We start from the raw sequence: 110,439 nt of genomic DNA, 5'->3' as shown, positions 1-110,439 counted from the left end.
AGCCAGGGGCGGTTCGGCTACGCCAGCAGGCACCTGCTGATCGGGCTGGACGCGGTGCGCGCGAGCCAGCCGGCGTACGAGCTGTTGCGGGAGCGGAGCACGCAGGTGCAGATCCGGACGGTGCTGCAGCACGCGTGGGCGGAGTTCGAGCACGACATCCGCTACAAGGGCACCATCCCCGACGAGCACGTGCCCGACTTCGACCGCCGGTTCACGCTGGCGGCCGGACTGCTCGAGCTGGCCGACCGGGAGTTCTCCACGATCCGTGACCGGCTCCAGCAGGGCCTGAGCAGCGCCCCCGCCGAGTCCGCCGACGACGACCCGCGGATCAGCCCGCGGGAGCTGGCCGCCTTCCTCGCCGGGCAGTACGCCGACGCCGGCTGGTCGCGGACCGACCACTACACGTGGATCTCCGGGCTGCTGCTGGAGGTCGGGATCACCTCGCTCGACGAGCTGGCCGAGGTGCTCCGGTCGGTCGACAGCGCCACGCTCAACGAGCGGATGGGCTACCGCTACCCGCCCGGCGCGGTGCGGCGCCTCGACGACGCCCTGCTCGCGGCGTACGGCGAGCGCTACCTCGCGCTGCACGGCAACAGCCACCGCGAGCCGCTGCTGCGCACCCGCCTCCAGAAGCTCCAGGGTGACTCGTGACCGCGCGGTTCGCCCGGGTGGAGGACTACCTCGCGTCGTTCCCCGAAGACGTCCGGCCGGTGCTCGAGGGGGTGCGTGGGGCGATCCGGGAGGCGCTCCCGGACGCGGTCGAGACCATCGCCTACGACATGCCGACCTACAAGGTGGGCGGTCGCTCGGTCGTGCACTTCGCGGGCTGGACCAGCTATGTCAGCGTCTATCCGCTGCCCGCCGCGCAGCCGGGCTCCGACCTCGAGGCGGACCTGGCGCCGTACCGCGCGACCAAGGGCACCGGCCGGTTCCCGCTCGACGAGGCGGTCCCCTACGACCTGATCACGCGCGTGGTCCGGGCCCTGCGGAGCGAACGGCTCGGTTGAGCCGGCCGCGGGGCGGGCCCACCAGAGGCCGGGCGCATCGAGGGCGTCATGCTGACCCCATGGCATCCCTGAACCCCAAGAACGTCGGGCGGTACGCCGCCATCGCGCGGCTGCTGGTCCGGCACGGCCGCTCCGACCTGGTCGCGGGGGCCGGCCTGGACGAGTTCTCCTTCGACGAGGAGCCGCCGATGGGGGATGCGGAGAAGGCCGACGCCTTCGCCCGCGACCTCGAGGAGCTCGGCCCGACGTACATCAAGCTCGGCCAGCTGCTCTCCACTCGCTTCGACCTGTTGCCGGCCGCCTACACGACTGCGCTGGCCCGGCTCCAGGACAGCGCCGAGCCGTTCCCCTACGAGCAGGTCGAGGAGATCGTCGAGGCCGAGCTCGGCGGCCAGGTCCGGCACCTGTTCGCGGACTTCGAGCGCGAGCCGATGGCGGCGGCCTCCCTGGGGCAGGTCCACCGGGCCACCCTGCCCAGCGGCCGGGAGGTCGTGGTCAAGGTCCAGCGGCCCGAGGCCCGCGAGATCGCCCGCGACGACATGGAGACGCTGGCCCGGCTGGCAGGCCTCGCGGACAAGCACACGGACGCCGGACGGCGCTTCGGCTTCGAGCAGCTGCTCAGCCAGTTCCGCCGGTCCCTGGCCGGGGAGCTCGACTACCGCCGGGAGGCGCGCAACCTGCTCAGGTTCCGCGACCTGACCGGGCAGTACGACCTGATCGTGGTGCCCGAGCCGATCCTCGACCACTCCTCCTCGCGGGTGCTCACGATGGAGCGGATCGAGGGCCGCAAGGTCACCGACGTCGGCCCGCTGGGGCTGCTCGACGTGGACGCCGGCCCGATGGTCGAGCAGCTGTTCAGCTGCTACCTGCGGCTGATGCTCGACCACGGCGTCCTGCACGCCGACCCGCACCCGGGCAACCTGATGCTGACCGACGACGGCCGGCTGGCCCTGCTGGACCTGGGCATGGTGGCGACCGTGCCGCCGCGCCTGCAGGACAAGGTCACCAAGCTGCTGCTGGCGATCGGCGACGGCGACGGCGAGGAGGCGGCGGCGGTACTGGCCGGGATGGGCCACCCGCTGGAGGAGTACGACGCGGCGGCGTTCCGCGGGGAGGTCGCGCACCTGGTCTCCGAGGCGGCGTCCGCCGGGGCGGAGCAGCAGGCCGGGACGGTGCTCGTCGAGCTGAGCCGCATCTCGGGCGCCCACGGGCTGCGTCCGCCCGCGGAGATGTCGATGATCGGCAAGGCGCTGCTCAACCTGGACCAGACGACCCTGCACCTCGACCCCGACTTCGACCCGGCCGCAGCGATCCGGTCCAACCTCAGCGAGCTGCTCGCCAGCGGGCTCAAGGTCAGCCCGGCCGGGATCATGGCGGCCGCGATCGAGGCCAAGGAGTTCACCTCGCTGCTGCCCAAGCGCGGCAACCGGATCCTCGACGCGCTCGCGGAGGGCGAGTTCACGATGCGGGTGCGCACGATCGACGAGGAGCAGCTCCACACCGTCCTGCAGCGGGTGGCCAACCGGGTCACGCTGGGGCTCGTCATCGCCGCCACGGTGCTCGGTGCGGCCCTGATGATGCGCGTGCCCACCGATCACCGGATCCTCGGCTACCCCGCGATCGCGATGTGCCTGTTCCTCTTCGCGGTCCTCGCCGGCGCCGCCCTCGCAGGCTGGATCGTGCTGACCGATCGCAAGGTCGCCCAGGCCGCCCGGCAGGGCAACCCCGGCGGCCGGGCCGGCTGAGTCACATGTAACGCGGTGTCCACGTCACCGGTGCGGTGCCGCGACACCGCAGGAGCACCGTGGACACCGCGTTACATGGGGTGGACGCTCAGCGCGAAGCGGCCCGGAGCTTCTCCAGCAGCGGACCGGCCGCCTCGCGGAGGAACGCGTCCTGGCTGTCGTCGCCGATCTGCACCAGCGCGATGTCGGTGAAGCCGGCCTCCCAGAAGGCGCGGACGGAGTCGACGATCCGGTCCAGGTCGGGGCCGCAGGGGATGGAGTCGGCGACGTCCTCGGGGCGGACGAACTGGGTCGCCCCCGCGAAGCCGGCCGGGGTCGGGAGGTCGGCGTTCACCTTCCACCCGCCGGCGAACCAGCGGAACTGCTCATGGGCGGTCCGGACCGCGGCGTCCTCGTCGGGCCCCAGCAGATCGGGATCTGCCCGACGGCACGCGCCGGCTCCCCGATCGTCGGCGCGCCCGCGACGGAGTTCCACGTCGTCACGAGGTCGGCACGCGGCTCGACCGCGACCAGGTGGTCGGCGAGCGGTGCGAAGTGCCGGATCCCGCGCTCGCCGGCGACGGCCACGCCGATCTCGACCGGCTGTTCCGGCAGGTCCCAGATCCAGGCGGAGTCGACGTCGAAGTGCTGGCCCCGGTAGGTCACCAGCTCGCCGGTGTGGAGCTGCCGGATGATCTCGATCGCCTCCGTGAGCATCTCCTGACGCGTCTCCACGGCTGGCCAGCCGGCACCGATGACGTGCTCGTTGAGGTTCTCCCCGCTCCCGAGCCCGAGGGTGAAGCGGCCCTCCGACAGCAGCTGCACGGTGGCAGCCTTCTGTGCCACCACCGCTGGGTGGTAGCGCATCGAGGGGCAGGTCACGTAGGTCATCAGCCCCACCCGCGAGGTCGCCTGTGCCACCGCCCCCAGGACCGACCAGGCGTACGGCGCGTGGCCCTGCTCGGTGAGCCAGGGGGAGTAGTGGTCGCTCATGACCTCGAAGTCGAAGCCGGCCTGCTCCGCGGCGCTCGCGTAGCGCACCAGCTCGCGCGGCCCGCTCTGCTCGGTCATCAGGGTGTAGCCGAAGTTCGTCACGCCCGTGCCTCCTCCCAGCCCGCCTCGGCGTGGCCGACATGCCTGTTGGACCCCGCCCGTACCCGACCTACCCTCGACGCATGACCCCTGCTCAGCTGCTGACCGACGCCTTCGGACGCATCGCGGAGGGCGGGCGCGACGTCGTCGACGGCCTCGACGAGGAGCAGCTGGCGCACCGGCCCGGACCGGACGCCAACCCGATCGGCTGGCTGGTCTGGCACCTCGCCCGGGTGCAGGACGACCACGTCGCCGACGTCGCCGGCATCGAGCAGGTGTGGACGGCCCGGGGCTTCCACGAGAAGTTCGGCCTGCCCTTCGACGCCTCCGACATCGGCTACGGGCACTCCAGCGAGCAGGTGGCGCACGTGCGGGTCGACGCCGAGCGGCTCGCGGCGTACGTCGACGCCGTGCACGAGCAGACGCGCGGGTACCTCGAGGGGCTGGACGCCGCCGACCTCGACCGCGTCGTCGACGACCGCTGGGACCCGCCGGTGACGCTCGGCGTCCGGCTGGTCAGCGTGGTCAACGACGATGCCCAGCACCTCGGCCAGGCGGCGTACGTCCGCGGCCTGCTGGGTGTCTGACCGCGGCGCGTGACGGCGCTCAGGCCGCCTCGCGCACCGCGCGGCTGATCCGGTAGCGCACGAACGCGGGCGCCGCCAGGGCTGCGATCGTCGTCCCGACGACCACCAGCACCCCGCCGCCCGCGGCCGCGGCGGCCGTGCCGACCATGGCCGCGCTCGCTCCGTGCACGACGTCGGCGATCCGGGGACCGCCCGCGACGACGACGATGAAGACGCCTTGTAGCCGGCCGCGCACGGCGTCGGTGGCGGCGCTCATCAGCATGCTGGTGCGGAACGCCGCCGACGCCATGTCGGCGGCGCCGCCGACGACCAGCATCAGCACGGCGACGACCAGCATCGGGCCCGGGCCTCCGTCGGCGAGCCCGACCGCGAGACCGAACCCGGTCATGGCCACGCCCCATACGAGGATGCAGACGATCACGGCCCGGCCCTGCAGGTCCACCCGTGACACCCAGCCCGAGAAGATGCCGCCCAGCACCGCGCCGGCTGGGATGGCGGCGAAGAGGAGCGCGAACGCGAGCCCCCCGCGGTCCGGGCCGCCGAACGCCTCGTGCGCGATCTCGGGGAACAGCGCGCGCGGCATGCCGAAGACCATCGCGATCAGGTCGACCACGAAGGACATCAGCAGCACCGGGTGACCGCGCAGGTAGGAGAGCCCCTCGACCACCGAGCGCAGGCCCGGGGTGCCGGTGCCGGCGCCCTCGACGGGCAGCCGGGGGAGCCGCACGACCGCAGACAGCGTGGCGAAGAGCGTGATGGTGTCGATCAGGTAGAGCCACGAGAAGCCGAGGACCGGGATCAGCGTGCCCGCCACCAGCGGTCCGGCGATCGCGCCGGCCTGGAAGATCGTCATGTTCAGCGAGTTGGCGGCCGGCAGCAGCTGCAGCGGCAGGATCTTGGGCAGCACCGCGCTCCGCGTGGGCTGGTTGACCGCGAAGAAGGCCTGCTGGACCGAGAACAGGCCGAGCAGCAGCCACACGTTCGCCCCGCCCAGCGCAGCCTGCAGCCAGAAGAGGCCACTGGTCACGATCAGGCCGGTCGTGGTGGCGATTAGCAGCGTGCGCCGGTCCATCACGTCGGCGAGCGCGCCGCCCCACAGGCCGAAGACCACCAGCGGGACCAGCCCGAAGAGCCCGGTGAGCCCGACGTACGCCGACGAGCCGGTCTCGGCGTAGATCTGCGCCGGCACGGCCACGACGGTCAGCTGGGCGCCGACCACCGTGATGATGTTGGCCAGCCACAGCCGCCGGAAGTGTTCGTTGCGCAGCGGCCGGTGTCCGCCACCAGTCCCCGGATCGTCGCTCGCACGGGTCCAGAACCTACGCCGCGCCCCGGCTCTTCCCCGCAACGGCGACGACTTTCGGCGACCGGCGATCAGGTGGGGGATACGGTCACCGTGAGGTGGAGGAGGGATCGCGTGATGTCGGAGCAGCAGGCGGCCCGGTCGTGAGGCGGCCCGTCCCCGAGCGGCCCGGGCCGGGCCAGGAGTCGGTGTGGGACTACCCACGTCCCCCGCGGCTGGAGCGCACGTCCGAGCGGGTCGAGGTCGAGCTGGGCGGGCGCGTGGTGGCGAGCACGACGGCCGGCTGGCGGGTGCTCGAGACCAGCCACCCGCCGACGTACTACCTGCCGCGCGAAGCCTTCGAGCCCGGCGTGCTGAGGGGGGCCGAGGGCGCCTCGGCATGCGAGTGGAAGGGCCGCGCGGCCTACTTCGACCTGGTCGTCGGCACGCGCGTCGCCCCGCAGGCGGCCTGGACCTACCCCCACCCGACGCCCGCCTTCGCGGAGATCGCCGGGGCTCTCGCGGTGATGCCCGGTCGGGTCGACCGCTGCACGGTGGACGGCGAGACCGTGGTCCCGCAGCCGGGGGAGTTCTACGGCGGCTGGGTCACCAGCCGGGTCGTCGGCCCGTTCAAGGGCGAGCCGGGCACCTGGGGCTGGTGACCCCCCGCGAGCACCAGGCGCCGCCGGTGGTTGAGGTGCGAGCGTCAGCGAGCCTCGAAACCCCCGCAGCCAACTCAGGGCGGTGACCGGGCTTCGGCCTGCGGGCCGCGCGTGGTTGCGGTTCTTGGCAGCTACGCGGGAGGCGTCCGCCGGGGTTGCGGCTGCTTCCCGGCTTGCGGGCCGCCAACCAGGATCGACGAGGTATCGAACATGTGATCGATTCGTTATCTTCTGCGGTGGATAACCGCAGGTCAGTCACCCGTGACTGTCGGTGGCCTCTGGTTGAGTTGGGTCATGGAGCAGCCCACCGGTACGCCGACCACCCCCGCCGGGGTCGTCGCCTGTGCGGACCGGGTGCTGGCTGATCTGGACGAGACGATGTGGGTGGCCAAGTCGTCGGAGGAGCTGGTCGAGGCGGTCGTGGTGGCCGAACGCCTCCGGGCGCACCTGGCCGCCCTGGAGGCCGGGGTGCTGGCGGAGGTGCACGCCCGTGGGGTCGCCAAGGGTGAGCTGGCGTGGGGGTCGACCGCGGAGTGGTTCACCCACCTGGCCGGCACCCACCGCGGCACCGGCCACCAGACCATCCGGCACGCCGACACCCTGGTCAACGAACGCACCGCGACCCACTCAGCCATGGTGGCGGGGCGGGTGTCGCCCGAGCAGGCGGCGGTGATCGTGGACGCGATCGACAGGCTCCCCACCGACCCCGGCGTCCGGGCGGATGGGGAGGCGTTCCTCCTCGATGCCGCGTCGCGGTTGAACGCGACCGACCTGGCCAAGGCCGCGAGGCACCTGGTCGAGGTGGCCGACCTCGACGGTGCGGAGCGCAGGACCGAGCGGGAGCTGGAGCGGCAGGACAGGGCCGCCCACCACGGTCGGTTCCTGGCGATCGTGGAGGACGGGGCCGGCGGTATCCGGCTTCGGGGCCGGGGCACCGTGGAGGACGGGGCGGCGATCAAGGCCGCGCTCCTGCCGTTGACCAAGCCTCAGCCGGCGGTCGACCCGCGGGATCCGGACGGCGACCAGACCGTGGATCCGCGGGACCACGGCGCCCGGCTGTGGGATGCGCTGGTCGAGACCTGCCGGCACGCCCTGACCACCGACCTGCCGCCCGACTGCCACGGTGCCCGGCCCCGGATCGCGGTCACCACCTCGTTGGAGGTCCTGCAGCTAGGGCTCGACCTGGGTCGGATCGACTGGGCACCCTCGGCACCGATCTCCCGACCACCGACGACGGGTTGGAGCTCACCCCCGCAGTGGTCCGGCGGATGGCCTGCGACGCCGACCTCATCCCCATCGCCCTCGGCACCCAGGGCGAGGTCCTCGACGTGGGCCGCACCAGCCGACTGGTCACCCCGGCGATCTGGCGGGCCCTGGTCTGCCGCGATCGCCACTGCGCCTTCCCCGGCTGCACCAGGCCCCCGGTGATGGGCCACGCCCACCACATCACCCACTGGGTCGAAGGCGGGATCACCAGCCTGGCGAACCTGGTCCTCCTCTGCGGACACCACCACCGCGTCATCCACCACACCCCCTGGCAGGTCCGACTCAACCCCGCCGACGGCCGACCCGAGTTCCTCCCACCCCAGAGGCCCGGAGCACCCCCACCCAGCTGGATTCGCACAAGAAGACGCGAGTGACCGGGAGGCCGCCGGTGAGGGGTCAGACAGGTTGCGGCTGGTCATCCTCACGAGGACCGAAGATGCACAGCAGGTCCAGCGCCTCGACGCCGGGCGCAGGCGATCCCCATGCCTCCATCTGCCGGCGCGACCGCCGGGAGAAGATCGCCCGGTAGAGCTCGTACGCCGACACCTCGACCGCGGGCTCGGCGTCCGGGTCCCCGAGCACCTGGCCCTCGCACCGCACGGTGACACCTGCGCGCTGGAGCATCCGCGGCGCGGCCGCGTCCAGCACGGGACGCCACAGCGACTCCGGCGGGCGGCCGAGGTCGAGGCACTCGTGCACGTCGGTGTGGTGGACGGTGACGTCCCAGACCAGGGCCGGGCTGGGCCGGTCTGCGACCGACTCGGAGACGGCGTCCTGCTGCGACCTGATCTCCGCGACGAGGACGTCGAGCGGCAGCCGGGCGCGCTCACCGACGTGCCGCGAGGTCCACTCCGGCCCCGGAGCGCCGTCCATCCGGCCGCTCAGCGCATCGGCGGGGCCGCCGGCGAGGTGGGCGTACACGTCGCGCACGGTCCACGCGGGCGTCGCCGGCACGTGCGTGGAGAGCTGGTCCTCGCGCAGGTCGCCGGCGAGGGCGGTGAGGGCCTCGACGTTGTCGCGGTAGAGCCGTCCCCAGTCCGTCATGGCGCGAATCTAGTGCCTGCGCAGGAAGCCCGGGGCCGACGACCCGGCCGTCGGCGGGTCCAACGACTCTGGGGCCGGCCTCTGGCCCGGGCCTAGCGTCGGCCGGAGGAGGTGGGGCCTGTGTGGTTCTGGATCTTCATCATCGTGCTGCTGATCGCCCTGGGCGGCTCGGCGCTCATCGCTCGTCGTCGCGGGCGGTGACGCCCCGCGGTGACCCCGCGCGGACCTAGGCTGGGCCGGTGACGGACGCGCAGACCCCCAGAACCCAACCGCCCATCGTCCTGCCTCCCATCAACCTGCCCGAGGCCGACCGCGCCCGTGAATGGGTCGAGACCCGGACGCGCGAGGGCCTGGCGGCGGTGCGCATCCTGGCGGACGAGCTGCGGTCCGCGCCGCCGGTCGAGGCGCTGGCCGCGCTCCGCGTGTGGGACGAGATCAGCCTCCGCCTCAGCAACGTGATGGCGGTCGGGTCGCTGTGGGCCAACGTGCACCCCCTCGAGGAGGTGCGCACCAGCTGCGAGCACGCGCAGGTCGTGGCCGACCGCCTCGCCACCGAGCTGCGCCAGGACCGCAACCTGTACGACGTCTTCGCGGCCCTCGACCCCAGCCCGCTCGACGTCACGGCCGCCCGGCTGCTCGACAAGACCCTCGAGGACTTCCGGCGGGCCGGCGTGGACCGCGACGACCGGACCCGGGCGCGGCTCACCGAGATCAACGAGCGCCTCACCACGCTGGACCAGGACTTCAGCCGCAACATCCGCGACGACGTCCACACGGTGCGGGTCGCGCCGGAGCGGCTCGCCGGGATGCCCCTGGACTGGCTGGACGCGCACCCCGCGGACGACGAGGGACTGGTCACGGTCACCACCGACTACCCCGACTCAGTGCCGGCCCGGATGTTCGTGCGCGACCCCGGGGTGCGTCGCGACGTCACGGTCGCGTTCCTCAACCGCGGCTGGGCGCAGAACGAGCCGCTGCTGACCGAGATGTTCGCGCTGCGCCATGAGCTCGCCGACCTCGTCGGCTACCCGGACTGGGCCTCCTACGACGCCGCGGTGAAGATGATCGGGACGGGGCCGGCGATCCCGGAGTTCATCGACCGGATCACCGCCGCGGCCGAGGCACCGATGCGCCGCGACCTCGACGTCCTGCTCGAGCGCTACCGCCAGGACGTCCCCGGGGCGACCGCGATCGACCAGGCGGACGCCGGCCACTACGAGGAGCTGGTGCGCAAGGAGCAGCTCGACGTCGACGCCCAGCAGGTGCGCACCTACTTCGACTTCGCCAAGGTGCGCCAGGGCCTGCTCGACGTGACCGGTCGGCTGTTCGGGCTGCGCTGGGTGCCCGTCCACGACACACCGGTCTGGCACGAGGACGTCACGGCGTACGACGTCTATGACGCGGACGCGCCCGCGGGTGAGCCGGCCCGCGGCCGGATCTACCTCGACCTGCACCCGCGGGAGGGGAAGTACAAGCACGCCGCCCAGTTCACGCTCGCCGACGGCGTCGCCGGCCGGCAGCTCTGCGAGGGTGTGCTGGTCTGCAACTTCTCGCGCGGTCTGATGGAGCACGACCACGTGGTGACGCTCTTCCACGAGTTCGGCCACCTCGTCCACCACGTGCTGGCCGGCCGCTCCGCGTGGACGCGCTTCTCCGGCGTGGCCACCGAGTGGGACTTCGTGGAGGCCCCGAGCCAGATGCTCGAGGAGTGGGCGTGGGACGCCGAGGTGCTGCGCAGCTTCGCCACCGACGCCGCCGGCGAGCCGATCCCCGCCGACCTGGTCGCCCGGATGCGTGCGGCCGACGACTTCGGCAAGGGCTACCACGCGCGCACGCAGATGTTCTACGCCGCGATGTCGTACTGGTTCCACACCGACCGGCCCGCCGACCTGACCGCCCGGATGGTCGAGCTGCAGGCGGCGTACTCCCCGTTCCCGTGGATCGAGGGCACCCACATGTTCGCCGGGTTCGGCCACCTCGGCGGCTACTCCTCGGCCTACTACACCTACATGTGGTCGCTGGTGATCTCCAAGGACCTGTTCAGCGCCTTCGACCCCGACCACCTCTTCGCCCCCGAGGTCGCCCGCCGCTACCGCGACCTGGTGCTGACGCCGGGCGGCAGCCGCGACGCTGCCGACCTCGTCGAGGCGTTCCTCGGCCGGCCCTACACCTTCGACGCGTACGCCGCCTGGCTGACCCACTGACGCCCCTCGGGATCCGAGCCGGAAAGGCCTTGTGTGGTGGCCTTCGCGGCGTACTCTGGCGATATATCGCGAACTGTCGACGACAGTCTGAGGAAGGGAACCGTCATGGGGAGCTGGGACAAGGGGAGCTGGGACAAGGGCGGCTGGAGCGGCTGGGGCGGGCCGTGGCCCGGCGGCCGACCGGGACGAGGCGGGCGACCCGGCCCGCCGCCGTGGGTGGCCGGGATGTTCGGCCTCGCGCAGGACGGGCCCGCCCGCGGCCCGCGGGTGCGTCGCGGCGACGTCCGCGCCGCAATCCTCGACGTGCTGCGCGCGAGCCGCGATGCCGGTGAGCCCGTCAACGGCTACCAGGTGATCCAGCAGATCGCCGACCGTTCGGGTGGCGCCTGGCGACCGAGCCCGGGCTCGGTCTACCCGACCATCCAGCAGCTCGAGGACGAGGGACTGGTGGAGGCCGACGACGAGCGCGGCCGTCGTACGCTGCGGCTCACGGTCGCCGGCGACGCCTACGTGGTGGACAACGCCGAGGAGCTCGCCGACGTGTGGACCGCCTTCGAGTCCCCGAGCGAGGAGCGCGGCGGCGGGTTCTCGGACCTCAAGCCCGAGATCGGCCAGGTCATGGCCGCGGTGTGGCAGATCGTCACGCAGGGCTCCCCGCGCCAGCGGCGCGAAGCAGTGGCGATCCTCGCCGACACCCGTCGCCGCCTGTACGGCCTGCTGGCCGATGGCGACGCGGACGAGGGCGAGGAGGAAGCGTCATGAACGACCAGAACCTTCGGCTCAGCGACGTCGAGCGCGACCAGGCCGCAGCGGTCCTGGGGGAGCACTACGCGCAGGGTCGGCTGACCCCCGAGGAGCACTCCGAGCGCCTCGACCGGATCTGGGCCGCCCGCACCCGCGGCGAGCTCGCCCCGGTCTTCAGCGACTTGCCGAGCCCGTACTTCACACGCCCAGCCACCAGGGCGGTCGGCGGCTGGCCGGCCGGTCCGCCGCGTCGCCGTGGCGTGCCGACACCCCTGCTCGTGGTGCTCGCCGTCCTGCTGGTGATCACGGTGCTCACCCACCTGCCGATCATCCTGATCGGCCTGCTGGTGTGGTTCTTCGTGATCTCCCGGGTGCGGCGCCACTCGGCCGTACGCCGCTGGTAGCCCCGACCTAGGCTCGCCTCCATGACGAACGGGGCACCATGACGAACGGGTCGCCGGAGCGCATGATGGCCGCGGTCGCCGAGACCATGGCGGAGCGGACCGGCCGCACCCTCGACGAGTGGGTGCTGGCCGTCGAGGCCAGCGGGGTGGACCCGCTCGACCAGAAGGCCGTGCGCGCCTGGCTCAAGGAGGCCCACGGGATCGGGCAGAACACCCAGTGGGCGATCGCCTTCGAGACCGCCCGGCGCAACGGGTGGGTCGAGCCGGACGTCGAGGGCTACATCGACGGGCAGTACGCCGGGGCGAGGGCGCCGCTGCGTCCCGTCTTCGACCGGGTCCGCGAGCTGCTGACCTCGCTCGGTGACGACGTGACCGTCGAGGGCCGGGGCGGCTACACGCCGTTCGTGCGGCGCCGGCAGTTCGCCGCCGTGGCGGCCGCGACCCGCAGCCGCGTCGACCTGGGTCTGCGCTTCACCGAGGCGCCCACCTCCTACCTGTTGGCCGCGAGCAACGGCCCGGGACAGTCCACCCACAAGATCGGGCTGGCCGCACCCGAGGACGTCACGGCCGAGGTCGAGGCGCTGGCCCGCCTCGCGTGGGAGCAGAACGGCTGAGGCCTGCTCAGGCGAGCAGCTCGTCAGTCCACGCGAAGCACGCCGCCGACAGCTCGGCCAGGTCGCCGTTGCCGGGCAGCAGGGCGGTGACCCGCGTCGCGACGTCGGCCGGCAGGTCGGTGTGGAGGTAGCGGAACCCGAAGTCGTGGCGCCACGGGCAGTGCTCGACGCGCAGCAGCCGCACCAACGGGCTGAGCGCGAAGTTGAGGTAGAACGCGATCGCCTCGGGCTGCTGGCCGCGCCGCAGCGCCCGGTTGACCAGCCACTCGGCGGTGGCCAGGCGCTGCCGGATCTGGTCGACGCCCTCGACGATCGCGGCCTGCATCGCGTCCTCGTCGTCGTGGCGCAGCTCGACCAGCCCGTCGGGGTCGTGCACGACGATCGGTGTGCCGTGCCGCCGCACGTCGACGAAGCGGTGCGCGTCCGACAGCTCGGAGATGTGCAGGTCGACGATCCGGGTCGGCTCCTTCAGGGCGCCCGGCCGGTGCTGGTGGTTGATGAAGCACTGGCGGCCGTCCGGCCAGGTCGCTCGGGGCAGCTCCCAGACGTGGTCGACGTCGAAGTCCTCGTGGATCCGGGCGAGCAGCCGGTCGTGGACGGCGTCGGCCTCGCCCGGGGTGCACAGGAGGTCGATGTCGAGGTCCGACCACTCGTCGTACCCACCGGTCGCCGCGGAGCCGCCCACCCACACGACCCGGACGTCGGGGTCGGAGGCGCCCTGGTCGGCGAGCCAGGTCAGCCAGTCGTCGAAGCGGGAGAGGTCGGTGGTGACGGGAGCAGTCATGGTGGCTATGGTCACATTCGGTCCCGATCTGGGTACCACCTACTCGGAGGTGTGTCATGACCGATGTCCGTCGCCCCGAAGGCGGATCGTCCCGGGGCCTGTGGGCCGTCGTCCTGGTGCTGCTGGCGCCGGCGGTGGTGGTGCCGCTGCTGGTCCCGCTGTACGACAAGGCGGGCCCCGCACTGTGGGGCTTCCCCTTCTTCTACTGGTTCCAGTTCGCGCTGATCCTCGGCTCGGCGTTCCTCACGGTCACCGCGTTCCTGTTCGCCCGCGAGGCCACCCGGCGCGACCGGGCCGCCCGCGGCGTCCGCACCCGCGGGGAGGGGGACCGATGACCGGCCACGTGGACGGCGTCCTCGTCGGCGTCTTCGTCTTCCTGTTCCTGCTCGTCACCGTCCTCGGCTTCGCGGCCGCCCGGTGGCGTCGCGCCGAGTCCCTCGACAGCCTCGACGAGTGGGGCCTCGGGGGCCGCGGCTTCGGCACCTTCATCGCCTGGTTCCTCATCGGTGGCGACATCTACACGGCGTACACCTTCATCGCGGTGCCCGCGACGCTGTACGCCGGCAGCGTGGTCGGCTTCTTCGCGGTGCCGTACACGATCGTGGTCTACCCGCTGATCTTCCTGTTCCTGCCACGGCTCTGGTCGGTCTCGCACCGGCACAGCTACGTGACGCCCGCCGACTTCGTACAGGGCCGCTACGACAGCAAGCCGCTGGCGACCGCCGTGGCGGTGACCGGCATCCTCGCGACGATGCCCTACATCGCCCTCCAGCTCGTCGGCATGCAGGTCTGCCTGGAGGTCATGGGCATCGGCACCGGCAGCGACAACTGGTTCGTGAAGGACCTGCCGCTGTTCATCGCCTTCGCCGTGCTGGCTGCCTACACCTACTCGTCGGGCCTGCGGGCACCCGCGCTGATCGCGTTCGTCAAGGACTCGCTGATCTACCTCGTCATCATCGTCGCGGTGCTCTACCTGCCCTCGCAGGTCGGCGGCTGGGGCCACATCTTCTCGGCCGCGCAGGGTCACTTCGACGACGTCAACGCGGCGGCCGTGAAGGCGGGCGGGGCACCCACCGCGGGCACGATCCCGCCGCCGGCCGCGCAGTGGGCCTACGCCTCCCTGGCGCTGGGTTCGGCGCTCGCGCTGTTCATGTACCCCCACTCGATCACGGGGGTCCTCTCGACCCGCAGCCGCACCGTGATCCGGCGCAACGCCGCGCTGCTGCCGGCGTACTCCTTCCTGCTCGGGCTGCTCGCCCTGCTCGGCTTCGTCGCGATCGCAGCCGGGGTGAAGGTCGACAACCCGCAGCAGTCGGTGCCGCAGCTGTTCGAGAACGAGTTCCCCGGCTGGTTCGCCGGCATCGCCTTCGCGGCCATCGTCATCGGCGCCCTGGTGCCGGCGGCGATCATGTCGATCGCGGCGGCGAACCTGTGGACCCGCAACATCTACAAGGCCTTCATCAAGCCGGACGCGACCCACCAGCAGGAGGCCACGCAGAGCAAGCTGGTCTCGCTGGTGGTCAAGTTCGGCGCGCTGGTCTTCGTGCTCGCGCTGTCCAACCAGTTCGCGATCAACCTGCAGCTGCTCGGTGGCGTCTGGATCCTGCAGACGCTGCCGGCGATCGTCATCGGCCTGTACACGCGGTGGTTCCACCGGTGGGCGCTGCTGGCCGGCTGGGCGGTCGGCATGGCCTACGGCACCTGGCTGGCGTACGGCGTCCCACTGGCCACCGACCCGAGCAGCCACTTCGGCGGGCCCCTGGTGGTCTTCCCGGGCACGACCACCAAGGTCTACATCGCGCTGATCGCGCTGCTGGCCAACCTGGCCGTCGCCGTGGTGCTCACGGTCGTGATGCGTGCGATGAAGGTCGACGAGGGCGTGGACCAGACCCATCCCGACGACTACGTCGCCGACGCGGGTGACGAGGGCGTCGAGGCGGAGCTCGACCCGGAGGCCCCCATCCACGCCTGACCCGCGTGTCGAGGCCCGTTGCGTGGGTACGGTCGAGGTCGTGACGACGCCATCGTTCGACCTCGGCCAGGACCACCTCGACCTGCGGGACTGGGTCCACACGTTCGCCGCGGACGTGATCCGTCCGGCGGCGTCCGAGTGGGACGAGCGGGAGGAGTTCCCGTGGCCGGTGCTGGAGGAGGCCGCCAAGATCGGGCTCTACTCGATCGACTTCTTCGCCACCCAGTCCTTCGATGAGACCGGCCTGGGGATCCCGATCACCATGGAGGAGCTGTTCTGGGGTGACGCCGGCATCGGGCTCTCGATCGTCGGCACCGCCCTGGCCGCGGCGGGAGTGAGCTCCAACGGCACCCCCGAGCAGGTGGGCGAGTGGGTGCCCCAGATGTTCGGCTCGCCGGGAGACCTGAAGCTGGCGGCGTTCTGCTCCTCCGAGCCCGACGCCGGCAGCGACGTGGGCGCGATGCGCACCCGTGCGACGTACGACGAGGCCTCCGACGAGTGGGTGCTCAACGGCACGAAGACCTGGGCCACCAACGGCGGCCTGGCCGACATCCACGTGGTGACCGCCGTCGTGGACCCGGACCTGCGCACGCGCGGCCAGGCGAGCTTCATCGTGCCGCCGGGCACGAAGGGACTCAGCCAGGGCCAGAAGTTCCACAAGCACGGCATCCGCGCCAGCCACACCGCCGAGGTCGTCCTCGACCAGGTGCGCGTCCCCGGCAGCTGCCTGCTCGGTGGCAAGGAGAAGCTCGACGCCCGTCTGGCGCGGGCCCGGGAGGGCGCGAGCTCCGGTGGCAGCAACGCCAGCATGGCGACCTTCGAGCGGACCCGCCCGGCGGTCGGCGCGCAGGCCATCGGCATCGCCCGGGGCGGCCTACGAGGTGGCGCTGGACTACGCGAAGACCCGGGAGCAGTTCGGCAAGCCGATCATCGAGAACCAGGCGATCGCGTTCATGCTCGCCGACATGGCGACCTCGATCGAGGCCGCGCGGCTGCTGGTCTGGCGGGCGGCCTGGATGGCCGGCCAGGGCAAGACCTTCGAGCGGGCCGAGGGGTCGATGTCCAAGCTCTTCGCCGGCGAGACCGCCGTGAAGGTGACCGAGCGGGCGATGCAGATCCTCGGCGGCAACGGCTTCACCCGCGACTACCCCGTGGAGCGCTGGCGCGCGACGCGAAGATCTACACCATCTTCGAGGGCACCTCGGAGATCCAGCGGCTGGTCATCGCCCGGTCCGTCTCCGGCGCGCCGATCCGCTGATGCGATCCCGGGAGCTGCGGCGCTGGGCGCGCGAACGGTGGGACGACCCGGTCTTCTGGAGCGACGTGGTCCAGGTGGCCAAGACCGTGGCCGCGGCGGTGATCGCGTGGTTGATCGCGACCCGGGTCTGGCACCTCCCGCTGTCGTTCCTGGCGCCGTGGGCGGCGCTGCTGGTCGTGCACTCGACGGTCTACCGCACCTTCTCCCAGGGTGCCCGCCAGGTCGGGGCCGCCGTGATCGGCGTGCTCGTGGCGTGGGCGGTCGGGAACCTGTTCGGCCTCGGGCCGACCGCGCTGGCGGTCTCGCTCCTGGTCGGCTTCGCGGCCGGGGCCCTGCCGTGGCTGTCGGGCCAGGGGACCGCCACCGCGGCGACGGCGGTCGTGGTGCTGACGACGGGTTTCGCCAACAACGACAACATGCTCGTGCACCGCCTCGCGGACACGGCGATCGGCATCGTCACCGGCCTGCTGGTCAACTTCGCCGTCTGGCCGCCGTTGCGGGCGCGCACCGCGATCGCCGCCATGAACGCCCTCGACGACCGGATCGGCGAGCTGCTGCAGGACATCGGGGACGGGCTCGCGGCCGGGTGCACCCCGGACGACGTGCACGGGTGGATCGACCGGACCCGTGACCTCGACGAGGACCTCGACCAGGCCTGGGCGCTGGTGCGCCAGGCACGCGAGAGCGCGCGGATGAACCCGCGCCGCTCCGCGGAGGCGCTGCGCCACCCGCAGGAGTGGCTCGGCCTGCTGCGCCGGCTCGAGCAGGCGGTGGCCGAGACCCGCAGCATGGCGGAGACCATCGACCACGGCATGGACGAGAGCGGCGACTGGCTCTCGGCCTTCCGCGAGCCGTACGTCGTGCTCCTGCGCGACGCCGGCCACGCGATCATCGCCGCGGACCCGGTCTCGATCCTGGCGGTCCGCGACCGGCTCAACGACCTCGTCGACCGGCTCGGCTCCGAGCAGCCCACGCCCCGGCTCTGGCCGGTCTACGGCGCGCTGATCATCAACCTGCGCAACATCGTCGACGCGATGGGAGAGGTGGCGAAGGCGAACCCGCTCAGCCAGCCCCCTCTCCCGTTCGCCCGGCCCCGTTCGCAGGACGTCGAGCCGGTGTGACCGGCCCCGGCCCCGGCCCCGGCGTCGAGCAGCGTCGAGCAGCGCCGAGCGGCGCCGACCCCGCCTCGGCCGGGTCAGACGTCGATGGCCCGGTTGACCCAGTTCGAGGTGACGACCATGCCGACCTTCTCGTAGAGGCCCAGCGCGCCGGTGCGGGAGTCGGTGGACAGCTCGCAGACGGTGGTGCCGTGCGCAGCGCCCGCCGCGAACGCGTCGACGAGCAGCGCCTGGGCCAGCCCGCGGCCCCGCTGGTCGCGGCGCGTGGCGAGGCGGGCGATGTAGGCGCACGGCGGGTGGATCTGCAGGACGGCCACGGCCACGACGTCGCCCGCGGGGTCGGTGACGACCCGCAGGTGCCACGGCTCGAAACCGGGGCGCAGGTCGGTCCAGGCCCGCCACTGCTCGAAGGACTGCCGGTCCCGGTCGGACCACTCGAGGAAGGCGTCCTCCTGGACGGTCCAGCACTGGGGGTACTGCTCGGGCGAGGCCACGCCCACGGCGAACCCCTCCGGCAGGTCGCGCTGCGGGACCGCGGTGCCGGCGGGGAGCCGGAGCACCCAGCTGTTCCAGCGGACGAAGTAGCCGAGCGACTCGAGGAGCCGGTCGCCCGGCGAGTCCACGGGGACGGGCATGCCGATCCGGCTCGAGCCTTTCTCCCGCGCCCGCTCCTGCATCCAGCGGGCCAGGGCGGTGCCGAGGCCACGACCCCGGTGCTCGGGGTGGACTGCCGCGTCCCCGCGCTCGCCGTGGCTGACCTCGGCGTACGCCACCAGGGTCTCGCCGTCGAAGACCCCCACGGTGCTGCCGGGGACGTCGTACCCGGGGCTCTGCCACTCGGCGACGATGTCCGCCTCCTCGATGACGACCTCGCCTACGTCGTGGAGCTCCTGGGCAGCCATGACCGCGGTGACGGCGGCGGCGTCGGTGGGGACCAGGGGGCGCTCGGAGAGGCCGTCGGGAGCGGGAGCGGTGTGGTCATGGCTCCGATGGAAGCAGGAAATGGCCGAGGGGGCCGCCGATTTTCATCGGCGGCCCCCTCAGGACCGTGCTTCGAGCAGGCTGTGGTCAGCCGTTCTGGATGGCCGAGACGTCGAACTCGAGCTTGATCTTCTCGCTGACGAGCACGCCGCCGGTCTCGAGCGCGGCGTTCCAGGACAGGCCCCAGTCCTTGCGGTTGATGCTGGTCGCGCCCTCGAAGCCGACGCGCAGGTTGCCGAAGGGGTCACGGGCCGAGCCGGTGGACTCGAACTCGATGGTGACGGGCTTGGAGACGCCCTTCATGGTCAGGTCGCCGGTGATCAGCCAGGTGGAGGCGTCCTCGCGCTCGACCTTGGTCGAGACGAAGGTGATCTCCTTGTTGTTGTCGGCGTCGAAGAAGTCGGCGGACTTCAGGTGGCCGTCGCGGTCGGCGACACCGGTGTCGATGCTGGCGGTCTGGATGGTCAGCGCGACCTTCGAGGCAGCCGGGTTCGCGGTGTCGATGTGCGCGGTGCCGGTGAAGTCGGTGAACTGGCCGCGGACGGTGGTGACCATCGCGTGGCGGGCGCTGAAGCCGAGGCGCGTGTGGGTCTGGTCGATGGTGTAGTCGCCGGTGATGTCCTCGACGGCGCTGGTGGGGGCGTCGAAGGTCGGGTCGACGACGGCGGTGGCGGTCTTGGTGCGGTTGAGGAAGTTCATGGTCTGCTCCTGACGGTCGGTTTGTTCAATCTTCAACCATCCAAACCGGACCAAGGTCCGTTTCATTCCCGGTCGGCAGTGGTCTGGACCACTTTCTACCGGAAGGCCGACTCCCCGGTCAGTGCCTGGCCGATGACGAGCTGGTGAACCTCGGACGTGCCCTCGTAGGTCAGCACCGACTCCAGGTTGTTGGCGTGCCGCATCAGGGGGTACTCCAGCGTGATCCCGGCGGCGCCGAGGACGGTGCGGCACTCGCGGGCGATGGCGAGCGCCTCGCGGGTGTTGTTGAGCTTGCCGACGCTGATCGCGGGGGTCGGCAGCCGGCCGTCGTCCTTGAGCCGGCCCAGGTGCAGGGCGAGCAGCATCCCCTTGCCGAGCTCGACCGCCATGTCGGCGAGCTTGGCCTGCGTGAGCTGGTACGACGCGAGCTGCCGCTCGAAGATCTCCCGCTCGCGGGCGTAGGCGATCGTGGTCTCGAGGCAGTCGCGGGCCGCGCCCAGGGCCCCGAACACGATGCCGAACCTCGCCTCGGTGAGGCATGAGAGCGGGCCGGACAGCCCGTGCGCCTCGGGGAGCATCGCGGAGGCCGGCAACCGCACGCCGTCCAGCGCCAGCTCGGCGGTGACCGAGGCGCGCAGCGACATCTTGTGCTTGATCTCGGTCGCGGTGAAGCCGGGTGTGTCCGTCGGCACCACGAAGCCGCGCACCCCGTCCTCGGTCCGCGCCCAGACGACGGCGACGTCGGCGACCGAGCCGTTGGTGATCCACATCTTGTTGCCGGTGAGGACCCAGTCGCCCTGTCCGTCGGGAGCGGGGTCCTGGACCGCCCGGGTGCGCATCCCTCCCGGGTCGGAGCCGAAGTCCGGCTCGGTCAGCCCGAAGCAGCCGATCGCCTCGCCGGTGGCCATCCGGGGCAGCCAGGCGTCCTTCTGCTCCGCCGACCCGTGCTTCCAGATCGCGAACATCGCCAGCGACCCCTGCACCGAGACGATCGAGCGCAGGCCCGAGTCCCCGGCCTCGAGCTCCAGGCACGCCAGGCCGTACGCCGTGGCGCTGGTCCCGGCGCAGCCGTAGCCCTCGAGGTGCATGCCGAGCAGGCCGAGCTTGCCGAACTCCAGCGCGAGGTCCCGCACGGGCACGTCCGCCCGCTCGTACCAGCCCGCGACCTCGGGTCGCAGCCGGTCGTCGACGAAGGAGCGGACCGTGTCGCGCATGGCGCGGTCCTCCTCGCCGATGAGCGAGTCGGTGTCGAGCAGGGCGAGGGGTGCCAGCGGTCCGGTCATGAGCCCATCATGACCCGGCGCTCCAGTGGGGTCAGGCCCAGCAGGTCAGGCGGCGTGGGAGTGCGCCGGTGGGGTGACGGCGGGGGTCCCCGGCGTCGTCACCCAGCGAGCCTCCAGGTGTGCCCGTCCACGCTCGTCGACGACCCTCACCCAGGTCTGGACGAGGCCATCGTTCGATTGCGCGTTCATGTCAGGACACCTTTCGTTCACCTTCTGTTCACCTAGCGTACCGCACCTCCACCCGGGCCGCTGACCAAGGGCGAAACTCGGGCCATCTCCTCCACCCGGGCCCGGATTCGAGGTCGCTGGCGGTGATCACGCTCCCTTGTGACAGGTGGGACGGCGGCAGTCCGGGGCTAGGGCCAGGCTGAACGGTCACAACGGGTCGATTCCTGCCCGATTTCGGGCAGGGACTTGCCGATGCCTCGCTCGCGGAGCAGCATCGTCCGCGTGCCCGCCGCTCCCGACCCCGAGCTCGTCACCCGCATCGCCGCCAGCACCGGGCTGTCGGCCGCGGAGGCGGCGCGGGTCATCGAGGACGTCGTCGCCTTCCACGCCGAGCCGGTGGAGCAGTACGTACGCCGGCGGCACGCCCACCTGAAGACCTACGGGGCGAGGAACGCCGAGATCTTCGCGCGGATCGCCCAGGAGCTGCCCACCCGCGTGGTGGCCGCCCCCGAGCTGAGCGAGCGGCAGCTGCGCCGCATCGTCTACGGATGATCTCGGCACGGTCGCTGCGCGACCTGCTCGATCAACGAACACACGAGATCAACGAACGAACGAGGGAGACAGAAGATGTGCGGAATCGTCGGGTACGTCGGCGGCCAGCAGGCCGTCCCGCTGCTGCTGGAGGGCCTGAGCAGGCTCGAGCACCGCGGCTACGACTCGGCCGGGGTGGCCGTGCTCACGACCTCCGGGATCAAGGTGGCCAAGAAGGCCGGCCGGGTGCGGGACCTCTCCGAGGACCTGCCCAAGCGGTTCGCCGGGAAGACCGGGATCGGCCACACCCGGTGGGCGACCCACGGCCCGGCCAACGACGTGAACGCCCACCCGCACACCGACACGAAGGGTGACGTGGCGGTCGTCCACAACGGGATCATCGACAACGCCGCCGCGCTGCGCCAGCAGCTGACCGAGGCCGGCGTCGACCTGGTCTCCGACACCGACACCGAGGTGCTCGCCCACCTGGTGGCGCGCTCGGACGCCGACACCCTCGAGGGCAAGGTGCGCGACGCGCTGGCGGTCATCGACGGGACCTACGGCATCGCGGTGATGCACGCGGACTTCCCCGACCGGCTGGTCGTGGCCCGCAACGGCAGCCCGCTGATCATCGGCGTCGGCGAGAAGGAGATGCACGTCGCCTCCGACCTGGCCGCGCTGGTCCGCTACACGACCACGGTCGCCCACCTGGACGACGGCGAGATCGCCACGCTGACCGCGACCGGCTTCACGACGTACCGCATGGACCTGAGCACGACGGCGAAGGCGGCGACGACGCTCGACATCGACCCCTCGGTCTACGACGCCGGCGACCACGCCTCGTTCATGTACAAGGAGATGCTCGAGCAGCCCGCGGCCGCCGAGCGGGTGCTGCGCGGTCGCCTCGACGAGCGGTTCGGGACCGCCCACCTCGGCGGCCTGAACATGGATCCACGTGAAACCAGGGCGATCCGGCGGGTCAAGATCCTCGGCTGCGGCTCGGCCTACTACGTGGGCCAGATGGGCGCCGCGCTGGTCGAGGAGCTGGCCCGGATCCCCGCCGACGCGGAGGCGGCCAGCGAGTTCCGCTACCGCGACCCGGTCATCGAGCCCGACACCCTCTACGTCGCGGTCAGCCAGTCCGGCGAGACCATCGACACCCTGCTGGCGGTGCAGGAGATCCGCCGCAAGGGCGGTCGGGTGGTCGGCCTGGTCAACGTGGTCGGCAGCGCGATCGCCCGGGAGTGCGACGGCGGCATCTACCTGCACGCCGGCCCCGAGGTGGCCGTGGCCTCCACCAAGGCGCTGACCACGATGTTCCTCGGCTTCGCGCTGCTCGCGCTGCAGCTCGGCCGGGTGCGCGACCTGTCCATCGCCGACGGCACCCGCCTCATCGCCGGGCTGACCCGGATCCCGGGCCAGATCGCCGAGATCCTGGAGCGCGAGGAGGAGATCGCCGCCGTCGCCACCCGCCTGGCCGAGGCCGAGAGCCTCTTCTTCGTGGGCCGGGTGCGCGGCTTCCCGGTCGCGCGCGAGGGCGCCCAGAAGTTCAAGGAGATCTCCTACCGGCACGCCGAGGCCTACCAGACCTCCGAGCTCAAGCACGGGCCGCTGGCGCTGATCTCGGAGTCGGTGCCGACCGTGGCGATCGTCCCCGACGACGAGCTCGCCAGCCGCAACGTCGGCGCGCTGCACGAGATCGCCGCCCGGCGCGGCCCGCTCGTCGTCGTCACCCACGAGGGTGTCGACCTCGGCGAGGTCGACGCGGTGCGCATCGACGTGCCCCGCAACGAGCGCGAGCTCGACCCGATCCTGCTGACCATCCCGCTCCAGCTGCTCGCCTACCACGCGGCGCTGCACCTGGGCCACGACATCGACAAGCCGCGCAACCTCGCCAAGTCGGTCACGGTCGAGTAGCCACCTGCACGGCAGGGGTCGTGTGCCCGAGGACGCGTCGGGGCGCGTTCTCGGGCACACGACCCGCAGCTTCTGGGTGGCCCGGAAGTGAGCCCCGGAAGTGAGCCCCGGAAGTGAGCCCCGGAAGTGAGCAGAGTCTCCGCGCCCCCGAATCGAGCAGGGACCGCTGAACCCACTACCGTGATGGGGATGACTACAGACGAGAACGAGTTGACCGGCGAGGTGACCCCTGCCTTCGCCGAGCTCGGCCTCGCCGACGGGGTGCTCGACGCCCTGCGCGACGTGGGGTACGAGACCCCTTCGGCCATCCAGGCCGCGACGATCCCGCCGCTCCTCGAGGGCCGCGACGTCGTCGGCCTCGCCCAGACCGGCACCGGCAAGACCGCGGCGTTCGCGCTGCCGATCCTCTCCCGGCTCGACCTGTCCCAGAAGACCCCGCAGGCGCTGGTGCTCGCGCCCACGCGCGAGCTCGCGCTGCAGGTCTGCGAGGCGTTCGAGAAGTACGCCGCCCACCTGCGCGGCGTGAAGGTGCTCCCCGTCTACGGCGGCCAGGGGTACGGCGTCCAGCTCTCCGCCCTGCGTCGCGGCGTGCACATCGTCGTCGGCACCCCCGGCCGGATCATGGACCACCTCGACAAGGGCACCCTCGACCTCTCCGAGCTGCGGTTCCTGGTGCTCGACGAGGCCGACGAGATGCTCAACATGGGCTTCGCGGAGGACGTCGAGACGATCCTCGCCGACACCCCCGAGGACAAGAACGTCGCGCTCTTCTCCGCGACGATGCCCTCGCAGATCCGACGGATCTCGAAGAAGTACCTCCACAACCCGGTCGAGATCACCGTCAAGAACAAGACGACGACGTCGGCGAACACCACCCAGCGCTACCTGATGGTGTCCTACCCCCAGAAGGTCGACGCCCTCACGCGCATCCTCGAGGTCGAGAACTTCGAGGGGATGATCGTCTTCGTCCGGACCAAGAACGAGACCGAGACCCTCGCCGAGAAGCTGCGCGCCCGGGGCTACTCCGCCGCGGCCATCAACGGTGACGTCGTCCAGGCCCAGCGCGAGCGCACGGTCAACCAGCTCAAGGCCGGCAAGCTCGACATCCTCGTCGCCACCGACGTGGCCGCCCGCGGCCTCGACGTCGAGCGGATCAGCCACGTCGTCAACTACGACATCCCCACCGACACCGAGTCCTACGTGCACCGCATCGGCCGGACCGGTCGTGCGGGCCGCAAGGGCGACGCGATCTCGTTCGTCACCCCGCGGGAGCGCTACCTGCTCAAGGCGATCGAGAAGGCCACCCGCCAGCCGCTCACGCCGATGCAGCTGCCCTCGGTCGAGGACGTCAACGTCACCCGGCTGGCGCGCTTCGACGACGCGATCAGCGAGGCGCTCAACCAGACCAGCCGGATCGAGAAGTTCCGCGACATCATCGCCCACTACGTCAGCGAGCACGACGTGCCCGAGGTCGACGTGGCCGCGGCGCTGGCGGTCGTGGCGCAGGGCGACACCCCGCTGCTGCTCGACCCGGCCAAGGAGCAGGTCCGCCCGGTCTCCGAGGGCGCCTCGCGTCCCGACCGCGGCGACCGCCCCCAGCGCGCCGAGCGCCGGCCGCGCGGGCGCACCGACGTCCCGATGGCGACCTACCGGATCTCGGTCGGCAAGCGGCACAAGGTCGAGCCGCGCCAGATCGTCGGCGCGATCGCCAACGAGGGCGGGCTGTCCCGCAACGACTTCGGGCACATCCAGATCCGCCCGGACTTCTCGCTGGTCGAGCTGCCCGCCGAGTTGCCCGGCACCGCGTGGGACGCGTTGCAGACCACCCGCATCTCGGGCAAGCTCATCGAGCTGCGCCGCGACGAGGGCGCGCCGTCGGCCGGCGGCCAGGAGCGCGACTGGTCGGACCCCAAGCGCAAGCCGCGGGCGAAGAAGCCGAAGTACTAGACCACGCTGGTCAGCACGGACCCCCCAGTGCTTGAGTGAGCCAGGCCACATCGGGGTGGCCGCCGGCCACTGTCGGCCGGGATCTCGGGAGGTCCTGTGCGCGTCGCCCGCCTGCTCGCCGTCGCCGTCGTCGGCATCGCCACCACGCTGCTCGTCCCCACGGCGCCGGCCCTGGCCGCCGCCCCTTCGTACGTCGCCCTCGGTGACTCCTACTCCTCGGGGGTGGGGACCCGCAGCTACATCGACGACGGCACCTCGTGCCAGCGGTCGACGTACGCCTACCCGAGCCTGATCGCGGCGGCGCGGGGCTACGCGCTGAACTTCCGGGCCTGCTCGGGGGCGAAGATCCCCGACGTCACCAACAACCAGCTCGGCGCCCTGAGCGCGTCCACCGGCTACGTCACGATCTCGGTCGGCGGCAACGACGCGGGCTTCGCCGGCGTGCTCACCGAGTGCGCCCAGCCCGGCTGGATGAGCGACTGCAACGGCGCCATCGACGCCGCACAGTCCTACATCAACGCCAAGCTGCCCGGCGCCCTCTCGACGCTGTACGCCGCGATCCGCAGCCGCGCGACGACGGCCAAGGTCGTGGTCGTGGGCTACCCGCGGATCTTCAACGGGGAGGACTGCAACGCCGGCACCTGGTTCTCGCCGGCCGAGGAGACCCGGCTCAACGCCACCGCGGACCTGCTGAACAGCAAGCTCGCGAGCGCCGCGTCGGCACGGGGCTTCGCCTTCGCCAACCCGACCGGCCGCTTCGTGGGCCACGCCGTCTGCGCCGACGTCGAGTGGCTCAACGGCCTGTCCAACCCGATCAGCGAGAGCTACCACCCCAACCGGACCGGCCACGCGTCCGGCTACGCCCCGCTGGTGAGCCCGCTGCTCACCGGCGCCGCGTTCACGGCCAGCGCGGCGACGCTGCGGACGGCGGCCGCCGCCGGTGACGGCCTGGCGGCGCAGCAGCGGTCGTACGCCGCGCAGGACGCGACCATCGCCCCCGAGCGGTTCACGGCCCCCGACCTGACCTCCCCGCGTGCGCAGGCGGCGGCCCGCCGCGCCGGCGTCGACCTCGGCCGGTGGCTGGCCCGCCACTGAGCCGTTGGGCGGTGCGTCACGCCGGGCTGGTAGAACCGGGGCCATGGGGGCTCACCGGACCATCACCGCTCGCGCCACGACCACCTTGGCGACGAGCGCGCTGCTCGGGCTGCTGCTGACCGGGTGCGACTCGGGCTCCTCGGGCGGGCCGGACGCGTCCGACGCGGCCGACACCCTGGCCTCCGGCCTGTCCTCGGGGTCGTTCGCCGACGTCGACTTCACCAGGGTCACGACCGAGGAGGCGACGAAGGACTACCGCACCACCGTCGAGGGCATGGGTGACGTCCAGCCGGACGTCACGGCCGGGGACGTGAAGGAGTCGGGCGACTCGGCCACCGCCTCGCTCACCTGGAGCTGGCCGCTGGGTGGTCGCGCCTGGACCTACGACACGCAGGCCCGGATGACCAGGGTCGACGGCCAGTGGCAGGTCGCCTGGGACCCCTCGATCGTCGAGTCGAGCCTCGTCGACGGGGTCACCCTCGACCTGACCCCGATCGCGGCGCGACGCGGCCAGGTCATCGGGGCGCACCAGCAGCCGCTGGTCACCGATCGCCCGGTCGTCCGCTTCGGCATCGACCGCTCCAGGGTGTCGGCAGGCAAGGCCGCCGACTCGGCGCGCCGGCTGGCGCAGCTGGTGGGCATCGACCCGGCGGCGTACGTCAATCGGGTGCAGGCCGCCGGCGACCAGGCGTACGTCGCGGCGATCGTCTTCCGCAAGGACGACGTGCCCGCGTCGGTGGACGGCTACCAGGACATCCCCGGCGTGCTCGCCCTCGGGGCGCGCCTGCCGCTGGCCCCGACCAAGGAGTTCGCGGCCCCCATCCTCGGCACCGTCGGCGACGTGTGACCGCCGAGATGGTCAAGGACCACCCCGACACCTACCAGCCGGGCGACCAGGCGGGGCTCTCCGGCCTCCAGGCGAGGTACGACGAGCAGCTGCAGGGCACCGACGGCGCCGTGGTGAACGCGGTGGACGCCGACGGCAAGGAGCACGAGCTGTTCCGGGTCGGGGCCACCCGCGGCCGGCCGCTGCGGATCACCCTCGACGAGCGCCTCCAGACGACCGCCGAGCGGCTGCTCGTCAACGTGGGCCCGGCCAGCGCCCTGGTCGCGATCCGGCCCTCGACCGGTGACATCGTGGCCGCCGCGAACGGGCCGGGCACCAACGGCTACAACATGGCGACGTACGGCCAGTTCGCGCCCGGCTCCACCTTCAAGAGCGTCACCAGCCTCGCGCTGCTGCGGGCCGGGCTGACGCCGGACACGGTGGTGCCGTGCACGCCGACCATCACGGTCGACGGCAAGACGTTCAAGAACTACTCCGACTACCCCTCCGACGGGATCGGCCGGATCCCCCTGCGGACGGCGCTCGCCAACTCCTGCAACACCGCCTTCATCTCCCAGGCCGGCAAGCTCGGCGGCCGGGACCTCGTCGACGCCGCCGCGTCGCTGGGGCTCGGGGTCGACCACGACCTCGGCTTCCCGGCGTACTTCGGCAACGTCGAGCCGCCCGCCTCCGACACCGAGGCCGCGGCCGACATGATCGGCCAGGGCAAGGTGCTCGCCTCACCGATGGCGATGGCGACCGTGATCGCGTCGGTGCAGTCGGGCTCCCTGGTGGTGCCCCGGCTGGTCACCTCGGTCGACGTCTCGCCGCCCCACGGGGTCGACCCGGTCTCGAAGGCCGAGGCGGCCTCGCTGCGCTCGATGCTGCGCGGCGTGGTGACCTCCGGCAGCGGCAGCCTGCTCGCCGACGTGCCCGGCCCACCGGTCATCGCCAAGACCGGGACCGCGGAGTTCGAGAAGGACGGCAAGGTCCTCACCCACGCCTGGATGATCGCGGCGCAGGGCGACCTGGCCGTCGCGGCCTTCGTCGACGAGGGCGAGTCGGGCTCCGGCACCGCCGGCCCGATCCTGGAGTCCTTCCTCCGCGCCGTGGACTGAGGCGGCTCAGCCGCCGCCGCTCGCGGCGACCCTGGCGGCGACCCTGGCAGCGACGTCGTCGGGCATCGCCTCGTAGTGCGCGAAGGTGCGGGTGAAGGTGCCCGAGCCGTGGCTGGCCGAGCGCAGGTCGACCGCGTAGCGCACCAGCTCGATCTGCGGGACCTCCGCGACGATGCTGGTGTGGTCGTCGCCGACCTTGTCGGTGCCGAGCATCCGGGCGCGGCGGGCGGAGAGGTCGCTCATGACGCTGCCGACCAGGTCGTCGGGCACCACCACGGTGACCGTGTCGAAGGGCTCGAGCACGGTGATGCTCGTCGACGCCGCGGCCTCCCGCAGCGCCAACGCGCCGGCGTGGAAGGCCATGTCGGAGGAGTCGACGCTGTGCGCCTTGCCGTCGGTGAGGGTCACCCGCAGGTCGACGACCGGGTAGCCGCCCCGCACGCCGCGCTCCATCTGCGCGCGGATCCCCTTCTCCACGCTGGGGATGAACTGGCGCGGCACCGCGCCACCGACGACCTTGTCGACGAACTCGAAGCCGGACCCCTCCGGCAGCGGCTCGACCTCGATGTCGCAGACCGCGAACTGGCCGTGGCCACCCGACTGCTTCACGTGCCGGCCGTGGCCCTTGGCGGGCCCGGCGAACGTCTCCCGGAGGCTGACGGTGAACGGCACCTGGTCGACGTGCACGCCGTACCGCGACGTGAGCCGCTCGAGCAGGACCTCGGCGTGCGCCTCACCCATGCACCACAGCACCAGCTGATGGGTCTCGGCGTTGTTCTCGATCCGCAGCGACGGGTCCTCCGCGCCGAGCCGGCCCAGCGCCTGGGAGAGCTTGTCCTCGTCGGCCTTGCTGTGCGCGACGACCGCGATCGGCAGCAGCGGCTCCGGCATCGACCACGGCCGCAGCACCCGCGGCTCGTCGACCGAGGAGAGCGTGTCGCCGGTCTCCGCCCTGGTGAGCCGCCCGACCGCGCACAGGTCCCCGGCCACGATGCGGGACGCGGGCACCTGGGTGCGCCCGAAGGAGTGCGCCAGGGCGCCGACGCGCTCGTCCTCGTCGTGGTCGTCGTGCCCGGTGGCGTCGCCGAAGAACGACGTGAAGTGGCCCGACACGTGCACCGGCTGGTCGGGCAGCAGGGTGCCGGAGAAGACGCGCACCAGGCTGAGCCGCCCGACGTACGGGTCGCTCGTCGTCTTGACGATCTCGGCGACCAGGGGTCCCGCCGGGTCGCACGAGATGGCCGGCGCGGTCTTGCCGGCGGGGCTGAACACCTCGGGCGCCGGGTGCTCGGCCGGGGAGGGGAAGCCGCGCGCCGCCAAGGCGAGCAGCTCGGTGCAGCCGACGCCGGTGACCGAGCAGACCGGCACGACGGGGAAGAACGTCCCCCGGGCCACGGCGCGCTCGAGGTCGGCGGTCAGCACGTCCTCGGCGATCTCCTCGCCGCCGACGTAGCGGTCCATCAGGGTCTCGTCCTCCGACTCCTCGATCACGCCCTCGATCAGCTCGCCGCGCAGCTCCTCGGGGGCGTCGCCCCCCGGGGCCAGCAGCCCGGTCAGGCCGACCACGTCGGTGCCCGAGCGGCGCGGGACGTAGAGCGGCATCACCCGCTCGCCGAAGGCCTCCTGCGCCTGGCGCAGCAGGCCCTCGTAGTCGGCGCGGGCCTGGTCGAGCTTGGTGACCACGACGGCGCGTGGCATGCCGACCGCGTCGCACTCGCGCCACAGCGTCCTCGTCGCCTCGTCGACCCCTTCGTTGGCGGCCACCACGAACAGGGCGCAGTCGCTGCGCGCAGGCCCGCCCGCAGCTCCCCGACGAAGTCGGCGTAGGCGGGGGTGTCGATCAGGTTGATCTTCACCCCCTCGTGGACCAGCGGGGCCACCGCCAGGGAGATCGAGCGGCCGTGCGCCTGCTCGGACTCCTCGAAGTCGCAGACGGTGCTGCCGTCCCGCACGGATCCCGCGCGACCGATCGCGCCTGAACAGGCGAGCAGCGTCTCGACCAGAGTGGTCTTCCCGGAGCCTCCCGGCCCCACCAGCACCACGTTGCGGATCCGGTCCGGGCTGCTCGCCTCCAGATCGTGACCGGCTGGTCTACGTGGGTTCCCCTTGTCCGCCATGTCGCCACCTCAGGTCCGGGCCGCTCGGCCACCAGGCATCTCTGCCTCCGAGGCAACTCCTCCCGGGGCCGACGCGCAAGGGCCCACGGGGACTCTTCACCGAGACGTGGGAGCGCAGGCCCGGCCCGCACTCCCACGTCCGGCTCAGGCCCAGCCGACGACAGGGGGGACAGCGGCGGCGGAGCAGGGAAGAACCCCTCACTGCATGGGGTCAGCGAGGGGTCCCTGTCGACGTCAAAGTGCTCCCTCCGAGGTCGACGTGCACAGAATCCCATGAGCCCGGGAGGCCTGTCCTTGGTTTGCCGCACGTGCTTGGCTAGCCCCATGAACGGACTCGATCTCCTCGGCCCCGACCAGCGGGGCCTCTTCATCGGCGGCACCTGGCGCGAGGCAGAGGACGACGCGCGATTCGACGTCATCGACCCCGCCGACGGGTCGGTGATCACCGACGTCGCCGACGGCTCGATCCCCGACGCGGTCGAGGCGCTCGACGCCGCCGTCGCCGTGCAGGCCGACTGGGCCGCCACCCCGCCGCGAGAGCGCGGCGAGATCCTGCGCCGGGCCTTCGAGCTCATCACGGCGCGGGCCGACGACTTCGCCCACCTGATGAGCCTCGAGATGGGCAAGACGGTCAAGGAGGCGAAGGGTGAGGTGGCCTACGGCGCCGAGTTCTTCCGCTGGTACGCCGAGGAGGCGGTCCGCATCCATGGCCGCTGGATGCAGGCACCCGCGGGCGGTAGCCGGCTGCTGACGATCAAGAAGCCCGTCGGCCCCTGCCTGTTCATCACTCCGTGGAACTTCCCGCTCGCGATGGGCACCCGCAAGGTCGGTCCGGCGATCGCGGCCGGCTGCACGATGGTGATCAAGCCCGCCGCCCAGACGCCGCTGACCATGCTGGCGCTGGCGGCGACGCTGGCCGAGGTCGGCCTGCCCGCGGGCGTCCTGAACGTGGTCACCACCAAGCACACCGGCGAGTTCAGCGAGACCCTCCAGGCCGACGACCGGCTGCGCAAGGTCAGCTTCACCGGCTCCACCGGCGTCGGCCGGCTGCTGGTCAAGCAGTCCGCCGACCAGCTCCAGCGGCTGAGCATGGAGCTCGGCGGCAACGCGCCGTTCGTGGTCTTCGAGGACGCCGACGTCGACGCGGCCGTGGAGGGCGCCATGGTGGCCAAGATGCGCAACATGGGCGAGGCGTGCACGGCCGCCAACCGCTTCCTGGTGCACGAGGACGTCGCCGCCGAGTTCGCCGAGAAGCTGGGCAAGCGGATGGGCGGGCTGACCCTGGGCCGCGGCCAGGACGACGGCGTCGACGTGGGGCCGCTCATCGACGAGAAGGCGGTGGAGTCGGTCAGCCAGCTGGTGACCGACGCGGTCCACGACGGCGCGAAGGTCGTCGTCGGCGGCGAGACCCCCGACGGCCCCGGCTACTTCTACCCGCCGACGGTGCTGCTCGACGTGCCGGCCGACTCCGCGATCAACACCGAGGAGATCTTCGGGCCGGTCGCGCCGATCACGACGTTCCGCAGCGAGGAGGAGGCGATCCGTCAGGCGAACAGCACCGAGTACGGCCTGTCGTCCTACGTCTACACCCGCGACCTGTCCCGCACGATCCGGCTGGCGGAGGCCCTGGAGTTCGGCATGGTCGGGGTGAACACCGGGCTGGTGTCCAACCCGGCCGCCCCGTTCGGCGGGGTCAAGTCCAGCGGGTTCGGTCGCGAGGGCGGCTTCGAGGGCATCGAGGAGTACCTCGAGACGACCTATGTCGCCCTGCCCGTGAGCTGAGCCGGTGGACCTCTGGGCCGACGTGGCGGGCCAGTACGCCGACTTCGCGGGCTACGCCACCGACTCGCCCTGCTTCGAGGCGTGGGCGCGCGGTGTGGTGGGCGACCCGGAGCTGCTGGCCTGGATCGGGGAGCTGCCCGAGGGCAAGCAGCAGCCCAACCTGGTCTTCGCGGCCGCGCGCTGGCACGGCGTACCGGCACCGGGGCCGTACGCCGCGCTGCGCGATGCGCTGCTCGGCGACGACGGCCGGATCCGCGCCACCATCCTCGAGCGGGCGACCCAGACCAACGAGGTGGGCCGGCTGGCCACGCTGACGCCGGCCTTCGCCCTCCTCGGTGCCGGGGAGCCGCTGGCGCTGCTGGAGGTCGGGGCCAGCGCGGGTCTGTGCCTCTACCCGGACCGCTACCGCTACTCCTGGTCCACCGCGGAGGGCACCGTCACCGCCGGTGGCAGCGGGCCCGTGCTCGCGGCCGACGTGGCCGGACCGGCGCCGCTGCCGGCCGAGCCGCCGGACGTGGCATGGCGCGGGGATCGACCTCAACCCCCTCGACGTCACCGACGCCGACGCGATGGCGTGGCTGACCACGCTCGTGTGGCCCGAGCACGCCGAGCGGCGCGAGCGGCTGGAGCGGGCGATCTCGGTCGCGCGCACGGACCCGCCCCGGCTGGTGCGGGGAGACCTGCTCGAGGAGCTGCCCGGCCTCGTCGAGCAGGCAGCAGCCCACGGACCGGTGGTGGTCTTCCACAGCGCCGTGATCGCCTACCTCGAGCCGGTGGACCGCACCCGGTTCCACGAGCTGATGACCGGCCTCGTGTCCGAGGGGCGCTGCCACTGGGTGAGCAACGAGGGCAAGCGGGTGCTCCCCGAGGTGACGGCCACGGGGCCCGAGGTGCCCGAGGAGCTGCCGACCTTCGTGCTCGGCATCGACGGCCGCGCGATGGCTTGGACGCACGGGCACGGCCGCTCGATGACCTGGCTGGGGTGACCAGCCCCGGTCAGCGGGCCATGGCGCCGAGAGCGGCCGCCAGCCGGGTGCGTGAGGAGATGCCGAGCTTGCGGTAGACGCGCGACAGGTGCCACTCGACGGCCTTCACCGTCACCACCAGCTCCTCGGCGATCTCGCGGTTGGACAGCCCGTCGGCCGCGCGGAGCGCCACCCGACGCTCGGACACGGTGAGCGCCGCGAGGGCCTCGACCTCGACGCGGCGAGGGGACTCGCCCAACCGGTCGAGCAGCCGCCGGACCCGGCCGTGCAGGGGCCAGAGCTCCTGGCGGCCGGCGTACTCCTCGGCCGAGCGGAGCAGCGCCAGCGCCTCGGTCGAGCCCTCCCCACGGGGCGTGAGCAGCAGCAGGCCGGCGAGGTCGGTGTCGACCTGCGCGGCCAGCCGGCCGGCGGGGAGCGCGGCCAGGGTGCCTCGAGCCCTGCGGAGCAGCGCGATCGAGTCGGCGGCGGCGTCGATGGTCGCGACGGTGCGCAGCGCGAGGGCGACGGAGTACGGCGAGCCGGTCGGCTGCACCAGGTCGAGCTGCTCGCCCGCGAGCCGGGTGGCCCGGGCGCGGTCGCCGAGCCGCACCGCGGCGAGGGCGGCGCCCACGCGCCACGGCACCAGGGCCGGGACGTCGCCGTGGCTCTCGAGACAGTGACCTGCCAGGGCGAAGTGGGTGGCCGCCTGCTCGGCGTCGCTGACGGCCGCCGCCAGCTCGCCGTGGGCGTGGTGGGCGAGGGCGCCGGTCAGCCCGGGCTGCACCCGGAGGCGCGCCAGGTCCTCGCCCAGCGCGAGCGCCTCGCCGAGGTCGCCGCGGGCCAGCCGGCAGTCGACGGTGGCGGCAAGGAGGAGGGCGTGCTCGAGGCCGCCGGAGACCCGACCGGTCGCGCGGACGGCGTCCAGCTCGGCGAGCGCCTCGGTGGTGCGACCGGCACGGGCGAGCTGCCAGCCGCGGATCACGGCCCCGCACGGGTCGGGGTCGGTCCGGCCGGTGGCGGTGAGACCGGCGGCCGTGAGACCTGTGTCGATGAGCTCGGTGTTGATGAGCTCGGTGTCGATGAGTCTGGTGTCGGCGAGCAGCGCGTGCGGCAGGTCGACGAGCGCGAGCGTCAGCTCGTCGGGGGCGGGCATGGCGCACAGATTAGGAAGCCCGGACGTGCTATGTGTGTCGATTCGCGTGATTTCGTGCGGGTGGACCAGTCAGGTCGCGGCCGAGGAAGGCCAGCAGCAGGGCCGCGTCCGAGGAGTCCGCGGCCGGTCGCTCCGCGGCGAACCTGACGCCGCGGTCCGAGCACGAGACGACCGCACGCGCGACCGGGAGGAGCTCGCGGGCCAGCTCGTCGGGCACCGGCGTGCGCCGTCCCGTGGCCTGCGCGACGTCCCAGCCGTGCACGGTCACCTCGAGTGCGGCGGCGGCCACGAGCAGCGACGCCTCCACCGGGAGGTCGCCGACGAGGACGGCGGCCGGCGCCGCCATGGTCCAGGCGCCGAGCAGGGCGCACGCCTTGTCCTGGAGGGTGCCGACCCGGGTCTCGGCGGGCGCCGGCCGGCGTACCTCGACCCAGCCGCCGGCCGCCTCGGTGAAGGCGTCGAGGGCGTCGGCCATGTGGTCCAGCAGCTGGTCGAGGTTCCAGGCCGCGCAGGGCGTGGGCCGGTCGAGCGATGCCTGGTCGACGGCCGCGAGCGACACCCGGGTGTAGGCCAGTGCCCGGTCCAGGAGCTCGACGGCCTCGTCGAGCCCGGGGCTCACCGAACGCTCGGGGGTGCTGCGTCCGGCCCCGCGTGGTCGGCGGGGAGCCGGTCGGGAAGGCCGAACGTCGCGAACAGCGAGTGGTCGAAGAACGCGCTGACGTGCCGCACCCGGTCGCCGTCGAGCTCGAGCACCTGCAGCTGGAACGGCACGAAGTCACCGGCCTCCGAGCGCATGTAGAGACCGAACGCCGGTTGCCCGTTGGCCGACGTCGGCAGCATCGGCATGTCGTGGCTGCCGCCCGGGCACTCGTTGCCGATGAGCCAGCCGATCTGCGCCGGTCCGCGGAACCAGCTCGTGAAGGGCGGCATCTCCCAGACCGCCTCGGCGGTCAGCAGGCTCACGATCGTGTCGACGTCCTTGCGCCAGAAGGCCTCGACGTACCGCTCGAGGAGCTGCTGCTGCGACTGGGTCAGGTGGGGCTCGACGGTCTCCTCGGTCAGCCCGCGGTCGGCCAGCTGGGCGTGCGCGCGCTGGAGGGCCGAGTTGACCGCGGCCGTCGAGGTGTCGAGCACCTCCGCGACCTCGGCGGCCGACCAGCGCAGCACGTCGCGCAGGATCAGCACCGCGCGCTGCCGGGCCGGGAGGTGCTGGAGCGCCGCCACGAAGGCGAGCCGGATCGAGTCACGCTCGGCGACGACCACCGCGGCGTCCGGGACCGGCTCCAGCCAGGCGATCTCGTGGTCCTGCTCGAGGGCGTCCCCGGCCATCGCGTCGGCGGTGCCGAGGCCGGCGGGCAGGGGCCGGCGCGGCCGGCCCTCCAGGTTGGTGAGGCAGACGTTGGTGGCGATCCGGTAGAGCCAGGTCCGCACCGAGGAGCGGCCCTCGAAGTCGGCCGAGGCCTTCCAGGCACGCAGGAAGGTCTCCTGGACCAGGTCCTCCGCCTCGTGGACGGACCCGCTCATCCGGTAGCAGTGCGCGAGCAGCTCGCGCTGGTAGCGCTGTGTCAGGGTCGGAAAGTCGTCCAGCTCGGTGCTCGTGGTCATCGCTGCTCCCTCGTCGTCCGTCCAGTCTGCCTCGTGGGTCAGACCGGCGTCGACGAGGAAACTCATCGGCCCCGGAGGGTCTGGGTGGGACCTGGCCCGTCGGCGTCACCGACGCCGGCGATCTCCAGCGCACGTTCGGCGGCCGGTCGGGCCGCCTCGCGGTCGGTGGCCACCAGGCCGACGCGGGTGCGCCGGTCGAGCAGGTCGTCGACGTCGGCAGCGCCCTCGTGGGTGACGCCGAAGAGCAGCTCGGCGAGCGTCACCGGCACGCCGTCGGCGACCGGGGCGAGCAGCTCGTCGTCGGCGAGGCCGCTGACCTCGCGGGCGCTCGCGAGCACCAGCGCGGCGTCGGTGCCGTAGCGGCGCACCAGCCGCTCGGGCAGCTCGAGCGCCGCCAGCACGTCCCGCGGGGCGGCACCCAGGAGCGGCAGGGTGCGGGTGCGGCAGGGCCCCGCCCGCAGGCCGCCCCGGGCGACCGCCGCGTCGACGGCGTCCTCGGCCATCCGTCGGTACGTCGTCAGCTTGCCGCCGACGATCGTCACCACACCGGTGCGCGAGACGAGCACGGCGTGCCGGCGGGAGAGGTCGGCCGTGGCCCCCTCGCTGCCGCTGCCCGACAGGTCGAGGAGCGGGCGCAGCCCGGCGAAGGCGCCGACCACGTCGTCGCGGTGGAGCTGGTGGGCGAACGCCGCGGAGACGACGTCGAGCAGGAACCCGATCTCGGGCTCCGACGGCTCGGGCACGTCGGGGATCTCGCCGTCGACCGGCTCGTCGGTGAGCCCGACGTACACCGTGCCGTCGGGCTGGGGGAGCACGAGCACGAAGCGGTTGGTCTCGCCGGGGACGGGCGCGAAGACCGAGACGCGCAGCCCCGGCAGGCTGGCCTGGCGGAGCACCAGGTGGGTGCCGCGGCTGGGCCGCAGGGTCACCTCGTCGACGAGGCTGCCGGCCCAGACGCCGGCGGCGTTCACGACGGCGCGGGCGCGCACGGTGTGGGTCGCCCCGGTGAGCTCGTCGCGCAGCTCGACCTCGGTGCCGGTCGCGGCCAGGACGCGGGCGTGTGTGCGCACGTGGGCGCCGTACGACGCGGCGGTCCGGGCGACGGTGGTCACCAGCCGGGCGTCGTCCTCGAGCTGGCCGTCCCAGGAGAGCAGTCCCCCGCGCAGCCCGGCGGGACGCAGCGCGGGTGCGAGGCGCAGGGTCTCGGTCGCGGAGAGGCGGCGGGGCCTCGGCAGGGTCTCGCGGCGGGTGCGGGCGCCACGGCGCAGCACGTCGCCGGCGACCAGGCCCGCGTGGGTGACACCGGCCTGGAGGTGGGTGACCGCCGAGTTGAGCGGGACCACCATCGGCATCGGTCGGGCGAGGTGGGGTGCGGTGACCTCCATCAGGATCCCGCGCTCGACGGCGCTCTCGTGGGCGACGCCGAGCTGTCCCTTGGCGAGGTAGCGCAGGCCGCCGTGCACCATCTTCGAGGACCACCGGGACGTGCCGAAGGCGAGGTCGTGGGCGTCGACGGCCAGTACCCGGAGGCCGCGGCTGACCGCGTCGAGCGCCACCCCGGCCCCGGTGATGCCGAGCCCGATGACGACCAGGTCGACCTCGGTGGGGGCCTCGGCCAGGCCGGGGGTGATCGTGTTCACGGGGCCAGGGCCCGGGCCAGCAGGCCGGCGAGCTCGGCGTCCAGCTCGGTCTCGGTGGCGCGGTCGTCCACCATGGTGTGGGTCGAGAGCACGAAGCCGTGCGCGGCGAGCACCAGGGCGCGCGCGATCACGACCGGGGTCCCCGCCCGCACCTGCCCGGCGGCCTGGCCGGCCCGCACGGCCTCCTCGACCATCGCGAGGATCGCGTCCTGCGAGCGGCCCCGGCGCGCGAGCAGGTAGGGGAGCAGCAGCTCGGGGTCGAGCTCGACGATCCGCAGGAACAGCTCGTTGACCCGCAGCGTGCGGACCGTGCCCACGATGTCGCCGACCAGCCGGTCGACCGCGGTCGCCCCGGGGTCCTCCTCGGCGACCGTGGCCGCCACGACGCCGGCCCACTCCCGGGTCATCAGGTCGCCGAGCAGCTGCTGCATGTCGGACCAGGTGCGGTAGATCGTCATCCGGGACACCCCGGCGCGACGCGCGACCTCGGTCAGCGTCGTACGCCGCCAGCCGAGGTCGAGGATGCAGTCGCGGGCGGCGTCGAGGTAGCCGTCCCTCGGGTCCGACCCGTGGTCCGTCCCTGGATCGGGGGTGTGACGAAGTGACGTCATGTGTCACACTGTAACACATGGCCCCCGAGAAGACCGCCGTCGAGATGCACCCGCAGCGCTGGGGCGACCCGGCCGCGGCCACCCCCCTGAACGACGCCGCCCGCGGCCTCGTGGAGCTCGCCTTCGGCCTCCACGAGCACCCGCCCGTCCGCTCGTCGCCCGTGCCCGCGCCGGCGATCGACCCGGCCCTGCTCGACGCCCTGCGGGAGCTGGTCGGTGCGGAGCACGTGCTCACCGACGACGACACCCGTCGCCTGCGCACCCGGGGCAAGTCGACCCCCGACCTGCTGCGGGCCCGGGCCGGCGACCTCTCCGACGCCCCCGACGCGGTGGTGCGGCCCGGCGGTCCCGACGACGTCGCGGCGCTGCTGGCGTTCGCGGTCGAGCACCACCTCGCGGTGGTCCCGTTCGGTGGCGGCACGTCGGTCACCGGTGGGCTCGCGGCCCGACGCGACGGCTACGCCGGCGTGGTCAGCCTCGACCTGGTCCGGATGAAGCGCCTGGTCGCGGTGGACCCGGTGTCCATGACCGCGACGCTGGAGCCCGGCCTGCGCGGCCCGGAGGCCGAGGCGCTGCTGGCCGAGCACGCGATGACCCTCGGCCACTACCCCCAGTCCTTCGAGTTCGCCTCGATCGGCGGCTTCGCCGCGACCCGCTCCAGCGGCCAGTCCAGCGCCGGCTACGGCCGCTTCGACAGCCTGGTCGTCGGCCTGACGGTGGCCACCCCGCAAGGGCCGCTGGTGCTCGGGAGCGCCCCGGCCAGCGCCGCGGGCCCCGACCTGCGACAGCTGGTCCTGGGCTCGGAGGGTGCCTTCGGGGTGATCACCTCGGTGACGGTCCGGGTCCGGCACCTGCCCGCGGTCACGGCCTACGAGGGGTGGCGCTGGCGGTCCTTCGCCGAGGGGTCCGCAGCGATGCGCACGCTGGCGCAGGCCGGCCTGCTGCCCACGGTCATCCGGCTCTCCGACGAGACCGAGACCGCGATCAACCTGGCCCGCCCGGACGAGATCGGCGGCGCCGGTGCCGGCGGGTGCCTGATGATCGTGGGCTACGAGGGCACCCCGAGGCGGCCTCGGCCCGGCAGGCGGCGGTGACCGCGGTGCTGACCCGGCTCGGTGGGGAGTGGCTCGGGGAGGAGCCCGGCCGCGCGTGGGCCCACGGGCGCTTCGGCGCGCCGTACCTCCGCGACTCGATGCTCGACGTCGGTGTCCTCGTGGAGACCCTGGAGACCGCGACCTTCTGGTCCAACGCGGAGAGGCTGTACGCCGGGGTGAAGGAGGCCCTCGAGGCGGCGCTCGGCGAGCCGACGATGGTGCTGTGCCACGTCTCGCACGTCTACGAGACGGGCTGCTCGCTCTACTTCACCGTCGCCACCCCGGAGGGCGAGGACCCGCTGGGCCGGTGGCAGGCCGCGAAGGCCGCCGCCAGCGACGCCATCGTCGCGGCCGGCGCCACGATCACCCACCACCACGCGGTCGGCACCGACCACAAGCCGTGGCTGGCCGCGGAGATCGGCCCGGTCGGCGTCGGCATCCTGCGGGCGGTCAAGGCCGAGCTCGACCCGACCGGGATCCTCAACCCCGGGGTGCTGATCCCGTGAGCGCCGAACCGGTGAGTGGCCCACGCGCCTTCACGTTCCTGGTCAACCCCGCGTCCGGTGGCGGTGCCGCGCCCGACGCCGTGGTCCCGGTGGCGCGGCTGCTCCGCGAGGCCGGCGCGACGGTGGACGTGACCTACTCGCCGGGCGCGCTGGCGATGTCCGGGCTGGTCGAGCAGGCGGTCGGCCGCGGCGACGTCGTCGTCTCGGTCGGCGGCGACGGGATGCTGTCCTCGCTGGCCGGTCTCGTCTCGGCCGCCCGCGGGACGCTCGCGGTGCTGCCCGCCGGCCGCGGCAACGACTTCGCGCGGATGCTCGGCCTGCCGGCGGACCCCGCCGGCCAGGCGCGGCTGCTGCTCGAGGGCGGCGTACGCCGCGTGGACCTGCTCGCGCTCGACCTCCCCGGTGCGGCGCCCCGGGTGGTGGCCGGTTCGGTGTACTCCGGCGTCGACGCCCGTGCGGCGGAGCTGGTGGACCGCGCGCACCTGCTGCCGCGGCGGCTGCAGTACCCCTACGCGGCGGTGCGCTCGCTGGCGACCTACCAGCCCGGCCGTTACCGGGTCTCGGTCGACGGCGTGGAGCGGGAGTACTCCGCCGCGACGGTCGTGGTGGCCAACTCGGCGTACTACGGGCAGGGCATGAAGATCGCCCCCGCCGCGGCCGTCGACGACGGGCGGCTCGACGTGGTCGTCATCGAGGCGGCCTCACGGCTGGAGCTGGTGCGGTCGCTGCCGAAGGTCTACGACGGCTCGCACGTGGACCTCCCGGAGGTCACCGTGCTCACCGGCACCCGGGTGGAGCTGCGCGCGCGCTCGCGGGTGCCCGTCCCGGTGGGCGGCGACGGCGAGCCGCTCGGCGTTCTCCCCGGTCTCGGCGACGCCCCCGCGGTGGTCGAGCTCCGCCCCGGCGCGCTGTCGGTCATCTGTTGAGTTGGGCCTGATTCGGTCGCGAGACGGGCCGGAATCGCCGAAAGAGGCCCAGCTGGAAGCCGAATCAGGCCCAACTCAACGGGTGAAGGTCCAGACGAGCAGCTCGGTGGGGACCGCCGCGGTGAGCTCGAGTCCCGGCCGGTCGGTGATCCGGAAGGCGTCGCCGTCGGCCATCGGCTCGGCGAGGGAGGAGCGCACCAGCGCGCCGCGGGTGACGAAGACGTGCTGGCGCGGCTCGTCGGGCAGGGTGACCGTGCAACCGGCCGGCATCCGCGCCACCCAGAACGTCGCGGAGGCGGTGCCGATCCGGGCCGGCGCGTCGTCGCGGTGCCCCGAGGCCACGGGGACGAGCCGGCCGTCGGGCAGCGTCACGTCGGCATTCGCGTACGCCGGCTCGCCGCCGGACCGGTCGGGGGTCAGCCAGGCCTGGACGAAGCGGGTCGGACCGACCCCGGCGGCGGCCACCTCGCGGTGCACGATCCCCGCCCCCGCCGACTGCACCTGGACGGACCCGGGCCGGACCAGCGCCGCCGTCCCGCTGTCGGCGGCGTGCTCGACCGCCCCGTCCAGCACCCAGGTCACGATCTCGACGTCGGCGTGCGAGTGGTCCTCGAACCCGGTGCCAGCGCGCAGCAGGTGGTCGTCGTGGCACACCAACGGACCGAAGCCCACGTTGCCCGGGTCGTAGTGCTCGCCGAACGAGAACGAGTGGCGGGTCAGCCGTCCCTGATCTCGGGTACTGAAGCGTTCCGAACTCCGGCGGATCTCCACGGCCACGGGCACAATTGTGCCCGTGCCCCCCGCCCCGCAGTCGCCCGGCTACCCCCAGCTGCCCGCCGGCTTCCGCTTCGGGACCAGCACCGCGGCGTACCAGATCGAGGGGGCCGCCACCGAGGACGGCCGGGGGCCCAGCATCTGGGACACCTTCTGCGCCCAGGAGGGGCGGATCGCCGACGGCTCCAGCGGTGCGGTCGCGTGCGACCACTACCACCGGTACGCAGAGGACGTGGCGCTGATGCGACGGCTCGGCGCCGGCGGCTACCGGCTCTCCCTGTCGTGGCCACGCATCCAGCCGACCGGGAGCGGCGCGCCCGACGCCCGCGGCCTGGACTTCTACGACCGGCTGCTGGACTGCCTGCTCGAGTCGGGGATCCAGCCGATGGTGACGCTCTACCACTGGGACCTGCCGCAGGCCCTCGAGGACGACGGTGGCTGGCTCAACCGGGCCACGATCGACCGGTTCGCCGACTTCGCCGCGATCGTCGGCGAGCGCTTCGCCGACCGGGTCGAGCACTGGATCCCCGTCAACGAGCCCAACGTGGTCACGATGCTCGGCTACGCCACCGGCACGCACGCCCCGGGCCGGACCCTGATGTTCGACGCGCTGCCGGTCTCCCACCACCTCCTGGTGGGCCATGGGCGGGCCGCGATCGCGCTGCGCGCGGCGGGCGCGACCAGCGTCGGCTGCGCCAACAACCACGCGCCCATGTGGCCGGCCACCGAGGACGAGGCCGATGTCGGCGCCACCAAGCTGTTCGACGCGATCTGGAACGGCATGTACGTCGAGCCGATGCTGCTCGGCCGCTACCCGGCCGACCTGGCGCCGCTGATGGAGGAGGGCATCCTCGAGGGCGACATGGCCACGATCCGGCAGCCCCTCGACTTCTACGGGGTCAACTACTACAACCCGATGAAGGTCGCCGCCGCCGGCGAGGACGCCGAGATGCCCTTCGAGTTCCGCGAGCTCGTCGGCTACCCCACCACCGACTTCGGCTGGCCGGTCGTGCCCGATGCGCTGCGCGAGTGGCTGATCACGCTGCGGGCGCGCTACCGCGCCGCGCTGCCGCCCATCATGATCACCGAGTCGGGCTGCTCCTACGGGATGGGCCCGGACGAGCAGGGCGTGGTCGACGACCAGCCCCGGATCGACTACCTCGAGGCCCATCTCGAAGCGGTCGCCACGGCGATCCGCCGTGGCGTCGACGTGCGCGGCTACTACACGTGGTCGTTGCTGGACAACTTCGAGTGGGCCGAGGGCTACACCCAGCGGTTCGGCCTCGTGCACGTGGACTACGAGACCCAGAAGCGCACCCCGAAGCGGTCCTTCCAGTGGTACGCCGACATGATCGCCGCCCAGCCGAAGCACGCGGGCTGACCCGTCAACCGGTCGACCCGTTCAGCCGGCGAGGGCCTTCGCGAGCCGGCGCACCGCCGTCTCCAGCCGCTCGGCGCTGGTCGCGATGTTGACGCGGGCGTGGCCGGACAGCCCCGGCTGGTAGTCCGACCCGGGCGCGACCCGCACGCCGTGCTCGAGGCCGCGCGCGGCCGGGTCGTCGTGGCCGTATGCCCGCAGGTCGAGCCAGGCGAGGTACGTCGCCTCGAGCGGCCGTGTCCGGGCGTCGGGCAGGTGGTCCGTCACGAGCTCGGCGAGCAGCGCCCGCTGGGCGTCGAGCCTCTGGACGAGGGCGCCGTGCCAGTCGTCGCAGTCCTGCCACGCGACCCGGGCGGCGATCATCCCCAGCGGTGAGTAGGAATGGTTCTGCGGGAGCGGGACACCGCGCAGCCGGGCCTGTTCGGCCGGGTCGAGCACGACCACCTGGGCGGTGTGCAGGCCCGCGGTGTTGAAGGTCTTCGAGGGGCTGGTCACCAGGATCCCGCGCTCGTCGACGGTGAGGTACGGCGTGAACGCTGTGCCGTCCGTCCTCTGGGGCCCGGGCAGCACCAGCGGGCCGTGGATCTCGTCGGTGACCACGCGGGCGTCGTACCGCCCGGCGAGGGCGGCCAGGGCCTCGAGCTCGTCACGGCGGGGCACCCGGCCGAGCGGGTTGTGGGGGTTGCAGAGCAGCAGCGTCCGGGCGCCGGCGCGGAAGGCGTTCTCCACGGCCTCGAGGTCGAGGACGGCGTCGGTGGCGTCGGGGTCGGTCTCGACGGCCACCAGCTCGCGGCCGGCGATCGCGACGACCTCCCGGAACGGCGGGTAGCAGGGCAGCGGCACCACGACCGGGCCCGGCGGGCAGAGCACCTCGAGGACCAGGCGGATGCCGGCGATCACGTCCCCGACGACCACGCTCGCGTCCTCCGGGGGCGACCACGACCAATGCCGCTGCGCGAACCCGGCGAACGCCGCGCCGACCCCGCCGTCCCCGAAGGGCGGGTAGCCGGCCGTGCCCCGGCGTACCGCCTCGGTCAGCGCGGTCACCACCGCCGGCGCGAGCGCGTAGTCCATCTCCGCCACCCACGCCGGGACCACCCCGGCTCGACGGCTCCCCACTTCAGCGGCAGCGCTGCCCGGGCTTCCTCGTCGGTGAGATCAACGATCACGGGGTCGAACCTAGCGGGGCCGAAAACATGTAACGCGGTGTCCACGCATCTGGAGCGGTGCCGCAACGCCGCACCGGTGACGTGGACACCGCGTTACAAGCGGGGGCCCGCTCAGAGGGCCGCGGCCACCCGGGTGCCCTGCTCGATCGCGCGCTTGGCGTCGAGCTCGGCGGCGACGTCGGCTCCGCCGACCAGGTGCACCGTGGCACCGTCGACCAGGTGTACGGCGGTGTCCGCCCCGACGAGCTCGTCGTAGAGGTCCCTCACCGAGTCCTGGCCGGCGCAGAGCACCACGTGGTCGACGGCGAGCACGTGGGAGACGCCGTCGACTGTGTAGTGCAGGCCCTCGTCGTCGACCCGGTCGTACGTGACGCCGCTGACCTGGACGACGCCGGACTGCTTGAGCACCGCACGGTGCGCCCAGCCCGACGTCTTGCCGAGCCCGATGCCGATCGGGGTGGTCTTGCGCTGCAGCAGGGTGACCTCGCGGACAGGGGTGCGCGGCTTGCGCTCGGTCAGCCCACCGGGGTGCACCGCGGGGTCGCCGACGCCCCAGTGCGCCATCCAGTCGTCCAGCGTGTCGGCCGGGTCGTGGGTCAGGAAGTGGCTCACGTCGACCCCGATCCCGCCGGCGCCGATCACCGCCACCCGCTTCCCGGGCACGACCGCGCCGCTGAGCACGTCGGCGTACGACACCACCGTCGGGTGGTCGATGCCGTCGAGCTCCGGGGTCCGGCCGACCACGCCGGTGGCGACCACGACCTCGTCGTACGACGCCAGGTCGGCCGCCGTGGCCTCCGTGCCGAGGCGGACGTCGACGCCGAGGACCTCGAGCCGCCGGGTGTAGTAGCGCAGGGTCTCGCGGAAGTCCTCCTTGCCGGGCACCTGCATCGCGAGCCGGAACTGCCCGCCCAGCTCCGGCGCCTTCTCGAAGAGCGTGACCGCCAGGCCGCGCTCGGCGGCCGAGACCGCGGCCGACAGCCCGGCCGGACCGGCTCCGACGACGGCCACCGACGCCTGACGCCGGGTGGGCGCGAGCACCAGCGTCGTCTCCCGGCAGGCGCGCGGGTTCACCAGGCAGGACGCCTTCTGGTTCTTGAACACGTGGTCGAGGCAGGCCTGGTTGCACGCGATGCAGGTGTTGATCTCGTCGGCCCGCCCGGCCGCGGCCTTGGCCACGAAGTCCGGGTCGGCCAGCAGCGGGCGCGCCATCGAGACCAGGTCTGCCTCGCCGCCGGCCAGGATCTCCTCGGCAAGCTCGGGGGTGTTGATCCGGTTGGAGGCGCAGACCGGCACCGACACCGCGGCCTTGAGCCGGGCGGTCGCCGAGCGCCAGGCGCCCGGCGGGACCTGGGTGATGATCGTGGGCACCCGCGCCTCGTGCCAGCCGATGCCGGTGTTGAGCACCGTCACGCCGGCCTGCTCGAGGTGGTGAGCGAGGTCGAGCACCTCGTCCCAGGTCTGCCCGCCCTCGACCAGGTCGAGCAGCGAGATCCGGTAGACGATCGGGAAGCCGTCGCCGACCAGCTCCCGCGCGCGTCGCACGACCTCGACCGGGAACCGCATCCGCTTCTCGGCCGAGCCGCCCCAGCCGTCGGTGCGGTCGTTGGTGCGGGCGGCGAGGAACTGGTTGATGAGGTATCCCTCCGAGCCCATCACCTCCACGGCGTCGTAGCCCGCCTTGCGCGCCAGCGCCACGCTCTTCGCGAAGTCGGTGGCGGTGCGGTCGACGCCCTGGGTCGAGAGCGCGCTCGGCCGGAACGGCGTGATCGGCGACTTCCGCCGGGACGCGCTGACGCTCAGCGGGTGGTAGCCGTAGCGCCCGGCGTGGAGCACCTGCAGCGCGATCGCGCCACCTTCCTCGTGCACGGCTGCGGTGACCTCGCGGTGCCGCATCGCCTGCAGCCGGGTGGTCATCTCGGAGGCGAACGGCTTGAGCCAGCCGCGCTTGTTGGGCGCGTAGCCGCCGGTCACGATCAGCCCGACGCCGCCGCGTGCCCGCTCGGCGAAGTAGGCCGCGAGGGCCGGCAGGTCGCGGACCCGGTCCTCCAGGCCGGTGTGCATCGAGCCCATCACCACGCGGTTGCGCAGCGTCAGGTCGCCCACGGTGAGCGGGGTGAGCAGGTGGGGGTAGTCGGTCATCGTCCGTCCTTCGCTGATCGCACTTCCAGGTACTCGGTGAGCCACTCGACCCAGAACCGCTCCATGCGGATCCCGCCGCGCAGGACGAGGTACTGGTCGAGCTCGTGGTCGGTGTGGGTCTCGGGGTGCGGGTGGTCGCGCCGCTCGAGCTGCTCGTAGTGCGCGAGCCGGGCCCGGTGCTCGGCGAGGTTGGCGCGGACGACGTCCAGCACGGCCGCGCGGTCGCCGTACGACGCGCCGCGCATCTTGACCGAGAGCTCGCTGCGCAGCGGCTCCATCGGGGTGGGCGTCGCCAGCCAGTCGGCCAGCACCCGCTCGCCGGCCGGGGACACGGCGTACACCTTCTTGTCGGGCCGTCCGGCCTGGGCGACCTCGGTGACCGACACCCAGCCGTCGGCGTCCATCCGCGCCAGCACCCGGTAGATCTGCTGGTGGGTCGCGTGCCAGAAGAACCCGATGGAGCGGCTGAACCGCTTGGCGAGGTCGAGGCCGGACGCGGGTTGCTCGCGCAGTGCGACGAGGAGCGCGTGCTCGAGGGCCATGACGTCAGCATGCCCGACCTATGCAACGAGTTGCAATGGGGTATACGTCACGGTCGATTCCGGTCGAGGGCCCTTGGCAGATACCCATAGGGGGTATAGGTTCGGTCGCATGAACAGCTCATGGAGGATGGCGGCGACCGCGACCCTGCACTGCCTGACCGGCTGTGCGGTCGGTGAGGTGCTCGGCATGGTGCTGGCCACCTGGTGGGGCTGGGGCAACGCCGGCAGCGTGGTGCTGTCGGTGGTCCTGGCGTTCTTCTTCGGCTACCTGCTGACCTTCAGCGGCGTGCGGCGCGCCGGCCTCGACGTGCCCACCGCGGTGCGGACCGCGCTGGCCGCCGACACCGTCTCGATCCTCACGATGGAGATCGTCGACAACGGCTTCCTGGTCCTCTGGCCGGGCGCCATGGACGCCACCCTGGCCGACATCCTGTTCTGGATCTCGCTGGCGGCGTCGCTGGCGATCGCCTTCGTGGTGACCGTCCCGGTGAACCACTGGATGATCGGGCGTGGGAAGGGACATGCGGTCGTCCACGAGATGCACGAGCACTCCGGCCACTGAAACCGTAGAATTTGGCCATGCGCCTGCGTGGATCCGTCGTAGCCCTGCCTCTCGTGTTGCCGTTTCTCGTGGTCGCGGCTGCCTGCGCACCGCAGGACTCCAGCCCCTCGGCGTCCGACTCGAACAGTGGCAGCCCGGCCTCCTGCGCCAAGGCCGACCTGCCGCTGATCAAGCCGGGCACCCTCACGATCGGCACCGACTCCCCGGCGTACGACCCGTGGTTCAGCAACAACGACCCGACCAACGGCAAGGGCTACGAGTCGGCCGTGGCGTACGCCGTCGCGGACCAGCTGGGCTTCTCCCGCGACGAGGTCACCTGGGTCAAGGTGCCGTTCAACAGCTCCTACAAGCCTGGCGCGAAGAACTTCGACTTCGACATCAACCAGATCTCGATCACGCCGGCACGGGCCAAGGTCGTCGACTTCTCCGACGGCTACTACGCCGCCGCGCAGGCCGTCATCGCGCTCAAGGGGAGCAAGGCCTCGGAGGCCACCAGCCTCGCGGACCTCAAGGACCTGAAGCTGGGGGCCCAGACCGGCACCACCTCGCTGACCGCGATCCGCGACGTGATCCAGCCCAGCCAGGACCCGGCGGTCTTCGAGGACACCAACGCCGCCAAGCAGGCACTGCTGAACCACCAGGTCGACGCGATCCTCGCCGACCTGCCGACCGCCTTCTACATCAGCGCGGTGGAGATCCCGAACAGCACCATCGTCGGGCAGTTCCAGCCCGAGACCGGGCAGCAGGAGGAGTTCGGGATGCTCTTCCAGAAGGGCAGCGGGCTGGTGCCGTGCGTGAACGAGGCGCTCGCCACCCTGAAGAGCGACGGCACGCTCGCCGACCTGGAGAAGAAGTGGCTCTCCGACGTCGTGAACGTGCCGACGCTGCAGTGACGCAGCCGCCGGCCGAGGCCGCCACCACCTGGGAACCCAGCCCACGCGAGCTCGAGCGCCGCGAGATCCGCCGCCGCCTGCGCCTGCGTTCGACCGTGATCGCCACCGTGGCCGTGGTCGTCGCCTTCGTCGGGGTGGGCGTGCTGGTCGTGACCTCGCCGGGATGGCCCCGGGTCCACGAGGCCTTCTTCAACGGCCACCACGCCCGGGCGTCGCTGCCGGGCATCTGGTCGGCCTTCTGGCTCAACGTGAAGATGTTCCTGGTCGCCGAGCCCCTGATCCTGGTGCTCGGCCTCGCCATCGCCGTCGCCCGCGGCGCCCGGTCGCCGTGGCTGGTGCCGGTCCGGCTGGTGGCGGTCGTCTACACCGACCTGGTCCGCGGCATCCCGACGATCCTGCTCGTGCTGCTGTTCGGTTTCGGGATGCCCAGCCTGCAGCTCCAGGGCGTGCCCAACAGCCCGATCTTCTGGGCCACGACCGCGCTGGTCGTCTCCTACAGCGCCTACGTCGCCGAGGTGTTCCGCTCCGGCATCGAGTCGATCCACCCCTCCCAGGTCGCCAGTGCCGAGGCACTCGGCCTCGGTCGCGGCCAGACGATGCGGTACGTGGTGGTGCCGCAGGCGGTGCGCCGCGTCGTACCCCCTCTGCTCAACGACTTCGTCTCGCTGCAGAAGGACACCGCCCTGGCATCGACCATCGGCGTCTTCGAGGCGGTCTTCGTCGCCCGGGACTACGGCAACTACAACTTCAACTACACGCCGTACGTCGTGGTGGCGATCTTCTTCGTGGTGCTGACGATCCCGCTGGCCCGTTTCACCGACTGGCTGGGGCGGCGCTACTCCGAGCGCGAGCGGGCGGGGGCCCGATGACCGAGACTGCCGGGGGACCGCTCCTCGAGGTCACCGACCTGCGCAAGTCGTACGGCGAGCGCGTCGTGCTGGCCGACGTCGACCTGGTCGTGAACCCGCACGACGTGGTCTGCCTGATCGGCTCCTCGGGGTCGGGGAAGTCGACGTTGCTGCGCTGCCTGAACCTGCTCGAGGACGTCGACGACGGCGTGATCCGCTTCGAGGGCCGGGAGATCTCCGACCCCCGCGTCGACCGCCGCGCGGTGCGCAGCCGGATGGGGATGGTCTTCCAGGCCTACAACCTCTTCCCGCACCTGACCGTCCTGGAGAACTGCACGCTCGCGCCCCGGCGCGTGCACGGCGCCTCCCGCGCGGAGGCCGAAGAGCGGGCCCGGCAGCTGCTCGACCAGTTCGGCCTCGCCGACCAGGCCGGCAAGCACCCCGACCGCCTGTCCGGAGGCCAGCAGCAGCGGGCGGCGCTGGTGCGGGCGCTCTGCACCTCCCCGACGCTGCTGCTCCTCGACGAGATCACCGCCGCCCTCGACCCCGAGCTCGTCGGGGAGGTCCTGACCATCGTCCGCGACCTCGCCGAGCAGGGCACCACGATGGTCCTCGCCACCCACGAGATGAGCTTCGCCCGCGACGTCGCCACCTCGGTGTGCTTCCTGCACGAGGGCCGGATCCTCGAGCATGGCCCGCCCGAGCAGCTCCTCACCGACCCCCGCGAGGCCCGGACCAGGCAGTTCCTGCGTCGGGTGCTGCCACCCGCCTGATCATGTCGGCCGGGGTCGCGCCCACCCTGACAGCGGTCCTGTCATGATCGCCCCATGAGCTACGAACTCGGTCAGGGCACGGGTCCGCTGCGCGGGGTGAAGGTCGTCGAGATCGCCGGCATCGGGCCGGGACCGCACGCCTGCATGACCCTCGCCGACCTCGGGGCCGACGTGATCCGGGTCGAGCGGCCGGGCGGGCAGCTGCTGGCGGGTGGCCCGCACAACCTGCTCAACCGGGGCCGCCCGAGCGTCGCCCTGGACCTGAAGCGGCCCGAGGCGATCGCGACCGTGCTCGACCTCGTGAGGGACGCCGACCTGCTGGTCGAGGGGATGCGACCCGGCGTGGCCGAGCGGCTCGGGCTCGGGCCGGAGCAGTGCCACGAGGTCAACCCGCGCCTGGTCTACGGCCGGATGACCGGCTGGGGCCAGGAGGGTCCGCTGGCCCAGGCGGCCGGCCACGACATGAACTACATCTCGGTCGCCGGTGCCCTCCACGGCCTGGGCCAGGACAAGGGCCGCCCACACTTCCCGGCCAACCTCGTCGGCGACTTCGGTGGCGGCTCGACGTACCTGGTCATCGGGCTGCTGGCAGCGCTCCTCGAGGCCCGGGGGAGCGGCACGGGCCAGGTGGTCGACGCCGCCATCGTCGACGGGACCGCCCACCTCAACACGATGACCGCGGCCTTCCTGGCGGCCGGCGGCTACAAGGAGGAGCGGGCGGCCAACCTGCTCGACGGCGGCGTGCCCTACTACGACCTCTACGAGACCGCCGACGGCCGGCACATGTCCGTGGGCGCGCTCGAGCCCCAGTTCTACGACCTGTTCGTCGAGCTCCTCGGCATCGCGGAGTCCGCCCCCGACCGGTTCGACCCGGAGCGGGTCGAGGAGCTGCGCACGCTCATCGCCGAACGGTTCCGCACCCGCACCCAGGCGGAGTGGGTGGAGGTCTTCGAGGGCACCGACGCCTGCGTGGCCGGCATCATCCCGATCAGCGAGGCCGCCGAGCACCCGCACCTGGCAGCCCGGGGGACCTACGTCGTGCGCGACGACATGCTCCAGCCGGCGCCGGCGCCCCGCTTCTCGAGGACCCACGCGACCCTGACGACGCCGCCCACCGCGACTCCGGGCGCCGACACCCGCGAGGCGCTGACCGCCTGGGGGGTTGCCGACGTCGAGGGTCTCATCGCCGGCGGCGCCGCCGTGCAGGCCTGAGCCTGACAATGGTCCCGTGAAGCCCTTCCTCTTCCTCGGCACCCGCCCCGAGGACGACGTCGCCGAGAGCGAGTACGTCGCGGTGCTGCGGTGCGCAGGCCTCGACGAGCGCGACGTACGCCGGGTCCGGCTGGAACGCGACGAGCTCGGCCACGTCGACCTCGACGACTGGTCGGGCATCGTGCTGGGCGGCGGTCCGTTCAACATCAGCGACCCGGCCGACTCCAAGTCCGCGGTGCAGCACCGGGTGGAGGCCGAGCTGCGCGGGCTGGCCCTGCTCGTCGTCGAGGCGGACTTCCCGTTCTTCGGCGCCTGCTACGGGATCGGCACCCTCGGCTCCCTGCGCGGCGGGGTCGTGGACCGGACCCACGGCGAGCCGATCGGTGCGGTGGAGGTGACCAAGACCGAGGCCGGCGGCCTCGACCCGCTGCTCGGGCCGCTGCCGGACGCGTTCGAGGTCTTCCTCGGCCACAAGGAGGCGGTGAGCCGACTCCCCGACGGAGCGGTGCTGCTGGCCTCCTCGGCCACCTGCCCGGTGCAGGCCTTCCGGATCGGGGAGCGGGTCTACGCCACCCAGTTCCATCCCGAGCTGGGACGTCGACGGGCTCTGCCTGCGCATCGACGCGTACCGCCACCACGGCTACTTCGACCCGTCCCAGGCCGAGGAGCTGATGGCCCTGGCGCGCACCGCCGTGGTCACCGAGCCGCCGCGGCTGCTGGCCCGGTTCGTGGAGCTCTTCGCGCGCTGAGGCGGGTCGTTCTGCCCTGTGCCCGGCACGGACGGCGGGGGAGGTTGTGCCTGTGGACCGTCGCCGGTGGGTCTCCGGGGCCGAGGTCGCCCTGGGCGCGATCGTCGTGCTCCTCGACGTACTGCTGCCCACCCTGGTCCTGCTCCTCATGGCGTCGGTCTCCCTGGCCGTACGCCGGGTCGGGCCCGCCACGCTCGGGCTGGTCCGCTCGGCACACCCGGCCCGGATGGCCGTCGAGGTGCTCGGCTGGACGGTGGCCTGGACGCTGCTCGAGCTGGCCCTGGTCATCCCCGTCGCCGAGCACCTGACCGGCCGGCGCCAGGACGTCAGCGAGTTCGCCGAGCTGCAGGGGAACCTCGGTCTGACACTGGCGCTGATCGGTCTCTCCTGGACGCTGGCCGCGGTCGGGGAGGAGGTCGCCTACCGCGGCTACCTGCTGACCCGGATGCGGGAGGCGCTGCCAGCCGGCAACCTCGGGGTCGTCACGGCGGTCCTGGCGTCGGCCGTCCTCTTCGGGATGGCCCACACGGAGCAGGGTGTGGTGGGGGTGCTGGTGACTGCGGCGGACGCGGTCGTCTTCACCGCGTTGCGCTACCGCTACCGCACGTTGTGGGCCTCGGTGCTGGCCCACGGCTACAACAACACGATCGGCCTGACCGCCTACTTCCTGGTCGGCCCGATCCACGGCCTGTGGTGAGCCTCACCGGTCCGGCCGTCCGTGCAGCCGCACGATCGCCTCGGCCAGCTGCGCCTCGGAGATCCCCGCACGCCGGGCGGCCCGGGACAGGTGTCGGCGGGCAGCCCGCAGGTCGAGGTCGAGGTGAGCCGCAAGCGCCCGGACCGCCCGGCCGATGACGCCCTCGCGGGCGAGGAGGTCCGGCGCGCGCTCCGCGGCCCGGCGGCTGCGGAACGGCAGGTCGGCGTTGGTCACCGCGCCCGGCGCCCAGCTGCCCAGGATGGTGGCCAGCTGCTCGTGGAGGCCGCCGAAGGCGTTGTCGGAACCGGCGTACAGGGTCACCGTCCCGGTCGTGAGCCCGTCCGTGAGGATCGGCATGGTGAGCGAGCTCGCGACGGCCGGGGCCGCGCCGCGCTGGGCCAGCCGCTGCCAGGCGCGCTCGTCGAGGACGTCCTCCGGCAGGCTCGGGGGCGGGCCCCGCTGCGCGACCGGCCGGGAAGCAGGGCCCGGTTCGGAGACGGGCCCGACGTCGAGGTGTCGCAGGGCGTCGAGCAGCGCGATCTCCGCATCGGTCGCGACCAGCGCGAAGGTCACCCCGTGCTCGCGGGAGACCAGGCTCAGGGCGACGCAGTCCGGCACCAGCTCGCACACCCGCCGGCCCATGTCACGCAGCCGCTCCGCCAGGTCGCCGTCGACGGCGAACGGGCCCAGCTCTTCGATCGCCGCGACCGTCTCCGGGATGGGTTCCATGATGTCCCCGCTCCTCGTCGGTCCTGCCGTCGTCGGTCCGGCCCTGGCGCGTCGGACCTCCCGCTCTGGAGGTACCCGTACCCCCAGCGGTCATGCCCGCCCGGACGCAGCGGTGCGCGATGTTGTGACTCGGCAGTAGGTTCCGTGCCATGAGCACGCGTCCCACCCCCGAGGCGGCCCAGTCGACCCCAGAGTCGACCCCAGAGTCGGCCCCCCGGTCAGCGGAGCACGTCGACGTACTGATCATCGGAGCCGGCCTCTCCGGCATCGGCGCGGCCTGCCGGCTGCGCACGGAGCACCCCCAACGCAGCGTCGCGATCCTGGAGGCCCGCAGCGCCAGCGGCGGCACCTGGGACCTCTTCCGCTACCCGGGCATCCGGTCGGACTCCGACATGTTCACCTTCGGCTACCGCTGGCGTCCCTGGCCCGGCGACCGGGCGCTCGCCGACGGGCCCGCGATCCTGGAGTACGTCCGCACGGTGGCGAAGGAGTACGCCGTCGACGAGCTGATCCGCTACCACCACACGGTCCGGCGGGCCTCCTGGGACAGCTCGACGGCACGGTGGACCGTCGAGGTCGACCGCGACGGCGAGCCGGTGACCCTGACGACGAGCTTCCTCTACGCCTGCTCGGGCTACTACGACTACGACAGCGGCTACTCGCCGGAGTTCCCGGGCGTCGAGGACTTCGCCGGCGAGATCGTGCACCCGCAGGCCTGGCCCGAGGACCTCGACCACGCCGGCAAGAAGGTGGTCGTCATCGGCAGCGGCGCCACGGCGGTCACGCTGGTCCCGGCGATGGCCGGCGAGGCCGAGCACGTCACCATGCTCCAGCGCTCGCCGTCGTACGTCCTCTCACGCCCGGGCCGCGACCCGCTGGCGCAACGGCTCGAGCGGCTGCCCACCCGGCTGAGCTTCCCGATCGTGCGGTGGAAGGCGATCCTGCTGGCCGTGGCGACGTTCCAGCTCGCGCAGCGCCGCCCGGCGCTGGCGCGCCGGATCGTCCGCAAGGCCACCAAGGAGCAGCTGCCGCCCGGGGTCGACGTCGACGTGCACTTCAACCCGGCGTACAACCCGTGGGACCAGCGGCTCTGCTTCGTGCCCGACGGCGACCTGTTCAAGGCGCTGCGGGCCGGGACCGCCTCGATCGTCACCGACCACATCGAGACGTTCACCGAGAAGGGGCTCCGGCTGCGGTCGGGCGAGGAGCTGACCGCCGACATCGTCGTCACCGCGACCGGCCTGAACCTCAAGCCGATGGGCGGGATCGAACTGGTCGTGGACGGTCGCGAGGTCGACCTCGCCCGGACGATGACCTACCGGACCATGATGCTCAGCGACGTGCCCAACTTCGCCTTCACCATCGGCTACACCAACAACTCGTGGACGCTCAAGGCCGACCTGGTGGCCGACTACGTCTGCCGGGTGCTCGCCCACCTCGACCGCACCGGCACCCGGATCGCGGTGGCACCGCGCGACCCGTCGGTGGGCGAGGAGCGGCTGCTGACCTTCAGCTCCGGCTACGTCCTGCGGTCGCTGGACAAGCTCCCCAAGCAGGGCGACCGCGAGCCGTGGAAGCTCCGCCAGAACTACCTGTACGACGTCCGCTCGCTGCGCCGCGGCGACGTCGACGACGGCGTGCTGACGTTTGCCTGACCCGCGCATGGGCACGAACCCAGTGTCACGCGCGGCACTCGTCGCGCGGCGGACGGATGGAGGATGAGATGGGCTTGAGCGACAAGGCAGGCAACAAGACCGAGGACCTCGGCGGCAAGGCCAAGGAGGCCACCGGCAAGGCGGTCGGCAACGAGAGCCTCGAGGCCGAGGGCAAGAACGACCAGACGAAGGCCTCGGCCAAGCAGGCCGGCGAGCACGTCAAGGACGCCGCCAAGAACGTCAAGGACGGCCTGACCAAGTAGGACCCCGGCCGTCGCGACCCGCCGCCAGCGGGCCGCGAATAGGCCACAACGGGCTGCTGACCCTAGAGTGGGCTCGGCAGCCCGTTCCGTCTTGCCTCGGGCTTCCGCGCTGGCCGACCCGCACCTCGCAAGAGGATGCAGGCGCCGCGCCCCTCCTCGTGAGGCCTGCTTCTCAGCTCCCGTCGCCGATGGGATCAGCTTGGCGAGACACGCCAACAGTGAGTGATTTCCCCTTGTCTTCTGCACAGTCCACCCTGTCCTTCACCCAGCTCGGCGTGCCCGCCGACCTCAGCTCGGTGCTCGAGGCCCGCGGCATCACGGTGCCGACCCCATCCAGACCGCGACCCTCCCGGACTCCCTCGCGGGCCGCGACGTCCTCGGCCGTGGCCGCACCGGCTCCGGCAAGACCTACGCGTTCCTGGTGCCGCTGGTGGCCCGCCTGGTCGCCTCCGACCGCCCGGCCCGCCCCAAGTCTCCCCGCGCGCTGATCCTGGCCCCCACCCGTGAGCTGGTCGGCCAGATCCAGGAGGCGCTCGAGCCGCTGGCGGCCACCGCTGGCCTGACCACCCGCACCGTCTTCGGCGGAGTCGGCCAGAACCCGCAGGTCCAGGGCCTGCGCCGCGGCGTCGACATCGTCCTGGCCTGCCCCGGCCGGCTCGAGGACCTGATCGGCCAGGGCCACTGCAGCCTCGGCGAGGTCGAGATCACCGTGCTGGACGAGGCCGACCACATGGCCGACCTCGGCTTCCTCCCCGCCGTGCGCCGCCTGCTCGACCAGACCCCGAGGTCCGGCCAGCGGCTGCTGTTCTCGGCGACCCTGGACAAGGCCATCGACGTCCTGGTCAAGCGCTTCCTGAGCTCCCCGGTCACCCACGAGGCCGACTCCGCGCAGTCGCCGGTCGCCGCGATGGACCACCACGTGCTGCACCTCGACCGCGAGCACCGGGTGCCGGTGCTGGTCGACCTGACCAGCGCCCCCGGCCGCACGGTCGTCTTCACCCGCACCAAGCACGGCGCCAAGGCGCTGACCCGCCAGCTGAACAAGAACGGTGTCCCGACCGTCGAGCTGCACGGCAACCTGAGCCAGAACGCCCGCACCCGCAACATGGACGCCTTCCACGCCGGTCGCGCCACCACCCTGGTCGCCACCGACATCGCCGCGCGGGGCATTCACGTCGACGACGTCGCGCTGGTCGTCCACGCCGACCCGCCGGTCGAGCACAAGGCCTACCTGCACCGCTCGGGACGTACGGCGCGTGCCGGCGCCGCCGGCACCGTCATCACGCTGATGACCGACGAGCAGGTCCGCGACGTGCGTGACCTCACCCGAGCCGCGGGCATCAAGCCGACCACGACCAGGATCAACGGCGCCACGCACCCGGTGCTGGTCCAGCTCGCCCCCGGCGAGCGGGTCACCGTGCCCGGCGGCCTGGCCGTCGAGGCCCCGGCTCCCGCCCAGGGCCGCAAGCCCAGCGGCGGCTCCTCCGAGGGCTCCGGTGGCCGGTCGGGCGGCGGTCGCACCCGCTCCCGCCGCGGGCGCAGCGGTCAGGGCTCGCGCGCTGCTGGTTCCGGCCAGGGGTCGACGTCCGGCCAGAAGCCCGCGCAGAAGTCCACCCAGGGGTCGAGCGCCGGAGGGAACGGCGCCGGCGGCTCGCGTCGCCGGTCCGGCGGCGCCCGCCCGGCCACGGCCGGCTCCGGCGGGCAGTCGCGCCACAGCGCGGCGTCGTTCAGCACGGGCCGTCGCTGACGGTCGCCGATCACGCCACCCCCCGCCACGTAGGGTCGCGGCGGAAGGGGTGAGCCGTGCGGACCTGGTTGCAGCGAGCGCTGTGGGACGTCGTCCCGCGTGACCACCGGGAGTCCCCCGAGGCCTTGCGCCGGCGCCAGGCCGTGACGATCGCCTTCGTGGTGATCGGCGGCCTGGTGCTCGGCTTCTCGCTCCGGATCGAACCGGGCAGCGCGTGGTTCTACCCCGCGACCCTGGTGCTCGCGAGCGTGTGGACGATCGGGGCGTTCGCCTCGGGCCCGCTGCACCTGGGCCGGATCTCGCACTCGACCGGGCTGCGCCGCCCGGTGGTGACGCCGATCGTGCTGGGGCTGGCCCTGGTCGGCCTCTTCCTGCTGGGCGGCCTGGTCGTCCGGCAGATCCCGTTCCTGGACCAGCAGGTGCGCTCGGTCCTCGACCACGCCGCCGCAGGGTCGTGGCCGCTGCTGGTGCTGATCACGGCGGTCAACGGCATCGCCGAGGAGCTGTTCTTCCGCGGCGCCGCCTACGCCGCCACGCCCCGCTACCCGGTGCCGGTCACGACGGTCGCCTACACGCTGGCCACCCTCGCCACGGGCAACCTGATGCTCGCCTTCGCGGCCGTCCTGCTGGGAGTGGTGGTCGGGCTGCAGCGCCGCGCCTCGGGCGGGATCCTGGCGCCGATCCTCACCCACGTGACCTGGTCGGTCTCGATGCTCTTCCTGCTGCCCTGGCTCTTCGGCTAGCGGGCACCGCCCTCGTCGAGCGCGCGCCTTACCGCCTCGGCGTACGGCATCGGCTCCCCGGGCACGAGGTCGCGGATCGAGTGGTCGGTCACCACGACCTCGGTGCCCATCGAGTCGATCAGGTTGCGCGCCGTGGTGACGTCGACGTCGGTGACCAGCGAGAGCCAGTACGACGAGAGCCGGGGCGTCAGGACCGGCACCCGCACGATCGGGACCCGGTGGCCGGCGGAGATCTCGGCCGCCACCTGGAGCATCTCGAGGTAGGTCATCTCCTCGGGGCCGCCGATCTCGAAGGTGCGGCCGTAGGCCTCCTGCAGGCCGACGACCCCGGCGAGGTAGCGGATCACGTCGTCCACGGCGACCGGCTGCGTGCGGGTCGAGACCCACTTGGGCACCACCATGGCGGGGAGGTTCTTGACCAGCTGCCGGGTGAGCTCCCAGGAGATGCCCCCGGAGCCGACCACGATCGCGGCACGCAGCACGGTGACCGGGACGCCGGCCTCGCCGAGCAGCCCCTCCACCTCGCGACGCGAGCGCAGGTGGGCGGACAGGTCGTCGTCCTCGGCGCCCAGGCCCCCCATGTAGACGATCTGCTTCACGCCCGCCGCCGCGGCGGCCCGGCCGAAGGTGCGTGCGGCCTCGGCGTCCTTGCGCTCGAAGTCGGGGTCGTCGAGCGAGTGCACCAGGTAGACGGCCGCGTCCACGCCGGCCAGCGGGTCACTGAGGGAGGATCGGTCGTGCACGTCCCCGCCCACGGCCTCGCCCGGGCCGTCGTACGCCTCGGGCCGGCGCGTCATCGCCCGCACCTTCAGGCCGCGGTCGACCAGCTCGGGGACCAGGCGCCTGCCGATGAAGCCGGTGGCGCCGGTGACCAGCACCGTCGTCGCTGCGTTGTCGCTCATGGACCCACCCTAGGAGTGGGCACCACACCGGCCGGCCGGTCAGCCCGCTTGTCCAGCCGGGCGACCCGGCGTACTCTTGATTCAAGATTCAACTAACAGGGAGATGCCTGATGCCCGTAGCAGCGGTCCGCCTCAACCACGCCGTGCTCTTCGTCGCCGACCTCGAGCGTGCGCTCGCCTTCTACACCGGGGTCTTCGCGATGGAGGTGGCCGCCCGGGAGCCTCGCGCGAACGCCGCCTTCCTGCGCCTGACCCGGTCCGGCAACCACCACGACCTCGGGCTGTTCGGCGTCGGCCCCCAGGCGGCGCCCAAGGTGCGCGGCGGCATCGGGCTCTACCACCTCGCCTGGCAGGTGGACACGATCGACGAGCTCGAGGAGGCGCGGATGGCGCTGGTCGGGGCGGACGCGTTCACCGGCGAGTCGAGCCACGGCGCCACCAAGAGCGTCTACGGCAAGGACCCCGACGGCAACGAGTTCGAGGTCATGTGGATGCTGCCGCGCGAGGCGTGGGGCGAGTTCGAGCACGCTGCCCCGGTCGAGTCGCTGGACCTCCCGGACGAGGTGCGCCGCTGGGCCGGGGTCCGCACCGCCGGCCGGATCGTGACCGACGCCGAGGCCGACGCGCATGAGTGAGCGCCGGCCGGTGAGCACCTTCGCCCCCGCCGTGGTGGCCGAGCGCGGCTCCGCGGACCCGCAGGCGCCGCTGGTGGTCCTGCTGCACGGTCGAGGCTCCCACGAGCAGGAGATCCTCGCCCTCGCCGACCACCTCCCGCCCGGCCCGCAGTACGCCGCGGTGCGGGCGCCGATCGCGGAGGGCGGCGGCTTCGCGTGGTTCGCCAACCGCGGCATCGGCCGCCCGGTCGCCGCGAGCCTGGCGGACACGATGGCGTGGTTCCGGGAGTGGCTGGACGAGGTAGCGCCCGAAGGTCGGCCGGTGGTGCTGGTCGGCTTCAGCGGCGGTGCGGCCTTCGCCGGCGGGCTCGTGCTCGCCGACCCGGCCCGCTTCGCCGGCGCGGCGATCCTCTACGGGACGCTGCCCTTCGACGCCGGCGTGCCGGTCGAGCCCGGCCGGCTGGCGGGGCTCCCCGTCCTCGTGGCCCAGGGCGAGGCCGACCACGTGATCCCGCGCGAGCTGCTCGACCGCACCTGGGCCTACCTCACGGGCGACTCGGGCGCGGTCGCGCGCACGCGGCGCGACCCGGGAGGTCACGGCCTCACCGAGCCGACCCTGCGCGAGCTGGCCGACTGGGTCGCCTCGGTCGTGGGGCTGCCCGCGTCTTCCTAGCGTGCGCGCTGGGCGATGCCCTCGCGCTTGGTCTCGTCCATCGCGCTCTCGTAGGCCTGGACCAGGCTGGCGATCGAGAGCGGCTTGAGCCGCTCGACCACCTCCCGGACCCGCTCCGGCGAGGTCCCGGACTCCTTGTAGAACGGCCACGCCTTGGTGCGGAACACCTCGTAGAGCTCCTCGGCGATTTGGCGGCCGTGCGCGGCGTACACGTCGGCGGCCGCGAGGGCCGCCTCGGTCGGGAAGCCGAGGTCGAGCAGGCCCAGGCCGACGGACAGCTGCGACACCGCCACCTGGTGCTTGCCGCGCCGGCCCGGGAAGACCACCCCGAGGGCGGCCAGCGTGGTCAGGTCCTCGTCGCTGAGCGGGCGACCGGCGCGCTTGTCGAGCTCGGCCCGCGACATCTCGATGGGCGACTCGTGCTGCCACGGCGCCAGCATCGTGCGCTGCAGGGCGATGTCGGCGGGGGTGGCGTCGTGCGGGATGTTGGCGACGTACTTCTCGATGGCCGAGAGCGTGAAGCCGTGGCTCTGCAGCTCCTGGACCAGCTCGAGCCGCGCGACGTGGTCGGCGGTGTAGTAGCCCGAGCGGCCGCGCCGGATCGGCGGCGGCACCAGGCCCTTGGTCGTGTAGAAGCGCACGTTGCGCACGCTCATCCCGACCCGGGCGGTGAGCTCGTCGAGGGTGAGCAGCTCACGCGTCGTCTCCGCGCCGTCCGTCATCGCGCTCCTCCGGGGTTGGTGGTGACCCAGACCACATTCCGGGTCGCCTTGACCGTGACAGCAATAGTGTCACAATCAAAGGGGGTCACGACAGACTCGATCCAACGACTCAATCGCAAGGACGGTCATGGCTGAAGCATTCGTGTACGACCACATTCGTACGCCACGCGGCAAGGGCAAGAAGGTCGGGTCGCTGCACGAGGTCAAGCCGGTCGACCTCGTCGTCGGCCTGCTCGACGAGATCAAGGTGCGCAACCCCGGACTCGACCCTGCCCGGATCGACGACGTCGTCCTCGGCGTCGTGTCGCCGATCGGCGACCAGGGCGGTGACATCGCCAAGACCGCCGCGCTGAAGGCGGGCTACCCCGAGACCGTGGCCGGCGTGCAGCTCAACCGCTTCTGCGCCTCCGGCCTCGAGGCGGTCAACCAGGCGGCGTCGCGGGTGCGGGGTGGCTTCGAGGACCTGATCCTCGCCGGTGGCGTCGAGTCGATGAGCCGCGTCCCGATGGGCTCCGACGGCGGCGCCTGGGCGATGGACCCCGACACCGCGCTGAAGACCGGCTTCGTGCCGCAGGGCATCGGCGCCGACCTGATCGCCACGATCGAGGGCTGGAACCGCGACGACGTCGACGCCTACGCCGCCGAGTCGCACCACCGCGCCGCGAAGGCCTGGGCCAACGGCTACTTCGCGAACGCCGTGGTCCCGGTCAGGGACCCCAACGGGATGACCGTGCTCGACCACGACGAGACGATCCGACCCGACACGAGCCCCGAGGGCCTCGGCGCCCTCAAGCCGTCGTTCGCCGACATCGGCGCCCAGGCGGGCTTCGACGACGTGGCGCTGGAGAAGTACCACTGGGTGGAGCGGATCGACCACGTCCACCACGCCGGCAACTCCTCGGGCATCGTCGACGGCGCCGCGATCATGGCGATCGGCAGCGAGCAGGTCGGCACCGACCTCGGCCTGACCCCGCGGGCCCGCATCCTGGCCACGGCGGTCTCCGGCGCGGACCCGACCATCATGCTCACCGGTCCGGCCCCGGCCGCGCGCAAGGCGCTGGGCAAGGCGGGGCTGTCGGTCGAGGACATCGACCTGTTCGAGATCAACGAGGCCTTCGCGGCCGTGGCGATGCGGTTCATGCGCGACATGGGCATCAGCCACGAGATCACCAACGTCAACGGCGGCGCGATCGCCATGGGGCACCCGCTGGGCGCCACCGGCGCGATGATCCTTGGCACCCTCGTCGACGAGCTCCAGCGGCGCGACCAGCGCCGCGGCCTCGCCACGCTCTGCGTCGGTGGCGGCATGGGCATCGCCACCATCGTCGAGCTCGTCTGACCCCATTCGTTGAGTTGGGCCTCATTCGGAACCCAGTTGGGCGGGATTCCGAGAACCAGGCCCAGCTCGAAGCCGAATCAGGCCCAACTCAACAAGCTTTCCGCCGAGACTGAAGGACACCCACCGGCATGACCGAGACCCAGCAGACCGAGCAGACCGCCGTGCGGTACGACAAGGACGCCGACGGCATCGTCACCCTCACCCTCGACGACCCGACCGCCAGCGCCAACACGATGAACGACCTCTACATCGCCTCCATGGCCGCGGCCGTGGACCGGCTGTACGACGAGCTCGCGCAGGACGAGTCGGGCGTGACCGGCGTGGTGGTCGCTAGCGCGAAGAAGACCTTCTTCGCCGGCGGCAACCTCAAGAAGATGGTGCAGGCGACCAAGGCCGACGCCGCCGACGTGTTCGGCGCGGGCGAGAGCGTCAAGGCGGCGCTGCGCCGCCTCGAGCAGTTCCCGCGCCCGGTCGCCGCCGCGATCAACGGCGCCGCCCTCGGCGGGGGACTCGAGATCGCCCTGGCCTGCAACCACCGAGTGGTCGTCGACGACCCGTCCGTGCAGCTCGGCCTCCCCGAGGCGTCGCTGGGCCTGCTGCCCGGTGGCGGCGGGGTCACCCGCGTGGTGCGGATGCTCGGCATCCAGTCCGCGCTGATGGACGTGCTGCTCCAGGGGACGCGCTTCAAGCCGGCCCAGGCCCAGGAGAAGGGTCTCGTCGACGAGCTGGTCGCCACCCGCGACGAGCTCGTGCCGGCGGCCAAGGCCTGGATCAAGGCCAACCCGGACGCCGCGCAGAACCCCTGGGACCAGCCCGGCTACAAGATGCCCGGCGGCACCCCCAGCACCCCCAAGCTCGCGGCGTTCCTGCCGGCGTTCCGGCGCTGCTGCGCCAGCAGACGAAGGGTGCGGTCTACCCCGCTCAGCGGGCGATCCTCTCCGCCGCGGTCGAGGGCGCCCAGGTCGACTTCGACACCGCCTCGCGGATCGAGTCGCGCTACCTGACCAACCTGATCGTGAACCAGAACGCCAAGAACATGATCCAGGCGTTCTTCTTCGACCTGCAGGCGATCAACTCCGGGTCGCTGCGACCCGACGGCATCCCGCCGTACAAGGCCGTCAAGGTGGGCGTCCTCGGCGCGGGCATGATGGGCGCCGGCATCGCCTACTCGTGCGCCCGCGCGGGGATGGAGGTCGTGCTCAAGGACGTCGCGGTCGAGAACGCCGAGAAGGGCAAGGCCTACAGCGCGAAGCTGCTCGACAAGGCGATCGCCAAGGGCCGCTCGACCGAGGAGAAGAAGGCGGAGCTGCTGAGCCGGATCACCCCGACGGCCGACCCGGCCGACCTCGCGGGCTGCGACCTGGTGATCGAGGCGGTCTTCGAGGACCCCGCCCTCAAGGCCACGGTCTTCGCCGAGATCGCCGGGCACGTGAACCCCGACGCCCTCCTGTGCTCCAACACCTCGACGCTGCCCATCACCGAGCTGGCCGGCGGCGTGGACCGGCCCAAGGACTTCATCGGCCTGCACTTCTTCTCGCCCGTGGACAAGATGCCGCTGGTCGAGATCATCCGCGGCGAGCAGACCTCCGACGAGGCGCTCGCCAAGGCGTACGACGTCGTCCAGCAGATCCGCAAGACCCCGATCGTTGTCAACGACAGCCGTGGCTTCTACACCTCGCGGGTGATAGGCACGATGGTGAACGAAGGGCTGGCGATGCTCGCCGAGGGCGTGCACCCGGTCTCTCTGGAGCGCGCGACCACGCAGGACGGCTACCCCGTGGGTGTCCTGCAGCTCTCCGACGAGCTGAACATGGAGCTGTTCAAGAAGATCAGCAACGCCACCCGCGCCGCGGTCGAGGCCTCCGGCCAGGCCTACACGCCGCACCCGGCGGAGGCGGTCATCGACACGATGATCGGGCTCGGCCGCCCCTCGCGGCTCAAGGGTGCCGGCTTCTACGAGTACGACGAGTCGGGCAAGCGGCTCGCGCTGTGGAAGGGCCTCGCCGACACCTTCCCGGTGGCCGGGGCCGAGAGCGGCCGGGAGCAGGTCCCCTTCCAGGACGTGAAGGATCGGCTGCTGTTCGTGGAGGCGCTCGAGACCGCCAAGTGCTTCGAGGAGGGCGTGCTCACCTCGGCGGCCGCGGCCAACATCGGGTCGATCATGGGCATCGGCTTCCCGCCGAACACCGGTGGCGCAGCGCAGTTCATGACCGGCTACCAGGACCCGAACGACACCGACGCGCCGATCGGGCTGGCCGCCTTCGTGGCCAGGGCCGACGAGCTCGCGGAGAAGTACGGCGACCGGTTCCGGCCCACGGCGTACCTGCGGTCGATGGTCGAGAAGGGTGAGTCCTTCCCCGCCTGACCGAACGGCACAACAGCAGCGGCGACGGCCCGCCGAGCACTGCTCGGCGGGCCGTCGGCCGTGCAGGCGGTGGCCGGGGCTCAGCGGTGGGTCTGGAACCAGGGGTGGTGCAGGTCGTAGAACGTCGCGCCCTGCATGGCGTACTCCAGCTCGGCCATCACCTCGGGCGGCGGCGGGACCTGCTCGCCGGCGCGGGCGCTGGCCTCGTCGGTGAAGGCCACCGTCTCGGTGAACGTGCCGTCGGGCTCGAGCGCGAGCGTGGCCCCGAGGATCTCCGGGCGCATCTCGTGCAGGAGCGTCGTGTCGGCCATCATCGACTTGAGGCGAGCGGGGTCGCTGACCTTGCCGCGGATCACCTGGACGAAGCCGGCCTGGTCGGAGCCGCCGTCCATCATCAGCGTGACGTCGTCGCAGTCGTGGAACTCGACCGGTCCGTCCATCAGCGCCATCATCTGCTCGGCCCAGGCGGTCTGCTCCGGCCGGTTCGAGTTGGCCATCGCGGCGTCCTTCGACTCGAAGCGGACCACGCCGATGAACCTGTCGTCGTCGGTGAAGCCGTAGGTGCCCCCCAGCCAGCCGCTCGCACCGGGGCCGACCTCGGCGACCCAACGCTCTGCCATCGCCCGGAGCTCGTCCTGCCTCGTGCACTTCCCCTGGATGATCTGGATGAACACAGCGACCTCCTCTCGGTGGGCCGCCCCCGGGTTGAGGCGACCCGAGTCCGTCTTCGACGTTATTGCCGCCCCCACCGGCCGTCCATGGCGCGATCAGGGGAAATGGGGGCGGCGGCTAGGGTGCCGGGCATGGACTTCGCTCCGTCCGCCCGGGCCGCCGACCTCACCGATCGGGTGGCCGCCTTCATGGCCGAGGAGATCGCTCCGGTGGAGCCCGACTACCACCGCGACCTCGCCGAGCAGCGCCGCAGCGGGGACCCCTGGCAGCCGCTGCCGGTCCTCGAGGAGCTCAAGGCGAAGGCCCGGGCGCAGGGGTTGTGGAACCTCTTCCTGCCCCGGGAGCACGCGCACGAGTACGCCGCCCGCTTCGGCACCGACGGCGGCGAGGGGCTGACCAACGTCGACTACGCGCCCCTGGCCGAGCTGATGGGTCGCTCCGCCATCGCGTCCCTGGTCTTCAACTGCAACGCGCCCGACACCGGCAACATGGAGGTGCTGCTGCGCTGCGGCTCGCCCGAGCAGCGGCGCGAGTGGCTGGAGCCGTTGCTCGACGGCCGGATCCGCTCGGCGTTCACGATGACCGAGCCCGACGTCGCCTCCTCCGACGCCACCAACATGGAGGCCACCGCGGTCGTGCACGGTGACGAGGTGGTGGTCAACGGCCGCAAGTGGTGGTCGACCGGCGTGGGCCACCCCGACTGCAAGGTCCTGGTCTTCATGGGCCTCACCGACGCCGACGCGGATCGTCACCACCGGCACTCGATGGTGCTGGTCCCGCGGGACGCGCCGGGCGTGCGGGTGGAACGGCTGCTCGACACGATGGGCACCTATGACGAGCCGCTGGGCCACGGCGAGGTGTCGTTCACCGACGTGCGGGTGCCGGTCGCCAACATCATCAGCGGACCCGGCGAGGCGTTCGCGATCGCGCAGGGCCGGCTCGGGCCCGGACGCGTCCACCACTGCATGCGGCTGATCGGATTGGCCGAGCTGGCGCTGGAGCTGGCCTGCAGGCGGGGCCTGGAGCGCTCGGCGTTCGGCAAGCCGATCGCCAACCTCGGCGGCAACCGCGAGCGCATCGCCGAGGCGCGCATCGCCATCGACTCCGCGAGGTTGCTGGTGCTCAACGCGGCCTGGAAGCTCGACGTGGGCGGTCCCCTCAACGCGCTCTCCGAGGTGTCGCAGATCAAGGTGGCGGTCCCGAACATGGCCCAGCGCGTCATCGACATGGCGATGCAGATCCACGGCGGCGGCGGGCTCTCCTCGGACTTCCCGCTCGCCGGTGCCTGGACGGCGGCGCGGGCGCTGCGGCTGGCCGACGGGCCGGACGAGGTGCATCGCGGCGTCATCGCCCGGCTCGAGCTGGGCAAGTACGGCGCGCGTCGATGAGCCCTTCGATGAACGCTGCGAGGCGGGTCCTGGTCACGGGCGCGGCCTCGGGGCTGGGCGCCGCCCTGGCCGACGCCTTCGAGGCACGCGGGGACGAGGTGCTGCGGACCGACGTGACCGGCGGCGACCTCCGGCTCGACATCACCTCCGAGAAGGACTGGGCGGCGGCGCTCGACCACGTCACGAGGACGTGGGGCGGGCTCGACGTCCTGGTCAACAACGCCGGTGTGGCCGGCGGCGGCCGGCTCGACGTGGCCACCCTCGAGGAGTGGGAGTGGATCACCGACATCAACCTGTTCGGCGCGGTGCGCGGCCTGCGCACGTTCGTCCCCCTGCTGAAGCAGCAGCGCTCCGGCGCGATCGTGAACGTCGCCTCCCTGGCCGGCCTGGTGCACCCCGCCGGGATGGCGTCGTACAACGCGGTCAAGGCAGCGGTGGTCGCCCTCACCGAGACGGCGGGCCACGAGCTGGCGGCGTACGGCGTCACCGCGCACGTCGTCTGCCCGTCGTACTTCCGCACCAACCTGATGTCCTCCCTGCGCGGGGAGGACACCGCGCTGGCCGCCGTGATGACCCGGCTGGTCGACTCCTCGCCGACCACGGCGGAGGACATCGCGGCCGCGGTGCTCGAGGGGCTCGACCGCGGCGACGAGGTGATCGTGCCCGACCGCGCCGCGCGGGACGCGTGGGCGCTCAAGCAGGGTGACCGCGCGGCGTACGACGCGGTGATGCGGGCCCAGGCGGCCAAGCTCGAGAAGGGACTCTGATGGACGGGAACCCGGCGAAGCCGGTCCGGGACGAGGACGCGTTCGACACCGAGGCGGTGGCCGCGTGGCTGCGCGAGCACGCCGAGGCCTTCGCAGAGGACCTGGTGGGGACACCCGAGGTGCAGCAGTTCCCGGGTGGGGCGTCCAACCTCACCTACCTGCTGCGCTACTCGCCCCCGGGGCGGGCGCAGCGGGACCTGATCCTGCGCCGGCCGCCGGCCGGGGCGAAGGCCGCGAGCGCCCACGACATGGGCCGCGAGCACCGCATCCAGTCGGCGCTGGGGCCCGTCTTCCCCTACGTGCCGCGGATGGTGGGCTACTGCCGGGACGAGTCGGTCATCGGCTCGGAGTTCTACGTCATGGAGAAGCTGGACGGCACCATCCTGCGCCGTGACCTGCCGTGGCCGCTGGGCGCGGAGCAGGCCTCGGCACTGTGCGCCGCCGCGCTGGACGTGCTGGTCGACCTGCACTCGGTCGACGTGGAGGCGAGCCCCGAGCTGGCCCGGCTGGGTCGCGGCGAGGGCTACGTGGCCCGTCAGGTCTCGGGGTGGGTCGACCGGTTCGCCCGGGCTCGCACCGACGACACCGGGGACTGGTCCGACGTCATCGCCTGGATCGAGCAGCACCAGCCCGCCGACGTCGGCCAGAGACTGATCCACAACGACTTCCGCTTCGACAACATGGTGCTCTCGGTCGAGGAGAGTGGGGCCGGCCGCGACCTGCGCATCATCGGCGTGCTCGACTGGGAGATGGCCACGGTCGGTGACCCGCTGATGGACCTCGGCGGGATGCTCGCCTACTGGGTCGAGGCAAGCGACGACGAGTTCTTCCAGATGTTCCGTCGACAGCCCACCACCGCGCCGGGCATGTGGACCCGCGGCGAGATCGTCGAGCGCTACTCGGCCCGGATGGGCTTCGACGTCACGCCTGAGCAGTGGCGCTTCTACGAGGTGTTCGGGCTGTTCCGCCTGGCCGTCATCGCCCAGCAGATCTGGTACCGCTACTACCACCGGCAGACCACCAACGAGGCGTACGCCGTGTTCGGCCCGGCCGTCGGCTACCTCGAGACGCGGTGCCGGCAGCTGGTCTCCGGCGCCGGGGACCGGGCCTGATGGGGGTCGTGCTGCTGGTCCGCCACGGCCAGGCCTCCTTCGGTGCGGACGACTACGACGTGCTCTCCGAGACCGGCTGGGAGCAGAGCCGGCTGCTGGGTACCTGGCTCGCCGAGCGCAAGGTCGCCCCCGACCTGCTCCTGCGCGGAGGCATGCGCCGGCACCGCGAGACCGCGGAGGGCATGGTCGCCGCCGCCGGCTGGGACACCCCGGTCGAGGTCGACGCGGGCTGGGACGAGTTCGACCACCTCGGGGTGGTGGCGGCGTACGCACGCAGCGTGGAGGCCCCCGCTAACGGGGTGCAGGGTGACGGGGTGCAGGTCGCCGGCATGCAGGGGGTCGACCGGCGCGAGTTCCAGAGGATCTTCGAGCAGGCCACGGCCCGGTGGACCGGGGGAGGGCACGATGCCGACTACCCCGAGTCCTGGCCGGCCTTCGTGACCCGGGTGCGGGCCGCGCTCGAGCGTGCCTGCGCCGCGGCCGGGCCGGGCGGGACGGTGGTCGCGGTCAGCTCCGGCGGCCCGATCGCAGCCGCCTGCGCCGCCCTGGTCGACCCCGACGGCGAGGACCCGGCCGCGCTGGCGCGGATCTGGTCCCGGTTCAACACCGTGACCGTGAACTCCTCGGTGACGCGGGTGGTCGTGGGCTCCACCGGAGCCCGGCTGCTGACCTTCAACGAGCACTCCCACCTCGAGGACGAGACGCTCACCTACCGCTGACGGTCGGCTGCCGGCCGCGGGTACGACTCGAAACCCCTCCGCGGTTTGAACAAACGTTTGTTCAAACCGCGGAAGGGCATGTCGTGGTCCACCCAGCACTGCGTCACGTCCGGTCGGGCTGTGGAGAGCTTCGGGCAGGAATCGCCGGGACGTGATCGGCTGGTGACATGCCTCGACTCATCTGGCACATGGACCGCTTGGACTCCCTGGTGGTTGCCATGTTCGGGCTGGTGGTGACCGGAGGTGTCTCAGGCCCGTCACTGCGCTCCGTCGCCCGTGCCGCGGGGATCAGCCCAGCCGGCGTCGTCAACCACTTCGGCAGTGCCGAGCAGCTGTGGGGCAAGTTGGCGCATCGATGGATGAACGACCGAAGGGCGCGGTTCTACCACGTCACCACACTCACCGACCTGGACCGGCACCTGGCGGAGGCTCCCGACGCGGTTGACGACGCGGCGTTCGACTTCGCGCTCGCAGAGATCGGGCGCGGGCACGAGGGAGTCGCCCTGGCGATCGCCGATCTGCGGTCGGCCGAGCGCGAGTACTTGGCCAGAGTGCTCCCGGACGGGGACCAGACCGATCTCGACCTCTTGGTGGCCGTGACCGAGGGACTCCGGTTCGCCATGAGCCTCCCCGAGGCCGCTCTGCCGATCCCGCGCGCCCAGGCGGCCATGCAGCGTTTCGTCACCCGGCTGATCACCTGAGCCGACTGGTCACCTCAGCGGCTGGACCGTCACATCAGCTTCTTGAAGAGCGGCAGCGGCGCGTGCTTCATCAGCAGCGACAGCGGCGCCCACGGCAGCGGCGGCACGCAGGCCGAGGCCTTCTCCTTCTCGATGGCCTCGACGATCGCGTGCACGCCCTTCTCGGTGCTGACCATCATCGGGGCCTTCTCGGCGACGTGCTCGTTCATCTCCGAGGCGATGTAGCCGGGGTAGATCACGCTGACCTTGATCGGCTTGCCGTGCAGCTCGTTGCGCAGGCCCTCGGCGAGGTGGGCCACGCCGGCCTTGGTGGCGGCGTACGTCGTCATCGACTTGGGCAGGCCGCGCATCGCCGACATCGACGAGATCATCACGAGGTGGCCGGTGCCCTGCGCGCGGAAGATCTCCATCGCTGCCTCGGCCTGGGTGAGCGCGCCGACGAAGTTCGTCATGGCGGTCTCGCGGTTGGCGGCGTAGCCCCCGGTGCCGAGCGGGGCGCCCTTGCCGAGGCCGGCGTTGATCACGATCCGGTCGATGCCCCGCGCGGTGCCGTCGGTGCCGTCGGTGCCGTCGGTGACGTCGGTGACGTTGCCGGCGAAGTCGTCGCGGAAACCTCGGAACACCTCGAAGACCTGGTCGGCGTCGTTGACGTCGAGTTCCCGGACCTCGATCCGGCGGGTTGTCGACCCGCCGGGGTCCGCGGCGAGGATCTCGGCGCGCAGCTTCTCGAGGCGGTCGAGGCGTCGCGCGCAGAGCGCCAGGTCGTAGCCGCGTGCGGCGAGCTGGCGGGCCATCTCGGCCCCCAGGCCGGAGGAGGCGCCGGTGATCAGGACGGTGCGGGTGGAGGCACTGGTCATGCCCCCGAGTGTGAAGGAACCCGCCGGGCCTCGGCCCGGCGGGTTCCTCGGTACGACGTCGCGGTTGCCGCGTCAGCCCTTGGGCTGGTTGATCACGATCGTGCTCATGATCTTGTCGGCGAAGGTCTGCCGCTTGCGGTCCCACAGCGGCCACAGGTAGCCGATGTAGCAGATGCCGTCGATGATGTGGCACAGGTAGCGGAGGAAGGCCATGCCGCCGCCGATGGGCTGGCCCGAAGCCTCGCCGATCAGCTTGATGCCGAGCACGCCCTTGCCGATCGAGTAGCCGGTGCGGCCCTGCCTGAGGCAGGTGTTCCACACGAAGAACGCGATCGAGGTGACGACACCGATCAGGATCAGCACCAAGGCCGCGCCGCCGCCGGAGACGCTGGTCGTGGTGGTGCCGTCCGGGTTCGTCGTCGTCGTGGTGTTGGCCAGGAGGATGCCGTAGCCGATCCACAGCGGGATGCCGGCGAGCGAGGTCGCGAGCGCGTCGACGACGTAGGCGCCCACCCGCTTGATCCAGTGGGCGTAGTCGGGGACGACCGCGCCGTACCCGGGCTGGCCGTAGGCGACCTGGCCGTAGGTCGGCTGCTGGCCGTAGGGGTTGGGCTGCTGCCCGTAGGGGTTGGGCTGCTGGCCGTAGGCCGACTGGGCGGGCTGCCCGTACGGGTCGGGTTGGGCGTTCGGGTCCTGGGGCGGGTTCCCGTAGTCGGACATTGCTCCCCCTTCAGGGCTGCATCAAAGGTGGCGTCAGCGTAGTGACGAACTGGCCGCACGGGTGATGCCCGTGGGGCTGTTGGTCAAACGTGTCGCGACCGAAACCTCTGCCCAACGGACTGCATACGTGGTATACATACCCGGTATCCATCGGCCACGGGGGCCGGTGGACAACCCTCCGGGGAGGCGCGGATGTCGGTCAGGCAGGCACTGTTGGCATTGCTGGAGCAGGGGCCGATGTACGGCTACCAGCTCCGGGCCGAGTTCGAGCAGCGGACCGGGTCGACCTGGCCGCTCAACATCGGGCAGGTCTACACGACCCTGACCCGGCTCGAGCGAGATGGGCTCGTCGAGGGCACGGGGGCCGACGACGAGGACTCCAGCCATGGAGCCATCTACCGCGTCACCCCGGCGGGGCGCGACGAGGTCTCGGCGTGGTTCACCACGCCGGTGGCCCGCACCCAGCCTCCGCGCGACGAGCTGGCGATCAAGCTCGCGATCGCCGTCACCGTGCCCGGCGTGGACGTGGGCGCGGTGATCCAGCAGCAGCGCTCAGCGACCATGACGGCCCTGCAGGACTACACCCGGCTGAAGCGCGGCGGCCGTGCTGCGGCACCCGAGGATCGTGCCGACATGGCCTGGAGCCTGGTCCTCGACTCGCTGGTCTTCGCCGCCGAGGCGGAGATCCGGTGGCTCGACCACTGCGAGGCCCGGCTCCGCCGCGCTGCCGCGCAGCGCTCCACCTCCACCTCGACCTCCACGTCCGCGGCCGCCCAGGGCGCCGAGACGCCGGAGGCCCGCCGATGAACGCCGGGCTCCACGTCGACGAGGCCGTCCGGATCCACCGGGCCGAGACCCGCTGGCTCGACCAGTGCGCGGTGCGGCTGCGGCGGGCGACGCTCGAACGCCGCCTTCAGACGTCCGTCGACACCAGGGAGGTCTCGCGATGAACGCCGTGCTCAGGCTCGACACCGTCACCCGGGTCCACGGCCAGGGCGCCACCGAGGTCGTCGCGCTGCGACAGGTCTCGTTCGCGGCCCACCCCGGCGAGCTGGTCGCGATCATGGGCCCGTCGGGCTCCGGCAAGTCGACCCTGCTCACCCTGGCCGGCGGGCTGGACCAGCCGACCGAGGGCACGGTGTCGGTGGAGGGCGTCGACCTCGCCGCCGTCGGCAACAAGGGGCGTGCGCGGATGCGGCGTACGTCGATCGGCTATGTCTTCCAGGACTTCAACCTGATCCCGGCCCTCACCGCGGCGGAGAACGTCGCGCTGCCGCGCGAGCTCGACGGGGAGCGCTCGCGGGCCGCCCGTCGCGTTGCCCGGGCGGCGCTGGAGGAGGTCGGCATCGGTGAGCTCGCCGACCGCTTCCCCGACGAGATGTCGGGCGGGCAGCAGCAGCGCGTGGCGATCGCCCGCGCGATCGTGGGGGAGCGCCGGCTGATCCTGGCCGACGAGCCCACCGGGGCCCTCGACACGGAGACCGGTGAGGACATCCTGGCCCTGCTGCGCGCCCCTGCGACGCGGGCGCGGCCGGCGTCATGGTCACCCACGAGGCGCGCCACGCCGCGTGGGCGGACCGGGTGGTCTTCCTGCGCGACGGGGTGGTCGTGGACGAGTCCGGCGCCGACCCCGCCGACGTCCTGCTCGAGTCGAGGCTCGGATGAGGTGGCTGCAGCGCCGCTGGGCCGGCTGGCGCCTGGCCCTGCGGCTCGCCCGCCGAGAGGCGCTGCGGGCCCGTGGCCGCAGCATCCTGGTCCTGGTGATGATCGCGCTGCCGGTGCTGGGCGTGACCGCCGCCGACATCGTGCTGCAGACCCAGGACGTCTCGGGCTCGGAGTCCCTGGGCCGGCGGCTGGGCAGCGCCGAGGCCAGGGTGACCTTCCAGCACGGGATCGGGCGGGTCGCGCAGGCCCTCGACCCTGATGGCATGTCCATGGGGGACGGTACGCCGGACCGCCACCGGGGCCTGACCGGTCCGGAGCGGATCAGCGCGGTGCTCGGCCCCGGGGCCCGGTCGATCCCGATGGCCACCGGCAGCACCAGCGTCGACACCGACCGGGGAGCGATCTACGCCGACACCACGCGGCTCGACCTGACCGACCCGCTGGCCGACGGCATCTTCGACGTGACCAGCGGCCGCAAGCCGCACGCGCCCGACGAGGTCGTCATCAACAGCGCGCTCGCCGGCCACGGCTTCCCGCTGGGCGGCCCGATCAAGGTGCAGGGCGCCGGGTCCTTCACCGTGGTCGGGATCGGCGAGTCGACGTCGTACCGCGACCTCCCCGTCCTGGTCGGCACCTCGCCCCGCCTCACGGCCGGCGCGGCGATGGGCATGCAGACCTGGCTCGTCGGCGGCGGGCCCGTCTCGTGGGAGCAGGTGCGGGCCCTCAACGCGCTCGGCGGGCTGGTGCTCTCGCGAGCCGTGATGGACGACCCGCCCCCGGACTCCGCGATCCCGGCCGAGATCCGGGACTCCGCGAGCGGGAGCAACCAGTCCACGGTCGCCGTCGTCGTGCTGATCGTCGTGATGGCGCTGATCGAGGTCGTCCTTCTCGCCGGTCCGGCCTTCGCCGTCGGCGCCCGGCGCCAGTCCCGCTCGCTCGCGCTGATGTCGGCGACGGGCGGCACCCCCGACCAGGCACGTCGCGTCGTGCTGGCGGGCGGGGTGGTCCTCGGCGCGACCGGTGCCCTGCTCGGGATGGTGCTCGGCATCGCGGCCGCCTGGCTCTTGATGCCTGCCGTGCAGCGCTTCTCCAACATGTGGTTCGGCCGTTCGACGTGCCCTGGCCGCACCTGGTCGGCATCGCGGCCTTCGGCCTGGCCAGCGCGCTGCTCGCGGCGGTCGTGCCGGCGTGGATCGCGTCGCGCCAGGACGTCGTCGCGGTGCTCGCGGGCCGGCGGGGTGACCGGGCCCCGAGCCTGCGGTCGCCGGTGCTCGCGCCGTGCTGCTCGGCGCGGGCGTGGCGGGCGCGGCGTACGGCGCACGCTCCACGCAGAACGGCGAGTACTTCATCGCCGGCGCCGCCATCGTGGCCGTCCTCGGGATGATCCTGCTGGTCCCGGTGGTGGTCGTCGGCCTGGCCCGGCTCTCGCGCGGCCTCCCGCTGACGCTGCGCTACGCCGTACGCGATGCGGCGCGGCACCGGACCCGCACGGTGCCCGCGGTGGCGGCCGTGGCCGCGACCGTCGCCGGCGGGGTCGCGCTCGGCATCGCGAACACCAGCGACGAGGCCCAGAACCAGGCGGAGTACACCCCGCAGCTGACCATCGGCCAGGCGACCCTGACCCAGTGGAAGCCGCGGCAGGAGCTGTGGACACCGCTGCGCGCGGCCGTGGAGCGCAACGTCCCCGGTGCCACCATCACCGAGCTGCGAGGCATCCCGACCAGCACCAGGGGTGGAGGGACGATCGACGTCACGCTGCGCGCGGGGAAGCAGGACGGCCTGCTGGACATGTACGGCTCGACGCTCGGGTCGTCGGTGCTGGTGAGCGACGGCGGGCTCCCGACGCAGGTGCCCGGGCTCCGGGACGCCGACGTCGCCCGGGCCGACGCGGCGCTGCGGTCCGGAAAGGCCGTCGTCTTCACCTCGCAGGCGGTGCACAGTGACCGGGCGACGGTGGTCGGGTCCAGCTTCCCGGCGAGGGGCGGTCGGGCCCGCCCGCTGGGCCGGGTGACGGTGCCGGCGATGTTCCTGCGGGTGCCCGAGGGCCTGGGGACGATCCAGGCGGTGGTCCCCTCCTCGGTGGCCGAGGGCTTCCACTCGCCGCTCACCCGTCCGGTCACCGTGGGGCTGCTGGTCAGCGGCACCACGATCACCGAGCAGCAGCAGGCGGACGTCGACGAGGCCGTGCAGGGCATCTCCGGGGACGCCGGCTTCTACGTCGAACGCGGCTACCAGGCGCCGGACTCGACGGTGATCCTGCTGCTCGTGCTCGGGGTGCTCGGCGGGGTGCTCATGCTCGGCGGCACGCTCACCGCGACGTTCCTGGCGCTCTCGGACGCACGACCCGACCTGGCCACCCTCTCGGCGGTCGGCGCCTCGCCGCGAACCCGCCGCGGGGTGGCGGCGGCGTACGCGCTGGTCGTGGGCCTGGTGGGTGCGGTGCTCGGCACCGTGGTGGGCTTCATCCCGGGCGTGGCGATCACCTACCCGCTCACCGGCAGCTCCTGGCGTACGACGACGGCCGATGGCACTCAGATGCCCGGCCACTTCCTCGACGTCCCGTGGCTGCTGATCGGGTCGCTCGTCGTCGCGCTCCCGCAGGTGACCGCCCTCGTCGTGGGCCTCGCAGCCCGCTCGAGGCTGCCGCTGGTGGCTCGCCTGGGGTGACGTCTCACCGGTGAGTGCGCACCTCGCCGTGCCCCATCCCCGGTATTCGGGCGCCGTCCGTCCTGTTCACCGGCCGGATTGCCGGATACATTCCCGGAGGCGGCGCCCGGACCGGGGCGATCATCCAGCAGGGCCATTCACCGCAGGGCCTTTTCACCGCAGGGGAGCTCTCACATGACCCACCTCACGAAGAAGCCGACCGTCCTGCTCGCCACCGCGGCGTGCCTGGCCACCAGCCTGGGAGCCGGCCTGTCGCTGGCGTCGCCGGCCGCGGCGACCAAGCCGGGCAGCGGCTCGAGCACCGGCACCGGCAGCGTCTTCAAGGTGAACCCGGTGCAGTCCTCGGGCGACGAGTCGCTCACGGACCAGAAGGACTCCGCGACGGCCGTCCCCGCCTCGCAGTACGCCACCGTGCAGCTGCGCAACCTCGACGGCTCCGGCAACCTCGTCGGGAAGTGGGCCAACGTCCGCACCTCGACCGGCCCGCTGGCGTACAGCGCGACCAACACGTTCGTCTACCGGCGCGACGACGACCGCTTCGAGCAGGTGATGGCCTACTTCTGGGTCAACCAGGCGCAGGAGTACATCCAGTCGCTGGGCTTCGGCTCGACGCTGCCGCCGGTGAACGCCGAGAGCCAGGACGTGCGCATCGACCAGTACGGCATCGACAACAGCTACTCCACCGACAAGCAGGACTTCCTCCGGTTCGGCAAGGGGGGTGTCGACGACGCCGAGGACGCCGAGGTGATCGTCCACGAGTACGGCCACGCCGTGCACGACTCGCAGGTCCCGGGATTCGGGTCCAGCCTGGACGCCGGGTCGATCGGTGAGGCGTTCGGCGACTACCTCGCCGTGACGGTCGGGCTCGACGCCGCCCAGCAGTACGGCTGGCCGGTCAAGACGCCGAAGCCCTGCGTCGCCGACTGGGACTCGGTCTCCTACACGAGCACCGTGCCGCACTGCCTGCGCCGCCTGGACACCAACCGCGTGCTGGAGGACCGCATCGGTGAGGTGCACTTCGACGGCACGATCTGGAGCGCCGCCCTGTGGGACATCCGGCAGCGCTACGTCGCCCTCGGCTTCACCACCCGCGACTGGGACCGCACCCTGATCGACAGCCAGTTCGACTACGCCCCGGACACCTCCTTCAGCGATGCCGCCAAGGCGACGTACGAGCAGGCGCTGGCCGACCAGGGCCCGGCCGCGGCAAAGGCGGTCAAGGACGCGTTCGCCGCCCGGCACATCACCTTCTGACTCTTGCCGGAAGGCGAGCACAAAAAGTCAGTCTTGACTGTTTGTTGATCTCGGGGCCATGCTGACGAGGTGAGCAGCCAGCCGGGGTCGATCCGCGTGCCCCAGGAGGAGCGCACCCGGGCGATGCGGGCGCGGCTGCTCGAGGCGACGGTCGAGTGCCTGGTCGAGCGCGGCTTCGGCGGCACCTCCACGACGCTGGTCTCCGAGCGGGCGGGAGTGTCGCGGGGCGCCCAGCTGCACCACTTCCCGACCAAGAACGACCTCGTCGTGGCCGCGGTCGAGCACCTCACCGACGTGCGCCGTGCCGAGCTCGAGACCGCGGCCCGGGCGCTGCCCACCGGCCCGCGACGCACCCGGGCCGTGCTGCAGATGCTCGCCGACCACTTCACCTCCCCGGTCTTCATTGCCGCGCTCGAGCTCTGGGTGGCGGCGCGCACCGACCCGGCCCTGCTGGCGGCCGTCGCGCCGCTCGAGCAGCGGGTCGGCCGGGACACCCACCGGCTGACGGTCGAGCTGCTCGGCGCCGACGAGTCGCGGCCGGGCGAGCGCGAGCTCGTGCAGGCGACCCTCGACCTGGTCCGCGGCCTGGGCCTGGCCAACACGATCACCGACGACGCGCGCCGCCGCCGGCGCATCCTCGACCAGTGGGCGCGCACCCTCGACGACGCCCTCGCCCCTGAAGACGACCAGTCGGAGGAGACCGCATGACGGACCTGCTGGACAGCCTGCTCGCCGACCTGAAGGCGGAGGGCGACCTGCTCTGGAACGCCGTCGCCGGCCTCGACGAGGCGGGCTGGCGCATGCCGACCCCCGCGGACGGCTGGGACGTCGCCACCCAGGTGGCCCATCTCCTCTGGACGGACGAGGCCGCGACGGCGGCGGCGACCGACAAGGAGGCGTGGGACGCACTGGTGCTGCGTGCGATGGAGGACCCGACGGGGTTCGTCGACCAGCAGGCGCACGAGGTGGCCCGGCTCTCCCCGACGGCGCTGCTCGCCCGCTGGGGCGCGGCCCGGGCGGCGCTGGTCGCAGCCCTGCGCGGCCTGCCCGCCGGGGAGAAGATGCCGTGGTTCGGCCCGCCCATGTCGCCGGCATCGATGGCCACGGCCCGCTTCATGGAGACCTGGGCGCACTCGCTCGACGTGTACGCCGCCCTCGGGGTCGAGCCCGACGCCCTCGAGGATCGGCAGAGCGACCGGATCCGGCACGTCGCCCACCTCGGCGTACGCACCCGTGACTTCGCCTTCGGCGTGCACCAGCTCCCGGCCCCGGCCGAGGAGTTCCGCATCGAGCTGAAGGCGCCCTCGGGCGAGACCTGGACGTGGGGACCCGAGGACGCCGCCCAGACGGTGACCGGCTCGGCGTACGACTTCTGCCTGCTGGTCACCCAGCGGGTGCACCGCGACGACACCGACCTCCTCGCCACCGGGGCGGACGCCGACCGCTGGCTCGACATCGCCCAGGCCTTCGCCGGCCCGCCCGGTGGCGGACGCGAGGCGGTGGGTTCCGGTGGCTGAGGTGCTGCGCATCGGCAACTGCTCGGGCTTCTACGGCGACCGGCTCTCCGCGATGCGCGAGATGCTCGAGGGCTCCGCCGGCGGGCACGGCCTCGACGTGCTGACCGGCGACTACCTCGCCGAGCTGACCATGCTGATCCTCGGCAAGGACACGATGAAGGACGCGTCGCTGGGCTACGCGCGCACCTTCGTCCGGCAGGCCGAGGACTGCCTCGGGCTGGCGCTGGAGCGCGGCGTGAAGATCGTCGCCAACGCCGGCGGGCTCAACCCCGCCGGCCTCGCCGACCGGCTGCGGGAGGTGGCCAAGGGGCTCGGCCTCGACGCCGACGTCGCCCACGTGGAGGGCGACGACCTGCGCCCCCGCGCCGGCGAGCTCGGCTGGGAGGGGGCGCTGACGGCCAACGCCTACCTCGGCGGCTTCGGGATCGCCGCGGCCCTGCGGGCGGGCGCCGACGTCGTCGTCACCGGCCGGGTCACCGACGCGTCCCTGGTCGTCGGGCCGGCGGTCGCCCACTTCGGCTGGACCCCCACGTCGTACGACGAGCTGGCGGGAGCCGTGGTGGCCGGCCACGTGCTCGAGTGCGGGACCCAGGCCACCGGCGGGAACTTCTCCGGCTTCCTCGAGCTGCCCCGCGACGGCTGGCCGCTGGGCTTCCCGCTGGCCGAGATCGCTGCCGACGGCTCGTGCGTGATCACCAAGCAGGACGGCACCGGAGGCGCGGTCACCGTCGACACGGTCACCGCCCAGCTGGTCTACGAGATCCAGTCGACCCACTACCTCGGCCCCGACGTCACGACCCGGCTCGACACGGTGCAGCTCGAGCAGCAGGGCCCCGACCGGGTGGCGGTCTCGGGCGTGCGGGGCTCGGCGCCGCCGCGGCGGCTGAAGGTCTGCGTCAACGAGCTCGGCGGCTTCCGCAACTCCGTCGAGCTGGTGCTGACCGGCCTCGACATCGAGGAGAAGGCCGCGTGGGTGCGCGAGCAGCTCGCTCCGTCGCTGCGCGCCGAGACCGTCTCCTGGACGCGCACGGCCCTGCCGGCCGCCGACGCCGACACCGAGGAGGGCGCCTCGTGCCTGCTGCGGGTCACGGTGATGGACCCCTCGCCGGACCCGTGTGCCAAGGCCTTCACCGGCCCCGCCATCGAGCTGGCCCTGGCGTCGTACCCGGGCTTCACGATGACCGCGCCGCCCGCCCCGCCCACGCCGTACGGCGTCTACCGCCCGGAGTACGTCGACCGGACCGAGGTCACCCACACGGTCGTGCACGCCGACGGGACCCGTGAGGTGGTGGCCGACCCCACCGAGCTCGGGGAGGTCCCGCCCGACGCGGGCCGGCGCCCCTCGCCGTACCCCGCACCTGCCGACGAGCTCAATCGCCGGATGACGCTCGGCACCTTCGTCCATGCCCGCTCCGGCGACAAGGGCGGCGACGCCAACCTCGGCCTGTGGGTGGTCCACGACGGCTCGGAGCAGTACGACGCCCGCGTCACCTGGCTCACCAAGCTGATCACCCCCAAGAAGGTGCGCGAGCTGGTCCCCGAGGCGGCCGACCTCGAGATCGACGTCTACAACCTGCCGAACCTCGGCGCCGTCAACGTCGTGATCCGCGGCCTCCTCGGTCGGGGCGTGGCCGCCTCCACCCGCTTCGACCCGCAGGCGAAGGGGCTCGGTGAGTGGGTGCGCTCGCGGACCGTGCACATCCAGGAGGGGCTGCTCGTATGAACGAGACCCGCGAGGCCCTCAGGCGGACCGCGGCCGAGTTCGTCCGCCGCGAGGTGGCGCCGCACCTCCAGGAGTGGGAGGACCGCGGCGAGATCCCGCGCGAGCTGCACCGGGCCGCCGCCAAGCAGGGCCTGCTCGGCATCTCCTTCCCGGAGTCCGTGGGAGGCGAGGGCGGGGACCTGCTCGACACCGTCACGGTCCAGGAGTCGATGTTCGAGGCCGGCGCCTCGAGCGGGCTGATGGCCGGCCTCTTCACCGGCGGCATCGCGCTGCCGCACCTCGCCGCGAACGGCTCGCCCGAGCTCGTCGACCGCTTCGTCCGGCCCGCCCTGGCGGGCGAGAAGATCGGCGCCCTGGCGATCACCGAGCCCGGGGGCGGGTCCGACGTCGCCGGGATCCGCACCACGGCCCGGCTCGAACGGGGAGGGGGTGACGGGGACGTCTACGTCGTCAACGGCGCCAAGACCTTCATCACCAGCGGGTGCGGGCCGACTTCGTGACCACCGCCGTCCGCACCGGTCCGCCGGGCCATGCCGGGGTGAGCCTGCTGGTCATCGAGAAGGGCACGCCCGGCTTCACCGTCGACCGGGCGCTGGCCAAGATGGGCTGGCACTGCTCGGACACCGCCGAGCTGTCCTTCGCCGACGTGCGCGTCCCGGCCGCCAACCTGGTCGGCGCCGAGAACTCCGGCTTCTACCAGATCGCCGAGCAGTTCGTGGTCGAGCGGATCGCGCTCGCGGTGCACGCCTACGGCATCGCCGCCCGTTCGCTGGCGCTCACCGCGGCGTACTGCCGGGAGCGCGAGACCTTCGGCAAGCCGCTCATCGCCAACCAGGTGGTGCGCCACAAGCTGGTCGAGATGCACAGGCAGGTCGAGGTCGCCCGGACCTACACCCGCGAGGTGGCCGCGCGCCACGTGGCGGGCAGCCGAGGGGACGGGCCCAGCGTGATCGCCGAGGCCTGCCTGGCCAAGCAGACCGCCTGCGACGCCGCGACGTACGTCTGCCACGAGGCCGTCCAGCTGCACGGCGGGACCGGCTACATGCACGGGACCGAGGTGGAGCGGCACTACCGCGACGCCCGGATCCTGCCGATCGGAGGAGGAGCCACCGAGGTGCTGACGGATCTGGCCGCAAAGCTGCTGGGGTACACCCCATGAGCAACCGTGAGGCGATGCTCGAGAAGCTCGCCGACCTCGACGCCGAGCACGCCAAGGCGGTGGCCGGGGGCGGTGAGAAGTACGTCGAGCGCCACCACGCGCGGGGCAAGCTGCTGCCGCGCGAGCGGATCGAGCTGCTCGTCGACGAGGGCTCGGCGTTCCTCGAGCTGAGCCCGCTGGCCGGCTGGGGGTCGGACTTCACCGTCGGCGCGAGCGTGGTGACCGGCATCGGCGTCATCGAGGGCGTCGAGTGCATGATCACGGCCAACGACCCGTCGGTGAAGGGCGGTGCGTCGAACCCCTGGACGGTCAAGAAGATCTTCCGCGCCTCCCAGATCGCCGAGGAGAACGGGCTGCCGACGGTCGCGCTGGTCGAGTCCGGCGGCGCCGACCTGCCCACGCAGAAGGAGATCTTCATCCCCGGCGGGAAGCTCTTCCGCGACATCACCCGCTCCTCGGCCGCCAAGCAGCCGACCGTGGCGATCGTCTTCGGCAACTCCACCGCCGGCGGCGCCTACGTGCCAGGCATGAGCGACTACACGGTGATGGTCAAGGAGCAGGCCAAGGTGTTCCTCGGCGGGCCGCCCCTGGTGAAGATGGCCACCGGCGAGGAGTCCGACGACGAGTCGCTCGGCGGCGCGGAGATGCACGCCCGGGTCTCCGGCCTGGCCGACTACCTGGCCGAGGACGAGCACGACGCGCTCCGGATCGGCCGGCGCATCGTGGCACGGCTGAACTGGCGAAAGGCGACGCCGAGTCGGCGTTCGTTGACACCCCAGGACGTCAACCAGCGCCGACTCGGCGAGGTCACGGCGTCAACGAACGCCGACTCGGCGTACGCCGAGCCCGACGCGGACCCCGAGGGTCTGCTCGACCTGATCCCCACGGATCTGAAGGAGCCCTTCGACCCGCGCGAGGTGATCGCCCGGCTGGTCGATGGGGTCTCGCCGACCAACGGCGTGGCCTTCGACGAGTTCAAGCCCCTCTACGGGCCGTCGCTGGTGACCGGCTGGGCGAAGATCCACGGCCGCCAGGTCGGGATCCTCGCCAACGCGCAGGGCGTGCTCTTCTCCGAGGAGGCCCAGAAGGCCACCCAGTTCATCCAGCTGGCCAACCAGGTCGACGTGCCCCTGCTGTTCCTGCACAACACCACCGGCTACATGGTCGGCAAGGAGTACGAGCAGGGCGGCATCATCAAGCACGGCGCGATGATGATCAACGCGGTCAGCAACAGCACCGTCCCGCACCTGAGCGTGATCATGGGAGCGTCCTACGGCGCGGGCAACTACGGCATGAACGGCCGCGCCTACGACCCGCGCTTCCTCTTCACCTGGCCGAGCGCCAAGTCCGCGGTGATGGGTCCGGCCCAGCTCGCCGGCGTCCTCTCGATCGTCGCCCGCGCCGCCGCGGAGGCGAAGGGCAAGGAGTACGACGAGGCCGGCGACGCCGCCATGCGCGAGTTCATCGAGGCCTCGGTCGAGGAGCAGAGCCTGCCGTTCTTCCTCTCCGGGATGCTCTACGACGACGGGGTCATCGACCCGCGCGACACCCGGACCGTCCTGGGCATCTGCCTGTCCGTCATCGAGAACAAGGCGTACAGCGGCACCGACCGCTTCGGCGTCTTCAGGATGTGACCCCATGATCACGAGACTCCTGGTCGCCAATCGCGGCGAGATCGCCCGCCGGGTCTTCGCGACCTGCCGCCGGCTCGGCATCGAGACCGTGGCCGTGCACTCCGACGTGGACGCCGGGCTGCCGTTCGTCCGGGAGGCGGACGCCGCCGTACGCCTGCCCGGCAACAGCCCGGCCGAGACCTACCTCGACGCCGCGCTCGTCCTCGAGGCCGCCCGCCGGACGGGGGCGGACGCGATCCACCCCGGCTACGGGTTCCTCTCCGAGAACGCCGCCTTCGCCCGCGCCGTCATCGACGCCGGCCTGATCTGGGTCGGCCCCGAGCCCGAGTCGATCGAGCAGATGGGCTCCAAGGTCGAGTCCAAGAAGCTGATGGACGCCGCGGGTGTCCCGGTGCTCGGCAACCTCACCCTGGAGACCGCCACCGACGACCACCTGCCGCTGCTGGTGAAGGCGTCCGCGGGCGGTGGTGGGCGCGGCATGCGGATCGTGCGTGCCCTGGCCGACCTGCCCGGCGAGATCGAGAAGGCCTCGGCCGAGGCGGAATCGGCGTTCGGCGACGGCACGGTCTTCGTCGAGCCGTACGTCGAGCACGGTCGGCACGTCGAGGTTCAGGTCGTCGGCCACGCCCACGGCGTCCTGGTGCTGGGGGAGCGCGACTGCTCCATCCAGCGCCGCCACCAGAAGGTCATCGAGGAGACCCCGGCGCCGAACCTGCCCGCGGCGACCCGGGCCGCCCTCCACGAGGCGGCCAGGGCCGCGGCCGCGGCGATCGACTACCGCGGGGCCGGCACGGTCGAGTTCCTGTACGACGCCGCGGCGGACCGGTTCTTCTTCCTCGAGATGAACACCCGCCTGCAGGTCGAGCACCCCGTCACCGAGCTGGTGCACGGGGTGGACCTCGTCGAGCTCCAGCTGACCGTGGCCGAAGGCCGTCCGCTCGACCCGCACGCGATCGGGGTGACCTACGGCCACGCGGTCGAGGTCCGCGTCTACGCCGAGGACCCGGCCGCGGACTGGCAGCCCCAGAGCGGGCTGCTCACGCTGGTCGACGTCCCGGGCGTCAGCGCGGAGTTCGACCTGCTCAACCGACCAGGCATCCGGGTGGACGCTGGGTTCGAGAGCGGCAGCGAGGTGTCGACGCACTACGACGCGATGCTGGCCAAGGTGATCGCCTGGGCACCGACCCGCGAGGAGGCAACCCGCCGGCTCACGGCCGCGCTGGGCCGCGCACGGCTCCACGGCCCGGCCACCAACCGCGACCTCCTCGTACGGGTGCTGCGCTCCCCGCAGTTCCTGGCCGGGGACGTGAGCACCGACTTCTTCGACCGCACCGGCACAGTCGATCCGCCCGAGGGTTTCGACAGGGTCGGGGAGGCGACCGCGGCCGCGATCGCGTCGGCGGAACGGACCCGCACCGGCCGGACCGTCCAGCACGGCATCCCCGTCGCGTGGCGCAACGTGGTCTCACAGCCACAGCGGACAACCTTCGAGAGCGACGGCCGCGAGCTCGAGGTCGCGTGGTTCGGCGGCCGCGACGGATACACCGTCGACGGGTTCACCGTGGTCTCCGCCAGCTCGACCACGGTCGTCCTCGAGGAGGGCGGCGTGCGGACGTCATACGAAGTGAGCGTCCCGGGCCACGATTCGCATGACGTCCACGTCGACTCCCCGCGCGGCCATGTCCGGTTGACCCGCACGCCGCGCTTCGTGGACCCGGCCGAGCAGGTGGCCAGCGGCAGCCTGCTCGCGCCCATGCCGGGCACGGTCGTCAGCGTCGCGGTCGAGGCCGGCCAGCAGGTCGAGGCCGGGCAGCCGGTGCTGGTGCTCGAGGCGATGAAGATGCAGCACACGGTGAGCGCGCCGACAGCCGGCGTCGTCACCGAGATCGACGTGAAGCCCGGTGCACAGGTCGCGGCCGGGGAGGTCCTGGCAGTACTGGAGGAATGATGAACGCGTTCACCGAGTCCGAGGAGCGCCGGGAGCTCCGCAAGCAGGTTGCCCGGCTGGCGGGCAAGTACGGCCGCGAGTGGTTCACCGAGAGGGCCCGGGACGGCGAGAAGACCACCGACCTGTGGCTCGAGATCGGCAAGAACGGCTACCTCGGCATCAACATCCCCGAGGAGTACGGCGGCGGTGGCGGCGGGATCGGCGACATCGCGGCCGTGTGCGAGGAGCTGGCCGCGCAGGGCTGCCCGCTGCTGCTCATGGTGGTCAGCCCGGCCATCTGCGGCACCATCATCAGCCGCTACGGCACCGACGAGCAGAAGCAGCGCTGGCTGCCCGGCATCTGCGACGGCACCGGGACGATGGCCTTTGCGATCACCGAGCCCGACGCCGGCACCAACTCCCACAACATCACCACCACCGCCCACAAGGACGGCGACGGATGGGTCCTCAACGGCCGCAAGATCTACATCTCCGGCGTCGACGAGGCCGACAACGTGCTCGTGGTCGCGCGGACCGAGGCTCTGTCACCAACGGGGGAGCGGACCGGCAAGCTCAAGCCGTGCCTGTTCGTGGTGCCGACCGACGCCGAGGGCTTCGAGGCGAAGCCGATCCCGATGGAGATCGTCAGCCCGGAGCTGCAGTTCCAGGTCTTCATCGACGACGTCCACCTGCCCGCGGACGCGCTCGTCGGTGACGAGGACGGCGGCCTGGTGCAGCTGTTCGCCGGGCTCAACCCCGAGCGGATCATGGCCGCGTCGTTCTCGACCGGCCTGGCACGCTTCGCGCTGGACCGCGCCACGGCGTACGCCAAGGAGCGCACGGTCTTCAAGGACGCCATCGGCAGCCACCAGGCGATCGCGCACCCGCTGGCCCAGTCGCACATCGAGATCGAGCTGGCGCGGTTGATGACCCAGAAGGCCGCCGCGCTCTACGACGCCGGCGACGACATGGGCGCCGGCGAGGCCGCCAACATGGCGAAGTACGCCGCCGCCGAGGCCGCCTGCGACGCGGCCGACCGGGCCGTGCAGACCCACGGCGGCAACGGCATCACCCAGGAGTACGGCATGGCCGGCCTGCTGGTCGCGACCCGCGCCGGCCGGATCGCGCCGGTGAGCCGCGAGATGATCCTCAACTTCGTCTCGATGCACTCCCTCGGCCTGCCGAAGTCGTACTGACGCGTTCCCCACGCGGACGACCGGTAACGTGTTCGCGTGGGGACAGTGTCCGACCGCCTTGATCGCGGCCAGCGTCAGTTCCCCCCGCTGTCCATCCCGATCGCGGTGGTCTACAAGTACTTCGACGACCAGGGCAACTACCTCGCCGCGATCCTGACGTACTACGCGTTCATCGCGATCTTCCCGCTGCTGCTGCTGGCCTCCAGCATCCTCGGCTTCGTGCTGCAGGGCCGTCCCGAGCTCCAGCAGGAGGTGCTGAGCTCGACGCTGAGCCAGTTCCCGATCATCGGCGACCAGCTCGGCCGGCCCGAGGGCCTGCAGGGCTCGACCGCCGGCGTCGTCGTGGGTGCGCTGGCCGCGCTCTACGGCGCGCTCGGCCTGGGCACCGCGATCCAGAACGCGATGAACGTGGCCTGGTCGGTGCCGCGCAACAGCCGACCCAACCCGATCCTGCTGCGGCTCAAGAGCCTGCTGCTGCTGGTCACCGCCGGCGCCGCGGTGGTGACCGTGACGGTGCTGTCCACGCTCGTCAGCCGGACCTCCGTGATCGACGGCTCGCTCAACGTCTGGCTGAGCTGGCTGGTCCAGATCCTCACGGTGGTCGTGATCGGGCTGATCCTCACGCTGCTCTTCCGGGTGGCAGCCGCGCGCCGGCACAGCTGGCGCAGCGCGGCGCCCGGCGCGTTCACGCTCGCGGTGCTCTGGCAGCTGCTGCAGTACCTCGGCGCCTGGTACGTCACCCACGTGCTCGGCGAGACCAGCTCGATGAACAAGACCTTCGCCCTGGTCCTCGGCCTGATCGGTCTGCTCTACGTGGGCGCGGTGATGGGCATGCTGGGGATCGAGGTCAACGTCGTCCTGGCCCGGCGCCTGTGGCCGCGCGCGCTGCTCACGCCGTTCACCGACTCGGTCGACCTGACCGAGGCCGACCGCCGGGCCTACACGTTCTACGCCCGGGCCCAGCGGCACAAGGGGTTCGAGAACGTCGAGGTCACCTTCGACGACCTGCCCGTGATCGAGGCCCCCGTGAACACCGACTCAGCCGAGCAGCCGGGCCCGGAGCCGCGCTAGGTCCTCGTCGTCCAGCCCCAGGCCCACGGTGAGGTAGCCCTCCAGCGAGCCGTACGCCGCGGTCGCGGCGTCGTACGCCGTTCGCAGGTAGCGCTCGTCGGCGACCAGCACCCGCTCGTAGACCTCGACCGCGTCCGGGCCGAGCGCGGTCTCGGCCATCGTCAGGTAGCGGGCGCGGCTGGCGCGGGCCAGCTCGTTGGTCAGCAGGTAGTCGGCCAGCACCAGGTCGTCGTCGACGCCGGCCACGTGGAGCAGGAGCGCGGCGGCCCAGCCGGTGCGGTCCTTGCCGGCGGTGCAGTGGATGAGCTGCGGGCCCTCGGTGTCCGCGAGGCGGCGCAGCAGCAGCCCGAAGCCGGAGCGCGACGACTCGTGCTCGACGAAGCCCCGGTAGACCCGGGTCATCAACGCCTCCGCCTCGGCGAGGTCCTCGAGCCCGGCGACCTCCTCGGGCGGGATGCCCAGCACGTCGACGTGGTGCCAGGCCGCTCCCGGCAGGACCGCGTCGGGGTGGGCGGCGACCTCCTCGGCCGTGCGCAGGTCGTGGACCGCGGTGAGCCCGAGCCCGACCAGGGCGAGGACGTCCTCGTCGTCGAGCATCAGCTCGTTGGAGCGGAAGAAGACTCCCCGCCGCACGGCCACGCCGTGCCGGGTCGGGTAGCCGGGGCCGGCGACGTCACGGAAGTTGTCGGCCGAGGCCAGCAGCAGCGGTCGCACGCACGAAGGATACGAGGCGCCGCCCAACGCGATCGGGGCGGCGCCCAGGGGCCACCCCACGCGTCACCGCAGCGGTACGAACCGGTAGCTCCCGTGCCGTGAGGTGTCGACCCGGCCCTCCGCATCGGTCACGAGCAGCACCATCCAGCCGGCCACGGGGATCACCAGCCGGCCCTCCGGCGCGAGCTGGTCGAGCAGCTGGGCCGGTAGCCTTCGCGCCGCCGCCGAGACCAGGATCCGGTCGTACGGCGCGTGGCCCGGCACGCCGAGCACCCCCGGCTCGGCGGCCACGATCCGCGCCCAGGGCTGGCCGGTCCGGGCGAGGTTGGCCGCACCGAACTCCACGAGGCCCGGCTCGAGCTCGACCCCGACGACCTCGCCTCCGGGGCCGGTCAGGTGCGCGAGCAGCGCGGTCGTCCAGCCCGATCCCGACCCGACGTCGAGGACGCGCTGGCCGGGGCGCACCTCGAGCAGGCGCAGCATGTCCCGCACCGTCCGCGGCTGGGAGTTGGTCTGGCCGTGCCCGATGTCGAGCGGGCCGTCGAAGCCGGCCCGGCCGCGCAGCCCCGCCGGCAGGAAACCGGTGCGGGGAACCACCCGGAACGCCTCGTCGACGGGGTCCATGCACCCCATTGAAGCGCGGAGCCGGCGTGGATCAGGCCCGGCCCCGCTTCGGCGGCAGCGGGAAGAACATCGAGGTGCGGGCGGCGTACTCGGGGTAGCCGGGCCGCTTCATCATCGTGCGCTCGAGCAGGCGGGCCCCGGTCGCGAAGACCAGGAACCAGGTCATCGCCACCGGCGCGAGCACGGTCAGCAGGCCCGGCAGCCACCCGGAGGCGAGCCCGCCCGCGAGCCACAGCCCCCACCACACGCAGGCGTCGCCGAAGTAGTTGGGGTGGCGGGTCCAGCCCCACAGCCCGCGGTCCATGACCGGGCCGCGGTCGGGGTCCTTCTTGTACGCCGCGAGCTGCGCGTCGCCGGTGGCCTCGAAGACGACCCCGACCAGCCACAGGACGCAGCCGGCCACCACGACCGGCCACCAGGACACCTGCCGGGCGGCGGCCACCTGCACGGGCAGGGAGATGAACCACATCGCCGCGCCCTGGACCACGAACACCTTGCGGACTGCGACCCCGAAGCCGACCTCGCGGACCGGGCCGCCCAGGAGCTGCTCGTAACGCGGGTCCTCACCGGCCCCCACGGCCCGGCGGCGGATGTGCCAGGCGAGACGGAGACCCCACGTCGCCACCAGCACCGGCAGCAGCCACCGCCGGGTCGCGTCCCCGTCGCCGACGAGCGCGGTGATGACGGCGATCGCGACGAAGCCGAGTCCCCAGGCGACGTCCACGACCGCCACCCGACCGATCGCCCGGGCGATGAGCGCGGTCACGGTCATCACGACCGCAGCGGTCAGCAGCCCGACCGCGAGGACCGTCAGCACGTCACCAGCCCCGGACGGGCGGCAGGTCGTGCGGCCTGCCGGGCCGCACCATCAGGATCTGGTCCACGCCCATCCGGCCGTCGCGGAAGGCCATCGCCCCGCCGACGAGGTAGAGGCGCCAGACGCGGACGACCTCCTCGCCCACGAGGTCGGTGAGCCGGCCGAGGTTGGCCTCGAAGCGCTCGAGCCAGCCCGCCACCGTCAGCACGTAGTGCTCGCGCAGGGCGTGGACGTCGCGCACCTCGAGCCCCCCGCGCTCCAGGTGCGCGACGGTCTCGCCGACGGGCCGCATGTACATGTCCGGCGCGATGAACGACTCGATGAACGGGCCACCGCCGGGCCACTTGCCGGTGCGGGACATCTGCTGGACCAGCACCCGTCCCCCGGGGCGCACCGAGCGGCGCAGCACCTCGGCGTACGTCGGGTAGTTCCTCTCGCCGACGTGCTCGCCCATCTCGATCGAGCCGACCGCGTCGAAGTGGTCGCGCTCGGGGACCTCGCGGTAGTCCTGCAGCCGGATCTCCACCCGGTCGCCCAGGCCGCGCTCGGCGATGCGGGCGTCGATGAACTTCTTCTGCTCGGCCGCGATCGTCACGCCGGTGACCTGCGCTCCGAAGTGCTGGGCGCGTGCAGCGACAGCGAGCCCCAGCCGCAGCCCACGTCGAGCAGGGTCCGGCCGGGTCCGAGGTCGAGCTTGCGGCAACCAGGTCGAGCTTGGCCCGCTGGGCCTGCTCCAGGCTCACGTCCGGCGACTCGTGGTAGCCGCAGGAGTAGGCCATCGACTCCTCGAGGATCAGCGAGTAGAACTCGTTGGAGAGGTCGTAGTGGTGGCTGATCGCCCGCCGGTCACGCAGCGCGCTGTGGAGGCGGCCCCGGATCCGGGCCTGGGAGGCCGGGGGAGCGGGCGGCCTGCCCACCAGCCCGAGCCCGAGGGCCGTGCGCAGCGCCTGCGCGAGCGCAGCCGCCGAGGGTCGGGACCCCGCCAGTCCCCGCTCGCGGGCGACCGAGAACGCATGGGTCAGGGCGGAGTCGAGGTCCCATTCGTCCTCCCGCGGCACCTCGAGCTCACCGGTGACGTAGGCCTGGGCGGCGCCGAGCTCCCCCGGGTGCCACAGCAGCCGGCGTACGGCGTCGGGCGAGCGCAGCTCGACCACCGGCGCACCCGCCGGGCCGGCCTCGGAGCCGTCCCAGGCCCGCAGCCGCACCGGCAGGTCGCCGCCCACGAAGGGGCGCAGGGCCTCCGCCAGACGGTCGGCCACCCCGTCGGTGGTGGGGGTGCCGCCGTGGGTGCTCGGGTCTGTCGAGACGGTGCTGGTCACAGGTCCTCCGGTCGGGCGAAGGTCAGCTGGTTGACGTCGATGTAGCCGGAGGCGAAGCCGGCACGGGAGTACTCCAGGTAGAAGTGCCACATCCGGCGGAACGTCTCGTCGAAGCCGAGCGCGCGCACCTGCTCGGAGGCCGCGAGGAACGCGTCGTCCCAACGCCGCAGCGTCTCGGCGTAGTGGGCGCCCATCGAGAGCCGGTCGGTGATCCGCAGGCCGGTGCGGCGGCGGGTGATCTGGTCGATCACCTCGACCGAGGGCAGGAAGCCGCCCGGGAAGATGTACTTGTTGATCCACGTGTAGGTGTTGCGGGTCGCCAGCATCCGGTCGTGCGGCATCGTGATCGCCTGGATCGCGACCTTGCCGCCGGGCGCGAGCACCCGGTCGATCGTCTCGAAGTATGTCGACCAGTACTGGTGGCCGACCGCCTCGATCATCTCGACCGAGAGGACTGCGTCGTAGCTCCCCGTCACCTCGCGGTAGTCGCAGAGCTCGACCTCGACGAGGTGGCTGAGCCCGGCCGCGGCGATCCGCTCGTCGGCGAGCGCCTTCTGCTCGCTCGACAACGTGATCGTGTGCACCCGGGCGCCGCGTCGGGCGGCGTGGATGGCGAGCTCGCCCCAGCCGGAGCCGATCTCCAGCACGCGCGTCCCCTCACCGACGTCGGCCTGGTCGAGCAGCCGCTCGATCTTGCGGGTCTGGGCCTCGCGCAGGTCCGCCTGCCCGTCGATCCCGCCGTCGATCCCACCGTCGCTCCCGGTGGGGAAGAGCGCCGAGGAGTAGCTCAGCCCCGGGTCCAGGAACAGCTGGAAGAGGTCGTTGGACAGGTCGTAGTGGTGGGCGATGTTGCCGCGGGTGTTGCGCTGGGTGTTGCGGTGCCGCCTCGGCGTCCGGGGGACGACGACCGCGCGCAGCCGCTGCAGCGCGTCGGGGACCAGGTGCTGGATCTCGGCGGCCAGCACGGTGAGGAAGCCCGACAGGTCCTCGGCGTCCCAGGCGCCGGTCAGGTAGGACTCGCCGAAGCCGATCAGGCCCTGGCGTCCCACCCGGGCGAAGAACTCGTCGGGGCGGTGCACGGTCATCACCGGGCCGCCGCGCCCGTACGCCGCGGTGTGGCCGTCGGAGGGGTCGCCCGTGGTCGAGCCGGTCACCAGTACCACGGTCACGGGGAGGCGGCGTACCGCGGAGATGAAGAGCTGCCGGGCGACCTTCGCGGAGACGGCGGCACGCGGACCCGTCGGGACGGTCGCGAGGTCCGGCCAGGTGGCGGCCTCGAGGCGGGTCGGGGTCAGGGTCATGCTCAGACACCTTCCTGGTGGTGGTGCGGCCGTGGCTGCACCGGCAGTCGGCGCGCCCACAGCCAGATGCCGTGGGCGCGGATGAGGAACGAGCCGCGCAGGGCGGCGGGGGCGGCGCGCAGCGCCTGGGTCCGGGCCTGGACCCGGGTGCCGCGGCGCCCGGTGCCGGTGCGCAGGCCGGTGAGGGACGCGGTGAAGACCGCGCCGTCGTCGGTGCGCAGCGCGACGGCGACGTGCAGGCGCTCGTCCGGGACGGGGACGGTGAGGTCGTAGGTGCCGTCGGTGCCGTGGAAGGGCGAGACGTACATCGCCTTCTCCGTGGTTGCGCGGCCCCGCTCGTCGGGGTGCACCAGGTAGGCGTGCCGGTCGCCGTAGGTGTTGTGCACCTCGACCACGGTGGCGGCGAGGTCGCCGTCGGCGGCGAAGCACCAGAACACGCTGATCGGGTTGAAGCAGTGGCCGAAGGCGCGCGGGTGCGCCGCCATCAGCACCCGCTCGGCCGCGAGCCCGTGGTCGGCCAGGAAGGCGTCGAGGTTGGCGCGGATCGAGCGGCCCGGGTCGCCGAGGTGGTCGCGTCCCTCGAACCTGGCCAGCAGCCCGTGGTCGGGCAGCTCGTCGAGGTCGACGAGCCAGGTGTGCGACTTGTGCTCGAAGGTGCGCCGGAACGGCGTGCGCCGGGTGTGCCGGATCGTCGTCGCGTACACGCCGGTGGTCGCACGAGCCGCCGGGGCGTCGGCCCACGTGAGACCGAGCCGCTCGGCCGCCTCGACGCCGGAGCGCGCGCCGTCCTCGTGGAAGCCCCAGCCGTGGTAGGCGCCGGCGAAGGCGAGCCGGTCGGTGCCGATCCCGGGCAGCCGGCGCTGGGCGGCGACCGACTCGGGGGTGTAGAGCGGGTGCTCGTACTCCATCCGGTCCAGCACGGTGGCGGGGTCGACGAGGTGCTCGCCACCGAGCGTGACGAGGTAGCGGGTGTCGGTGCCGAGCCGCTGCAGGCGGGTCAGGTCGTAGGTGACCGTCACGTGGCCGAGGGCCTCGCGGGGGCGCAGGAAGTTCCACGACGCCCAGGCGTTGCGGGCGCGCGGCATCAGCGAGGTGTCCGTGTGCAGCAGCGCGGTGTTGGCCGAGTACGGCATCGCGCCGAGGACCTCGCGCTGCTCGCCGGTCGGCTCGGCCAGCATCGCCAGCGCGTGGCCCGGGTGCGTGGCGACCACGACCGCGTCGTACGTCGCCACCTCGCCGTTGCCGTCGGTGACCTCGACCCCGGTCGGGGTCTCGAGGACCGAGGTGACCTTGGTGCCGGTGCGGACCTCCTGCAGCCCGGCCGCGACGCGCTCGACGTAGGTCCGCGAGCCGCCGGTGACCGTGCGCCACTGCGGCGAGCCGAAGACCTGCAGCATGCCGTGGTGCTGGAGGAACGCGAAGAGGTAGCGCGCCGGGTAGTCGAGCGCCAGCCCCGGGTCGCACGACCAGACGGCCGCGACCACGGGCTCCATGAAGTGGCGGGTGAAGTACGCCGTGAATCCGCCCGCGTGCAGGAACTCCCGCAGCGTCACGTCCTCCCCGTCGGTCGCCAGCAGACGGCGGGCGCGCCGGTGGAAGCGCGGGATCTCGGTGAGCATCCGCAGGTAGGCCGGCCGGGACAGGTTGTCGCGGGTCGGGAAAATACCGCGGCGGCCGAGCGCTCCGGCCCACTCCAGACCGGAGTCGTCGTCGCGGATCGACATCGACATGTCGGAGTCCTGGGTCTCGACGCCGAGCTCGGCGAAGAGGCGCAGCAGGGTCGGGTAGGTGCGCTCGTTGTGGACGATGAAGCCGGTGTCGATCGCGAGCGGGCCGTCCGCGCCGTCGACGAGGTGCGTGTCGGCGTGCCCGCCGAGCCGCTCGTCGGCCTCGTAGAGGGTCACGTGGGCGGCCCGTGCCGCGACGTGGGCAGCGGTCAGGCCGGCGACCCCGGATCCGATGACGGCGACCCGGCGGGGAGCAGTGGTCCGCATCAGGCGTTCTCGAGGTTGAAGAGGGCGACAGGATCGGAGGTGGGGACCTTGGAGCCGCCGGCGGGCTCGACGGTGATCCCGGCGCCGGTGGCGTGCGAGACGTTCCCGTCGAGGACGACGGTGGAGTCGGCGGCGGTCATCAGGCCGCCGGGGACCGGCACCATGCCCTTGTCGGCGTCATTGAGCCACATCTCGTAGACCTTCCCGGCGGGCAGCGGGGGCAGGCCCTCGGTGCTCACGACGAGCTGGTTCAACGACCTGGAGGCGATGATCGTCGCCTCGCCCCCGTCGACCTTGCGGGTCACCGTCACCGCGTCGGGCGCGTTGCGGACCCGGTCGGCCGCGCTGGTGACCGGACCCTGGCCGGACTCGTCGGTCCACGGGTGCCACGCGACGCCACCGGCGCCGAGGACGGCCACGACGGCCGCCGCGGCGACCAGCGGCGCGAGCCAGCGGCGCCGGCTGCGGGAGCCACCGGGCTCCGCAGACGGCTCGCTGTCGGCCGCGCGAACGATCGGGGGGAGGGGCCGCACGGTGGCGACTTCGGCGAGGATGCGGTCGCGCAGGGCGCCCGGAGGCTCGGCGGTGGTCGTCTCGGGAGCAGGCCGGCGGCCTCGCGGAGGCTGTCGACCTCGGCCCGGCACTCGCCGCACTCGGCGAGGTGGCGCTCGAACCGGGCCCGCTCGATGTCGTCGAGGGCATCGATGGCGTAGGCGCCGGACAGCGCGTGGATGTCGCTGGTCATGCCGCTCCCACTCCCATCGCGTCTCGTAGTCTGATCAATCCGTCCCGGATCCGGGTCTTGGCGGTGCCGAGCGGCAGGTCCAGCATCGTCGCCACCTCCGTGTGTGAGTACCCCCCGAAGTAGGCCAGCTCCAGGGCCTCACGCTGCACCTCGGTGAGGTTCTGCAGCGCCCCCCGGACCCGGCGCGCCTCGAGCGAGGCCTCGGCGGCCTCGGCCGTGGAGTCGTGATCGACCGGCTGGTTCTCCTGGTGGTAGGTCACGTCCCGTCGGGACGCGGCCTCGGCCGACCGGACCCGGTCGACCGCCTTGCGGTGCACGATCGTCAGCACCCAGGACAGGGCGCTCCCGCGGTCCGGGTCGAACCGCGAGGCGGTCCGCCAGATGTCGAGGTAGGCCTCCTGGGTGACCTCCTCGGCCTGGGCCGGGTCACGCACCACCCGCAGGGCGAGCCCGTAGGCGCGGCGGGAGGTCGCGTCGTACAACGCGGCGAAGGCGCCCTGGTCTCCGCGACTCGAGAGCCTGAGCAGCTCGCCGAGCGCGGGAGCCCCCGGTGCCCCCTCCGAGGAGGAGGCGCCGGGGCTCACGGGCCGGATCTGGTCCACAGTGATGATCCTTGCGCACTCACCTGAAAGGTAAACCGGTCAGGAGGGCATCAGGACGGAGTCGATGACGTACACCGTCGCGTTGGCCGTCGGGATGTTGCCGCACAGGACCTTGGCGCCGTCCACGGTCATGCCGCTCGTGTCGCCCTTGACCGTGACCTGGTCCTTGGCGAGCGTGTCGTGGGTGCCGTCGATCTGGTCGGGGCTGAGCTGGCCGGCGATCACGTGGTGGGTCAGGATCTTGGTCAGCGTGGCCTTGTCCTTGAGGACCGCGTTGAGGTCCTTGGACGGGATCTTGGCGAACGCGTCGTCGGTCGGCGCGAACACGGTGAGCGCGTCGGCGGAGTTCAGGGTGTCGACGAGGCCGGCCTTGGTCACCGCGGCGACCAGGGTCTTCAGCAGCGGGTTGGCGCTGGCGGCCGAGGCGACCGGGGCGGTGGCCATGCCGTTGAACGAGCCGCCACCCGAGCTCGGGATGGCCGAGCAGCCAGGACCGAAGGTCTGGGCGCCGGCGTCCATCGAGGAGTCCGAGCTCTTCGCCATGCTCGGGACTTCGAGCCCGTGTCGGTGGCCGCGTTGCTCGAGTCGTCACTGCCGCAGGCCGCGAGGCCGAACGGAACGGTGAGGGCCAGGGCGGCGATTCCGGCGGCGCGGCGGGCGTTGGTGCGCTTCATGAGGGTGACCTTCCGATTGTGTGGCTTACGGGAGGTGTTCGCCGCCGGGCAGCGGGCGGATTTGGTCCGATCCCGAATTTTCCTCGACGGGCGGTTCGCCCAGAGGTCCCCACGGGACGCGGCACTTCGCCTCTGGCTGCTGCGCGGGGCCCGGCGAAGGCTCGACAGGGACGGCCGTGGGCGATCAGGAGCCCGGCCGCACCCCCACCGCTCGAGGAGCCCCGTCATGGCGCAGTACCTCCTGGAAGTCGCCTACACCCCCGAGTCCTGGGCCAAGCAGGTCCGGGACCAGGCCAACGTGCTCGACCGGATCGAGCCGCTCGTCGACTCGTGCGGCGGACGCATCGAGAGCCTGTTCTACGCGTTCGGCGACTACGACCTGGTCGGCATCGCCGACTTCTCGACCCCCGAGGGAGCCGCCGCGTTCTCGCTCGCCGCGACCGCGGGTGGGGCCGTGAAGTCGTTCCGTACGACCCCGCTGCTGACCATCGACCAGGGCATCTCCGCGATGGCCCGCGCGCACGAGTCGGCCTCGCTCTACCAGCCGCCGGTCGACAGCCCGGCGCGTCAGGCGTAGCGGTGCCTAGGAGACCGTGACGACGATCGACTGGATGCCGCTGGAGCCGTCCGGGAACGGCGTCGCCCGCGCGGCCGTCTGCTCCTCCTTGCGGCCGTCGACGGCGCGGACGGCCAGCGTGTGCTGGCCCTTCTCGGCGCTCCACGGCAGGTACCACTGGCGCCAGTAGTCCTGGCCCGCCGAAGGGCCGAGCCGTGCCTCCTCCCAGCCACCACCGTCGATGCGGACCTCGACCTTCGCCACGCCCCCCTCGTGCTGCGCCCAGGCGACGCCGCCGATGACTGTGCGGCCGGCGTCGATCGTGGACAGCGGCTTGGGGTGTCGATCCGGCTGGAGAGCTTGATCGGGGCGTCCGTCGCCCAGTCGCGCTGGGTCCAGTAGGCGTCCTTCTCGGCGTAGGTCGTCAGCGTCATCCGGGTGATCCACTTGGTGGCGCTCACGAAGCCGTAGAGGCCGGGGACGACCATGCGGGCGGGGAAGCCGTGCTCCTGCGGCAGCGCCTCGCCGTTCATGCCGACGGCGATCATCGCGTCGCGGCCGTCGGTCGCGAGGTCGAGCGGGGTGCTGATGGTCATCCCGTCCACGTCGGTGCTGAGGATCTGGTCGGCCTTGGTGTTCCCGATGCCGGCCCGGTCGAGCAGGTCCTTGAGAGGTACGCCGAGCCAGCGTGCGGCCCCGACGTACCTGCCACCGATGTCGTTGGAGACGCACGTGAGCGTGATGTCGCGCTCGATCAGGTCCATGGCCAGGAGGTCGTCGAAGCTGAAGCTCACCTCACGGTCGACGTCACCGTCGATCGTCAGGCTCCAGCCGCCGAGGCTGACGATGGGGAGCGTGAGCCGGGTGTCGACGCGGTAGAAGTCGCCGTTGCGGGTCCGGAACGCCGTGATGCCGGGGACCTTGTCGTCGAGCCCGGCCGGGAAGACCGGGGCGGGGTCGGCGGCCGCGGGCAGGTCGACGTTCTCCGGGCGGGTCCGGTAGGAGGTGATCCAGCGGCCGGCCCCGCCCATCACCACGGCGGCCGCCGCGAGGGCGCCGCTCGCGACGAGGAGGCCGCGGCGGCCGGTGCCGGTCCCGGGGTCCTCGGCCGGGGTGCGGTCCGGGGTCCGGTCCGGGGCGGCGCGGACCAGCCAGGCGAGCGCGGCGACGCCGGTGACAGCGGCGGCGATGCTGGGCACCAGGTCGGCGAACCCGGCCGTCGGCCGGCTCAGGGCGGCCGCGCCGGCGACCGCCACCAGGACCACCAGCAGCCCGGCGCCGTAGGCGAAGCGACGCAGGGTCAGCAGGCCCGCGACCGCCGCGAGCAGCAGCACGCCCACGAGGACCGAGCCGACCAGGACCGTCTTGTCGTTGGTGCCGAAGTGGGCGATCGCCCACTCCTTGAGCGGGGTGGGGGTCAGGTCGATGACCGTGGAGCCGACCGCCAGCACGGGTGACGCCGCAGGCTCGGTGAGCGAGGCGACCAGGTGTCCGGCCGCGACCCCGACGATGGTCGCGAGCACGCCGAACCAGGCATGGAGCAGTCGTCTCGTCATGACCGGTGTTCGGAGCGGCGACCGGTCCGGATGGCCGTGCGGCAGGATGTGGCGCATGTCTGACGCAGCAGAGACCGAGCTCGTCCACTACGGCGCGACCGGCGCCGTCGCGACCCTCACCCTCGACTCCCAGCACAACCGCAACGCGCTGTCCCGCCGGCTGGTGACCGAGCTGTTCGCCGGACTGGAGCGCGCGGAGGCCGACGACGACGTCCGCGTCGTGCTGATCCGGGCCGAGGGCAGGGTCTTCTGCTCGGGGGCCGACCTCTCCGAGGCCACCGCCGGTGGCATGGACGAGGGCGCGCGACGCATCGTCGAGCTGCAGCGCCTCATCGCGACCATGGACAAGCCCGTCGTCACCCGGCTGCACGGTGCCGTGCGCGCCGGCGGGATCGGCATCGTCGCCGCCTCGGACATCGCGATCGCGGCCGAGGAGGCCACCTTCGCGCTCACCGAGGTCAAGCTGGGCCTGGCCGCGGCGATCATCTCGCTGACCGTGCACCACCGGATGAACCCCCGGGCAGCGGCGCTGACCACGCTCGGGGGCGAGGTGTTCACCGGGCGCGACGCCGCGGCGTACGGCCTGGTCACGACGGCGGTGGCCGCCGACGAGCTCGACGCCGAGGTGGAGCGGGTCTGCGCGTCGCTCGCCACCGGCGCCCCGCAGGGGCTGCGCGAGTCCAAGCGCATCCTCAACCGCGACCTGGTCGCCCGGATCGACGCCCACGGCGACGAGATGGCCGAGCTCAGCGCCCGGCTCTTCGCCTCCGACGCCGCCCGCGAGGCGATGACGGCCTTCCTGTCGCGGAAGAAGTAGCGGGCACCGGGCAACCATCGGCGGTGGCCACCGGGTCGGACCCGGTATGACTGCACTGGCAGGGGGACCGGTGACCGATCCACGGACGGACGGGCCGACGAGCCGCGTCGACTTCGACGAGTTCGTGGCGGCGCGCTCCAGCGGGCTGCTCCGCACGGCGTACCTGCTCACCCACGACCACGCGCTCGCCGAGGACCTCCTCCAGACGGCGCTGACCAAGGCGTGGTTCGCGTGGGGCCGGATCGACGGCCACCCCGAGCCCTACGTACGCCGGATCCTGGTCAACACCTATGCGACCTGGTGGCGGCGCCGCTGGAACGGCGAGCTCGCCACCGAGGAGCTGCCGGAGACACAGTCCGGTGACGGCGCCGGCGCCAGCGACTCCGGCCACGACCTGTGGACGGCCATGGAGCGGCTGCCCAAGCGGCAGCGCGCCGTGGTGGTGCTGCGCTACTTCGAGGACCTCACCGAGACCGAGACCGCCCGCCTGATGGGCTGCTCGGTCGGGACGGTCAAGAGCCAGACCAGCAAGGCCCTCGCCAAGCTGCGGATCGACCCGGCGCTGGCCGTCGAGAAGGAGGACCTGCGATGAGCACCACCGACGACCTGCGCAGCACCCTGGACCGCCACGCCTCCGGGCTCGCCGACCACGACCTCCACGTCCGGCCGGTCGCGGTCCACGAACGGATCCGCGTCGCGCGCAATCGACGTCGTGGTGCCGTGGGCGGTGTCGCGGCTGCCGTCGTGGGTGCCGTGGTGCTCACGCTCACGCTCTCCCTCGACGGTGGGCGGCAGGCACCGGTGGCGGACCGGCACCTGGCGGGCCACGTGGCCCCGAGGACGATGAGCTCGCTCGGCTACACGTTCACGTTCGCCCACGGGCAGCAGGGCGACGGCAAGGTCCGGCTCCATCTCGCCCCCTCTCCTGAGCCGCGCCTGGTCAGCTGGGCGACCTCGGGCGCGGACCACGAGGTCACGCTGCGGGGCGTCGACGAGAAGCCTCGCGCCGTCACCTCCGACGACTTCGGCGACTTCGTGCGCGTGCCGCCCCAGCAGGACGGCACCATCACCGTCACCGGTGATGGTGAGGTCGCCCTGGCGACGTACGACCTGACCGAGGCGGCCCCCGGCGACACGAAGGACGGGATCACCTTCCGCGACGACGTGGCCGGCCAGCGGCTGCTCGCCGACGCGATCGGCGACCCCGGCCAGGCGGACATCAGCTTCGACCTGTCGACCGAGGGTGGCGCGCTCCCGATGTCGTACCTGTGCTCGGCAGGCCCCGAGGACGCCTGGCTCCACATCACGGTGAACGGTCGCGGGACGGTCTTCGGTGGTGGGTGCGACGACTCACTCTTCGACCCGGCCGGCAGCGGCGGCGTCACCAGCTACCCCAAGGCCGCCGAGGCCCGGTCGATGCACGTGCGCATGTGGGTGACCCACGGGCAGAAGGGCAGGATCGTCGACGACCCCGACCTCCGCATCGCGGTGGGTGCGTACGCCCCGGCGCCCTCGGTGGGCCGCCTGGCGGGGTGGCCGGTCACGGCGACGGCCGAGTACGACGGTCACCTCTGGCGGCTGGTGGACACCGAGCCGGGGGCGCCGGGCGACCGCGAGCTCGAGGTGCGCGGCGTCCCCGGCCAGGAGACGCTGGTCAAGATGAGCTTCGCCCGCACCGGCCCGGGCGTGGTCCGGACGCTCGAGAACGGTGGGCCGGGGCTCTCCTCGTTCTCCGCAGGCGGCTCCGGGTCGACCGAGGCCGTGATCCCGGCGACGGGCGGCAGCGTGGGCCTGCGGGCGAGCGGCCACCGCCTGCGCGACGATCTCCAGCTCGGCCTGGCGAGGTACGTCCGCGCCGACTGAGCCGGTGCCCGAGTGGTCGGGCCGTCAGGTCGCGTTGCCGGTTGGGGGGATTCCCGGCACCGGCTCCGGACCGAGCGGGTAGGCTTGTCGACTCGCCAGTCCGCGGGTGCGGACGGGCCATGGGGGATGTTTCAGGGTCTGAGGGGATCGGTCGTTGTCTGAAGAGCTCGTCGAGAACGAGGTCGCCCGCGAGCAGGCCTTCGTGGACAGGGTTTACGTGCAGCTCGCCACGTCGGCGAAGGCTGCCCAGGAGCTGGCGCGGGAGGGTCACGGTCGTGGCCGGCTGGGCCACGAGGGTGGCCTGGTCGAGCGCGACGCCATGGTGTTCCAGGCCGCGAAGCGGATCGCGCAGCTCGACGCCGCGCACGAGGGGCTGGTCTTCGGCCGGCTCGACCTGTCCGCCGACCTCGACCCCGAGCCGCGCTACGTCGGCCGGATCGGGCTGCGTGACGACAACCGCGACTCGCTGCTGATCGACTGGCGGGCCCCCGCGGCCGCGGTGTTCTACCAGGCCACGGCCGCCGAGCCGCACGGCGTCGTGCGCCGCCGGGTGCTGCGCTGCGCCGGGGCGACGGTCGTGGGGGTCGAGGACGAGCTCCTCGACGCCGACGAGCTCGAGCGTTCGGGGGCGGACCTGCCGATCATCGGAGAGGGCGCGCTGATGGCTCAGCTGTCCCGCGCCCGCGACCGGTCCATGCACTCGATCGTCGCGACCATCCAGGCCGAGCAGGACAAGGCGATCCGCGCGCCCGGCAAGGGTGTGGTCGCGATCTCGGGCGGTCCCGGCACCGGCAAGACGGTCGTGGCGCTGCACCGCGCGGCGTTCCTGCTCTACACCGACCGGCGTCGCTACGAGGGCGGCGGCGTGCTCATCGTCGGTCCCAGCGGCGTCTTCATGCGCTACATCGAGCGGGTGCTGCCCTCCCTCGGCGAGACCGCGGTCGCGCTGCGCAGCCTCGGCGAGGTGGTCGACGGCGTCCGTGCGACCCGCCACGACGAGCCGGCGGTCGCCGACGTGAAGGGCTCGGAGCGGATGGCCGAGCTGATGCGGCGTACGGCGCGGCAGCAGGCGCCGGGCAGCCCCCAGGAGTTCCGGGTGTTCTGGCGCGACGACACGATCGTGCTCGACCGCGGCCTGCTCGGCCGGCTGCGCCGCCAGCTGATGTCGCAGGGCCGGCGCAACCGCCAGTTGCCACGGGTCGCCCACACCCTGCTCGACGCGATGTGGCGCCAGGTGCGCGGCGAGCGCGGCCGCGAACGCGGGCGCGAGGCCTTCAACGACGAGATGCTGTCCCACCAGCCGTTCGTCGACTTCGCCGTGGCCTGGTGGCCGCCGCTCGACGCCCCGCAGGTGCTGTCGTGGCTGCGCGAGCCGGAGTTCCTCTCCCGCGTCGGCGACGGTGTCGTGAGCGCCGAGGAGCAGCGGCTGCTGTCCAAGTCGTGGAGCGGTGACGGCTCCCTCTCGGTCGAGGACGTGCCGCTGCTCGACGAGCTGCGCTACGCGCTCGGCGACGTGCCCGCCAAGACCGAGGACGAGCGCGACCTCGACGACTCCTCGCTGCTCGAGGGCGGCGTCGACATGCAGGAGCTGCTGACGGCGGCCGACCGGGAGTACGCCCCCACGGGGCGCGCCTGGACGCCGCCGACCCACCGCATCGAGGACGACGGCTTCGCCCACGTGCTCGTCGACGAGGCGCAGGACCTCACGCCGATGCAGTGGCGGATGGTCGGCCGCCGCGGACGCACCGCGTCGTGGACGATCGTCGGGGACCCCGCGCAGTCGTCCTGGCCCGTGCCCGCCGAGTCCGCCGCCGCGCGGGCCGCCGCGACCGAGGGCAAGGACGTCCACGAGTTCCACCTCTCGACCAACTACCGCAACTCCTCGGAGATCTACGCCCACGCCGCGGCGTACGCCGAGCGGGTGGGCCTCGACGCCGACCTGCCCACCGCGGTGCGCTCCACCGGCGTGGAGCCGGTCGTGCTCACCGGGGTCGCCGACCTCGAGAGCACCACCCGCGCGGCGGTCGCGGAGGTCGCGGGCCAGGTCGGGGGGACCGTCGGCATCGTGGTGCCCGTCGCCCGGCGCTCGGAGGTCAACGCCTGGCTGGCGTCGTGGCCGGAGTTCGCCCAGGACGCCTCGGGCGCCCGCGCCGCGGTCGACTCCTCGGTCACGCCGTCCGGCGAGGACCGGATCGTGGTGCTCACCGGCCTCGACACCAAGGGCCTGGAGTTCGACGGCATCGTGGTCGTCCGGCCGCAGGAGATCGAGGACGAGTCGGCCACCGGCCGGGCCACGCTCTACGTCGTGCTCACCCGCGCGACGCAGCTGCTGACCACGATCAGCTGACGCTGCTCCCGGTCGCGTGCCTGGCGACGCGGTAGTGGACCAGCAGCGACCCCGACGGGGTGGCGGCGCTCGACACGAGCTCGAGGGAGAACGGCGGGGTGCCCTCGGGGACCAGCCGTCGCCCCGCGCCGGCGACCCGTGGCGCGACGACGAGCCGGAGGTCGTCGACGAGCCCGGCGGCCAGCAGCGAGGCGGTGAGGGTCAGGCTGCCGTGGAGACCGATGTCGCCGCCCTCCCCGTCACGGAGCGCCTCGACGGCGGAGAGGACGTCGCCCTCGATGGCGTGCGCGTGGGGCCACGTACCCGGCAGGGCCGACGACGTCGCGACGAGCTTCTCGACCGAGTTGATGAAGTCCGCGAAGGGCTGGATGTCGGAGCTCGGCCAGAACCGGGCCCACTCGTCGTGCATCCCGCGGCCGAGCAGGACCGTGGTCTGGGACCCGATGACGTCGGCGAGGTCGGCGTCCATCGCCTCGTCCCAGTCGAGCACGAACTCGTCGGGGTCCTGGGCCACCCCGTCGAGCGACACCAGCATGTAGGCCACGACCCTGCGCATCTCTCCACCTCTCCTCGGCCTGTCCACGGGCTGTCACGGGTTGGACCGTGCGGGCGGCCCGGACTCATCGCACTAGGCTTCGCGCATGTCCTCCACGACCGATGCCCGGGCCGCGATCGAGGCGCTCCAGGGGCACGAGGCGTGGGCGATCATCCGCCGCTCGACCCGGGCGGGCGACCGCGACACGGTCGGCCTCGTGGGCGGCCGGAGGCACGTCGTCGAGTCGATCCTCGACGTCCCGCTGGAGCAGGGCGTGCCCGATGACGGGCACATCGCCGACCGCCTGGTGGGGATCCCGTTCCGCCAGGTGCGCGAGCGCGGCTTCGAGGCGCACGACGACGGCACCCCGCTGGTGGTGGTCGACGTCGAGACCGAGCGGGAGTTCTCCGTCGCCGAGGTGATCGAGGCGATCGACGACACCGGGATCGAGTTCGCCGACCGCGGCGGCTTCGACATCGACGACCACGACTACGGCAAGCTCGTCGGGTCGATCATCGAGGACGAGATCGGCCAGGGCGAGGGCGCCAACCTGGTGATCGGGCGCCACTACCGCGCCACGGTCGCCGACTGGGGCCGCGACAAGGCGCTCACCGTCTTCCGCCGGCTGCTCGAGCGCGAGCGCGGCGCGTACTGGACCTTCGTGTTCTTCACCGGGGACCGGTACCTCATCGGCGCCAGCCCCGAGCGGCACGTGTCCATCCACGGCGGCGACGTGCGGATGAACCCGATCAGCGGCACCTTCCGGATCCCCCGCGACGGCGACGTGAAGGCTCAGCTCCTCGACTTCCTCCACGACGAGAAGGAGATCTACGAGCTCTTCATGGTCGTCGACGAGGAGCTGAAGATGATGTGCGACATCTGCAACGAGGGCGGCCAGGTGCTCGGCCCGTTCCTCAAGCCGATGAGCCGCCTCGTCCACACCGAGTACCTCCTCGCCGGCCGCACCAGCCGCGACCCCCGCGAGGTCCTGCGCGACACGATGTACGCCGCCACCGTGACCGGGTCGCCGGTCGAGAACGCCTGCCGGCTGATCACCCAGTACGAGTCCGAGGGGCGTGGCTACTACGGCGCCGCGCTGGCCGTCCTGGGCCGCGACCCGGTCGGTGGGCCGGTCGTCGACAGCCCGATCGTGATCCGCACCGCGGACGTCGACCTCGACGGCAACCTCACCGTGACGGCCGGCGCGACGCTGGTGCGCGACTCCGACCCGGCGTACGAGGTCGCCGAGACGCACGCCAAGGCCGGGGGGATCCTCAGCGCCTTCGGGCTGGTGCCGCCCGCGCCGGCTCCCGGTGCGAACGTGGCCGAGCTGGTCAGCGACGAGGACGTGCTGCTGGCGCTCAACGCGCGCAACCGCCGGCTGTCGAGGTTCTGGCTGACCGACCAGGGTGGCTCGGCTCCCGACCCCAGGCTGGCGGGCAGGTCGGCGGTGATCCTCGACGGCGAGGACGACTTCGTGAACATGCTGCGCCACCTGCTCGGCGTGCTCGGGATGACCAGCACCGTCGTCCGGCACGAGGAGTACGTCGAGGGAGCCCTGGACGGCTTCGACCTCGTCATCGTCGGGCCGGGTCCCGGTGACCCACGCGACGGCGACGACCCCAAGATGGCCCGGCTGCGCGCGGCCGTGGCGCGCCTGCTGGAGCAGGGCCGGCCGTTCCTGGCGGTCTGCCTGGGACACCAGGCGCTGTGCCACCAGCTCGGGATCCCGCTCGCCTACAAGGACATCGTCTTCCAGGGCACCCAGTCGCCGGTCTCGATCGACGGCCGTACCGAGCGGGTGGGGTTCTACAACACCTTCGTCGGACGGGTCGCCGTGGACGCGGCCACGACGGCCGGCCTCCCGGAGGGCGTCTCGGTCGAGGCCGACCCCGAGTCCGGCGACGTGCACCTCGTGCGCGGGCCGCACTACCGCGGCATCCAGTTCCACGCGGAGTCGATCCTGACCGAGAACGGCTACGACCTGGTCCACGACCTGGTGAGCGACCTGCTTCTCGACCGCTAGGTTGGGCCGGTGGTCGCACCGGACGTGGTCGTCGTGGACCACCACGACTCCTACACCTGGAACCTCGTCCACCTCGTCGCCGCCGTGACCGGTGTGCTGCCGACCGTCGTGCAGCACGACGAGGTGTCCGCCGACGAGGTCCTGCGGCACTCGCACGTCGTGCTGTCGCCGGGGCCGGGGCATCCCGCCGTGACCGCCGACTTCGCGGTCGGCCGCGAGGTGCTGCTGGCCGCCACCCGTCCGGTGCTGGGTGTCTGCCTGGGCATGCAGGGCCTGGTGACGTCGTACGGCGGCACCGTGGACCGGGTGCTGCCCGCCCACGGCGAGGTGGCAGCGGTCCAGCACGACGGCCGCGGCGTCTTCCGCGGGCTGCCGCAGGGCTTCGAGGTGGTGCGCTACCACTCGCTGGCCGCGGTGGTGGTGCCCGAGAGCCTGGAGGTCTCGGCCCGCTGCGTCGGCGAGGACGGCGCGGACGTGGTGATGGGGGTGCGGCACCGGTCGTTGCCGCTCGAGGGCGTGCAGTTCCACCCCGAGTCGGTCCTCTCGGCGCACGGTGCGGCCCTGGTCGCGAACTTCCTGGAGCTGTCGTGAGCGACCCGGTCGGCTGGTTCCGCGAGGTCGCGTCGACCCACCCGCGCTGCTTCTGGCTGGACGGGGGCGGGGCCCGCGAGTGGTCGGGCCGGCGGTCGCTGGTCGGCTGGCTGGAGCCCGACGACGTGTCGCTGACCTACGACGCCTCGCGGCGCGAGGTGCGCCGGCACGCCGGTGGCCGGACGGAGGTCGTGGGTGACGACGTCTTCGCCGTCCTCGAGCGCGAGATCGCGGCGGGCGATGCCGGTGACCAGTGGTTCGGCTACCTCGGCTACGCCGCGCGCCCGGACCTGCCCGCGGCCAGCGACCCCGGCGGCCTGCCCGACGCGGTGTGGATGCGGCCCAGCCAGGTCAGGCTGTTCGACCACGGGCTCGTGGACCGGGAGTCCCGTCCGGCCGTCGGGCTGCCTCCCGTCGCGGAGGTGCCCGACTCCTACGCCGAGGCGTTCGCCCGGGTCCAGGAGGAGCTGCACGCGGGCAACACCTACGAGGTCAACCTGACCTACCGGCTGGCCCGGCAGAGCGACCTGGACCCGGTGTCGGCGTACCTCCGGCTGCGCGAGCTCAACCCCGCGCCGTACGCCGGCTTCCTCCAGCACGACCTGCCCGGACACCGCGCCTGGCTGCTGAGCTCCTCCCCGGAGCGGTACGCACTGGTGACCGCCGACCGGCACCTGGAGACCAAGCCGATCAAGGGCACGACGCCGCGCGGCGCGACGTCGGGGGAGGACGAGGCGCTGAGGGAGCGGCTGCGCACGGAGCCGAAGTTCCGCAGCGAGAACCTGATGATCCTCGACCTGCTCCGCAACGACCTGTCGATGGTGTGCGAGCCCGGCTCGGTCGAGGTGCCGGTGCTGATGGGGGTGGAGTCCTACGAGACGGTGCACCAGCTGGTCTCGACGGTGCGCGGCCGGCTGCGCGACGACGTCACGACGGTGCGTGCCCTGCACGCCCTGTTCCCGGCCGGGTCGATGACCGGCGCTCCCAAGCTGCGCACGATGTCGGTGATCGACGACGTCGAGTCGACCCCGCGCGGCCCGTACGCCGGCGCCTTCGGCTGGATCGCTGCCGACGGTCGCGCGGACCTCGGTGTGGTGATCCGTTCGCTGACCACCGCCGGCGACGGCACCTGGACCCTCGGCACCGGCGGCGGCATCACGGTCCGCTCCGACCTCGCCGAGGAGTACGCCGAGTCGCGGTGGAAGGCGGAACGGTTGCTGCGGGTCTTCGACGGGTAGGTCAGTGTCCGTCGGACCGGTAACGGTTGCGGAGCCTGTCCCCCATGAAGGCCTGGTGCTCGACGCGTCCGCGGATGTCGTTCGGCCCCTCGTGCCGGTAGGTCGGGTCGGTCGGCGTGCCGCTGCGCCGACGTCCAAGCCACCACCACACGACTGCCGTGGCAACCAGGATCGCGGCCAGGATGATGAACCAGTACATGCCTGCCTCCCTGCCTCACCCCTCTTCGGATGCTCCTCCGGGACAGGACGGCAGGCAATGGCGCGATCGGACTACTGGTCGACCGCCGGGCTCAGGTGAGGCGGAACGTCCCCGCGCCGCCGACCAGGTAGCTGCGACCCAGCGGGAACTGCCAGGTGTAGCTGCCGTCCTCGTTGCGTCGGTAGCGGAAGTGTCGTGCGGTCTTGCCGCGGTGATGTCGCCTGCACAGCGGTGCAAGCTTCTCGGGATCCGTCTGGCCCGGCGGCCCGCCGTCGTCCGGGTCCCGGTAGGGCTCGATGTGGTCGAGGTCGCCGGACCGGGCGTCGGTCTCGCACCAGGGGAAGATGCAGTGCCCGTCTCGCAGGACCACCTGCTCGCGCATCCGCTCGTCGGGGTCGTGGCGGTCCAGCGCCCGACGGGCGCCGAGGTCGAGCACCGGCACGATCGTGGCCCTGCTGTGCTGGAGCCAGTCGCGGATCTTGGCCAGGGTCACCGGACCGAGCCGCTCGGCCGTGCCGATCGCGTCGGGGCTGTCGAGGTCGGCCATGTTCACGTGCAGGTACAGCCTGGTCTTGCCGCCACCTGCCCTGCCGTTGGGGTGGTCGAGCCCGCCGTGGGCGCGGTCGGCGATCACCCCGAGCGCGCGGGCCTTGCGCTCCTCCAGCGGCGAGTCGTCGCCATCGAGGCGGAGCTGCTCGGCCACTTCGCAGACCAGGTCGTGGAAGCGGGTCAGGTCGAGGGTGTCGCCGGCCGCCTCCAGCCAAGAGGTGCCCGCCCAGGCGCCCGGACCGTCGACGGGCCCGTGGCTGAGAGTGACGCCCCAGCTCGACTTCGCCTGCTCCTCGGCTTCGGACACCGACTCCGGGTCGACCAGGGCCTTGGCCTCCGCGATCGCGCGGTCGATCCGCCTGGCCCCGCAGCTGCCGGCGATCGGTGCCAGCTCGGCGTCGACGTAGGCGGCGGCGGCCTTCGAGAGGCCGGTGGTGGCCTGCGCGATCCGACGGCCGCGGAACGCCGGGATCTCGAGTGCCTCGATCCGCGCCCAGGTGCGGGGCAGCCGGTGCCGCAGGTCGAGCACGTCGGACATCAGCTGGGTGGCGGCGTACGTCGAGATGCCGAGCGCGGCGCCGAGCTGCTCGGCCGCGAACGGCCTGACCGCGGGCGTCCCCTCACCGCCGACCCGCTTGTCGCACCCACCCGCCGGCGGGCCGGCGTCGCTCCACACGGCGGGGTCGTCGTCGAGCGCGGGGTTGAGCACGCACCAATGGGCGACGTAGCGCAGCTTGCGGCGCTCGGCCGCACGGGCCTGCACCTCCGACTCCTCGGCCAGCGCGAGCAGCCCGTCGGCGTCGAGGTCCTCGACCACGACCGGGAAGCCCATGCTGTCCGTCTCGATCACAGGACCACTCAAGCACTGACCACCGACAGTCCGGCGCCGCCGGAGGAGTGCCCTGTGGACGGGCCCTCGGACACCTCGGGCCAGCAAGAGAACGCGGCCCCGTCGACGATAGGTTTCGGGAATGCTCGAGCTGGTTCGGCCAGACGTCACACGGCACTCGGCCTGGCTCGCGTCCCACCGGGAGTGGGGACCTGGTCTGCACGAGGACGGCTTCGGCCTGGGCCCGGACGACGAGGTCGAGAGCGCGGAGGGATTCGCTGCCTGGGTGAGTCGACTCCGGTCGCTGCCTGCCGCCCGGATGTGGTGGATCGTCGACGGTGACGAGGTGCTGGGAGGCGTCGCCCTGCGTACGACGGCCAGCCCGGACGTCATGCGACTGGGGCACGTGGGCTACGGCATCCACCCGTCGGCTCGGGGACGCGGGATCGCGACCTGGGCGCTGGGTGAGCTTCTCCCACGCGCGCGAACGGCCGGCCTGAGCCGCCTGCTGCTGGTCTGCCTGGACGACAATGTGGGCTCGATCAGCACCATCGAGCGGCACGGTGGGGTTCTCGAGAAGGTCGTCGACGAAGAGCACGGTCGCTTACGGCGCTACTGGATCGATCTCTGACCAGGGTTGAGGTCCGCGAGCCGTGTCAGACGTGGAGGCTGAGCCAGGTGCGGTCGTCGTACACGGAGGCGCCGGGCGACGCCGCCTTGGGGCCGAGCAACGGACCGATGCACAGGGGGTCGTCGCGGACGAGCTCGAAGAGGTTCCGGTCGCTGGCTTCGCGACTCTCGAGGATCGCCGGGTAGCCGTCCGAGGTCAGGACGAGCGTCCCGGTGCCGGCCAAGGCCGTCGCGACGACGTACTGCTCCGGGACCGGGAGCCCGTTGACCGAGCCGTAGCCGAGATCGTGCACGCGGTTTGCGAACACGCCCTGGTGGTCGAGCAGGCCGTGGATCGCTTCCCGCCCCGGGTCCTGGCGCGCGAGCTCCTCGACCGCCCACCCGTCGGCGAGGTGTGCCTCGGTCACCGCGGCGCGGAGGGACGCGGTGATGTCGTCGATCTTCTTGCCGGCGCGGTGCTGGACTCCGCGGAAGGCCCAGGAGCAGTCCCCGACGCTCCACACCTCCCGGCGGGGTGCCGAGTACACGACGAGCGAGCATGCCGGACGCTGGTGGACGCCGATATCGGGCTGTTGCTCGAGCACGGCCTCGTCGAGACGCCGACCGATGAACGTCATTGCCTCCACCGACGTGGGCGCCCTGCACGTGGTTTCAAGCGCGACCAGGGCGTCGGCCACCACCAACGCCGCGAAGCGACCCGAGGAGGCTGTCTCGCCCCTCCACTCGTAGCGTTTCCCGGACTTGTCGGTGGCGCCGTCGATCACCGCGGCGTGCCGTTCGAGGACGACGTACGCGTCCTCGTTCGGTCGAGCCGGGTCCTTCGACTGCGTGAAAGCCTCCAAGACCTCCACTCCGGTCTTCCTTTCGGCCGCTGTCGAGTGTTCAGACGGTGCTCCGCACCCGCCTGCCGACCGCGAACCACAGGATCCCCGCGAACGGCGAGAGCA

At 72.5% G+C, this 110,439-nt stretch carries 108 protein-coding genes and 7 pseudogenes (2 of these 115 only partly in view); 74 read left to right on the top strand and 41 right to left on the bottom strand.

Annotated features, from left to right (window positions below):
- The 3 genes in view from H0S67_RS22575 to H0S67_RS22565 are tightly spaced (at most 59 nt apart) and all read left to right on the top strand, a layout consistent with a single transcriptional unit that may run on beyond the window.
- Window positions 1-651 carry the 3' end of a DUF429 domain-containing protein gene (locus H0S67_RS22575; protein WP_180934873.1) on the top strand. Its footprint begins 1,113 nt before the window's first position, so the window shows 651 of its 1,764 coding nt (coding positions 1,114-1,764); its start codon lies off the left edge, out of view; the stop codon is at window positions 649-651.
- Window positions 648-1,007, top strand: coding sequence for an iron chaperone (locus tag H0S67_RS22570; RefSeq protein WP_180934872.1), 360 nt, complete (start codon window positions 648-650; stop codon window positions 1,005-1,007). Before H0S67_RS22575 ends, H0S67_RS22570 begins: the two co-directional genes overlap by 4 nt.
- 59 nt (window positions 1,008-1,066) lie before the next feature.
- On the top strand, window positions 1,067-2,752 hold the full coding sequence (locus tag H0S67_RS22565) for an ABC1 kinase family protein (RefSeq protein WP_180934871.1): 1,686 nt from the start codon (window positions 1,067-1,069) through the stop codon (window positions 2,750-2,752).
- 88 nt (window positions 2,753-2,840) lie between these two features.
- On the opposite strand, the gene H0S67_RS26280 is transcribed toward H0S67_RS22565, so the two are convergent.
- Window positions 2,841-3,086 carry an LLM class oxidoreductase gene (locus tag H0S67_RS26280; RefSeq protein ID WP_246354978.1) on the bottom strand — a complete coding sequence of 82 codons (246 nt, stop codon included), beginning with the start codon at window positions 3,084-3,086 and terminating at the stop codon, window positions 2,841-2,843.
- Window positions 3,083-3,826, bottom strand: coding sequence for a TIGR03557 family F420-dependent LLM class oxidoreductase (locus tag H0S67_RS22560; RefSeq protein ID WP_246354977.1), 744 nt, complete (start codon window positions 3,824-3,826; stop codon window positions 3,083-3,085). The genes H0S67_RS26280 and H0S67_RS22560 overlap by 4 nt, the downstream gene beginning before the upstream one ends.
- An 80-nt stretch (window positions 3,827-3,906) precedes the next feature.
- Between H0S67_RS22560 and H0S67_RS22555 the strand changes: the two genes are divergently transcribed.
- Entirely contained in the window at window positions 3,907-4,410 is a 504-nt protein-coding gene (locus H0S67_RS22555) for a mycothiol transferase (protein ID WP_180934870.1), read from the top strand.
- Window positions 4,411-4,429: 19 nt separating this feature from the next.
- On the opposite strand, the gene H0S67_RS22550 is transcribed toward H0S67_RS22555, so the two are convergent.
- Entirely contained in the window at window positions 4,430-5,629 is a 1,200-nt protein-coding gene (locus H0S67_RS22550) for an MFS transporter (RefSeq protein ID WP_246354976.1), read from the bottom strand.
- Between the two features lie 227 nt (window positions 5,630-5,856).
- Between H0S67_RS22550 and H0S67_RS22545 the strand changes: the two genes are divergently transcribed.
- The 3 genes from H0S67_RS22545 (at window position 5,857) to H0S67_RS28555 (ending at window position 7,994) form a co-directional block, all read left to right on the top strand.
- Window positions 5,857-6,354, top strand: a complete 498-nt coding sequence (locus tag H0S67_RS22545; protein WP_180934868.1) for a DUF427 domain-containing protein — start codon at window positions 5,857-5,859, stop codon at window positions 6,352-6,354.
- 294 nt (window positions 6,355-6,648) lie between these two features.
- Window positions 6,649-7,782, top strand: a complete 1,134-nt coding sequence (locus H0S67_RS22540) for a DUF222 domain-containing protein (protein WP_180934867.1) — start codon at window positions 6,649-6,651, stop codon at window positions 7,780-7,782.
- Complete coding sequence (locus H0S67_RS28555; protein WP_425489848.1) at window positions 7,782-7,994, top strand: HNH endonuclease; 213 nt, start codon at window positions 7,782-7,784, stop codon at window positions 7,992-7,994. Before H0S67_RS22540 ends, H0S67_RS28555 begins: the two co-directional genes overlap by 1 nt.
- Window positions 7,995-8,016: 22 nt before the next feature.
- On the opposite strand, the gene H0S67_RS22535 is transcribed toward H0S67_RS28555, so the two are convergent.
- The gene (locus H0S67_RS22535; protein ID WP_180934866.1) at window positions 8,017-8,664 is read right to left on the bottom strand and encodes a maleylpyruvate isomerase family mycothiol-dependent enzyme; all 648 of its coding nucleotides are present in this window, start codon (window positions 8,662-8,664) and stop codon (window positions 8,017-8,019) included.
- Window positions 8,665-8,775: 111 nt separating this feature from the next.
- Between H0S67_RS22535 and H0S67_RS26275 the strand changes: the two genes are divergently transcribed.
- The 5 genes from H0S67_RS26275 to H0S67_RS22515 all read left to right on the top strand — a co-directional run bounded on the left by H0S67_RS26275 (window position 8,776) and on the right by H0S67_RS22515 (window position 12,630).
- The gene (locus H0S67_RS26275) at window positions 8,776-8,865 is read left to right on the top strand and encodes a resistance to Congo red protein (RefSeq protein WP_246354975.1); all 90 of its coding nucleotides are present in this window, start codon (window positions 8,776-8,778) and stop codon (window positions 8,863-8,865) included.
- Window positions 8,866-8,903: 38 nt separating this feature from the next.
- A complete protein-coding gene (locus H0S67_RS22530) occupies window positions 8,904-10,868 on the top strand; it encodes a M3 family metallopeptidase (protein ID WP_246354974.1) in 1,965 nt (654 codons plus the stop codon).
- Between the two features lie 105 nt (window positions 10,869-10,973).
- Window positions 10,974-11,630 carry a PadR family transcriptional regulator gene (locus tag H0S67_RS22525; RefSeq protein WP_180934865.1) on the top strand — a complete coding sequence of 219 codons (657 nt, stop codon included), beginning with the start codon at window positions 10,974-10,976 and terminating at the stop codon, window positions 11,628-11,630.
- A complete protein-coding gene (locus tag H0S67_RS22520; protein ID WP_180934864.1) occupies window positions 11,627-12,016 on the top strand; it encodes a DUF1707 SHOCT-like domain-containing protein in 390 nt (129 codons plus the stop codon). Before H0S67_RS22525 ends, H0S67_RS22520 begins: the two co-directional genes overlap by 4 nt.
- 38 nt (window positions 12,017-12,054) lie before the next feature.
- Window positions 12,055-12,630: a DUF5655 domain-containing protein gene (locus H0S67_RS22515; RefSeq protein WP_180934863.1), complete on the top strand. Its 576-nt coding sequence runs from the start codon at window positions 12,055-12,057 to the stop codon at window positions 12,628-12,630.
- A gap of 7 nt (window positions 12,631-12,637) precedes the next feature.
- Here the strand turns inward: H0S67_RS22515 and H0S67_RS22510 are convergent, their stop codons facing one another.
- On the bottom strand, window positions 12,638-13,414 hold the full coding sequence (locus H0S67_RS22510; protein ID WP_180934862.1) for a nucleotidyltransferase domain-containing protein: 777 nt from the start codon (window positions 13,412-13,414) through the stop codon (window positions 12,638-12,640).
- A gap of 56 nt (window positions 13,415-13,470) precedes the next feature.
- Between H0S67_RS22510 and H0S67_RS22505 the strand changes: the two genes are divergently transcribed.
- The 6 genes and pseudogenes from H0S67_RS22505 to H0S67_RS22490 all read left to right on the top strand — a co-directional run bounded on the left by H0S67_RS22505 (window position 13,471) and on the right by H0S67_RS22490 (window position 17,765).
- A complete protein-coding gene (locus H0S67_RS22505) occupies window positions 13,471-13,749 on the top strand; it encodes a DUF3311 domain-containing protein (RefSeq protein ID WP_180934861.1) in 279 nt (92 codons plus the stop codon).
- The gene (mctP, locus tag H0S67_RS22500; RefSeq protein ID WP_180934860.1) at window positions 13,746-15,386 is read left to right on the top strand and encodes a monocarboxylate uptake permease MctP; all 1,641 of its coding nucleotides are present in this window, start codon (window positions 13,746-13,748) and stop codon (window positions 15,384-15,386) included. The genes H0S67_RS22505 and mctP overlap by 4 nt, the downstream gene beginning before the upstream one ends.
- Window positions 15,334-16,083: pseudogene (locus H0S67_RS26270) on the top strand (acyl-CoA dehydrogenase family protein); the annotation flags it as partial. The gene mctP and the pseudogene H0S67_RS26270, both read left to right, overlap by 53 nt.
- Window positions 16,084-16,120: 37 nt before the next feature.
- Window positions 16,121-16,501: pseudogene (locus H0S67_RS27650) on the top strand (acyl-CoA dehydrogenase family protein); the annotation flags it as partial.
- A complete protein-coding gene (locus tag H0S67_RS27075) occupies window positions 16,387-16,644 on the top strand; it encodes an acyl-CoA dehydrogenase family protein (protein WP_281369055.1) in 258 nt (85 codons plus the stop codon). The pseudogene H0S67_RS27650 and the gene H0S67_RS27075, both read left to right, overlap by 115 nt.
- The gene (locus H0S67_RS22490; protein WP_180934859.1) at window positions 16,644-17,765 is read left to right on the top strand and encodes an FUSC family protein; all 1,122 of its coding nucleotides are present in this window, start codon (window positions 16,644-16,646) and stop codon (window positions 17,763-17,765) included. The genes H0S67_RS27075 and H0S67_RS22490 overlap by 1 nt, the downstream gene beginning before the upstream one ends.
- A 74-nt stretch (window positions 17,766-17,839) precedes the next feature.
- On the opposite strand, the gene H0S67_RS22485 is transcribed toward H0S67_RS22490, so the two are convergent.
- The 3 genes from H0S67_RS22485 to H0S67_RS22475 all read right to left on the bottom strand — a co-directional run bounded on the left by H0S67_RS22485 (window position 17,840) and on the right by H0S67_RS22475 (window position 20,725).
- A complete protein-coding gene (locus H0S67_RS22485) occupies window positions 17,840-18,664 on the bottom strand; it encodes a GNAT family N-acetyltransferase (protein WP_180934858.1) in 825 nt (274 codons plus the stop codon).
- Window positions 18,665-18,830: 166 nt separating this feature from the next.
- Window positions 18,831-19,442, bottom strand: coding sequence for a YceI family protein (locus tag H0S67_RS22480; protein WP_180934857.1), 612 nt, complete (start codon window positions 19,440-19,442; stop codon window positions 18,831-18,833).
- Window positions 19,443-19,537: 95 nt separating this feature from the next.
- The gene (locus tag H0S67_RS22475; RefSeq protein WP_180934856.1) at window positions 19,538-20,725 is read right to left on the bottom strand and encodes an acyl-CoA dehydrogenase family protein; all 1,188 of its coding nucleotides are present in this window, start codon (window positions 20,723-20,725) and stop codon (window positions 19,538-19,540) included.
- Window positions 20,726-21,175: 450 nt separating this feature from the next.
- Here H0S67_RS22475 and H0S67_RS22470 point away from each other — a divergent pair, with 450 nt between their 5' ends.
- The 6 genes from H0S67_RS22470 (at window position 21,176) to H0S67_RS22445 (ending at window position 28,327) form a co-directional block, all read left to right on the top strand.
- Window positions 21,176-21,445, top strand: coding sequence for a hypothetical protein (locus H0S67_RS22470; protein WP_246354973.1), 270 nt, complete (start codon window positions 21,176-21,178; stop codon window positions 21,443-21,445).
- A 75-nt stretch (window positions 21,446-21,520) separates the two neighbouring features.
- Complete coding sequence (gene glmS, locus H0S67_RS22465; protein WP_180934854.1) at window positions 21,521-23,341, top strand: glutamine--fructose-6-phosphate transaminase (isomerizing); 1,821 nt, start codon at window positions 21,521-21,523, stop codon at window positions 23,339-23,341.
- 189 nt (window positions 23,342-23,530) lie between these two features.
- A complete protein-coding gene (locus H0S67_RS22460; RefSeq protein WP_180934853.1) occupies window positions 23,531-25,288 on the top strand; it encodes a DEAD/DEAH box helicase in 1,758 nt (585 codons plus the stop codon).
- Between the two features lie 96 nt (window positions 25,289-25,384).
- The gene (locus tag H0S67_RS22455; protein ID WP_180934852.1) at window positions 25,385-26,383 is read left to right on the top strand and encodes an SGNH/GDSL hydrolase family protein; all 999 of its coding nucleotides are present in this window, start codon (window positions 25,385-25,387) and stop codon (window positions 26,381-26,383) included.
- Between the two features lie 43 nt (window positions 26,384-26,426).
- A complete protein-coding gene (locus tag H0S67_RS22450) occupies window positions 26,427-27,230 on the top strand; it encodes an NTF2-like N-terminal transpeptidase domain-containing protein (RefSeq protein WP_180934851.1) in 804 nt (267 codons plus the stop codon).
- Window positions 27,227-28,327 (top strand): penicillin-binding transpeptidase domain-containing protein, encoded by a 1,101-nt coding sequence (locus H0S67_RS22445; protein ID WP_180934850.1) that lies wholly within the window; start codon window positions 27,227-27,229, stop codon window positions 28,325-28,327. The genes H0S67_RS22450 and H0S67_RS22445 overlap by 4 nt, the downstream gene beginning before the upstream one ends.
- 6 nt (window positions 28,328-28,333) lie before the next feature.
- Here the strand turns inward: H0S67_RS22445 and H0S67_RS22440 are convergent.
- Window positions 28,334-30,444, bottom strand: a pseudogene (locus H0S67_RS22440) (elongation factor G-like protein EF-G2).
- A gap of 324 nt (window positions 30,445-30,768) precedes the next feature.
- Between H0S67_RS22440 and H0S67_RS22435 the strand changes: the two are divergent.
- Both H0S67_RS22435 and H0S67_RS28550 read left to right on the top strand, forming a co-directional pair.
- Entirely contained in the window at window positions 30,769-32,226 is a 1,458-nt protein-coding gene (locus H0S67_RS22435; protein WP_180934849.1) for an NAD-dependent succinate-semialdehyde dehydrogenase, read from the top strand.
- A gap of 4 nt (window positions 32,227-32,230) precedes the next feature.
- Window positions 32,231-33,212 (top strand): annotated as a pseudogene (locus H0S67_RS28550) (DUF2332 domain-containing protein).
- A gap of 10 nt (window positions 33,213-33,222) precedes the next feature.
- On the opposite strand, the gene H0S67_RS22425 reads toward H0S67_RS28550, so the two are convergent.
- Genes H0S67_RS22425 through H0S67_RS22405 form a run of 5 tightly spaced genes read right to left on the bottom strand, consistent with a single transcriptional unit; the run spans window position 33,223 to window position 38,200 of the window.
- Window positions 33,223-34,344 carry a helix-turn-helix transcriptional regulator gene (locus H0S67_RS22425; protein ID WP_180934848.1) on the bottom strand — a complete coding sequence of 374 codons (1,122 nt, stop codon included), beginning with the start codon at window positions 34,342-34,344 and terminating at the stop codon, window positions 33,223-33,225.
- Window positions 34,345-34,372: 28 nt separating this feature from the next.
- Window positions 34,373-34,963: a TIGR03086 family metal-binding protein gene (locus tag H0S67_RS22420; RefSeq protein WP_180934847.1), complete on the bottom strand. Its 591-nt coding sequence runs from the start codon at window positions 34,961-34,963 to the stop codon at window positions 34,373-34,375.
- Window positions 34,960-36,015 (bottom strand): sigma-70 family RNA polymerase sigma factor, encoded by a 1,056-nt coding sequence (locus H0S67_RS22415; RefSeq protein ID WP_180934846.1) that lies wholly within the window; start codon window positions 36,013-36,015, stop codon window positions 34,960-34,962. The genes H0S67_RS22420 and H0S67_RS22415 overlap by 4 nt, the downstream gene beginning before the upstream one ends.
- A complete protein-coding gene (locus H0S67_RS22410; protein ID WP_180934845.1) occupies window positions 36,012-37,589 on the bottom strand; it encodes a glycerol-3-phosphate dehydrogenase/oxidase in 1,578 nt (525 codons plus the stop codon). The genes H0S67_RS22415 and H0S67_RS22410 overlap by 4 nt, the downstream gene beginning before the upstream one ends.
- Window positions 37,586-38,200 carry a TetR/AcrR family transcriptional regulator gene (locus tag H0S67_RS22405; RefSeq protein ID WP_180934844.1) on the bottom strand — a complete coding sequence of 205 codons (615 nt, stop codon included), beginning with the start codon at window positions 38,198-38,200 and terminating at the stop codon, window positions 37,586-37,588. The genes H0S67_RS22410 and H0S67_RS22405 overlap by 4 nt, the downstream gene beginning before the upstream one ends.
- A 17-nt stretch (window positions 38,201-38,217) precedes the next feature.
- Here H0S67_RS22405 and H0S67_RS26255 point away from each other — a divergent pair, with 17 nt between their 5' ends.
- Genes H0S67_RS26255 through H0S67_RS22395 form a run of 3 tightly spaced genes read left to right on the top strand, consistent with a single transcriptional unit; the run spans window position 38,218 to window position 40,726 of the window.
- Entirely contained in the window at window positions 38,218-39,294 is a 1,077-nt protein-coding gene (locus tag H0S67_RS26255; RefSeq protein WP_246354971.1) for an FAD-binding oxidoreductase, read from the top strand.
- Complete coding sequence (locus H0S67_RS26250; RefSeq protein WP_246354970.1) at window positions 39,291-39,800, top strand: FAD-linked oxidase C-terminal domain-containing protein; 510 nt, start codon at window positions 39,291-39,293, stop codon at window positions 39,798-39,800. The genes H0S67_RS26255 and H0S67_RS26250 overlap by 4 nt, the downstream gene beginning before the upstream one ends.
- Entirely contained in the window at window positions 39,797-40,726 is a 930-nt protein-coding gene (locus H0S67_RS22395) for a diacylglycerol/lipid kinase family protein (RefSeq protein ID WP_246354969.1), read from the top strand. The genes H0S67_RS26250 and H0S67_RS22395 overlap by 4 nt, the downstream gene beginning before the upstream one ends.
- 75 nt (window positions 40,727-40,801) lie before the next feature.
- On the opposite strand, the gene H0S67_RS22390 is transcribed toward H0S67_RS22395, so the two are convergent.
- The gene (locus H0S67_RS22390) at window positions 40,802-41,503 is read right to left on the bottom strand and encodes a pirin family protein (RefSeq protein WP_180934843.1); all 702 of its coding nucleotides are present in this window, start codon (window positions 41,501-41,503) and stop codon (window positions 40,802-40,804) included.
- A gap of 16 nt (window positions 41,504-41,519) precedes the next feature.
- On the opposite strand from H0S67_RS22390, the gene H0S67_RS22385 reads away from it, so the two are divergent.
- Entirely contained in the window at window positions 41,520-42,881 is a 1,362-nt protein-coding gene (locus H0S67_RS22385) for a GH1 family beta-glucosidase (protein ID WP_180934842.1), read from the top strand.
- Window positions 42,882-42,902: 21 nt separating this feature from the next.
- Here the strand turns inward: H0S67_RS22385 and H0S67_RS22380 are convergent, their stop codons facing one another.
- From H0S67_RS22380 to H0S67_RS22370, 3 genes are all read right to left on the bottom strand, one after another.
- On the bottom strand, window positions 42,903-43,952 hold the full coding sequence (locus tag H0S67_RS22380; protein ID WP_180934841.1) for a MalY/PatB family protein: 1,050 nt from the start codon (window positions 43,950-43,952) through the stop codon (window positions 42,903-42,905).
- A gap of 206 nt (window positions 43,953-44,158) precedes the next feature.
- The gene (locus H0S67_RS22375; protein ID WP_180934840.1) at window positions 44,159-46,189 is read right to left on the bottom strand and encodes an NADPH-dependent 2,4-dienoyl-CoA reductase; all 2,031 of its coding nucleotides are present in this window, start codon (window positions 46,187-46,189) and stop codon (window positions 44,159-44,161) included.
- On the bottom strand, window positions 46,186-46,731 hold the full coding sequence (locus H0S67_RS22370; RefSeq protein ID WP_180934839.1) for a PadR family transcriptional regulator: 546 nt from the start codon (window positions 46,729-46,731) through the stop codon (window positions 46,186-46,188). The genes H0S67_RS22375 and H0S67_RS22370 overlap by 4 nt, the downstream gene beginning before the upstream one ends.
- A gap of 109 nt (window positions 46,732-46,840) precedes the next feature.
- Between H0S67_RS22370 and H0S67_RS22365 the strand changes: the two genes are divergently transcribed.
- Genes H0S67_RS22365 through H0S67_RS22335 form a run of 7 tightly spaced genes read left to right on the top strand, consistent with a single transcriptional unit; the run spans window position 46,841 to window position 52,465 of the window.
- The gene (locus H0S67_RS22365) at window positions 46,841-47,293 is read left to right on the top strand and encodes a DUF4396 domain-containing protein (RefSeq protein WP_180934838.1); all 453 of its coding nucleotides are present in this window, start codon (window positions 46,841-46,843) and stop codon (window positions 47,291-47,293) included.
- A 53-nt stretch (window positions 47,294-47,346) separates the two neighbouring features.
- Window positions 47,347-48,186 carry an ABC transporter substrate-binding protein gene (locus tag H0S67_RS22360; protein WP_343050239.1) on the top strand — a complete coding sequence of 280 codons (840 nt, stop codon included), beginning with the start codon at window positions 47,347-47,349 and terminating at the stop codon, window positions 48,184-48,186.
- Window positions 48,183-49,055 (top strand): amino acid ABC transporter permease, encoded by an 873-nt coding sequence (locus H0S67_RS22355; RefSeq protein ID WP_180934836.1) that lies wholly within the window; start codon window positions 48,183-48,185, stop codon window positions 49,053-49,055. Before H0S67_RS22360 ends, H0S67_RS22355 begins: the two co-directional genes overlap by 4 nt.
- Window positions 49,052-49,807 (top strand): amino acid ABC transporter ATP-binding protein, encoded by a 756-nt coding sequence (locus H0S67_RS22350; protein WP_180934835.1) that lies wholly within the window; start codon window positions 49,052-49,054, stop codon window positions 49,805-49,807. Before H0S67_RS22355 ends, H0S67_RS22350 begins: the two co-directional genes overlap by 4 nt.
- Window positions 49,808-49,861: 54 nt before the next feature.
- Window positions 49,862-51,019: a CaiB/BaiF CoA transferase family protein gene (locus tag H0S67_RS22345; protein ID WP_180934834.1), complete on the top strand. Its 1,158-nt coding sequence runs from the start codon at window positions 49,862-49,864 to the stop codon at window positions 51,017-51,019.
- A gap of 16 nt (window positions 51,020-51,035) precedes the next feature.
- A complete protein-coding gene (locus tag H0S67_RS22340; protein ID WP_219635396.1) occupies window positions 51,036-52,076 on the top strand; it encodes a glutamine amidotransferase in 1,041 nt (346 codons plus the stop codon).
- Window positions 51,995-52,465 (top strand): CPBP family intramembrane glutamic endopeptidase, encoded by a 471-nt coding sequence (locus H0S67_RS22335; protein WP_219635395.1) that lies wholly within the window; start codon window positions 51,995-51,997, stop codon window positions 52,463-52,465. The genes H0S67_RS22340 and H0S67_RS22335 overlap by 82 nt, the downstream gene beginning before the upstream one ends.
- Window positions 52,466-52,468: 3 nt before the next feature.
- Here the strand turns inward: H0S67_RS22335 and H0S67_RS22330 are convergent, their stop codons facing one another.
- Window positions 52,469-53,194 carry an ANTAR domain-containing protein gene (locus tag H0S67_RS22330; protein WP_180934832.1) on the bottom strand — a complete coding sequence of 242 codons (726 nt, stop codon included), beginning with the start codon at window positions 53,192-53,194 and terminating at the stop codon, window positions 52,469-52,471.
- Window positions 53,195-53,343: 149 nt separating this feature from the next.
- Between H0S67_RS22330 and H0S67_RS22325 the strand changes: the two genes are divergently transcribed.
- From H0S67_RS22325 to H0S67_RS22310, 4 genes are all read left to right on the top strand, one after another.
- Window positions 53,344-54,849, top strand: a complete 1,506-nt coding sequence (locus H0S67_RS22325) for a flavin-containing monooxygenase (protein WP_180934831.1) — start codon at window positions 53,344-53,346, stop codon at window positions 54,847-54,849.
- Window positions 54,850-54,917: 68 nt separating this feature from the next.
- Window positions 54,918-55,112 carry a CsbD family protein gene (locus H0S67_RS22320; RefSeq protein WP_180934830.1) on the top strand — a complete coding sequence of 65 codons (195 nt, stop codon included), beginning with the start codon at window positions 54,918-54,920 and terminating at the stop codon, window positions 55,110-55,112.
- Between the two features lie 331 nt (window positions 55,113-55,443).
- Window positions 55,444-56,859, top strand: a complete 1,416-nt coding sequence (locus H0S67_RS22315; protein ID WP_246355430.1) for a DEAD/DEAH box helicase — start codon at window positions 55,444-55,446, stop codon at window positions 56,857-56,859.
- Window positions 56,860-56,915: 56 nt separating this feature from the next.
- Window positions 56,916-57,602 (top strand): CPBP family intramembrane glutamic endopeptidase, encoded by a 687-nt coding sequence (locus tag H0S67_RS22310; RefSeq protein WP_180934829.1) that lies wholly within the window; start codon window positions 56,916-56,918, stop codon window positions 57,600-57,602.
- Here the strand turns inward: H0S67_RS22310 and H0S67_RS22305 are convergent.
- Window positions 57,599-58,504 (bottom strand): NAD(P)H-binding protein, encoded by a 906-nt coding sequence (locus H0S67_RS22305; RefSeq protein ID WP_180934828.1) that lies wholly within the window; start codon window positions 58,502-58,504, stop codon window positions 57,599-57,601. The two genes, H0S67_RS22310 and H0S67_RS22305, sit on opposite strands and share 4 nt — an antisense overlap.
- Window positions 58,505-58,614: 110 nt before the next feature.
- Between H0S67_RS22305 and H0S67_RS22300 the strand changes: the two genes are divergently transcribed.
- Both H0S67_RS22300 and H0S67_RS22295 read left to right on the top strand, forming a co-directional pair.
- Complete coding sequence (locus H0S67_RS22300) at window positions 58,615-59,139, top strand: VOC family protein (RefSeq protein ID WP_180934827.1); 525 nt, start codon at window positions 58,615-58,617, stop codon at window positions 59,137-59,139.
- Window positions 59,132-59,791: an alpha/beta hydrolase gene (locus tag H0S67_RS22295; RefSeq protein WP_180934826.1), complete on the top strand. Its 660-nt coding sequence runs from the start codon at window positions 59,132-59,134 to the stop codon at window positions 59,789-59,791. The genes H0S67_RS22300 and H0S67_RS22295 overlap by 8 nt, the downstream gene beginning before the upstream one ends.
- Here the strand turns inward: H0S67_RS22295 and H0S67_RS22290 are convergent.
- Window positions 59,788-60,513, bottom strand: a complete 726-nt coding sequence (locus H0S67_RS22290; RefSeq protein ID WP_180934825.1) for a MerR family transcriptional regulator — start codon at window positions 60,511-60,513, stop codon at window positions 59,788-59,790. The genes H0S67_RS22295 and H0S67_RS22290 overlap by 4 nt on opposite strands.
- Before the next feature lie 127 nt (window positions 60,514-60,640).
- Here H0S67_RS22290 and H0S67_RS22285 point away from each other — a divergent pair, with 127 nt between their 5' ends.
- From H0S67_RS22285 to H0S67_RS27640, 3 genes are all read left to right on the top strand, one after another.
- A complete protein-coding gene (locus tag H0S67_RS22285; protein ID WP_180934824.1) occupies window positions 60,641-61,852 on the top strand; it encodes an acetyl-CoA C-acetyltransferase in 1,212 nt (403 codons plus the stop codon).
- A gap of 128 nt (window positions 61,853-61,980) precedes the next feature.
- Complete coding sequence (locus tag H0S67_RS27645) at window positions 61,981-62,856, top strand: enoyl-CoA hydratase/isomerase family protein (RefSeq protein WP_343050235.1); 876 nt, start codon at window positions 61,981-61,983, stop codon at window positions 62,854-62,856.
- Between the two features lie 11 nt (window positions 62,857-62,867).
- A complete protein-coding gene (locus H0S67_RS27640; protein WP_343050233.1) occupies window positions 62,868-64,217 on the top strand; it encodes a 3-hydroxyacyl-CoA dehydrogenase family protein in 1,350 nt (449 codons plus the stop codon).
- Window positions 64,218-64,297: 80 nt separating this feature from the next.
- Here H0S67_RS27640 and H0S67_RS22275 read toward each other — a convergent pair whose 3' ends face one another.
- Window positions 64,298-64,891: a hypothetical protein gene (locus H0S67_RS22275; RefSeq protein WP_180934823.1), complete on the bottom strand. Its 594-nt coding sequence runs from the start codon at window positions 64,889-64,891 to the stop codon at window positions 64,298-64,300.
- 129 nt (window positions 64,892-65,020) lie between these two features.
- Here H0S67_RS22275 and H0S67_RS22270 point away from each other — a divergent pair, with 129 nt between their 5' ends.
- The 5 genes from H0S67_RS22270 (at window position 65,021) to H0S67_RS22250 (ending at window position 69,576) form a co-directional block, all read left to right on the top strand.
- The gene (locus tag H0S67_RS22270; RefSeq protein WP_180934822.1) at window positions 65,021-66,277 is read left to right on the top strand and encodes an acyl-CoA dehydrogenase family protein; all 1,257 of its coding nucleotides are present in this window, start codon (window positions 65,021-65,023) and stop codon (window positions 66,275-66,277) included.
- A gap of 8 nt (window positions 66,278-66,285) precedes the next feature.
- Window positions 66,286-67,044 (top strand): SDR family NAD(P)-dependent oxidoreductase, encoded by a 759-nt coding sequence (locus H0S67_RS22265; protein WP_219635394.1) that lies wholly within the window; start codon window positions 66,286-66,288, stop codon window positions 67,042-67,044.
- Complete coding sequence (locus tag H0S67_RS22260) at window positions 67,044-68,156, top strand: phosphotransferase family protein (protein WP_180934820.1); 1,113 nt, start codon at window positions 67,044-67,046, stop codon at window positions 68,154-68,156. The genes H0S67_RS22265 and H0S67_RS22260 overlap by 1 nt, the downstream gene beginning before the upstream one ends.
- A complete protein-coding gene (locus H0S67_RS22255; protein ID WP_180934819.1) occupies window positions 68,156-68,875 on the top strand; it encodes a histidine phosphatase family protein in 720 nt (239 codons plus the stop codon). The genes H0S67_RS22260 and H0S67_RS22255 overlap by 1 nt, the downstream gene beginning before the upstream one ends.
- A 188-nt stretch (window positions 68,876-69,063) precedes the next feature.
- Complete coding sequence (locus H0S67_RS22250) at window positions 69,064-69,576, top strand: TetR/AcrR family transcriptional regulator (RefSeq protein WP_180934818.1); 513 nt, start codon at window positions 69,064-69,066, stop codon at window positions 69,574-69,576.
- Window positions 69,577-69,605: 29 nt separating this feature from the next.
- Here the strand turns inward: H0S67_RS22250 and H0S67_RS22245 are convergent, their stop codons facing one another.
- Window positions 69,606-70,433 carry an SDR family oxidoreductase gene (locus H0S67_RS22245; protein ID WP_180934817.1) on the bottom strand — a complete coding sequence of 276 codons (828 nt, stop codon included), beginning with the start codon at window positions 70,431-70,433 and terminating at the stop codon, window positions 69,606-69,608.
- A gap of 72 nt (window positions 70,434-70,505) precedes the next feature.
- Entirely contained in the window at window positions 70,506-71,153 is a 648-nt protein-coding gene (locus H0S67_RS22240; protein ID WP_180934816.1) for an RDD family protein, read from the bottom strand.
- Window positions 71,154-71,345: 192 nt separating this feature from the next.
- Between H0S67_RS22240 and H0S67_RS22235 the strand changes: the two genes are divergently transcribed.
- The 3 genes and pseudogenes from H0S67_RS22235 to H0S67_RS22225 all read left to right on the top strand — a co-directional run bounded on the left by H0S67_RS22235 (window position 71,346) and on the right by H0S67_RS22225 (window position 72,818).
- Complete coding sequence (locus H0S67_RS22235; protein ID WP_180934815.1) at window positions 71,346-71,960, top strand: PadR family transcriptional regulator; 615 nt, start codon at window positions 71,346-71,348, stop codon at window positions 71,958-71,960.
- The gene (locus tag H0S67_RS22230) at window positions 71,957-72,103 is read left to right on the top strand and encodes a hypothetical protein (protein WP_180934814.1); all 147 of its coding nucleotides are present in this window, start codon (window positions 71,957-71,959) and stop codon (window positions 72,101-72,103) included. The genes H0S67_RS22235 and H0S67_RS22230 overlap by 4 nt, the downstream gene beginning before the upstream one ends.
- A pseudogene (locus tag H0S67_RS22225) lies at window positions 72,100-72,818 on the top strand (ABC transporter ATP-binding protein). The gene H0S67_RS22230 and the pseudogene H0S67_RS22225 overlap by 4 nt, the downstream one beginning before the upstream one ends.
- Before the next feature lie 403 nt (window positions 72,819-73,221).
- Here H0S67_RS22225 and H0S67_RS22220 read toward each other — a convergent pair.
- Window positions 73,222-73,914 carry a hypothetical protein gene (locus H0S67_RS22220; RefSeq protein WP_180934813.1) on the bottom strand — a complete coding sequence of 231 codons (693 nt, stop codon included), beginning with the start codon at window positions 73,912-73,914 and terminating at the stop codon, window positions 73,222-73,224.
- Between the two features lie 182 nt (window positions 73,915-74,096).
- On the opposite strand from H0S67_RS22220, the gene H0S67_RS22215 reads away from it, so the two are divergent.
- The 11 genes from H0S67_RS22215 (at window position 74,097) to H0S67_RS22170 (ending at window position 86,966) form a co-directional block, all read left to right on the top strand.
- Window positions 74,097-75,485 (top strand): FtsX-like permease family protein, encoded by a 1,389-nt coding sequence (locus H0S67_RS22215; RefSeq protein ID WP_180934812.1) that lies wholly within the window; start codon window positions 74,097-74,099, stop codon window positions 75,483-75,485.
- A 174-nt stretch (window positions 75,486-75,659) separates the two neighbouring features.
- On the top strand, window positions 75,660-76,739 hold the full coding sequence (locus H0S67_RS22210) for a M36 family metallopeptidase (protein WP_180934811.1): 1,080 nt from the start codon (window positions 75,660-75,662) through the stop codon (window positions 76,737-76,739).
- A gap of 69 nt (window positions 76,740-76,808) precedes the next feature.
- A complete protein-coding gene (locus tag H0S67_RS22205) occupies window positions 76,809-77,447 on the top strand; it encodes a TetR/AcrR family transcriptional regulator (protein WP_343050231.1) in 639 nt (212 codons plus the stop codon).
- The gene (locus H0S67_RS22200; RefSeq protein WP_180934810.1) at window positions 77,444-78,256 is read left to right on the top strand and encodes a TIGR03084 family metal-binding protein; all 813 of its coding nucleotides are present in this window, start codon (window positions 77,444-77,446) and stop codon (window positions 78,254-78,256) included. Before H0S67_RS22205 ends, H0S67_RS22200 begins: the two co-directional genes overlap by 4 nt.
- Window positions 78,249-79,979, top strand: a complete 1,731-nt coding sequence (locus H0S67_RS22195; RefSeq protein WP_246354968.1) for an acyclic terpene utilization AtuA family protein — start codon at window positions 78,249-78,251, stop codon at window positions 79,977-79,979. The genes H0S67_RS22200 and H0S67_RS22195 overlap by 8 nt, the downstream gene beginning before the upstream one ends.
- Window positions 79,976-80,479, top strand: coding sequence for an acyl-CoA dehydrogenase family protein (locus H0S67_RS26245; protein WP_246354967.1), 504 nt, complete (start codon window positions 79,976-79,978; stop codon window positions 80,477-80,479). Before H0S67_RS22195 ends, H0S67_RS26245 begins: the two co-directional genes overlap by 4 nt.
- Window positions 80,461-81,138, top strand: coding sequence for an acyl-CoA dehydrogenase family protein (locus tag H0S67_RS26240; protein WP_246354966.1), 678 nt, complete (start codon window positions 80,461-80,463; stop codon window positions 81,136-81,138). The genes H0S67_RS26245 and H0S67_RS26240 overlap by 19 nt, the downstream gene beginning before the upstream one ends.
- On the top strand, window positions 81,135-82,772 hold the full coding sequence (locus H0S67_RS22185; protein WP_180934809.1) for an acyl-CoA carboxylase subunit beta: 1,638 nt from the start codon (window positions 81,135-81,137) through the stop codon (window positions 82,770-82,772). The genes H0S67_RS26240 and H0S67_RS22185 overlap by 4 nt, the downstream gene beginning before the upstream one ends.
- A 4-nt stretch (window positions 82,773-82,776) precedes the next feature.
- On the top strand, window positions 82,777-84,720 hold the full coding sequence (locus H0S67_RS22180) for an acetyl/propionyl/methylcrotonyl-CoA carboxylase subunit alpha (RefSeq protein ID WP_180934808.1): 1,944 nt from the start codon (window positions 82,777-82,779) through the stop codon (window positions 84,718-84,720).
- A complete protein-coding gene (locus H0S67_RS22175) occupies window positions 84,720-85,895 on the top strand; it encodes an acyl-CoA dehydrogenase family protein (protein ID WP_180934807.1) in 1,176 nt (391 codons plus the stop codon). Before H0S67_RS22180 ends, H0S67_RS22175 begins: the two co-directional genes overlap by 1 nt.
- A gap of 36 nt (window positions 85,896-85,931) precedes the next feature.
- Complete coding sequence (locus H0S67_RS22170) at window positions 85,932-86,966, top strand: YihY/virulence factor BrkB family protein (RefSeq protein ID WP_180934806.1); 1,035 nt, start codon at window positions 85,932-85,934, stop codon at window positions 86,964-86,966.
- Here the strand turns inward: H0S67_RS22170 and H0S67_RS22165 are convergent.
- The 10 genes and pseudogenes from H0S67_RS22165 to H0S67_RS22125 form a co-directional block, all read right to left on the bottom strand.
- Entirely contained in the window at window positions 86,934-87,680 is a 747-nt protein-coding gene (locus H0S67_RS22165; protein ID WP_180934805.1) for a tyrosine-protein phosphatase, read from the bottom strand. The genes H0S67_RS22170 and H0S67_RS22165 overlap by 33 nt on opposite strands.
- A gap of 63 nt (window positions 87,681-87,743) precedes the next feature.
- Entirely contained in the window at window positions 87,744-88,304 is a 561-nt protein-coding gene (locus H0S67_RS22160) for a protein-L-isoaspartate O-methyltransferase family protein (protein ID WP_180934804.1), read from the bottom strand.
- A 31-nt stretch (window positions 88,305-88,335) separates the two neighbouring features.
- Window positions 88,336-89,121 (bottom strand): DUF1295 domain-containing protein, encoded by a 786-nt coding sequence (locus H0S67_RS22155; RefSeq protein WP_246354965.1) that lies wholly within the window; start codon window positions 89,119-89,121, stop codon window positions 88,336-88,338.
- Between the two features lies 1 nt (window position 89,122).
- Window positions 89,123-90,038: pseudogene (locus H0S67_RS22150) on the bottom strand (class I SAM-dependent methyltransferase).
- Between the two features lie 398 nt (window positions 90,039-90,436).
- Window positions 90,437-91,741, bottom strand: a complete 1,305-nt coding sequence (locus H0S67_RS22145; RefSeq protein ID WP_180934803.1) for an SAM-dependent methyltransferase — start codon at window positions 91,739-91,741, stop codon at window positions 90,437-90,439.
- A 2-nt stretch (window positions 91,742-91,743) separates the two neighbouring features.
- Window positions 91,744-93,735 carry an FAD-dependent oxidoreductase gene (locus H0S67_RS22140; RefSeq protein WP_180934802.1) on the bottom strand — a complete coding sequence of 664 codons (1,992 nt, stop codon included), beginning with the start codon at window positions 93,733-93,735 and terminating at the stop codon, window positions 91,744-91,746.
- Entirely contained in the window at window positions 93,735-94,268 is a 534-nt protein-coding gene (locus tag H0S67_RS26235; RefSeq protein WP_246354964.1) for an anti-sigma factor, read from the bottom strand. Before H0S67_RS26235 ends, H0S67_RS22140 begins: the two co-directional genes overlap by 1 nt.
- A 131-nt stretch (window positions 94,269-94,399) precedes the next feature.
- Window positions 94,400-94,480 (bottom strand): annotated as a pseudogene (locus tag H0S67_RS28545) (hypothetical protein); the annotation flags it as partial.
- Window positions 94,477-95,082, bottom strand: a complete 606-nt coding sequence (sigK, locus tag H0S67_RS22130) for an ECF RNA polymerase sigma factor SigK (RefSeq protein ID WP_180934801.1) — start codon at window positions 95,080-95,082, stop codon at window positions 94,477-94,479. The gene sigK and the pseudogene H0S67_RS28545, both read right to left, overlap by 4 nt.
- A gap of 39 nt (window positions 95,083-95,121) precedes the next feature.
- Window positions 95,122-95,625, bottom strand: coding sequence for a fasciclin domain-containing protein (locus tag H0S67_RS22125; RefSeq protein WP_246354963.1), 504 nt, complete (start codon window positions 95,623-95,625; stop codon window positions 95,122-95,124).
- 357 nt (window positions 95,626-95,982) lie between these two features.
- Here H0S67_RS22125 and H0S67_RS22120 point away from each other — a divergent pair, with 357 nt between their 5' ends.
- The gene (locus H0S67_RS22120) at window positions 95,983-96,333 is read left to right on the top strand and encodes a GYD domain-containing protein (RefSeq protein ID WP_180934800.1); all 351 of its coding nucleotides are present in this window, start codon (window positions 95,983-95,985) and stop codon (window positions 96,331-96,333) included.
- On the opposite strand, the gene H0S67_RS22115 is transcribed toward H0S67_RS22120, so the two are convergent.
- Window positions 96,324-97,868 (bottom strand): molybdopterin-dependent oxidoreductase, encoded by a 1,545-nt coding sequence (locus tag H0S67_RS22115; RefSeq protein WP_246354962.1) that lies wholly within the window; start codon window positions 97,866-97,868, stop codon window positions 96,324-96,326. The two genes, H0S67_RS22120 and H0S67_RS22115, sit on opposite strands and share 10 nt — an antisense overlap.
- 55 nt (window positions 97,869-97,923) lie before the next feature.
- Between H0S67_RS22115 and H0S67_RS22110 the strand changes: the two genes are divergently transcribed.
- The 4 genes from H0S67_RS22110 to H0S67_RS22095 all read left to right on the top strand — a co-directional run bounded on the left by H0S67_RS22110 (window position 97,924) and on the right by H0S67_RS22095 (window position 102,895).
- Window positions 97,924-98,685 (top strand): enoyl-CoA hydratase-related protein, encoded by a 762-nt coding sequence (locus tag H0S67_RS22110; RefSeq protein WP_180934799.1) that lies wholly within the window; start codon window positions 97,924-97,926, stop codon window positions 98,683-98,685.
- 70 nt (window positions 98,686-98,755) lie between these two features.
- Entirely contained in the window at window positions 98,756-99,277 is a 522-nt protein-coding gene (locus tag H0S67_RS22105) for a SigE family RNA polymerase sigma factor (protein ID WP_246354961.1), read from the top strand.
- On the top strand, window positions 99,274-100,548 hold the full coding sequence (locus H0S67_RS22100) for a hypothetical protein (protein WP_180934797.1): 1,275 nt from the start codon (window positions 99,274-99,276) through the stop codon (window positions 100,546-100,548). The genes H0S67_RS22105 and H0S67_RS22100 overlap by 4 nt, the downstream gene beginning before the upstream one ends.
- 154 nt (window positions 100,549-100,702) lie before the next feature.
- Window positions 100,703-102,895: a HelD family protein gene (locus H0S67_RS22095; RefSeq protein WP_180934796.1), complete on the top strand. Its 2,193-nt coding sequence runs from the start codon at window positions 100,703-100,705 to the stop codon at window positions 102,893-102,895.
- On the opposite strand, the gene H0S67_RS22090 is transcribed toward H0S67_RS22095, so the two are convergent.
- Entirely contained in the window at window positions 102,888-103,451 is a 564-nt protein-coding gene (locus H0S67_RS22090) for a dihydrofolate reductase family protein (RefSeq protein WP_180934795.1), read from the bottom strand. The two genes, H0S67_RS22095 and H0S67_RS22090, sit on opposite strands and share 8 nt — an antisense overlap.
- An 85-nt stretch (window positions 103,452-103,536) precedes the next feature.
- Here H0S67_RS22090 and H0S67_RS22085 point away from each other — a divergent pair, with 85 nt between their 5' ends.
- Genes H0S67_RS22085 through H0S67_RS22075 form a run of 3 tightly spaced genes read left to right on the top strand, consistent with a single transcriptional unit; the run spans window position 103,537 to window position 107,285 of the window.
- Window positions 103,537-105,456, top strand: coding sequence for an anthranilate synthase family protein (locus tag H0S67_RS22085; RefSeq protein ID WP_180934794.1), 1,920 nt, complete (start codon window positions 103,537-103,539; stop codon window positions 105,454-105,456).
- A gap of 9 nt (window positions 105,457-105,465) precedes the next feature.
- Window positions 105,466-106,047: an anthranilate synthase component II gene (locus tag H0S67_RS22080; RefSeq protein ID WP_180934793.1), complete on the top strand. Its 582-nt coding sequence runs from the start codon at window positions 105,466-105,468 to the stop codon at window positions 106,045-106,047.
- Complete coding sequence (locus H0S67_RS22075) at window positions 106,044-107,285, top strand: anthranilate synthase component I family protein (protein ID WP_180934792.1); 1,242 nt, start codon at window positions 106,044-106,046, stop codon at window positions 107,283-107,285. The genes H0S67_RS22080 and H0S67_RS22075 overlap by 4 nt, the downstream gene beginning before the upstream one ends.
- A 1-nt stretch (window position 107,286) precedes the next feature.
- Here H0S67_RS22075 and H0S67_RS22070 read toward each other — a convergent pair whose 3' ends face one another.
- Both H0S67_RS22070 and H0S67_RS22065 read right to left on the bottom strand, forming a co-directional pair.
- On the bottom strand, window positions 107,287-107,484 hold the full coding sequence (locus H0S67_RS22070; RefSeq protein WP_180934791.1) for a hypothetical protein: 198 nt from the start codon (window positions 107,482-107,484) through the stop codon (window positions 107,287-107,289).
- Between the two features lie 91 nt (window positions 107,485-107,575).
- Window positions 107,576-108,883, bottom strand: a complete 1,308-nt coding sequence (locus H0S67_RS22065) for an HNH endonuclease signature motif containing protein (RefSeq protein WP_180934790.1) — start codon at window positions 108,881-108,883, stop codon at window positions 107,576-107,578.
- 121 nt (window positions 108,884-109,004) lie between these two features.
- On the opposite strand from H0S67_RS22065, the gene H0S67_RS22060 reads away from it, so the two are divergent.
- Window positions 109,005-109,493: a GNAT family N-acetyltransferase gene (locus tag H0S67_RS22060; RefSeq protein WP_180934789.1), complete on the top strand. Its 489-nt coding sequence runs from the start codon at window positions 109,005-109,007 to the stop codon at window positions 109,491-109,493.
- 25 nt (window positions 109,494-109,518) lie between these two features.
- On the opposite strand, the gene H0S67_RS22055 is transcribed toward H0S67_RS22060, so the two are convergent.
- Both H0S67_RS22055 and H0S67_RS22050 read right to left on the bottom strand, forming a co-directional pair.
- Window positions 109,519-110,343, bottom strand: coding sequence for a hypothetical protein (locus H0S67_RS22055; protein ID WP_180934788.1), 825 nt, complete (start codon window positions 110,341-110,343; stop codon window positions 109,519-109,521).
- A 31-nt stretch (window positions 110,344-110,374) separates the two neighbouring features.
- Window positions 110,375-110,439: the final stretch of a hypothetical protein gene (locus H0S67_RS22050; protein ID WP_180934787.1), read on the bottom strand. 142 nt of this gene lie beyond the right edge of the window; 65 of the gene's 207 nt are visible here — the last part of the coding sequence; its start codon lies beyond the right edge, outside the window; it ends in the stop codon at window positions 110,375-110,377.

The sequence above is a fragment of the Nocardioides ungokensis genome (assembly GCF_013466985.1).
Lineage (GTDB): Bacteria > Actinomycetota > Actinomycetes > Propionibacteriales > Nocardioidaceae > Nocardioides > Nocardioides ungokensis.
Note: the sequence above shows the minus strand (reverse complement) of the source record. Positions and strands in the feature narration are given on the sequence as shown.

Excerpts from the sequence above, each read along its gene's own strand:
- H0S67_RS22265 (WP_219635394.1), top strand. The coding sequence starts at position 66,286 with ATGAACGCTGCGAGGCGGGTCCTGGTCACGGGCGCGGCCTCGGGGCTG.
- H0S67_RS22330 (WP_180934832.1), bottom strand. The coding sequence starts at position 53,194 with ATGGAACCCATCCCGGAGACGGTCGCGGCGATCGAAGAGCTGGGCCCG.
- H0S67_RS22100 (WP_180934797.1), top strand. The coding sequence starts at position 99,274 with ATGAGCACCACCGACGACCTGCGCAGCACCCTGGACCGCCACGCCTCC.
- H0S67_RS22255 (WP_180934819.1), top strand. The coding sequence starts at position 68,156 with ATGGGGGTCGTGCTGCTGGTCCGCCACGGCCAGGCCTCCTTCGGTGCG.
- H0S67_RS22085 (WP_180934794.1), top strand. The coding sequence starts at position 103,537 with ATGTCCTCCACGACCGATGCCCGGGCCGCGATCGAGGCGCTCCAGGGG.
- H0S67_RS22090 (WP_180934795.1), bottom strand. The coding sequence starts at position 103,451 with ATGCGCAGGGTCGTGGCCTACATGCTGGTGTCGCTCGACGGGGTGGCC.
- H0S67_RS22485 (WP_180934858.1), bottom strand. The coding sequence starts at position 18,664 with ATGGCTGCCCAGGAGCTCCACGACGTAGGCGAGGTCGTCATCGAGGAG.
- H0S67_RS22505 (WP_180934861.1), top strand. The coding sequence starts at position 13,471 with ATGACCGATGTCCGTCGCCCCGAAGGCGGATCGTCCCGGGGCCTGTGG.
- H0S67_RS22480 (WP_180934857.1), bottom strand. The coding sequence starts at position 19,442 with ATGAACTTCCTCAACCGCACCAAGACCGCCACCGCCGTCGTCGACCCG.
- H0S67_RS22210 (WP_180934811.1), top strand. The coding sequence starts at position 75,660 with ATGACCCACCTCACGAAGAAGCCGACCGTCCTGCTCGCCACCGCGGCG.
- H0S67_RS22070 (WP_180934791.1), bottom strand. The coding sequence starts at position 107,484 with ATGTACTGGTTCATCATCCTGGCCGCGATCCTGGTTGCCACGGCAGTC.
- H0S67_RS22290 (WP_180934825.1), bottom strand. The coding sequence starts at position 60,513 with ATGACGGACGGCGCGGAGACGACGCGTGAGCTGCTCACCCTCGACGAG.
- H0S67_RS26255 (WP_246354971.1), top strand. The coding sequence starts at position 38,218 with ATGGCCCCCGAGAAGACCGCCGTCGAGATGCACCCGCAGCGCTGGGGC.
- H0S67_RS22450 (WP_180934851.1), top strand. The coding sequence starts at position 26,427 with ATGGGGGCTCACCGGACCATCACCGCTCGCGCCACGACCACCTTGGCG.
- H0S67_RS26245 (WP_246354967.1), top strand. The coding sequence starts at position 79,976 with ATGAACGAGACCCGCGAGGCCCTCAGGCGGACCGCGGCCGAGTTCGTC.
- H0S67_RS22235 (WP_180934815.1), top strand. The coding sequence starts at position 71,346 with ATGTCGGTCAGGCAGGCACTGTTGGCATTGCTGGAGCAGGGGCCGATG.
- H0S67_RS22270 (WP_180934822.1), top strand. The coding sequence starts at position 65,021 with ATGGACTTCGCTCCGTCCGCCCGGGCCGCCGACCTCACCGATCGGGTG.
- H0S67_RS22345 (WP_180934834.1), top strand. The coding sequence starts at position 49,862 with ATGAGCTACGAACTCGGTCAGGGCACGGGTCCGCTGCGCGGGGTGAAG.
- H0S67_RS22335 (WP_219635395.1), top strand. The coding sequence starts at position 51,995 with ATGGCCGTCGAGGTGCTCGGCTGGACGGTGGCCTGGACGCTGCTCGAG.
- H0S67_RS22245 (WP_180934817.1), bottom strand. The coding sequence starts at position 70,433 with ATGACCAGTGCCTCCACCCGCACCGTCCTGATCACCGGCGCCTCCTCC.
- H0S67_RS22240 (WP_180934816.1), bottom strand. The coding sequence starts at position 71,153 with ATGTCCGACTACGGGAACCCGCCCCAGGACCCGAACGCCCAACCCGAC.
- H0S67_RS22510 (WP_180934862.1), bottom strand. The coding sequence starts at position 13,414 with ATGACTGCTCCCGTCACCACCGACCTCTCCCGCTTCGACGACTGGCTG.
- H0S67_RS22435 (WP_180934849.1), top strand. The coding sequence starts at position 30,769 with ATGAACGGACTCGATCTCCTCGGCCCCGACCAGCGGGGCCTCTTCATC.
- H0S67_RS22555 (WP_180934870.1), top strand. The coding sequence starts at position 3,907 with ATGACCCCTGCTCAGCTGCTGACCGACGCCTTCGGACGCATCGCGGAG.
- H0S67_RS22180 (WP_180934808.1), top strand. The coding sequence starts at position 82,777 with ATGATCACGAGACTCCTGGTCGCCAATCGCGGCGAGATCGCCCGCCGG.
- H0S67_RS22285 (WP_180934824.1), top strand. The coding sequence starts at position 60,641 with ATGGCTGAAGCATTCGTGTACGACCACATTCGTACGCCACGCGGCAAG.
- H0S67_RS22370 (WP_180934839.1), bottom strand. The coding sequence starts at position 46,731 with ATGGCCCTCGAGCACGCGCTCCTCGTCGCACTGCGCGAGCAACCCGCG.
- H0S67_RS22320 (WP_180934830.1), top strand. The coding sequence starts at position 54,918 with ATGGGCTTGAGCGACAAGGCAGGCAACAAGACCGAGGACCTCGGCGGC.
- H0S67_RS22160 (WP_180934804.1), bottom strand. The coding sequence starts at position 88,304 with ATGGACCCCGTCGACGAGGCGTTCCGGGTGGTTCCCCGCACCGGTTTC.
- H0S67_RS22300 (WP_180934827.1), top strand. The coding sequence starts at position 58,615 with ATGCCCGTAGCAGCGGTCCGCCTCAACCACGCCGTGCTCTTCGTCGCC.
- H0S67_RS22380 (WP_180934841.1), bottom strand. The coding sequence starts at position 43,952 with ATGGACTACGCGCTCGCGCCGGCGGTGGTGACCGCGCTGACCGAGGCG.
- H0S67_RS22295 (WP_180934826.1), top strand. The coding sequence starts at position 59,132 with ATGAGTGAGCGCCGGCCGGTGAGCACCTTCGCCCCCGCCGTGGTGGCC.
- H0S67_RS22305 (WP_180934828.1), bottom strand. The coding sequence starts at position 58,504 with ATGAGCGACAACGCAGCGACGACGGTGCTGGTCACCGGCGCCACCGGC.
- H0S67_RS22490 (WP_180934859.1), top strand. The coding sequence starts at position 16,644 with ATGCGATCCCGGGAGCTGCGGCGCTGGGCGCGCGAACGGTGGGACGAC.
- H0S67_RS22140 (WP_180934802.1), bottom strand. The coding sequence starts at position 93,735 with ATGCGGACCACTGCTCCCCGCCGGGTCGCCGTCATCGGATCCGGGGTC.
- H0S67_RS22520 (WP_180934864.1), top strand. The coding sequence starts at position 11,627 with ATGAACGACCAGAACCTTCGGCTCAGCGACGTCGAGCGCGACCAGGCC.
- H0S67_RS22350 (WP_180934835.1), top strand. The coding sequence starts at position 49,052 with ATGACCGAGACTGCCGGGGGACCGCTCCTCGAGGTCACCGACCTGCGC.
- H0S67_RS22200 (WP_180934810.1), top strand. The coding sequence starts at position 77,444 with ATGACGGACCTGCTGGACAGCCTGCTCGCCGACCTGAAGGCGGAGGGC.
- H0S67_RS22220 (WP_180934813.1), bottom strand. The coding sequence starts at position 73,914 with ATGTTGGAGAAGCGCTGCACGGCAGGCATCAAGAGCCAGGCGGCCGCG.
- H0S67_RS27645 (WP_343050235.1), top strand. The coding sequence starts at position 61,981 with ATGACCGAGACCCAGCAGACCGAGCAGACCGCCGTGCGGTACGACAAG.
- H0S67_RS22365 (WP_180934838.1), top strand. The coding sequence starts at position 46,841 with ATGAACAGCTCATGGAGGATGGCGGCGACCGCGACCCTGCACTGCCTG.
- H0S67_RS22415 (WP_180934846.1), bottom strand. The coding sequence starts at position 36,015 with ATGAGTTTCCTCGTCGACGCCGGTCTGACCCACGAGGCAGACTGGACG.
- H0S67_RS22525 (WP_180934865.1), top strand. The coding sequence starts at position 10,974 with ATGGGGAGCTGGGACAAGGGGAGCTGGGACAAGGGCGGCTGGAGCGGC.
- H0S67_RS22565 (WP_180934871.1), top strand. The coding sequence starts at position 1,067 with ATGGCATCCCTGAACCCCAAGAACGTCGGGCGGTACGCCGCCATCGCG.
- H0S67_RS22425 (WP_180934848.1), bottom strand. The coding sequence starts at position 34,344 with ATGCCCGCCCCCGACGAGCTGACGCTCGCGCTCGTCGACCTGCCGCAC.
- H0S67_RS28555 (WP_425489848.1), top strand. The coding sequence starts at position 7,782 with ATGGGCCACGCCCACCACATCACCCACTGGGTCGAAGGCGGGATCACC.
- H0S67_RS22115 (WP_246354962.1), bottom strand. The coding sequence starts at position 97,868 with ATGACGAGACGACTGCTCCATGCCTGGTTCGGCGTGCTCGCGACCATC.
- H0S67_RS22120 (WP_180934800.1), top strand. The coding sequence starts at position 95,983 with ATGGCGCAGTACCTCCTGGAAGTCGCCTACACCCCCGAGTCCTGGGCC.
- glmS (WP_180934854.1), top strand. The coding sequence starts at position 21,521 with ATGTGCGGAATCGTCGGGTACGTCGGCGGCCAGCAGGCCGTCCCGCTG.
- H0S67_RS22460 (WP_180934853.1), top strand. The coding sequence starts at position 23,531 with ATGACTACAGACGAGAACGAGTTGACCGGCGAGGTGACCCCTGCCTTC.
- H0S67_RS22405 (WP_180934844.1), bottom strand. The coding sequence starts at position 38,200 with ATGACGTCACTTCGTCACACCCCCGATCCAGGGACGGACCACGGGTCG.
- H0S67_RS22375 (WP_180934840.1), bottom strand. The coding sequence starts at position 46,189 with ATGACCGACTACCCCCACCTGCTCACCCCGCTCACCGTGGGCGACCTG.
- H0S67_RS22540 (WP_180934867.1), top strand. The coding sequence starts at position 6,649 with ATGGAGCAGCCCACCGGTACGCCGACCACCCCCGCCGGGGTCGTCGCC.
- H0S67_RS22110 (WP_180934799.1), top strand. The coding sequence starts at position 97,924 with ATGTCTGACGCAGCAGAGACCGAGCTCGTCCACTACGGCGCGACCGGC.
- H0S67_RS22145 (WP_180934803.1), bottom strand. The coding sequence starts at position 91,741 with ATGACCCTGACCCCGACCCGCCTCGAGGCCGCCACCTGGCCGGACCTC.
- H0S67_RS22515 (WP_180934863.1), top strand. The coding sequence starts at position 12,055 with ATGACGAACGGGTCGCCGGAGCGCATGATGGCCGCGGTCGCCGAGACC.
- H0S67_RS22125 (WP_246354963.1), bottom strand. The coding sequence starts at position 95,625 with ATGGCGAAGAGCTCGGACTCCTCGATGGACGCCGGCGCCCAGACCTTC.
- H0S67_RS22535 (WP_180934866.1), bottom strand. The coding sequence starts at position 8,664 with ATGACGGACTGGGGACGGCTCTACCGCGACAACGTCGAGGCCCTCACC.
- H0S67_RS22185 (WP_180934809.1), top strand. The coding sequence starts at position 81,135 with ATGAGCAACCGTGAGGCGATGCTCGAGAAGCTCGCCGACCTCGACGCC.
- H0S67_RS22060 (WP_180934789.1), top strand. The coding sequence starts at position 109,005 with ATGCTCGAGCTGGTTCGGCCAGACGTCACACGGCACTCGGCCTGGCTC.
- H0S67_RS22175 (WP_180934807.1), top strand. The coding sequence starts at position 84,720 with ATGAACGCGTTCACCGAGTCCGAGGAGCGCCGGGAGCTCCGCAAGCAG.
- mctP (WP_180934860.1), top strand. The coding sequence starts at position 13,746 with ATGACCGGCCACGTGGACGGCGTCCTCGTCGGCGTCTTCGTCTTCCTG.
- H0S67_RS22250 (WP_180934818.1), top strand. The coding sequence starts at position 69,064 with ATGGACCGCTTGGACTCCCTGGTGGTTGCCATGTTCGGGCTGGTGGTG.
- H0S67_RS22260 (WP_180934820.1), top strand. The coding sequence starts at position 67,044 with ATGGACGGGAACCCGGCGAAGCCGGTCCGGGACGAGGACGCGTTCGAC.
- H0S67_RS22230 (WP_180934814.1), top strand. The coding sequence starts at position 71,957 with ATGAACGCCGGGCTCCACGTCGACGAGGCCGTCCGGATCCACCGGGCC.
- H0S67_RS22325 (WP_180934831.1), top strand. The coding sequence starts at position 53,344 with ATGAGCACGCGTCCCACCCCCGAGGCGGCCCAGTCGACCCCAGAGTCG.
- H0S67_RS22475 (WP_180934856.1), bottom strand. The coding sequence starts at position 20,725 with ATGACCGGACCGCTGGCACCCCTCGCCCTGCTCGACACCGACTCGCTC.